126 protein-coding genes, 1 tRNA gene, 1 other RNA gene and 5 pseudogenes (2 of these 133 running past the window's edge) are annotated in these 110,985 nt (G+C 40.1%); 93 read left to right on the plus strand and 40 right to left on the minus strand.

The window, feature by feature from the left end; translation table 11 throughout:
* Window positions 1-18: pseudogene (locus tag ACZ8ZH_RS06565) on the minus strand (MFS transporter); it reaches 1,303 nt to the left of the window's first position.
* 176 nt (window positions 19-194) lie between these two features.
* Here ACZ8ZH_RS06565 and ACZ8ZH_RS06570 point away from each other — a divergent pair.
* The 3 genes from ACZ8ZH_RS06570 (at window position 195) to ACZ8ZH_RS06580 (ending at window position 8,845) form a co-directional block, all read left to right on the plus strand.
* On the plus strand, window positions 195-2,948 hold the full coding sequence (locus ACZ8ZH_RS06570) for an autotransporter assembly complex protein TamA (RefSeq protein WP_119062891.1): 2,754 nt from the start codon (window positions 195-197) through the stop codon (window positions 2,946-2,948).
* A 24-nt stretch (window positions 2,949-2,972) separates the two neighbouring features.
* A complete protein-coding gene (locus ACZ8ZH_RS06575) occupies window positions 2,973-7,487 on the plus strand; it encodes a translocation/assembly module TamB domain-containing protein (RefSeq protein ID WP_119062890.1) in 4,515 nt (1,504 codons plus the stop codon).
* 152 nt (window positions 7,488-7,639) lie between these two features.
* On the plus strand, window positions 7,640-8,845 hold the full coding sequence (locus ACZ8ZH_RS06580; protein WP_119062889.1) for a tyrosine-type recombinase/integrase: 1,206 nt from the start codon (window positions 7,640-7,642) through the stop codon (window positions 8,843-8,845).
* Here the strand turns inward: ACZ8ZH_RS06580 and ACZ8ZH_RS06585 are convergent.
* The 10 genes from ACZ8ZH_RS06585 to ACZ8ZH_RS06630 all read right to left on the minus strand — a co-directional run bounded on the left by ACZ8ZH_RS06585 (window position 8,842) and on the right by ACZ8ZH_RS06630 (window position 13,189).
* The gene (locus tag ACZ8ZH_RS06585) at window positions 8,842-9,108 is read right to left on the minus strand and encodes a helix-turn-helix domain-containing protein (protein ID WP_119062888.1); all 267 of its coding nucleotides are present in this window, start codon (window positions 9,106-9,108) and stop codon (window positions 8,842-8,844) included. The two genes, ACZ8ZH_RS06580 and ACZ8ZH_RS06585, sit on opposite strands and share 4 nt — an antisense overlap.
* Entirely contained in the window at window positions 9,105-9,275 is a 171-nt protein-coding gene (locus ACZ8ZH_RS06590) for a hypothetical protein (protein ID WP_162900235.1), read from the minus strand. Before ACZ8ZH_RS06590 ends, ACZ8ZH_RS06585 begins: the two co-directional genes overlap by 4 nt.
* Window positions 9,268-9,813, minus strand: a complete 546-nt coding sequence (locus ACZ8ZH_RS06595) for a hypothetical protein (protein ID WP_213069980.1) — start codon at window positions 9,811-9,813, stop codon at window positions 9,268-9,270. The genes ACZ8ZH_RS06590 and ACZ8ZH_RS06595 overlap by 8 nt, the downstream gene beginning before the upstream one ends.
* Window positions 9,813-10,412 carry an HNH endonuclease signature motif containing protein gene (locus tag ACZ8ZH_RS06600; protein WP_119062887.1) on the minus strand — a complete coding sequence of 200 codons (600 nt, stop codon included), beginning with the start codon at window positions 10,410-10,412 and terminating at the stop codon, window positions 9,813-9,815. Before ACZ8ZH_RS06600 ends, ACZ8ZH_RS06595 begins: the two co-directional genes overlap by 1 nt.
* 3 nt (window positions 10,413-10,415) lie before the next feature.
* On the minus strand, window positions 10,416-10,658 hold the full coding sequence (locus ACZ8ZH_RS06605) for a hypothetical protein (protein WP_119062886.1): 243 nt from the start codon (window positions 10,656-10,658) through the stop codon (window positions 10,416-10,418).
* On the minus strand, window positions 10,655-10,897 hold the full coding sequence (locus tag ACZ8ZH_RS06610; protein ID WP_119062885.1) for a hypothetical protein: 243 nt from the start codon (window positions 10,895-10,897) through the stop codon (window positions 10,655-10,657). Before ACZ8ZH_RS06610 ends, ACZ8ZH_RS06605 begins: the two co-directional genes overlap by 4 nt.
* Before the next feature lie 130 nt (window positions 10,898-11,027).
* Entirely contained in the window at window positions 11,028-12,161 is a 1,134-nt protein-coding gene (locus ACZ8ZH_RS06615; RefSeq protein ID WP_119062884.1) for an ATP-binding protein, read from the minus strand.
* Window positions 12,162-12,171: 10 nt separating this feature from the next.
* Entirely contained in the window at window positions 12,172-12,480 is a 309-nt protein-coding gene (locus tag ACZ8ZH_RS06620; RefSeq protein ID WP_119062883.1) for a hypothetical protein, read from the minus strand.
* Complete coding sequence (locus ACZ8ZH_RS06625; protein WP_470247882.1) at window positions 12,477-12,761, minus strand: hypothetical protein; 285 nt, start codon at window positions 12,759-12,761, stop codon at window positions 12,477-12,479. The genes ACZ8ZH_RS06620 and ACZ8ZH_RS06625 overlap by 4 nt, the downstream gene beginning before the upstream one ends.
* Complete coding sequence (locus ACZ8ZH_RS06630; RefSeq protein ID WP_119062881.1) at window positions 12,761-13,189, minus strand: hypothetical protein; 429 nt, start codon at window positions 13,187-13,189, stop codon at window positions 12,761-12,763. Before ACZ8ZH_RS06630 ends, ACZ8ZH_RS06625 begins: the two co-directional genes overlap by 1 nt.
* Window positions 13,190-13,397: 208 nt before the next feature.
* Here ACZ8ZH_RS06630 and ACZ8ZH_RS06635 point away from each other — a divergent pair, with 208 nt between their 5' ends.
* On the plus strand, window positions 13,398-13,577 hold the full coding sequence (locus ACZ8ZH_RS06635; protein WP_119062880.1) for a hypothetical protein: 180 nt from the start codon (window positions 13,398-13,400) through the stop codon (window positions 13,575-13,577).
* Here the strand turns inward: ACZ8ZH_RS06635 and ACZ8ZH_RS06640 are convergent.
* From ACZ8ZH_RS06640 to ACZ8ZH_RS06655, 4 genes are all read right to left on the minus strand, one after another.
* A complete protein-coding gene (locus ACZ8ZH_RS06640; RefSeq protein ID WP_162900234.1) occupies window positions 13,574-13,744 on the minus strand; it encodes a hypothetical protein in 171 nt (56 codons plus the stop codon). The two genes, ACZ8ZH_RS06635 and ACZ8ZH_RS06640, sit on opposite strands and share 4 nt — an antisense overlap.
* A 92-nt stretch (window positions 13,745-13,836) precedes the next feature.
* Window positions 13,837-14,226 carry a hypothetical protein gene (locus ACZ8ZH_RS06645; protein WP_119062879.1) on the minus strand — a complete coding sequence of 130 codons (390 nt, stop codon included), beginning with the start codon at window positions 14,224-14,226 and terminating at the stop codon, window positions 13,837-13,839.
* Between the two features lie 129 nt (window positions 14,227-14,355).
* Window positions 14,356-14,664 carry a hypothetical protein gene (locus ACZ8ZH_RS06650; protein WP_119062878.1) on the minus strand — a complete coding sequence of 103 codons (309 nt, stop codon included), beginning with the start codon at window positions 14,662-14,664 and terminating at the stop codon, window positions 14,356-14,358.
* Window positions 14,665-14,718: 54 nt separating this feature from the next.
* Window positions 14,719-15,447, minus strand: coding sequence for an XRE family transcriptional regulator (locus ACZ8ZH_RS06655; protein WP_119062877.1), 729 nt, complete (start codon window positions 15,445-15,447; stop codon window positions 14,719-14,721).
* Window positions 15,448-15,546: 99 nt separating this feature from the next.
* Here ACZ8ZH_RS06655 and ACZ8ZH_RS06660 point away from each other — a divergent pair, with 99 nt between their 5' ends.
* The 34 genes and pseudogenes from ACZ8ZH_RS06660 to ACZ8ZH_RS06825 all read left to right on the plus strand — a co-directional run bounded on the left by ACZ8ZH_RS06660 (window position 15,547) and on the right by ACZ8ZH_RS06825 (window position 35,436).
* Complete coding sequence (locus tag ACZ8ZH_RS06660; RefSeq protein ID WP_119062876.1) at window positions 15,547-15,726, plus strand: Cro/CI family transcriptional regulator; 180 nt, start codon at window positions 15,547-15,549, stop codon at window positions 15,724-15,726.
* 58 nt (window positions 15,727-15,784) lie between these two features.
* On the plus strand, window positions 15,785-16,270 hold the full coding sequence (locus ACZ8ZH_RS06665) for a phage regulatory CII family protein (RefSeq protein ID WP_470247883.1): 486 nt from the start codon (window positions 15,785-15,787) through the stop codon (window positions 16,268-16,270).
* 46 nt (window positions 16,271-16,316) lie between these two features.
* Window positions 16,317-17,407 (plus strand): IS4-like element ISAba1 family transposase gene (locus tag ACZ8ZH_RS06670; RefSeq protein WP_470247662.1). Its coding sequence is split into 2 segments (ribosomal slippage): window positions 16,317-16,857 and window positions 16,857-17,407, totalling 1,092 coding nucleotides; the frame shifts between segments, so codons are not numbered across the junction.
* A 473-nt stretch (window positions 17,408-17,880) separates the two neighbouring features.
* The gene (locus ACZ8ZH_RS06675; RefSeq protein ID WP_228199366.1) at window positions 17,881-18,198 is read left to right on the plus strand and encodes a hypothetical protein; all 318 of its coding nucleotides are present in this window, start codon (window positions 17,881-17,883) and stop codon (window positions 18,196-18,198) included.
* The gene (locus ACZ8ZH_RS06680; RefSeq protein WP_119062874.1) at window positions 18,195-18,503 is read left to right on the plus strand and encodes a hypothetical protein; all 309 of its coding nucleotides are present in this window, start codon (window positions 18,195-18,197) and stop codon (window positions 18,501-18,503) included. The genes ACZ8ZH_RS06675 and ACZ8ZH_RS06680 overlap by 4 nt, the downstream gene beginning before the upstream one ends.
* On the plus strand, window positions 18,500-18,856 hold the full coding sequence (locus ACZ8ZH_RS06685) for a hypothetical protein (protein WP_470247884.1): 357 nt from the start codon (window positions 18,500-18,502) through the stop codon (window positions 18,854-18,856). Before ACZ8ZH_RS06680 ends, ACZ8ZH_RS06685 begins: the two co-directional genes overlap by 4 nt.
* Complete coding sequence (locus tag ACZ8ZH_RS06690) at window positions 18,853-19,776, plus strand: hypothetical protein (RefSeq protein ID WP_119062872.1); 924 nt, start codon at window positions 18,853-18,855, stop codon at window positions 19,774-19,776. The genes ACZ8ZH_RS06685 and ACZ8ZH_RS06690 overlap by 4 nt, the downstream gene beginning before the upstream one ends.
* Window positions 19,773-20,519 carry an ATP-binding protein gene (locus ACZ8ZH_RS06695; protein ID WP_119062871.1) on the plus strand — a complete coding sequence of 249 codons (747 nt, stop codon included), beginning with the start codon at window positions 19,773-19,775 and terminating at the stop codon, window positions 20,517-20,519. The genes ACZ8ZH_RS06690 and ACZ8ZH_RS06695 overlap by 4 nt, the downstream gene beginning before the upstream one ends.
* A complete protein-coding gene (locus ACZ8ZH_RS06700) occupies window positions 20,516-20,878 on the plus strand; it encodes a DUF7694 domain-containing protein (protein WP_119062870.1) in 363 nt (120 codons plus the stop codon). Before ACZ8ZH_RS06695 ends, ACZ8ZH_RS06700 begins: the two co-directional genes overlap by 4 nt.
* Window positions 20,875-21,087, plus strand: a complete 213-nt coding sequence (locus ACZ8ZH_RS06705; RefSeq protein ID WP_470247885.1) for a winged helix-turn-helix domain-containing protein — start codon at window positions 20,875-20,877, stop codon at window positions 21,085-21,087. Before ACZ8ZH_RS06700 ends, ACZ8ZH_RS06705 begins: the two co-directional genes overlap by 4 nt.
* 87 nt (window positions 21,088-21,174) lie before the next feature.
* Window positions 21,175-21,552: a DUF559 domain-containing protein gene (locus ACZ8ZH_RS06710; RefSeq protein ID WP_119063198.1), complete on the plus strand. Its 378-nt coding sequence runs from the start codon at window positions 21,175-21,177 to the stop codon at window positions 21,550-21,552.
* Entirely contained in the window at window positions 21,549-22,037 is a 489-nt protein-coding gene (locus ACZ8ZH_RS06715) for a hypothetical protein (RefSeq protein WP_119062868.1), read from the plus strand. The genes ACZ8ZH_RS06710 and ACZ8ZH_RS06715 overlap by 4 nt, the downstream gene beginning before the upstream one ends.
* Window positions 22,038-22,179: 142 nt before the next feature.
* A complete protein-coding gene (locus tag ACZ8ZH_RS06720) occupies window positions 22,180-22,419 on the plus strand; it encodes a hypothetical protein (protein WP_119062867.1) in 240 nt (79 codons plus the stop codon).
* A gap of 86 nt (window positions 22,420-22,505) precedes the next feature.
* Window positions 22,506-22,775 carry a hypothetical protein gene (locus tag ACZ8ZH_RS06725; protein ID WP_119062866.1) on the plus strand — a complete coding sequence of 90 codons (270 nt, stop codon included), beginning with the start codon at window positions 22,506-22,508 and terminating at the stop codon, window positions 22,773-22,775.
* 101 nt (window positions 22,776-22,876) lie between these two features.
* Entirely contained in the window at window positions 22,877-23,002 is a 126-nt protein-coding gene (locus ACZ8ZH_RS06730) for a hypothetical protein (RefSeq protein ID WP_228199364.1), read from the plus strand.
* Between the two features lie 599 nt (window positions 23,003-23,601).
* A tRNA-Ile gene (locus tag ACZ8ZH_RS06735) sits at window positions 23,602-23,678 on the plus strand.
* 82 nt (window positions 23,679-23,760) lie between these two features.
* Window positions 23,761-24,027: a hypothetical protein gene (locus ACZ8ZH_RS06740; protein WP_119062865.1), complete on the plus strand. Its 267-nt coding sequence runs from the start codon at window positions 23,761-23,763 to the stop codon at window positions 24,025-24,027.
* Entirely contained in the window at window positions 24,020-24,664 is a 645-nt protein-coding gene (locus ACZ8ZH_RS06745) for a putative metallopeptidase (RefSeq protein WP_119062864.1), read from the plus strand. The genes ACZ8ZH_RS06740 and ACZ8ZH_RS06745 overlap by 8 nt, the downstream gene beginning before the upstream one ends.
* Window positions 24,665-24,712: 48 nt before the next feature.
* Window positions 24,713-25,168 carry a DUF2280 domain-containing protein gene (locus ACZ8ZH_RS06750; RefSeq protein ID WP_119063197.1) on the plus strand — a complete coding sequence of 152 codons (456 nt, stop codon included), beginning with the start codon at window positions 24,713-24,715 and terminating at the stop codon, window positions 25,166-25,168.
* On the plus strand, window positions 25,131-26,492 hold the full coding sequence (locus tag ACZ8ZH_RS06755; RefSeq protein ID WP_470247886.1) for a PBSX family phage terminase large subunit: 1,362 nt from the start codon (window positions 25,131-25,133) through the stop codon (window positions 26,490-26,492). Before ACZ8ZH_RS06750 ends, ACZ8ZH_RS06755 begins: the two co-directional genes overlap by 38 nt.
* Window positions 26,493-26,502: 10 nt before the next feature.
* Entirely contained in the window at window positions 26,503-27,777 is a 1,275-nt protein-coding gene (locus tag ACZ8ZH_RS06760; protein WP_119062862.1) for a DUF1073 domain-containing protein, read from the plus strand.
* Window positions 27,758-28,642, plus strand: coding sequence for a phage minor head protein (locus tag ACZ8ZH_RS06765; protein ID WP_119062861.1), 885 nt, complete (start codon window positions 27,758-27,760; stop codon window positions 28,640-28,642). The genes ACZ8ZH_RS06760 and ACZ8ZH_RS06765 overlap by 20 nt, the downstream gene beginning before the upstream one ends.
* Before the next feature lie 2 nt (window positions 28,643-28,644).
* Window positions 28,645-29,824, plus strand: a pseudogene (locus ACZ8ZH_RS06770) (DUF2213 domain-containing protein).
* 15 nt (window positions 29,825-29,839) lie between these two features.
* Window positions 29,840-30,312, plus strand: a pseudogene (locus ACZ8ZH_RS06775) (structural cement protein Gp24).
* A gap of 6 nt (window positions 30,313-30,318) precedes the next feature.
* Window positions 30,319-31,275 (plus strand): DUF2184 domain-containing protein, encoded by a 957-nt coding sequence (locus ACZ8ZH_RS06780; protein ID WP_119062858.1) that lies wholly within the window; start codon window positions 30,319-30,321, stop codon window positions 31,273-31,275.
* Between the two features lie 12 nt (window positions 31,276-31,287).
* Window positions 31,288-31,656 (plus strand): hypothetical protein, encoded by a 369-nt coding sequence (locus tag ACZ8ZH_RS06785; RefSeq protein WP_213069979.1) that lies wholly within the window; start codon window positions 31,288-31,290, stop codon window positions 31,654-31,656.
* A 15-nt stretch (window positions 31,657-31,671) separates the two neighbouring features.
* Window positions 31,672-32,151, plus strand: a complete 480-nt coding sequence (locus tag ACZ8ZH_RS06790; protein WP_119062857.1) for a hypothetical protein — start codon at window positions 31,672-31,674, stop codon at window positions 32,149-32,151.
* Window positions 32,152-32,153: 2 nt separating this feature from the next.
* Window positions 32,154-32,552 (plus strand): DUF1320 domain-containing protein, encoded by a 399-nt coding sequence (locus ACZ8ZH_RS06795; protein WP_162900233.1) that lies wholly within the window; start codon window positions 32,154-32,156, stop codon window positions 32,550-32,552.
* A gap of 2 nt (window positions 32,553-32,554) precedes the next feature.
* The gene (locus ACZ8ZH_RS06800) at window positions 32,555-32,995 is read left to right on the plus strand and encodes a phage tail terminator protein (RefSeq protein ID WP_119062855.1); all 441 of its coding nucleotides are present in this window, start codon (window positions 32,555-32,557) and stop codon (window positions 32,993-32,995) included.
* 7 nt (window positions 32,996-33,002) lie between these two features.
* Window positions 33,003-33,182, plus strand: a complete 180-nt coding sequence (locus ACZ8ZH_RS06805; protein WP_119062854.1) for a hypothetical protein — start codon at window positions 33,003-33,005, stop codon at window positions 33,180-33,182.
* Window positions 33,175-33,918 (plus strand): phage tail tube protein, encoded by a 744-nt coding sequence (locus ACZ8ZH_RS06810; protein ID WP_119062853.1) that lies wholly within the window; start codon window positions 33,175-33,177, stop codon window positions 33,916-33,918. Before ACZ8ZH_RS06805 ends, ACZ8ZH_RS06810 begins: the two co-directional genes overlap by 8 nt.
* Window positions 33,919-33,989: 71 nt before the next feature.
* Window positions 33,990-34,556 carry a hypothetical protein gene (locus ACZ8ZH_RS06815; RefSeq protein ID WP_119062852.1) on the plus strand — a complete coding sequence of 189 codons (567 nt, stop codon included), beginning with the start codon at window positions 33,990-33,992 and terminating at the stop codon, window positions 34,554-34,556.
* 70 nt (window positions 34,557-34,626) lie between these two features.
* Window positions 34,627-34,905 (plus strand): DUF2845 domain-containing protein, encoded by a 279-nt coding sequence (locus ACZ8ZH_RS06820; protein WP_119062851.1) that lies wholly within the window; start codon window positions 34,627-34,629, stop codon window positions 34,903-34,905.
* A gap of 9 nt (window positions 34,906-34,914) precedes the next feature.
* Window positions 34,915-35,436, plus strand: coding sequence for a hypothetical protein (locus tag ACZ8ZH_RS06825; RefSeq protein WP_119062850.1), 522 nt, complete (start codon window positions 34,915-34,917; stop codon window positions 35,434-35,436).
* Window positions 35,437-35,451: 15 nt separating this feature from the next.
* Here ACZ8ZH_RS06825 and ACZ8ZH_RS06830 read toward each other — a convergent pair whose 3' ends face one another.
* Window positions 35,452-35,775: an Arc family DNA-binding protein gene (locus tag ACZ8ZH_RS06830; RefSeq protein WP_119062849.1), complete on the minus strand. Its 324-nt coding sequence runs from the start codon at window positions 35,773-35,775 to the stop codon at window positions 35,452-35,454.
* A gap of 123 nt (window positions 35,776-35,898) precedes the next feature.
* Here ACZ8ZH_RS06830 and ACZ8ZH_RS06835 point away from each other — a divergent pair, with 123 nt between their 5' ends.
* From ACZ8ZH_RS06835 to ACZ8ZH_RS06920, 18 genes and pseudogenes are all read left to right on the plus strand, one after another.
* Window positions 35,899-36,060, plus strand: coding sequence for a ribbon-helix-helix domain-containing protein (locus ACZ8ZH_RS06835; RefSeq protein WP_162900232.1), 162 nt, complete (start codon window positions 35,899-35,901; stop codon window positions 36,058-36,060).
* A 78-nt stretch (window positions 36,061-36,138) separates the two neighbouring features.
* Entirely contained in the window at window positions 36,139-36,480 is a 342-nt protein-coding gene (locus ACZ8ZH_RS06840) for a KilA-N domain-containing protein (RefSeq protein ID WP_470247887.1), read from the plus strand.
* A gap of 29 nt (window positions 36,481-36,509) precedes the next feature.
* A complete protein-coding gene (locus tag ACZ8ZH_RS06845; protein ID WP_470247888.1) occupies window positions 36,510-37,022 on the plus strand; it encodes a hypothetical protein in 513 nt (170 codons plus the stop codon).
* 286 nt (window positions 37,023-37,308) lie between these two features.
* A complete protein-coding gene (locus ACZ8ZH_RS06850) occupies window positions 37,309-37,485 on the plus strand; it encodes a hypothetical protein (RefSeq protein WP_162900231.1) in 177 nt (58 codons plus the stop codon).
* Window positions 37,482-37,718 carry a hypothetical protein gene (locus tag ACZ8ZH_RS06855; protein WP_119062848.1) on the plus strand — a complete coding sequence of 79 codons (237 nt, stop codon included), beginning with the start codon at window positions 37,482-37,484 and terminating at the stop codon, window positions 37,716-37,718. The genes ACZ8ZH_RS06850 and ACZ8ZH_RS06855 overlap by 4 nt, the downstream gene beginning before the upstream one ends.
* Window positions 37,719-37,767: 49 nt before the next feature.
* Complete coding sequence (locus ACZ8ZH_RS06860) at window positions 37,768-41,031, plus strand: tape measure protein (protein WP_470247889.1); 3,264 nt, start codon at window positions 37,768-37,770, stop codon at window positions 41,029-41,031.
* Window positions 41,031-41,443, plus strand: a pseudogene (locus ACZ8ZH_RS06865) (hypothetical protein). The gene ACZ8ZH_RS06860 and the pseudogene ACZ8ZH_RS06865 overlap by 1 nt, the downstream one beginning before the upstream one ends.
* On the plus strand, window positions 41,433-45,044 hold the full coding sequence (locus ACZ8ZH_RS06870) for a hypothetical protein (protein ID WP_470247890.1): 3,612 nt from the start codon (window positions 41,433-41,435) through the stop codon (window positions 45,042-45,044). The pseudogene ACZ8ZH_RS06865 and the gene ACZ8ZH_RS06870 overlap by 11 nt, the downstream one beginning before the upstream one ends.
* A gap of 51 nt (window positions 45,045-45,095) precedes the next feature.
* The gene (locus ACZ8ZH_RS06875) at window positions 45,096-46,388 is read left to right on the plus strand and encodes a hypothetical protein (protein ID WP_119062844.1); all 1,293 of its coding nucleotides are present in this window, start codon (window positions 45,096-45,098) and stop codon (window positions 46,386-46,388) included.
* Entirely contained in the window at window positions 46,385-46,681 is a 297-nt protein-coding gene (locus ACZ8ZH_RS06880) for a carboxypeptidase regulatory-like domain-containing protein (RefSeq protein ID WP_228199363.1), read from the plus strand. The genes ACZ8ZH_RS06875 and ACZ8ZH_RS06880 overlap by 4 nt, the downstream gene beginning before the upstream one ends.
* A complete protein-coding gene (locus ACZ8ZH_RS06885; protein ID WP_119062843.1) occupies window positions 46,678-47,070 on the plus strand; it encodes a hypothetical protein in 393 nt (130 codons plus the stop codon). Before ACZ8ZH_RS06880 ends, ACZ8ZH_RS06885 begins: the two co-directional genes overlap by 4 nt.
* Window positions 47,071-47,083: 13 nt before the next feature.
* Window positions 47,084-49,093, plus strand: a complete 2,010-nt coding sequence (locus ACZ8ZH_RS06890) for a hypothetical protein (RefSeq protein WP_119062842.1) — start codon at window positions 47,084-47,086, stop codon at window positions 49,091-49,093.
* Window positions 49,086-49,316 (plus strand): hypothetical protein, encoded by a 231-nt coding sequence (locus tag ACZ8ZH_RS06895; RefSeq protein ID WP_058869408.1) that lies wholly within the window; start codon window positions 49,086-49,088, stop codon window positions 49,314-49,316. Before ACZ8ZH_RS06890 ends, ACZ8ZH_RS06895 begins: the two co-directional genes overlap by 8 nt.
* Window positions 49,317-49,380: 64 nt before the next feature.
* A complete protein-coding gene (locus tag ACZ8ZH_RS06900; RefSeq protein WP_119062841.1) occupies window positions 49,381-49,767 on the plus strand; it encodes a hypothetical protein in 387 nt (128 codons plus the stop codon).
* 55 nt (window positions 49,768-49,822) lie between these two features.
* A complete protein-coding gene (locus ACZ8ZH_RS06905; protein ID WP_228199362.1) occupies window positions 49,823-50,617 on the plus strand; it encodes a glycoside hydrolase family 108 protein in 795 nt (264 codons plus the stop codon).
* Window positions 50,618-51,272: 655 nt separating this feature from the next.
* On the plus strand, window positions 51,273-51,488 hold the full coding sequence (locus ACZ8ZH_RS06910) for a cold-shock protein (RefSeq protein WP_004693381.1): 216 nt from the start codon (window positions 51,273-51,275) through the stop codon (window positions 51,486-51,488).
* Between the two features lie 106 nt (window positions 51,489-51,594).
* Entirely contained in the window at window positions 51,595-51,822 is a 228-nt protein-coding gene (locus tag ACZ8ZH_RS06915) for a hypothetical protein (RefSeq protein ID WP_004693379.1), read from the plus strand.
* 44 nt (window positions 51,823-51,866) lie between these two features.
* Window positions 51,867-52,064, plus strand: coding sequence for a hypothetical protein (locus tag ACZ8ZH_RS06920; protein ID WP_119062840.1), 198 nt, complete (start codon window positions 51,867-51,869; stop codon window positions 52,062-52,064).
* A gap of 690 nt (window positions 52,065-52,754) precedes the next feature.
* On the opposite strand, the gene ACZ8ZH_RS06925 is transcribed toward ACZ8ZH_RS06920, so the two are convergent.
* A complete protein-coding gene (locus ACZ8ZH_RS06925) occupies window positions 52,755-53,024 on the minus strand; it encodes a phage protein NinX family protein (RefSeq protein WP_119062838.1) in 270 nt (89 codons plus the stop codon).
* A gap of 431 nt (window positions 53,025-53,455) precedes the next feature.
* On the opposite strand from ACZ8ZH_RS06925, the gene ACZ8ZH_RS06930 reads away from it, so the two are divergent.
* The 7 genes from ACZ8ZH_RS06930 (at window position 53,456) to ACZ8ZH_RS06960 (ending at window position 59,178) form a co-directional block, all read left to right on the plus strand.
* On the plus strand, window positions 53,456-53,659 hold the full coding sequence (locus ACZ8ZH_RS06930) for a hypothetical protein (protein WP_086207640.1): 204 nt from the start codon (window positions 53,456-53,458) through the stop codon (window positions 53,657-53,659).
* A 144-nt stretch (window positions 53,660-53,803) separates the two neighbouring features.
* Window positions 53,804-54,238 carry an I78 family peptidase inhibitor gene (locus tag ACZ8ZH_RS06935; protein ID WP_086207639.1) on the plus strand — a complete coding sequence of 145 codons (435 nt, stop codon included), beginning with the start codon at window positions 53,804-53,806 and terminating at the stop codon, window positions 54,236-54,238.
* Window positions 54,239-54,345: 107 nt separating this feature from the next.
* On the plus strand, window positions 54,346-54,705 hold the full coding sequence (locus tag ACZ8ZH_RS06940) for a hypothetical protein (protein WP_086207638.1): 360 nt from the start codon (window positions 54,346-54,348) through the stop codon (window positions 54,703-54,705).
* 118 nt (window positions 54,706-54,823) lie between these two features.
* Window positions 54,824-55,093 carry a hypothetical protein gene (locus tag ACZ8ZH_RS06945; protein WP_470247891.1) on the plus strand — a complete coding sequence of 90 codons (270 nt, stop codon included), beginning with the start codon at window positions 54,824-54,826 and terminating at the stop codon, window positions 55,091-55,093.
* 293 nt (window positions 55,094-55,386) lie between these two features.
* A complete protein-coding gene (locus tag ACZ8ZH_RS06950; RefSeq protein ID WP_110974152.1) occupies window positions 55,387-58,026 on the plus strand; it encodes a bifunctional aconitate hydratase 2/2-methylisocitrate dehydratase in 2,640 nt (879 codons plus the stop codon).
* Window positions 58,027-58,123: 97 nt separating this feature from the next.
* Window positions 58,124-58,831, plus strand: a complete 708-nt coding sequence (locus ACZ8ZH_RS06955; protein WP_119062837.1) for a hypothetical protein — start codon at window positions 58,124-58,126, stop codon at window positions 58,829-58,831.
* Window positions 58,832-58,956: 125 nt separating this feature from the next.
* A complete protein-coding gene (locus ACZ8ZH_RS06960; protein WP_119062836.1) occupies window positions 58,957-59,178 on the plus strand; it encodes a hypothetical protein in 222 nt (73 codons plus the stop codon).
* Window positions 59,179-59,353: 175 nt separating this feature from the next.
* Here the strand turns inward: ACZ8ZH_RS06960 and ACZ8ZH_RS06965 are convergent, their stop codons facing one another.
* The 3 genes from ACZ8ZH_RS06965 to ACZ8ZH_RS06975 all read right to left on the minus strand — a co-directional run bounded on the left by ACZ8ZH_RS06965 (window position 59,354) and on the right by ACZ8ZH_RS06975 (window position 62,497).
* Complete coding sequence (locus ACZ8ZH_RS06965; protein ID WP_119062835.1) at window positions 59,354-59,839, minus strand: Lrp/AsnC family transcriptional regulator; 486 nt, start codon at window positions 59,837-59,839, stop codon at window positions 59,354-59,356.
* 216 nt (window positions 59,840-60,055) lie between these two features.
* Window positions 60,056-61,420, minus strand: coding sequence for an amino acid permease (locus tag ACZ8ZH_RS06970; RefSeq protein ID WP_119062834.1), 1,365 nt, complete (start codon window positions 61,418-61,420; stop codon window positions 60,056-60,058).
* 219 nt (window positions 61,421-61,639) lie between these two features.
* The gene (locus ACZ8ZH_RS06975) at window positions 61,640-62,497 is read right to left on the minus strand and encodes an alpha/beta hydrolase family protein (RefSeq protein ID WP_086207632.1); all 858 of its coding nucleotides are present in this window, start codon (window positions 62,495-62,497) and stop codon (window positions 61,640-61,642) included.
* A 123-nt stretch (window positions 62,498-62,620) separates the two neighbouring features.
* On the opposite strand from ACZ8ZH_RS06975, the gene ACZ8ZH_RS06980 reads away from it, so the two are divergent.
* Complete coding sequence (locus tag ACZ8ZH_RS06980) at window positions 62,621-63,079, plus strand: hypothetical protein (RefSeq protein ID WP_086207631.1); 459 nt, start codon at window positions 62,621-62,623, stop codon at window positions 63,077-63,079.
* 63 nt (window positions 63,080-63,142) lie between these two features.
* Here ACZ8ZH_RS06980 and ACZ8ZH_RS06985 read toward each other — a convergent pair whose 3' ends face one another.
* Window positions 63,143-63,379: a hypothetical protein gene (locus ACZ8ZH_RS06985; protein WP_086207630.1), complete on the minus strand. Its 237-nt coding sequence runs from the start codon at window positions 63,377-63,379 to the stop codon at window positions 63,143-63,145.
* 493 nt (window positions 63,380-63,872) lie between these two features.
* The gene (gene brnQ, locus ACZ8ZH_RS06990) at window positions 63,873-65,159 is read right to left on the minus strand and encodes a branched-chain amino acid transport system II carrier protein (RefSeq protein WP_110974147.1); all 1,287 of its coding nucleotides are present in this window, start codon (window positions 65,157-65,159) and stop codon (window positions 63,873-63,875) included.
* Window positions 65,160-65,509: 350 nt separating this feature from the next.
* On the opposite strand from brnQ, the gene map reads away from it, so the two are divergent.
* Entirely contained in the window at window positions 65,510-66,304 is a 795-nt protein-coding gene (gene map / locus ACZ8ZH_RS06995; RefSeq protein ID WP_119062833.1) for a type I methionyl aminopeptidase, read from the plus strand.
* 306 nt (window positions 66,305-66,610) lie between these two features.
* Here map and ACZ8ZH_RS07000 read toward each other — a convergent pair whose 3' ends face one another.
* Together ACZ8ZH_RS07000 and ACZ8ZH_RS07005 are read right to left on the minus strand one after the other, a co-directional pair.
* Window positions 66,611-67,519: a LysR substrate-binding domain-containing protein gene (locus ACZ8ZH_RS07000; RefSeq protein WP_119062832.1), complete on the minus strand. Its 909-nt coding sequence runs from the start codon at window positions 67,517-67,519 to the stop codon at window positions 66,611-66,613.
* A 110-nt stretch (window positions 67,520-67,629) separates the two neighbouring features.
* A complete protein-coding gene (locus ACZ8ZH_RS07005) occupies window positions 67,630-68,064 on the minus strand; it encodes a phosphohydrolase (protein ID WP_119062831.1) in 435 nt (144 codons plus the stop codon).
* 62 nt (window positions 68,065-68,126) lie between these two features.
* Here ACZ8ZH_RS07005 and ACZ8ZH_RS07010 point away from each other — a divergent pair, with 62 nt between their 5' ends.
* Window positions 68,127-68,453, plus strand: a complete 327-nt coding sequence (locus ACZ8ZH_RS07010) for a hypothetical protein (protein WP_086207625.1) — start codon at window positions 68,127-68,129, stop codon at window positions 68,451-68,453.
* A 54-nt stretch (window positions 68,454-68,507) separates the two neighbouring features.
* Here the strand turns inward: ACZ8ZH_RS07010 and glnG are convergent, their stop codons facing one another.
* Together glnG and glnL are read right to left on the minus strand one after the other, a co-directional pair.
* Window positions 68,508-69,989 (minus strand): nitrogen regulation protein NR(I), encoded by a 1,482-nt coding sequence (gene glnG / locus ACZ8ZH_RS07015; RefSeq protein WP_086207624.1) that lies wholly within the window; start codon window positions 69,987-69,989, stop codon window positions 68,508-68,510.
* Entirely contained in the window at window positions 69,976-71,085 is a 1,110-nt protein-coding gene (gene glnL, locus ACZ8ZH_RS07020; RefSeq protein WP_004696555.1) for a nitrogen regulation protein NR(II), read from the minus strand. The genes glnG and glnL overlap by 14 nt, the downstream gene beginning before the upstream one ends.
* 351 nt (window positions 71,086-71,436) lie before the next feature.
* On the opposite strand from glnL, the gene rimO reads away from it, so the two are divergent.
* The 12 genes and pseudogenes from rimO (at window position 71,437) to lpxA (ending at window position 83,732) form a co-directional block, all read left to right on the plus strand.
* The gene (gene rimO, locus ACZ8ZH_RS07025; RefSeq protein ID WP_119062830.1) at window positions 71,437-72,780 is read left to right on the plus strand and encodes a 30S ribosomal protein S12 methylthiotransferase RimO; all 1,344 of its coding nucleotides are present in this window, start codon (window positions 71,437-71,439) and stop codon (window positions 72,778-72,780) included.
* Between the two features lie 43 nt (window positions 72,781-72,823).
* Window positions 72,824-73,552: a UMP kinase gene (pyrH, locus tag ACZ8ZH_RS07030; protein ID WP_086207622.1), complete on the plus strand. Its 729-nt coding sequence runs from the start codon at window positions 72,824-72,826 to the stop codon at window positions 73,550-73,552.
* Window positions 73,553-73,631: 79 nt separating this feature from the next.
* Window positions 73,632-74,186 (plus strand): ribosome recycling factor, encoded by a 555-nt coding sequence (gene frr, locus ACZ8ZH_RS07035; protein WP_086207621.1) that lies wholly within the window; start codon window positions 73,632-73,634, stop codon window positions 74,184-74,186.
* Between the two features lie 8 nt (window positions 74,187-74,194).
* A complete protein-coding gene (gene uppS / locus ACZ8ZH_RS07040) occupies window positions 74,195-74,950 on the plus strand; it encodes a polyprenyl diphosphate synthase (protein WP_086207620.1) in 756 nt (251 codons plus the stop codon).
* Entirely contained in the window at window positions 74,951-75,775 is an 825-nt protein-coding gene (locus ACZ8ZH_RS07045) for a phosphatidate cytidylyltransferase (RefSeq protein ID WP_086207619.1), read from the plus strand.
* Window positions 75,776-76,972 carry a 1-deoxy-D-xylulose-5-phosphate reductoisomerase gene (gene ispC, locus ACZ8ZH_RS07050; protein WP_119062829.1) on the plus strand — a complete coding sequence of 399 codons (1,197 nt, stop codon included), beginning with the start codon at window positions 75,776-75,778 and terminating at the stop codon, window positions 76,970-76,972. It begins immediately after the preceding gene.
* 2 nt (window positions 76,973-76,974) lie between these two features.
* A complete protein-coding gene (gene rseP / locus ACZ8ZH_RS07055; protein ID WP_086207617.1) occupies window positions 76,975-78,330 on the plus strand; it encodes an RIP metalloprotease RseP in 1,356 nt (451 codons plus the stop codon).
* Window positions 78,331-78,375: 45 nt separating this feature from the next.
* Window positions 78,376-80,850, plus strand: a complete 2,475-nt coding sequence (bamA, locus tag ACZ8ZH_RS07060) for an outer membrane protein assembly factor BamA (protein WP_086207616.1) — start codon at window positions 78,376-78,378, stop codon at window positions 80,848-80,850.
* A 36-nt stretch (window positions 80,851-80,886) separates the two neighbouring features.
* On the plus strand, window positions 80,887-81,381 hold the full coding sequence (locus ACZ8ZH_RS07065) for an OmpH/Skp family outer membrane protein (protein ID WP_119062828.1): 495 nt from the start codon (window positions 80,887-80,889) through the stop codon (window positions 81,379-81,381).
* Window positions 81,382-81,385: 4 nt separating this feature from the next.
* A pseudogene (gene lpxD, locus ACZ8ZH_RS07070) lies at window positions 81,386-82,454 on the plus strand (UDP-3-O-(3-hydroxymyristoyl)glucosamine N-acyltransferase).
* 7 nt (window positions 82,455-82,461) lie between these two features.
* A complete protein-coding gene (gene fabZ, locus ACZ8ZH_RS07075; RefSeq protein ID WP_162900230.1) occupies window positions 82,462-82,947 on the plus strand; it encodes a 3-hydroxyacyl-ACP dehydratase FabZ in 486 nt (161 codons plus the stop codon).
* Window positions 82,944-83,732: an acyl-ACP--UDP-N-acetylglucosamine O-acyltransferase gene (gene lpxA, locus ACZ8ZH_RS07080; protein ID WP_086207612.1), complete on the plus strand. Its 789-nt coding sequence runs from the start codon at window positions 82,944-82,946 to the stop codon at window positions 83,730-83,732. The genes fabZ and lpxA overlap by 4 nt, the downstream gene beginning before the upstream one ends.
* Before the next feature lie 59 nt (window positions 83,733-83,791).
* Here lpxA and ACZ8ZH_RS07085 read toward each other — a convergent pair whose 3' ends face one another.
* On the minus strand, window positions 83,792-84,646 hold the full coding sequence (locus tag ACZ8ZH_RS07085) for a tetratricopeptide repeat protein (protein ID WP_086207611.1): 855 nt from the start codon (window positions 84,644-84,646) through the stop codon (window positions 83,792-83,794).
* 274 nt (window positions 84,647-84,920) lie between these two features.
* Here ACZ8ZH_RS07085 and ffs point away from each other — a divergent pair.
* Window positions 84,921-85,017, plus strand: an RNA gene (gene ffs, locus ACZ8ZH_RS07090) — signal recognition particle sRNA small type.
* 501 nt (window positions 85,018-85,518) lie between these two features.
* On the opposite strand, the gene ACZ8ZH_RS07095 is transcribed toward ffs, so the two are convergent.
* The 5 genes from ACZ8ZH_RS07095 to ACZ8ZH_RS07115 form a co-directional block, all read right to left on the minus strand.
* On the minus strand, window positions 85,519-86,124 hold the full coding sequence (locus ACZ8ZH_RS07095; RefSeq protein WP_119062827.1) for a regulatory protein RecX: 606 nt from the start codon (window positions 86,122-86,124) through the stop codon (window positions 85,519-85,521).
* 108 nt (window positions 86,125-86,232) lie between these two features.
* Window positions 86,233-87,276, minus strand: coding sequence for a recombinase RecA (gene recA, locus ACZ8ZH_RS07100; protein WP_086207609.1), 1,044 nt, complete (start codon window positions 87,274-87,276; stop codon window positions 86,233-86,235).
* A 114-nt stretch (window positions 87,277-87,390) separates the two neighbouring features.
* Window positions 87,391-87,834 carry an RNA-binding S4 domain-containing protein gene (locus ACZ8ZH_RS07105; RefSeq protein ID WP_110974138.1) on the minus strand — a complete coding sequence of 148 codons (444 nt, stop codon included), beginning with the start codon at window positions 87,832-87,834 and terminating at the stop codon, window positions 87,391-87,393.
* Window positions 87,827-88,501 (minus strand): HAD-IA family hydrolase, encoded by a 675-nt coding sequence (locus tag ACZ8ZH_RS07110; RefSeq protein WP_086207607.1) that lies wholly within the window; start codon window positions 88,499-88,501, stop codon window positions 87,827-87,829. The genes ACZ8ZH_RS07105 and ACZ8ZH_RS07110 overlap by 8 nt, the downstream gene beginning before the upstream one ends.
* A gap of 463 nt (window positions 88,502-88,964) precedes the next feature.
* A complete protein-coding gene (locus tag ACZ8ZH_RS07115; RefSeq protein ID WP_119062826.1) occupies window positions 88,965-90,044 on the minus strand; it encodes an SDR family oxidoreductase in 1,080 nt (359 codons plus the stop codon).
* Window positions 90,045-90,139: 95 nt separating this feature from the next.
* On the opposite strand from ACZ8ZH_RS07115, the gene ACZ8ZH_RS07120 reads away from it, so the two are divergent.
* Window positions 90,140-90,517: a MerR family transcriptional regulator gene (locus ACZ8ZH_RS07120; protein WP_086207605.1), complete on the plus strand. Its 378-nt coding sequence runs from the start codon at window positions 90,140-90,142 to the stop codon at window positions 90,515-90,517.
* A gap of 204 nt (window positions 90,518-90,721) precedes the next feature.
* On the opposite strand, the gene ACZ8ZH_RS07125 is transcribed toward ACZ8ZH_RS07120, so the two are convergent.
* Window positions 90,722-91,384, minus strand: a complete 663-nt coding sequence (locus ACZ8ZH_RS07125; RefSeq protein ID WP_162900229.1) for a GNAT family N-acetyltransferase — start codon at window positions 91,382-91,384, stop codon at window positions 90,722-90,724.
* Window positions 91,385-91,435: 51 nt separating this feature from the next.
* Window positions 91,436-91,963 (minus strand): GNAT family N-acetyltransferase, encoded by a 528-nt coding sequence (locus ACZ8ZH_RS07130; RefSeq protein ID WP_119062824.1) that lies wholly within the window; start codon window positions 91,961-91,963, stop codon window positions 91,436-91,438.
* A 1,147-nt stretch (window positions 91,964-93,110) separates the two neighbouring features.
* On the opposite strand from ACZ8ZH_RS07130, the gene ACZ8ZH_RS07135 reads away from it, so the two are divergent.
* The 5 genes from ACZ8ZH_RS07135 to ACZ8ZH_RS07155 all read left to right on the plus strand — a co-directional run bounded on the left by ACZ8ZH_RS07135 (window position 93,111) and on the right by ACZ8ZH_RS07155 (window position 96,773).
* Window positions 93,111-93,704, plus strand: a complete 594-nt coding sequence (locus ACZ8ZH_RS07135; RefSeq protein WP_086207602.1) for a LysE family translocator — start codon at window positions 93,111-93,113, stop codon at window positions 93,702-93,704.
* A 225-nt stretch (window positions 93,705-93,929) separates the two neighbouring features.
* Window positions 93,930-94,175, plus strand: a complete 246-nt coding sequence (locus tag ACZ8ZH_RS07140; RefSeq protein ID WP_086207601.1) for a hypothetical protein — start codon at window positions 93,930-93,932, stop codon at window positions 94,173-94,175.
* Between the two features lie 310 nt (window positions 94,176-94,485).
* The gene (locus tag ACZ8ZH_RS07145; RefSeq protein WP_086207600.1) at window positions 94,486-94,722 is read left to right on the plus strand and encodes a hypothetical protein; all 237 of its coding nucleotides are present in this window, start codon (window positions 94,486-94,488) and stop codon (window positions 94,720-94,722) included.
* Between the two features lie 410 nt (window positions 94,723-95,132).
* Entirely contained in the window at window positions 95,133-95,987 is an 855-nt protein-coding gene (locus tag ACZ8ZH_RS07150) for a 3'(2'),5'-bisphosphate nucleotidase CysQ family protein (RefSeq protein ID WP_119062823.1), read from the plus strand.
* A gap of 54 nt (window positions 95,988-96,041) precedes the next feature.
* Entirely contained in the window at window positions 96,042-96,773 is a 732-nt protein-coding gene (locus tag ACZ8ZH_RS07155; protein WP_086207598.1) for a histidine phosphatase family protein, read from the plus strand.
* Window positions 96,774-96,913: 140 nt separating this feature from the next.
* Here ACZ8ZH_RS07155 and ACZ8ZH_RS07160 read toward each other — a convergent pair whose 3' ends face one another.
* A complete protein-coding gene (locus tag ACZ8ZH_RS07160; protein WP_086208226.1) occupies window positions 96,914-97,354 on the minus strand; it encodes a hypothetical protein in 441 nt (146 codons plus the stop codon).
* A 389-nt stretch (window positions 97,355-97,743) separates the two neighbouring features.
* On the opposite strand from ACZ8ZH_RS07160, the gene ACZ8ZH_RS07165 reads away from it, so the two are divergent.
* The gene (locus ACZ8ZH_RS07165) at window positions 97,744-100,455 is read left to right on the plus strand and encodes a M66 family metalloprotease (protein WP_162900239.1); all 2,712 of its coding nucleotides are present in this window, start codon (window positions 97,744-97,746) and stop codon (window positions 100,453-100,455) included.
* Between the two features lie 236 nt (window positions 100,456-100,691).
* On the opposite strand, the gene rpsT is transcribed toward ACZ8ZH_RS07165, so the two are convergent.
* A complete protein-coding gene (gene rpsT / locus ACZ8ZH_RS07170; protein ID WP_086207597.1) occupies window positions 100,692-100,958 on the minus strand; it encodes a 30S ribosomal protein S20 in 267 nt (88 codons plus the stop codon).
* A gap of 213 nt (window positions 100,959-101,171) precedes the next feature.
* On the opposite strand from rpsT, the gene ACZ8ZH_RS07175 reads away from it, so the two are divergent.
* Genes ACZ8ZH_RS07175 through ACZ8ZH_RS07185 form a run of 3 tightly spaced genes read left to right on the plus strand, consistent with a single transcriptional unit; the run spans window position 101,172 to window position 103,182 of the window.
* Window positions 101,172-101,837 carry a Rossmann-fold NAD(P)-binding domain-containing protein gene (locus tag ACZ8ZH_RS07175; RefSeq protein ID WP_110974130.1) on the plus strand — a complete coding sequence of 222 codons (666 nt, stop codon included), beginning with the start codon at window positions 101,172-101,174 and terminating at the stop codon, window positions 101,835-101,837.
* 8 nt (window positions 101,838-101,845) lie between these two features.
* The gene (rraA, locus tag ACZ8ZH_RS07180) at window positions 101,846-102,358 is read left to right on the plus strand and encodes a ribonuclease E activity regulator RraA (protein WP_086207595.1); all 513 of its coding nucleotides are present in this window, start codon (window positions 101,846-101,848) and stop codon (window positions 102,356-102,358) included.
* A 44-nt stretch (window positions 102,359-102,402) separates the two neighbouring features.
* A complete protein-coding gene (locus ACZ8ZH_RS07185) occupies window positions 102,403-103,182 on the plus strand; it encodes a glutathione S-transferase N-terminal domain-containing protein (RefSeq protein WP_086207594.1) in 780 nt (259 codons plus the stop codon).
* A 157-nt stretch (window positions 103,183-103,339) separates the two neighbouring features.
* Here ACZ8ZH_RS07185 and ACZ8ZH_RS07190 read toward each other — a convergent pair whose 3' ends face one another.
* Together ACZ8ZH_RS07190 and ACZ8ZH_RS07195 are read right to left on the minus strand one after the other, a co-directional pair.
* Window positions 103,340-104,251 carry an alpha/beta fold hydrolase gene (locus ACZ8ZH_RS07190; RefSeq protein ID WP_119062822.1) on the minus strand — a complete coding sequence of 304 codons (912 nt, stop codon included), beginning with the start codon at window positions 104,249-104,251 and terminating at the stop codon, window positions 103,340-103,342.
* Between the two features lie 21 nt (window positions 104,252-104,272).
* Window positions 104,273-104,812: a PadR family transcriptional regulator gene (locus ACZ8ZH_RS07195; RefSeq protein WP_086208224.1), complete on the minus strand. Its 540-nt coding sequence runs from the start codon at window positions 104,810-104,812 to the stop codon at window positions 104,273-104,275.
* A gap of 169 nt (window positions 104,813-104,981) precedes the next feature.
* On the opposite strand from ACZ8ZH_RS07195, the gene ACZ8ZH_RS07200 reads away from it, so the two are divergent.
* The 3 genes from ACZ8ZH_RS07200 to ACZ8ZH_RS07210 all read left to right on the plus strand — a co-directional run bounded on the left by ACZ8ZH_RS07200 (window position 104,982) and on the right by ACZ8ZH_RS07210 (window position 108,774).
* Window positions 104,982-107,006 (plus strand): NADPH-dependent 2,4-dienoyl-CoA reductase, encoded by a 2,025-nt coding sequence (locus ACZ8ZH_RS07200; protein ID WP_119062821.1) that lies wholly within the window; start codon window positions 104,982-104,984, stop codon window positions 107,004-107,006.
* A 177-nt stretch (window positions 107,007-107,183) separates the two neighbouring features.
* A complete protein-coding gene (locus tag ACZ8ZH_RS07205; protein WP_119062820.1) occupies window positions 107,184-107,597 on the plus strand; it encodes a nuclear transport factor 2 family protein in 414 nt (137 codons plus the stop codon).
* Between the two features lie 79 nt (window positions 107,598-107,676).
* Entirely contained in the window at window positions 107,677-108,774 is a 1,098-nt protein-coding gene (locus ACZ8ZH_RS07210; protein WP_119062819.1) for a YheT family hydrolase, read from the plus strand.
* Window positions 108,775-108,831: 57 nt separating this feature from the next.
* On the opposite strand, the gene ACZ8ZH_RS07215 is transcribed toward ACZ8ZH_RS07210, so the two are convergent.
* On the minus strand, window positions 108,832-110,001 hold the full coding sequence (locus tag ACZ8ZH_RS07215) for an MFS transporter (protein WP_119062818.1): 1,170 nt from the start codon (window positions 109,999-110,001) through the stop codon (window positions 108,832-108,834).
* Window positions 110,002-110,009: 8 nt separating this feature from the next.
* A complete protein-coding gene (gene dkgB, locus ACZ8ZH_RS07220) occupies window positions 110,010-110,816 on the minus strand; it encodes a 2,5-didehydrogluconate reductase DkgB (protein ID WP_119062817.1) in 807 nt (268 codons plus the stop codon).
* Window positions 110,817-110,926: 110 nt separating this feature from the next.
* On the opposite strand from dkgB, the gene ACZ8ZH_RS07225 reads away from it, so the two are divergent.
* Window positions 110,927-110,985, plus strand: the start of a protein-coding gene (locus ACZ8ZH_RS07225; protein ID WP_010326969.1) for a LysR family transcriptional regulator. Its footprint extends 832 nt past the window's final position; 59 of the gene's 891 nt are visible here — the first part of the coding sequence; its start codon is at window positions 110,927-110,929; its stop codon lies off the right edge, out of view.

Raw genomic sequence — 110,985 nt, forward strand, 5'->3', positions numbered from 1 at the left:
ATGTTCATTGTTTTTCATGCTTTTTGCACTGCATTAAGTTTTATTAAGAAATGTGACTAATTGCTCAATCGTTCAATAAAATCATGTAAGATATTTAAAACCTGAAATTGGGTAAAATAATCAATAGATTTCAGTTCTTTTGGGTCATTTCATTAGAGCAAATCCATAAAGATTAAATAAATTTAGAGTTTTCTATGCTTGCCAAAACAAATTTTAAAAAGTCGACTCTTTCATTGAGTATGAATTCTTTCATACCGTGGCATCATAACAATAAATATTTATGCCTGAGTATCTTTTTAACGCTTTTGTCACAAGCAAGTTTTGCAGAAACGCCCGTTGCCATTGAGCCAAGCAGTGTGCAAGTGGATACGCAAACGAATGCGCAAATCACTGAGGAAATTAAAAAAGAAGCGATTCTTCAGGGTATGAGCAGTACTGAGGAATTACAGAAAGTTAAAAATATGGCGGTTGAACCTCCTGTTCCAGACAGTATGCAAATGTTGCAACAGCAACAAACCTCTTTAAAAAACTTAGCTGAATTTGCACCGATTCAATTTGAAGACCTTGAGGATTTGCCTGATGTTCAAGTCGATCAGAATATGGCAAATGATATTTATCAGGTAGCAGAGCAAGCCAAAGCAGAAGCACAGGCCTACCGCAGTGGTCAAAAGAAAGAGCTTGTCGTGGCAGATGCGACACAGCAGGAAATGGCTGAGATTAATCAAGCACCTGTTAATGTCGACGATTTGATGCGGAATATTCAAGCCGATAGTCAAATTTCGGTAGAGGCAAATACAGCGGGAAATACCTTAGATTTTGACATGAGCACCGAAGAGAAAATCGCCAAAGAACCGAATTTCTTTAAACGCATGCTCTATAAGATTCGACCACCAAAAGAAATGGATAGCGCCAAAGTTCCACGGATCAGTGCTGATGTTGAAATTATCAATGCAAAATATGAGGGCGAGATATCGAATAAAGCTTATCAGGCAGCATTGGTTAATTTAAAAGACAATATTAAGGGTAAGCTCTCGAGTTTTACCCAAGAATCTTTTGATGATTTTCCATCGGCACTACCGCAACTCCGTACACTGTCCAACCAAGCGGCGCAAGCGGTTGGTTTTTATAATGCTGAGTTTAAGTTTGAAAAAACCAGTAGTAGTCGTGTCCGTGTTCAAGTCACACCGAATACACCCGTTCGTATCGAAGAGCAAAACATTGAATTTAGTGGTGCAGGTGCAAATTTACCGCAGTTCCAAGTGATACGGGTTTTGCCTGAACAAGATGTAGGCGATGTATTAAATCATGGCTTATATGAGTCAACTAAAGGACGAGTCAATGAGGCTGCAAGTAATAACGGTTTCTTTGATAGTTATTGGCGCTTACACGATGTGAAAGTGGAACAGCCACAAAATACAGCAGATATTAACCTGCGTTTTGAGACAGGTAGTCGTTATAAGCTGGGTGACGTAGAGTTTGTAATGAGTGATCCGGATAAGCCGCTACCAATTGATCTAGATGTTTTACAAAGTCTAGTGACATGGGAGCCTGGAGCGGATTATACCTTTTGGCGTGTAAATGGTTTGGCTAATAATTTGACCAACTCACGCTACTTTAACTATAGTTTGGTAGATGCTGTTCGACCAGATCCAGTTGAAATACCAAGCGAATTACCTCCTGATTTGCAGAAATTGGTCGATGAACAGCAACTTTCACGTCAAGATGTTTTGGCTCAGGAAAAACAACAGATTGTGTCAAACCGTGAAGTGACCCAGTCTGTCGTAAGCGAAACTCAGTTTGCAGGTGTGAATGATGTAGAACAAAATCAAGCACAAGCGACACTAAAAACTGCACAAGAATTAAAACAAAGCGAAGAAGAACGCCTAAAACTTGAAGCGCGAGAAACAAAGGTCATCCCCGTTAAAGTCACATTAAATGCCGATCAATTGAATAGCGCTGAATTAGGTGCTGGTTATGGTAGTGATACAGGTGTTCGTTTACGTGCGCAATATCGTCGTGCCATTGTTAACAATCGTGGCCATTCTTTTGATGCGAACTTAGAACTTTCACAAATCCGTCAGTCTATTGATGGTCGATATAACATCCCCTACAAGCATCCATTGAATGACTATGTGAGCCTTGTGGGAGGGTATGAGCGTGAAGAACAAGATGATGTTGGACAGGGCGTAAGTTTACAAACTGAATCAGCAGTTATTGGTGCAGACCGTGTTATTAAAAATCCGATGGGAAATTGGCAACATACCTATGGTGTGCGTTATCGTTTAGATCGTTTAACCCAAAAAGGGGTTGCAGATGAAGACGATATTCCAGATGCCTTTATTGCAAATGACGACCCTGAGCAAGAGTCACTGCTATTTGGTTATGAAATTTCCAGAATTGATAGCGATAAACGTGTCAATCCAAGTAAGGGCATTAAACAAACTTATAAGCTTGAACTAGGCAGTGAAAGCCTACTCTCAGATGCAGACATGGCAATTGCGAATGCAGGATGGCGTTTTATTTATTCATTGGGTGAAAATGATAATCACCAATTTGTAGGACGTGGAGATCTCGGTTATATCTTTACTCAAGACTTTAGTAAAGTACCATATAACTTACGTTACTTTACGGGCGGCGACCAAGGTATTCGTGGTTTTGATTATAAGAGTTTATCTCCAACTGTGGACGGATTTAAAGTAGGTGGTCAAGCCTTAGCTGTGGGCTCAATGGAATACAACTATCAATTTAAGGAAGGCTGGCGTGCAGCTATTTTTAGTGACTTTGGTAATGCGTATGATAAAGATTTTAGCAATGACACCGAGTACAGTGTTGGTTTAGGCATTCGTTGGGCATCACCGATTGGTCCAATTCGTATTGATGTAGCATCAGGGATTTCAGATGACAGTCATCCTATCCGTCTACATTTCTTTATCGGTTCATTATTATAAAATTTAGCATTTTTTGGGAAGATTATGGCTGAAGTAGAGCAGCAGCAAGAACCAACACCTACGCCGTTAAAACAACAGCGGCGCATTTTTAGAAGTGTCATTTTGACGCTGATGTTGACACTCATCTTGTTGGTGATATCACTTGCAGTTATGTTTTCTACAGATAGAGGCAGTAAGTTTTTACTCGACCAAGTATTAGAACGCCAAAAGATTATTAACTATGAATATGAAAGCGGTAATCTATGGAAAGGTATTATTCTTAAAAATGTAGTAGTCACATTAAAGCCTGTTGATGTCAAAATTGATCGTGCCGATGTCAGTTTAGGGTGGCGTGCTATATTAGATAAAGAAATTCATTTACGCAAAGCTGATGTTCGTAACCTTAGAATTATAACCAAAGGTGAGCCAAGCGATGAACCATTTAAGTTTAATGAAATTAAACTTCCTTTTGTACTGCGCTTAGATACAGCTGATGTTGATCATTTAAATATTAAAACTGCGACAGGTGCGCACGTTGATTTTTATGATGTACATTTAAATGATGCCTTATGGTCGGGTACAGAGCTTGAGTTTGAAAAGTCAAGTATGAATATGGGTTATTTGGCTGTACGTAATGCAACTGGAAAAATGAAATTTTCAGGAAAATATCCGCTTGAAGCGACAGCAATTGCAAACATCCCTTCCTTAAATAACAGTTTAAACGTACATGATATTGCCGTTCATGCCAAAGGTAGCTTAGATACCATTCAAGCGGGTGTTGCGACCCGAACGCCTGACTTACTAACAGGTTGGGCGATTATACATCCCGTACGTAAACATGTGCCGATGCAAGGACAGCTCAAATTTAATCATTACCATGTGCCACTGCTCAGCGATTACAAATTGTATGCTGAAAAAGGTGTTGCTAAATTTGCAGGTGATATTCAGCGGTTGGATATCGACTTAAACACAGATTTGAGTGGTAAAGACATTCCTAAAGGCCAATACACTGCTTTGATGCATACCGATTTGGTTCATCAACTTGACATTGATAACCTAAATGCGCAGTTGATGAAAGGTTCTGTTAATGTCGGTGGTGTGGTGAGCTGGAAAGACCATGTTACTTGGAATTTACAAGGTCGTTTGGATAAACTAAATCCTAAAGATGATGTATTGCCTCAAGTTATTTCTGATTTTTTACCGCCCAGCTTAGATGCCAAAATTGCCTCGAAGGGGACACTTGAAAAAGGCCTGCATTTAACTGCAAATCTTGACTTTGATCGTTATGAATCATGGCATCTTGCGCTAGACCAAAATCCAGAGAAAAATAATAAAGTCCAGCCAATGTTGATGGATGTCTCTTGGAAAAATATTGATCGCGCCGTACCTTATGTTGGCTGGTTAAGTAGTGCTTCAGGTGATGTAAAACTGGCTTTAGTTGAAGGTCAGCAAGATATTCATGTTGCGACTGTTGTGAGTAAACATGAAAAAGCGACCTTACCTGCGGGTCATTACCTTGCACAGTTAAATCTTAAAAATAATAACTTAAATGTTCCAAGTTTTAGCTATGTTGCAGGCCAAGGAAGTTTAACGGGTAATGCATTTGTTGAGCTTCCAAGTGATAAACGTCAATTAAAATGGAAAGCCGTTTTAAACGCAAAAGACTTTAATCCGCAAACTGTTACAGAAGCAGCACCGATTAATCTATTGAATGGCAAACTTCAGGCTAGTGGGTATGCCAAACCAAATCAACAGATTATTCAATTACAAGGTATTGATCTGACTGGAAAAATGGTTAGCAACAATGAAACGGTTCACTTAACTGGTCAGTCAACCGCCGCATTATTATTTAATGATGAAAAAGCAGGTGGTGGCTTTAAAGGTTATGCTGTGAACTATGACGGGGCTTTAAAAGCCAGTCAACTTGAGGCCAGTCAAGGTACATTAAACCTAAGATTATCAGGAACACCTGAGTTTATTAAAATAACTGAACTGAAGCATAACGGAGTTGCAGGTCAAATTAATGCCAGTGGTTTGGTGCACTTTATTCACGGCATTACTTGGGATGTAAATGCAGCATTCATTCGTTTCAAACCACAGTATTTTGCATCGAGTGTCCAAGGCGAATTGTCAGGTGTCGTGAAGACGAAAGGCACATGGTCAGATGCTTTAAAACGAATTAACATCGAAAGTTTAAATCTAGCGGGTATGCTGAATAACAAACCTGTACGTGGTACAGGTAACTTGGCTTTGGTATTAAACTCTAATCAAAAAGGTTTTTTACCTCAGCAGTTTGAAGCGAATAACTTGCTGTTGGCTTATGCTAAAAACCAAATTCAAGCGACTGGTAATGCGCAAAATTTAAGACTGAATATTAATGCACCTGCGCTGTATGAAATTTATGCAGGCTTGCGTGGTCGCGCATACGGATATTTAAATGTTCAGTCCCAACCCCGATTAAGAGCAACAGCAAACTTAGCGGTGGATAATTTTGGCTTTAAAGATCTAATTGATATGCGTAAATTGCGTATTATTGGACAGTTGCCGACATCAGAAACGACACCGTCACTTATGACGGCAAAAATGGAAAGTTTGCGTAGTGGTAATCGTGAAATTCAACAAGGTGAAATTTCACTTGCAGGAACACGTAAAGCACATTTATTAAAAGTTACTGCGAAAAATGAAAAGTCTAAATTTTATGTGCAACTTGCTGGTGGCTTTAATAGTCAAAATGATTGGTTAGGGCAAATTCAAAAGGGTGATTTTGACTCTGTGCGCGCGCGTTTGGTTCAGCGTCAAAATGCCTCAGTCGTTTATAGTCGCTCTAATACAGATTTGCTGATCGGTGCGCATTGTTGGATGAGTCAGCAAAGCCAACTTTGTTTTGATCAGCCAATTCGAGTGAGCAAAACGCGTGGTAATGTTTCATTTTTAACACAAAATTTAGACTTAAATGATTTTGCTGCATTTATGCCTGAAGGTCTAGCGATTACAGGTAAGTTAAATGGGCATGCAAAAGCGGTTTGGGCACAAGGAGCTAAACCGAAAATTGATGCTCGTTTAGTCACTCGTGATGGGGTGATTGGCTTAGCTGCAGATGATCCACAAGACTTAGGTTCAACGCTAAAATATGAACAAGTGGCTTTGGTTGCAAAAAGTGTGGCAGAAGGTCTACAAATCCGATTGGATGTCAAAACACCTGAAATTGGCGTGGGATATGCCAATGTGGTTATTGATCCATACCGTGACAACATGCCTATGCGTGGTGAAATCGCATTTGATCAAGTACAGCTCAAAGTTTTTAAGCCATTCATAGCCGATGTGCGTTCTATGGGGGGGACACTTTCTTATGCAGGTAAAATCAATGGTACGTTGAAAGCTCCATTACTGACGGGGGATGTCCGTTTAAAAGATGGGTCAATTAGCATGATTTCACTACCAGTGAACTTGACCAATATCCAGCTTTATTCAGCAATTCGTCAAGACCAAGCAACAATCAACGGTGCGTTTAATAGTGGGCGTGGGGTTGGCAAATTAACAGGAACTGTGGACTGGAAGAATGATCCGCGTATTCAGTTACAGCTGAATGGTGAGAATTTACTTATTCGTCAAGCGCCTTTAATTACGGCATTGGTAACACCTAAAATTACACTTGATGTTTTACCATTAAGTAAGAAACTCACTTTAAATGGTGAAATTCAAGTTCCCCGCGCTTTAATTTCAATGCCAGAGGCATCTGTACCTGTGGTGAATGTATCTTCTGATGTTCGTATAGTTAAAGAGGGGCAAAATCAGTTAGCAATCTTAAACAGCTCGAAGCCTTGGGACATCCGTGCTGATGTCATGGTTGGCTTAGGTAATCAGGTCATTTTCCAAGGCTTTAACAGTCGCATTCCATTATTAGGACGTTTGTATTTGTCACAGCGTGGTGCAGAAACTGCTATGCGTGCCAATGGCGCAATTGGGGTTAGTCAACGGGTTAAAATTGAAGCCTATGGTCAAAGTTTAGATTTAAACCGTGCAATTGCGCGTTTCAATGGCGCTCTAAGTAACCCAACTTTAGATATTGATGCAAACAAAGCCGTACAGGGCAGTACGGTTGGAGTGCGCGTAACAGGTACGGCAACTTCCCCGAATATTCAAGTGTATAATGATGCTGGTTTGTCTGAGCAAGAAGCTTTAAATGCATTACTTACTGGACGAATTAATGAAGGTTCTAGTAGCTTAAGCCAAACTGAAGGCTTCAAATCGGATGTTAATAATACTATTGCTGCAGCAGGAATTAGTTTAGGTTTGGGAGGAACACGCGCATTTACCAATCAGCTTGGGCGTACTTTTGGATTAAGTGGTTTGGCTTTAGATGCGCAAGGGACTGGCGATGATACTCAAGTGAGTCTGACGGGTTATATCACTCCTGATTTGTATATTCGTTATGGTGTGGGGGTGTTTACTCCTGTGAATAAATTGACTTTACGCTATCAAATGAATAAGCGAATGTACTTAGAGGCGAGTCAATCAGTAGAGCGTGCAATAGACTTGTTCTATAACTGGAAGTTTTAATAATTGAAATCTTTATATTTGTGTAAGGTGTTGTTTGTTATTGCTTTATTTTGACTTTAATCTGCACTTCTATATCTTGTGTAGATTATATGTAGACTGTTGAGTGATTTCAGACTTAAAATGCAAGTGTCGAATTTGTATTTAAGTCTGAAATGAAACTCAACAAATCTAATGTTGATGCTATTGCATTGACTGAAAAAGGGCAAGCCATCTATCGGGACTCTGACCTGATTGGTTTTGCTGTTCGGGCAACAGTCAAGAGTAAGTCTTATATTGTCGAACGTCGTCATGAGGGAAAACTATTCCGCGTGACTATTGGTAAAACAAATGAAATTACACCTGTAGAAGCTAGAAAAAAAGCTCAAAGTATTTTGGCTGATATTTCCAATGGTGTTTTTGAAAAAAAGAAAGATGCACTTACAGGTGAGATGACGGTAGAGCAAGCTTTCAACTTATATTTAAAGCAAAGAAAATTAAAACAGCTATCCATCAATACATATAACCATTGCCTAGATACTTTCTTATCAGATTGGAAGCTCAAACCAATATTTGAAATCACCAAAAAGGAAGTGTTTGATCGGTTTATCAAACTTACTGAATATAGTCCAACGCAAGCCAACCTTACACTAAAGATGTTTGGTTCAATTTGGCGCTTTGCTCAAGTTCATTGTTCGAGTGATGAGAATCCGATTCTTAAACATAATCCAGTAGATGTAATCCCTGCTAAGCGAGGATGGAATAAGGCTAAGGTTAGAACTCGACATTTAGACGAGAGCAATATTCACACTTACTACAATGCCGTTCTTAACTATTTCACAGAACGTTCTTTATATGATGATGCCTCAAAGAATGCAGTACGCGACCTTGTGCTATTTATTATGTATACCGGTTGTCGACGGAATGAAGCTCAAACATTGAAATGGGAAAATGTGGACATGGAGAAAGGCTTATTTGTGTTTAAAGATCCAAAAAATGGAGATGATCACTTGCTGCCGATGGGGGATCATTTGTTTGAGATCATTAAACAGCGTTATGAATTAAAGTGTAATGAGTATGTCTTTCCCGGTTCCAAGATGACATCTGGCGCAAAACACATATCGGGCGCGCAAGGTATGTTAAGGACAATAGGTGATCAGACTGGAATTGAAATTTCACTGCATGATCTAAGACGAACATTTGCAACTATTTGCAATAACTTGGATTATGGGCCCTATACAATCAAGAGACTTCTCAATCATAGATCAGGGGCAAGGAATGATGTAACAGGGGGTTATGTTCAGGTTTCTATAAAAAAATTACGGCTTGCAATGAATGATATTGAAGCCGTCTATCAAGGGAAGCTCAACTGCTTCGATTAGGAGGCGAGTTGAGCCGTATTCATAATGGTCTGATTTTCCTGATACTTCAAAACATCTGACTTCTTATAAACCACGCTTCGACCAATTTTGCTATATGGTATACCTCCACCAGTACAGCGTAAACGCTGAAGTGTGTGTGTAGAGCATGTTAGATAGATTGCAATATCCTCCTGAGGAAAGAGCTGCTGTTCACTTGCAGATAGAAAGCGCTGTAAACGGTCGTCTTTATCTTTTTGAGTCATTTGATCAAGTTTAATTTTCATAACGCCTCCTGGTTAGGTTCCTCATCGGGATACCCGTAATTAACTAAAATTTTGTACAGGGCAGAGGCTTGCTCCGCCGTGAATGTTTTTGTTGTACCAGACTGTCCAATAACGAATGGCGCAAATTCTTCAGCAAGATCCTGGGCGATGTGTTGGAGGTTAGTCATGACTTTGCCCCTGTGCTTCGCTTAGGTACAAATATAGGATCTCAGTTCCAACTTCATAAGAGTATTCGCCTTTATCAATATCATCCTGAGTAACTACATGATCAATTGAGTATTCAGCACTTCCAATAACTAGACCGTAGCTAAGCTCATTAAACTCGCCCATATCATTTACATGTCTGCCATTTGCTACCTGATCACGATACCAATCAAGGCTTGCCTCGGCTTCTTTTTTAGCTTCGTCCAATGTGTCGTGGTACTTAAACCCATCACCATTGAAATCATGGCTAAAGTATTGAGCTTCCGTTTTCGGAACTAAAATAAACCCTTCAGGAACTGCATTTCCTTCTTCGATTTCAACCAGCCCATCAATAGCTAAGCTAACCAACTTTTCTAGTTCAAATTTAGGGCTTTCATATCCATTGCCGTCTGAACCAACTTTGAATCTCACAGATGAAATATCAACATTCTCATTTTCAAGAAGTGCCAAAAGAGAATGAATAACCATTTTTGCTGTAATAGCTGAGTTTTTAATATCCATCAAGACACCTCCTTGAGAAGCTGATGCTTCATATTTTTGACTTTGGCCATTAACAAACAAGATTCGTTATTTTCAGGATTAGCTAATTTTTGATAACTCTGGTTGTATCGAGCCATTTCGGTTCTACTCATTAGAATTAAGTTCTCTAACCGGCAATCAGTTTTATCCTGATTCTTAAATGCTAATACCTGGTCTTTGGGGATTGGTCCATTTACTTTTTCCCAGATTACCCGGTGTTTCAAGTCAAAGACATTTGGCTCTGCGGTTTTGATAAGAACATACCCATCTTTAGAACAAATACGCTCGTAACCAACGGGTTTCTTATTCCAAGATATTTGACCCTTTTTAAAGTTTCCCGAGTTTGGTTTACAAATACCTTTAGTGCCTGTATTCCAAGGTTTTGAACCTTTTTCAAAACAACCCGTTCTTCCAGATTTCCATTTTTTCCTGGTGCACAGGGATTTAATCTGATCAACAGAAAACTCACTCCCAAATACATCATTTACTTTTTCGGTGAGATCCTTGCGGCTTAATGTGCAGTTGGTTTTAATAATGTCCAGTTGCGCTTGGCTGTAATGAATAGCACTACCTTTAGCCATAGATCACCCAATTAAGTTTTGTGGAATTTCTACTGAATCGGCATTTTTAAGCCCACGATATTCAGCAACCAATTTTGCGGCGTTTAAACGCATATTATTGTTCTTGATGACCTGCTCACTGATTTTCTCAATGGCTTCTGCCTTTTGAATTTCAGCCTCAAGCTCCCCACCTTTTAGATGTGGATTACTTAGGCGATCGAGCTGAGCAAATAGAACAGCATTAAGATCCATTGGTGTATTGTTCATCCCGCCACCTTCATTTCGATATAATTAGACTCTTGGTAATTCACGTATTCTTCATACAGTGACTGACATGCTGCATTACCTGTTAAATCATTCTTTACAAACACATAGCTCAACGATTTCTTTGTACCTTTGCCTGAGAATGTGAAACTGCCATCAGCCAGTTGTTTCTTTACATAGCCCAATAATTCAAGCCAAATCATGAAGGCAATGGCATGCTTGTTTTTAATTCTGAAGATCATCTATACCCCCACGTATTCACAAAGTTTTGAATACAGTCCTCAATCCCAAAGAGGTTTATGTTCGTATAAGTTTTCACCCGACCATTGTGCTGAACTATCAGCACACGGGTAATGGAAGAGTAGGTGTAGCTCATGCAATCGCTCTCCCTTTTCCTTGGGGGGTATTGATGATGTGGGCTTTTACATTGTCAAAATGCTGAGCTTCAATGGCTAATAGACTGTCGATCCCTTGGTCTTCGCAGAAAGCCATCACATCGAGTCCTGCTTGCGCAAGAAGATCTTGCAATTCATCACGTTGAGATTCTGATATCCCATTAAATTCAGGTGGCTCCATCCATGTTTCTCGCGGTATATCAAATGTGCAGCCGAGTACCTTCGCTCGAGCAAGCATGGCTTGACGCATGTTTTGATAATAAGTGTGTTCTTTGTCTTGCTTTAGGGTTTCGGTCAGGTGATTTAAGTCGCTTGCATAAACAGCTTCTTCGCAAGTTTGTTTCCAGTTATCCAAATCCTGAAGTGCTTTATTTGATGCGATTTGAGCAGGTGTAAGCGTGTTGATATGGGCTTTCGCCTCTGCAATTAAGCCTGCAAGAAAAGTAGGGTGTGATTTAAGATCAGGTACCCAAACCTCACCAGTCTCACCACCTAAAGCGCCTGAATTTTTCGCATGATGTGTTGGAGATGGCTTAAAGTTAATAACTCTCGCATTTTTACCTTCACCAGTAGTAACAGTGGTCAAATAACCCATGATGTCTGCAATACGGTAAAGTTCATTTCGGTTCTTACCACCAAGCTCAGGACGGTAGATGATCTGATCACCACTTTGGTCTTCTGAGGCATGGGCAATAAAAACAACATCCTTACCAAAGCTTAAAAGTGTATTGATGTATTGCTTAAACTTCATGTTTGCTAAGCCTTGGGCTTTTAACTTGAGTGCACCATCTTGCTGGCGGTTATTTGCTGTTTTAAGTAAATGTGTCTTGATGGATTCAAGCATTGCGCCAACGGTATCAATAACAACAGTATTGAACGGTGCTAGATCTTGTTCAGTAATGTTTTCAATATCTGACCACTGCTGAACTGGAACAACAGCTCCGCGACGAAGTTCACCAGTACGGTGTGCGCCACGGTCAAAGTCAAACGAAATTGCTTTATCTGCTGTAAAGCCTAGAGACGTTTTACCAAGCCCTGGATCTGCATAGATGTAAGTAATAATCGCGCTTACGTTTAATGCTTGGTCCGCTGGAATAATAGGTATAGCCATGTTCTTCTCCTTATCTCGCACCAACCCAGCCCATACGACGCTTAAAAGCTCTGCGTTCGCTGAGTGGAATGTGTGTACGTTGTAGGGCGATTGCTAAGTTCTTCTTACGTTGAAATGCACGTTCACGTTCAAAGTTTTCACGGATCCAAGGTTTTGCTGTATGAACCTCAAGCGTGATTAACTGTTCGATACCATCCTTATTGACCACATAGATATGGCGACCTTTTTCAAAGTAGGTTGAGTGGCCGAGACGCATACGGATATTGCCATCATCATCTTGGCTGATGAACTCTGAAAACGTGTTAGTAGAAGTAGTCATGCCGCTTCTCCTTGCTCTTCTTTGTAACGAACACCACAAAAAGGACAGAAAGTAAAAAGAACACTGGTCTTTTCCTTCTTTACACGATCAAGACCTGTCTTTTTATTTTTCAAAGTGTGTTTGATTTCCACTGGCATATATCCACGCAATTCCATACGGTTGCCATCAAGGACAAACGAATAAGCCGTCATTTCAAGACTGTGGTTAGTTGATTCAGGGATGTCCGCCTTAACTTTCTCAAGGAACTTTTCTGAAATTTCAGTTTTGCAGTTACAAGTCATTAGCCCGCCTCCACTAAACGATGTTTTTCGATGTAACCTTTGATGAGGGCATTGAAGTTCTGATGGTCGATGTGGTCTGTGAAGTCGTTGTATGGATTGCCTAGGGCATCAGAAACAGTCACTTCATCAAGGCTGGTTACATCAACTGCGGTGAATTCACTACCTGGTACACCGTAGCTGTCAGGGTATGCTTCAACTTCAAAACGTGCAGTCACTCGGAAACCATCTAAACGAATAATCGCTTCACCTTGCTTCTCACTTGTCATGCGTAATGCTAAGAGTTGGTATTCAGAAGGAGCTACATTAGCAACTACAGGTTGCGCTGCTTGCGGTGCGGTTTTAAACCCACAGCTAAGCACGCCAATTGTTACAGTAGCTACAACAAGAGATATCTTGATGGTATTGAAAGGGGTTAAGGTTTTGTTCATAATTGATCTCGCAAGTTTGCAAAGCCCTGATCCCGTCGAAAGTGTCAGGGCTTTTTATTGTTTGTGAGATAAAAGGTAAGCTAACTTACTTTTAATGTCAATATAAAAGTAATTTAGATTACCATTTTTTATTTTAAAACTTACTTTTTATGTTTTAATAGACAAAAGAAAACCCACCGCTGGGGTGGGTTGGATGGAGTTTTTTAAAATGACTAATGAAGAATTTAGAGCAGACCTATACAAAGCTTATATTGCATCAGGAATGCGTGATCCTGTTCTAATACAAGAATATATAGAAATTGCTGAATCCTTTGTTTTTCACCAAAAAAAACTTACAAAAGAAGCCTATGAAGATTTGGTTGAAAAACTATCCAAAATTAGTGATTAACTGTCAGTGGAAATTATTTTCAAGCACTCAACATAAACCTCTTTCCAATACTCAATTTCACCAGAACGAGAGTTATTCCTTATATTATTTGTAGAATGGGAAAGTCGTGTTTGTATAATTTTATCAGCCATTTCTATAGCTAAGCGCTTTTCTTCGATTGTAGCCATATTTCTCTCCACCCGATCTGTTCTTAAGGACTGCGTCGGGTTCGCAGTAAAGGTATTTTATGAATAGAAACGAATCATTAATCGTTAAGCGTCTACTTTGGGCTTCTATTTTTTTCAATAGCGTAACTTTGATCTGTATGTTTATTATTATTTTCTGCCTTATAAAATACTGAAAAATATATAGTAACTAGGATTGAAATAGCAGCTAGTAGTGATGCGATACACCCAACAATAAACGTTGGTGTTACTGTCCAGTGGGGCCTGCTTGCTTCCATAACCTGTCTGGAGGTTAGCTCATGACTAATTACCTGCATTAGAGCAGGGTGAATCATGCCCTCATAAGACTCACCAGTTAAGAGTTTAAGAAGATCGTCGTCACTAAGTTCTCGTATCTCAGCTAGTGTTAAATCCAATTCATCTAACTCAGGAAGTTCAAAGTAGACATCAGGCGGCTCGAGGTTAAAATTTTTATCAAAAACCATCTTCTTAACTTCCTCTTGGTGTGTCGGGTTCGCGGTTTAAAAAATCATAGAAGCCCAGCAAAGGGTCACCACAACAAAGAGTAACCCTAGTTTCATGTAATCAAATTTATTCATCTTATTAATTTCAAGTCATGCTTGGGGTTTAGAATATTTTCCTAAAAAGTCATCCACCCAACCTTGTGCAGCCTCGAGGTTGGTTATATCAGCTAGTTTTAGATTTGTGCTTTCTGCTTCGTTAAAACCCTCAATAATCGCTTCAAATATATTTACTTCACCTATAACCTCACTTGCTATTTCGGCAGGGTCGTAGCTTTGTTTGGCTTTTTTGAACGAGGCTATTTGTTTGTCAATTCCTGCACCAATTTTTTCTAACGCCAGTTTAAATTCTTGACGATTAATGGTTAGCGCAGTTTTAGATTTATTGAGTGTTGCGATCATTGTGGTTTCCTTTTTTAGAATTATCGTTACCATGGAAAGCGGTCTTACGCTAGCCTAGCGTCGAACTCGCTTTACAACCTGTTTCCACCAATACTGCCCTAATATAGTTATACCTTCAGATTCTATTTTGCTAGGGGAGTAGTACTCGTCAGGAAATTGATTTTTATCAGGGTTTGCTGAAACAGCCTTGAAGCCACCCTTACCTTCATCACTCCAATTAAACAAGTATTTAATTTTTGTATCATCCCCAACCTGAAAAGCATAAATTTCTCCGTCGTAAATGGTTCTAGCGGACATATCAATTGATATGGCTTGCCCATCTTTTAATTTAGGAAACATGCTTTCCCCGCGAACGTGAATCACTTTGGTTGCAGATGGTTGAACATTGCACTCTTTAATTAAATCAACAGGGAAAAGCATCTTATTGTTGCTTGGCTTTTCTAAATTTAAGTACCCATTTCCCGCACTAACAAACACATCATCATAATAATCAATAGCCACATACCCATCAGGAACGGGATCACCAGCTTGATAAATACCAACTTCCATCTTGGCTATATCAGCATTGCTCTTTTCTGGAACTCCCACTCCACTCAAAAGCCATTCAGTTGTTGTGCCTAGGGTTCTGGCTAATGCAATTAAGCTTTCGTGTTTGGGTACATTTTCATCTTTTTCCCAATAGATCACAGAGGTTTTAGAGACACCAAGCGCATCAGCAATTTTCTGTTGAGTAAGATTTCTTTGTCTTCTTAATGCTTTAAGGCGGCTACCAAGAGTTTCCATATCAATACAACCAAATATTTGTAAGTTATCTTACCAATTGACGAGGTAAGTTTTATGTAGTTTAATTAGGTAAGTTAAATTACTTACAGGGTAACCTAAATGACTAAGTCAGATGCTTTGCAATTGCTTAATTGCTCAGTTACTCAATTGGCTGAAAAGCTTGGCATTTCACACAACGCCGTCAGTCAATGGCCTGCTGAGAAGATCCCATTAGCTCGTGAATACCAAATTCGAGACTTAGCAAAGGGAAAGAAACCTCTTAATCGAAATGTTGCTTAATAAATTATCCCTCAATAGCTCAACCAAACAAACGTGAAACAAATCAAGGATTTCACAAATGCAAGAAATAACACTAAGCCGTGAAGCACAAACAGCAATTTTTAAAATGATTAACCAGACGCAGGGGATTTCACCAAAGGAAATTGCTCAGGTCACTGGTGATTCACATAACACGATTTGCAACTACGGCAACGTAGGAATGCCAAACCACTTACCGAGCTTAAAAAAGCTTGAAACCATCATGATGTACACGCAGAACCCTGAAATTTTAAAGGTGTGGGCGCATCAGATGGGTTATGCACTTGTGCCAGTGGATTGCGACTCAAGCAAACATCATGAGCTATCAATCTTTGAAGCAATGATGCAGCACAACATTAAAAGCGGGAAAGCAAACCGAGTTGTGTATGAGGCTTATGAAGATGGGGTAATTACACCTGCGGAATATGAAGAGATCCACCAAATTACCCAAGGCTTGATCGAATTGAGTACCGCCGTGGATCAGGCAGCACTTAAGCAAATCTCTGTACACGACAAAAATAGATAACTCATTGAAATAATGTCACAATAATTGTTTTCTAACGACGAATACTATGACACATCTCAATGAGTTATATCTTATCTTAAACAAATATCTAAAATGGAACAAGTCACATTTAAAGTGCTTTGCGCTCATCATGCTTGTGATTATTTTAAAGCAAACATGTAATCTTTCTTCTGCATCTAAAGCCTTGCCCATCAAGTGCTTACCACAATCATTTTATCGACGTATGCAGCGCTTCTTTGCAGGTCAGTATTTCGATTATCGTCAAATTTCTCGGTTGATTTTCAATATATTTTCATTCGACAAAGTGCAACTGACTTTAGATAGAACCAATTGGAAATGGGGAAAACGAAATATTAATATCCTGATGCTCGCGATCGTTTATCGTGGAATAGCGATACCTATCCTTTGGACATTGCTTAATAAACGTGGAAATTCAGATACGAAAGAGCGCATTGCTTTGATTCAACGCTTTATCTCCATTTTTGGTAAAGACCGTATTGTGAATGTGTTCGCAGACAGAGAGTTTATCGGTGAGCAGTGGTTTACATGGTTAATTGAACAAGACATCAACTTCTGCATTCGTGTTAAAAAAACTTCATTGTCACCAATCATTTAGGAAAGAATCATAAAATTAGTGATTTATTTCGCCATCTTAAAGTTGGTCAAATTGAATGTCGTAAACGACGGATTTTGGTTGGTCGGGTGAAACTATATATAAGTGCACTACAGTTAGAAAATGGAGAGCTTTTACTCGTCGTTTCTCCTCAGTTTAATGCCAATGCTATTCAGGATTATGCATTACGCTGGGAAATTGAAACCTTATTCAGTTGTCTCAAAGGACGCGGGTTTAATCTTGAAAATACGCGCTTGACAGACCCTAGACGAGTGAAAAAATTGATTGCGGTGTTAGCTATAAGCTTCTGTTGGTGTTACTTAACGGGTGAATGGCAACATGATCAAAAAAAAGCGATAAAAATAAAGAAGCATGGACGACTCTCAATGAGTTTATTTCGCTATGGTTTAGACTATGTTCAAATGGCGATTCAGCGTTTAATTGGTTTTGGGAAAAAAGAAGAGTTTAAGGAAATTTTGGCAATTTTAAGAAGGCAGAAGCCTGATAGGATAAGGGTTCTGTGAAATTTGTCGTGTACAGAGTAAGCAAATGCAGAAGTACACAGCAAATGCACAAAAAGAAAAAGCCTGACTCAGGGGAATCAGACTTTTAGTTCAAAAACATTCTAGTGGAATTGAACATGTTTTCGAATGTAACACAGGCAGTAGTCAAAAAAAAAGCCTGAGTTTTACGTCAGGCTTTTAAAGATATCCAACCATGCGGAGTCGGATATGTATTTGAATCTAGCACATAAATTAGGCAAAAAAAAGCCCAGGTTTTAACGCCCAGACTTTTATTTGTTCACTGATGGAGAATCGAATTGAACATGCGAATTCTATCACAGCAAACAAGCATTAAAAAAGCCCAACGTGTGCGTATTGGGCTTTCGTGTCCACCAACTTTTCTAGGGAAACTAATGAACAACTTAAATTTATCACAACACCCATGCGCTAACAAGTGCAGCAATTTTAAGGAAGATCGGTGCAATCCCTGTTTAGTGGCTCAAGTAGAAAAACGAGAGTTTGAGTTAGGGGTGGCTCCTGATGATGCGTATGTGAAAACCATGCCACTCGAAAGTAGTTCTGATTTTCTTGCAGGCGACACGGTTGTAATCATAGATCACAACGCTACTAATTTTATATTTACCGTAACCAATGTTAATGGTGATTTCTTGGGTGACTGGGTGGATATGGTCGATGACCAGAATATGAAATGGACTAGTGGAACAAAATTTATTCGCCCAGCTTCGGTAGCTGAACTGCAAGCCAAACGCCGTTTAACAAAAGCTGAACAAGCCTTAGCGGAGGTTCCATGATTACCAACAAGGCTATTCAAAAGAAACCTGAGCATAAGCAGGTTCAATGGACACAATCATGGTACGAGCCAGCATTGCGCACGTTGGATCGACTGCTAGATGAGCGTAAAGGAAACCTACGCAAGATCAAAGGTGATGAAAAGAATGCTGCAGTGCTGAGAAATGAGCTCATCGAAACCCTGGTGAATGAACACCGAATTTCTGTGTATCAAGCTGGTGAAATTGTCGCGAGCTTGCGCAGAGCCAATAAGATTTTAATGCATGGCAGTTTTATTTATGAAATGCCAGAGGGGGATGCTCAATGAGATATTCAGCTAAACGTGGGCAGAAAGATGTTCAAGCTCCAGCACCTATCGAGGTGATTATCCCTTTACTAGACCCAGTGAAGATCTACACACCCAAAGAGCTTGCCGCTATGCCTTTGTCAGTCATGAACAAAGCTATTGAGGCTCAGGAAGCATATTTCATTCTTGAGCACACAACTCAAATGGGGGGGCAAGCCATAGCGATACGTCGCCAAATGCAGGAAGGCACCCAACTTGTTCAGGTGAAGGAAAAGTCACGTGCGCGATACAAGATCAACAACGAATTTGTCGAACCTCGAATTATTCGTCAGTTGGAAAAGCGCGGCTTAGTCAAATTGGAGTGTGCTAAATGAGTTTATTCAGCACTGGCCATGAGGTTGTAGATCAGGTTGGTAGTGTTCATCTTGAAGGCAATATCTTGCCGACCAGTTGGTTTAGTACATTCGTTTTGGAGAGCGGAAAACCCGATTTAAACGCGATCGTTGTGCTTTCAGAAATCGTTTATTGGCATCGTCCAACAGTGGTGCGTGATGAATATTCTGGTCAAGTTGTGCGCGTAAAAAAGAAGTTTAAATCTGATCTTTTGCAACGTTCTTACCAAAGTTTTGCTGATCAATATGGCTTCTCAAAACAGCAAGTCAAAGAGGCTTTTGATCGTCTTGAGAGGTATGGAGTGCTAAAACGTCATTTTCGCACAATCGAAGCTAACAATCAGAAATACAACAATGTTTTGTTTATTGAGCTCATTACCCCTGTGCTTTTTGAAATGACCACCCTCCCACTTTCAAAAGGGGGAGGCTCCCCATTTGAAAAGGTAGACCCTCCCCATTTCAAAAAGGGGACAAATACAGAGACTACTACAGAGACTACTACAGATATAAACACACAACAGGAATCGCCTGAAAATTCAACTCAGGATGATTCATGGAAACCTGATCAAAATTTCCTAAGCACAATTTTACTTCAAACAAAATTCAGTCATCGCGTAAACGAAATTTTAACCATGCCTGATTTCCAATTTCACTTGGGTAGTTTCAATGCGCACTGGGAAAACAAAATCTATCTTACTGAAAACCAAAAAACCAGAAAGTTCGCTGCTTGGTTGGTGCAGGAATTTGAGAAACATCTGACCAAAGCTGAACGCGAAGCAAAAAAACCGACACGTAAACAATCTTCTGAAAAACCAAACAACCGAAACGTGAATGATCCTTGGGGTGAAGTTCAGGACTATGAACCAGCAACAGGTGACGTGGATACAAGGGGGCTCCTATGAACGCAATCGCACCGCTTAGTTTTGATATTCAGCAATCAACAGAGTTCTGCCATCTGCACCAGGCACAAATGGTTTCTTTCCGAGGTAAATCGTTCTGCAAGCAATGCTCAACAGAAGCACTTAACAAAGCTCAAGCAGAACATCACAACGCCGTGAATGCCATGGTTCGTGAAAAACACTTCCAAGGTGCAAAACTTCCAAGCCGTCATGCGAACAGTGGGTTCAAAGAATACTTGGTTGCGAATAGTGGTCAGCAAAATGCAAAAACTCAATGCGTCGCAATTGTGAAAGATTTCACGAAGGGGATTAAACGCAATTTGATCATGATTGGTCGCACCGGAACTGGGAAAACGCACTTAGCTTGCGCCGTGGCTCGAAACATTCTTGAAACCCAAAAGTATGCCCGCTATGTGACTTCTGAAGACATGGCCAATGAAATTGCGAATGCATGGACCAAAGCTGATGACAGTGAGGTAAACGCTGTTTATCGCTTCACTGAATACGATCTATTGATCCTTGATGAATATGGATTGCATGACCGTCATGAAAACCGTCTCCAGCTGGTGCACAAAGTTCTTTATTCACGTTATGACGCTGGCAAACCAACCATGTTGATTTCAAACATGACAGCACAGGAGTTAGAACAAGACCTAGGTGATCGCCTTTGGTCTCGTTTTCAGCATGATGGATTGGATGTGGTTGAGTGTAATTGGGCAGATGAACGTGTTGGAGGTGGAGTGTGAGTCTTCAAGTTCCAGAAAAATTCAGAATAACTGCTGGTCTACTGGGTAGTAATGAGAGCTTTGGCAATAATGGTGCATTTTGGGTGAAGACCAAAAAATGTGTTTTCACTGTCATTGCAAGTGATCAGATGGGTTGGGAGCATGTCAGTGTTTCACTTCCAACACGTTGCCCAACTTGGGAAGAGATGTGTTTCATCAAGTCCTTATTTTGGAGTGAAGATGACTGCGTAATTCAGTATCACCCACCTAAAAGCGACTATGTGAACAATCACCAGTATTGCTTACACATGTGGAGACCAACAGAACAATCGTTACCGACGCCACCAAGTTTTATGGTTGGTAAGGCAGGTGCGGCATGAAGCAATTAAGCACTCCAGTGAATCAGGTTGCAATATTTGAACGTGTGATCCATGCACTCAAGGCAATTGAAACAACGCCTATAGCGACGGTATCTGAGCTTCGCAAAACAGTATTAAGCGACCTAAGTTTAAGAACAGCACAGCGATACCTGAAGGGTTTGGAGCAAGCAGGGTATATCAAACGGAAAGATGCAGGTTTTGCAGAATGAATCACGATTCTTTTTAACGGAAAAAGCTAAACAGTTGTTTGAGGTGAAGGGGTGACTAGCAGCTACTCCATTGCTGAATACAAAAAGATGATCGGTGCGAATAAATCCAAAAGAGGATCTAAGCGCCCAAAGGTTAAAGGAGAAAAGGTACAGAGTGAGGGTGAGGTGATATTGGCCACTGCACTGAGAGCTTTAAAGATTGATTTTGAGCAGGAGTTTAAATTTCACCCTACACGAAAGTGGAGAGCTGATTTTCATTTAATGGGCAAAAAGATATTAGTCGAAGTGGAAGGTGGGATCTGGACCAATGGTAGGCATACAAGGGGAAAAGGCTACATAGCAGACTTAGAGAAATACAACGCAGCAACAATGATGGGTTATCAGGTAATACGGTTTAGCACCGAGCAAGTGAAAAGCGGCAAAGCGATTGAGCAAATAGAGAAGATGGTAGGGGATTTGGGATGACGGCAGCACTGACAATTATGCAAATAACAGATTGGTCGAAATATAGTTTTGAAGAATGGTGTCGTCAGCTTGGAGCTTGGATAAATGGCGACAATGAGACCATGGTGATGGTTGTTAAAACCATGCCAACAAAAAGAATAACGCAGCAACAACGTGAACGTCTGCTTGCAATGTATATGTCAGACGAGTCTCTTAGAGATCGCCTGTGCGTGCGCCGTAAAGGAACATGCTGTCAATTAGATTGTAATGAAGCACGTGCAATTCAAAGACTCTTTCTTGATATTCAACTTCTAGAAGATGTAATTCTTCAGGAGTGGATCTCATCAATTTGGTCTCATCATGTGTTGGGTAATTCATTGCGTGATATTGCTACGAGTAACGACACATCCGTAAACCAAATTCGCCAAGATTTAAAATGTGGTCTCGCTTATATCAAAAGCAGACACTCACATTTTGTATTTGAAACTTTTGAAAAAACCACTTGAGTGTGCGCACGGGGTATGGCATATTTCAGGTATAGTGGACGCACATATAGAAATTCACTTTTACAGTAAAAGCTCATCAAATTAGATGGGCTTTTTTTGCTTGTGGTATAGTTAAACTGTCGCTTTGCGCAGGTAGCACAAAATGAATATCTGTATTGGTGGTGATTTAGATGGAAAGGTCGTAGTGCTTGATAAAGCACGCTTTAATGCAAAAGAATTTAACAAGAAAAAATCAACAAATTATATTAAACAGATTTATATCATAAATGGTCAAGTTTTCCATTTTTGGCGTGATACGGAACTTAAGTTGTGGGAAGTTACGCGTCGAGTAGAAATCATATTTGCTAAACGCAAACGAAAATCTAGTTCTGGCTATCCTTGATACGGTTGTAAAAATTATCTTTATCAAAAAAATAAATTAAGCTAAATTATACCGAATATTAAAATAAATATGAGAATAGGAATACAATGAACAAGAAATTTGATTTACATGTGCTTAGCCAAATTTACGACTTTTTACTAGAAAGAGAGGGATTTACAGCCCTGAATCTCCATTTCAAGGTTACAGAGTTCTTTAGGGAGTTACATATAGGGGATAGGGTTGAATTTGTAATTTTGGCACCAAACAAAATATCAGGAAATTTTGGTGAAGTTTCATTTATTAATTTATTGAATGTCCCGAATTTTCATGAAAAGGATAAATTCATAAATTGGGCACATAAAATATTAAATAGATAAACATTCATACAAAATTTTGCGAAAGCCATTGTTTCACAATTTAAACATTCAAATCAGTAGACTTTGATAAGTTATATTTTTAACTAAAGCTAGGCAAAATTATGAAAATTATTGCAGTAGTGAGTTTGGTTCTAATGCTAGCGTTAAGCGCGTGCCAAAAAAGAGATACTGATACTAGTGAGCAGGATAAAACCACAACGCCGCACTCTATGGATAAAGATCAATAAAAAACTCAGTCTTAATGGTACTCATTCATATATGCAGCTAGTTCAAGTCACTGAGTTTTTTCTTGACTAAACTGAAAGTATTGAGCATGTTTTAACCGTGAGTAGGAAAGAGAAGGCTTATTCACATACATTATGTAGACTCATAATGTTGTTTGTTAGTTGACGATTCGGAAAGACGAGTATCTAAGCCTAATCATTTGATTGGCTTTTTTAATGCCTTGAGAAATGTTCTGTGAAAGCAATATCAAGGCACCCAATGGCGGCTTAACTTTATTCGTAGTGGTTTAAATTTTAATGCCGCCACCCAGATTTACATACATCAAAGCTCGGTCAAATGATCGGGCTTTTTTGTTGCCTGAAATATGGCAATCATATCCTGTGAGTGTGCCAGCTTGCAGAACATGCCTTGAGTAAACGCCTAGATGTTTTAGGCAATTCCAGCTAGGGCTTGGCAACCCGACCTTAAAGAGAACGAAAGCAAGTGAAGTTGACCGTGCATGTAAGGTTGATGTGATTGTGAGTAGCGGTAGATCAGTTGCCGAGCTGATTAATATCGAACTATAGGCAAGGATGTGGCAGATCACCACATCCTATTTAATGGGCCTTAAGCTTAAGTGGTACAAGCGTCCCGCTCATAACGGGGAGACAATCAGTTCGAATCTGATCAGGCCCACCAAAATTCAGAAGCTCAAAATGCTTCGATTGTTGATGTGTATTTTTAGGCTTTATAGCACAACCTCAATTTGAGGGCGTGCTATATGGCTAGTAAATTCGCCGAACGGATTACGGCACATGAAACCCCGCTCAATATAAGTTATTGGCTGGGTTTTCTTTTCTTATTTGGTTGTGTTATGACAGATAAAGTACAAGCGAAAAAAGACTTAGAGTTCTGTAGTGCTGAGCTGTCTAAGTACCAGAACTTAAGCCGTTCAGGTTTGACTCGTAATGAGTTGCTGGCGATTGATGGCATCATGATTAAGCTCAAAAAGCGAATAAGTAATTTGCGTGGGGCGCTACATGAGTGAAGTTGGCTTTATTATTAAGCAACGCCCATATCCACCTGAGTGGATATTTGCATTAGACACTCCGAACTTTGCTCCATCTCCAGAACTATGGCGGTGGATAAAATCAATATTTCTAAATCCTGAACATAAATTATTTAACCCTGATCATGCACATCTTGGTGCGTATCGCTATCCACAAATAGCGGTAATGTGGGCTAGGGATGGTTTTAGGAAACAGGGTCGTATTGTGGTTGGTCAGGCTGAAAAAATCATGATAAATGCGGGTGGCTGGAAGAAAGAGCGACAAGAAGAGCAATTTTATCAATGGTTCAATGATATGCCTGATTATTTAATAACAATTGATGCAACCTATGCACAACAGGCTAACGATATTGATTTTTGTGCCTTGATTGAGCATGAGCTTTATCACATTGCACATAAGAAAGATCAGTGGGGAACACCATCTTATAACCGAGAAACAGGAAAGCCTAATTTAGAAATTAAAGGGCATGATGTTGAAGAGTTTACTGGTGTTGTTCGTCGCTATGGTGCAGGCAAAGATGTTCAAGAGATGGTTGATGCGGCAAACCAAAGACCTACGGTTGCTAAAGCGGATGTGCATCATGCGTGTGGAACCTGTTATTTGAGAGTGGTTTAGATATTTTTTTACCATTCTTCTTGGATGTACTTGGATGGAATGGTGGAAATGGCACGTATTACCAAGAAGGTGAAGTTATTCATCGTTAGGATGCTTGCCGAATTCGAATCACCAACGCGGGCATCTAAAACAGTAAAAGAGATATTTAATCTAGATGTTACCCCTCAGCAGTGTGAGGCGTATGACCCGACAAAAAGAACTGGACAGGATCTAAGCCAAGAGCTAAGAGATAAATTCTTTGAATATCGCCGTAAAGCTAATGAAGAGCTTGAGGCCATCCCGATTGCCAATAAGCGTTATCGACTGCAATTACTACAAGGGTTGGTAGATAATTTTCCCAATAACCCTGTATTTATTCCAAAGTGGACTGAACAAGCAGCTAAGGAGATGGGGAATCAGTACACCAATAAAACTGAAAGCTCAGTTAAAAATGAGGTTTCATATCCATCAGGTTTAGGTCATTTCTATGGGCGAAAAACAAGCAACCCTGAATCCAGTACTTGAAGACTTTTGGATGGAGCCAGCGCGTAACAAGGTATTATATGGCGGGCGATTCAGCTCAAAGTCTTGGGATGCTGCAGGCTTCTCAATTTTCCTTTCAGATAACTACAAGCTACGCATCCTGTGTGCACGTCAGTTTCAAAATAAGATTGAAGAGTCTGTGTATTCGTTGCTTAAGGTGCAGATTGAGCGTTTCGGCCTGAAGGATAGATTCAGGGTGTTAAACAATAAGATTGAAAATATTCACACGGGCTCAGAATTTTTATTTTATGGCTTGTGGCGAAATATTGACGAGATTAAATCCCTTGAGGGGGTTGATATTTGCTGGCTTGAAGAAGCACACAACGTCACCAAGGAGCAGTGGGAGGTATTGGAGCCAACGATCCGAAAGGAGCATTCTCAGTTTTGGATTATCTTTAACCCAAAATTAACCACTGACTTTGTTTATCGTCGTTTTGTGACTAATCCACCACCAAATACCGTAGTGCGAAAAATCAATTATCCAGATAATCCATTTTTATCCAATACAGCTCTTGGTGTGGCGGCTGCGGCAAAAGCTGAAGATGAGGAAAATTACAACCACATCTACTTAGGGCAACCACGTGAAGATGATGATGACGTTATTATTAAGCGATCATGGGTCATGGCATCCATTGATGCACACAAACAATTAGGTTTTGAGCCACAAGGCACAAGAAAGCTTGGTTTTGACGTTGCGGATAGTGGTGATGATAAATGTGCCAATGTAGAGGCTTATGGTTCAGTGATTTTGTATGCGGAAGAATGGAAAGCTGGTGAGGATGAAATTCTATTAAGTTGCACTAAAACTTATGATAAAGCCATGGAAAATCAATCTCATATTATTTATGACTGTATTGGCGTTGGAGCCACTGCAGGTGCGAAGTTTGGCGAATTAAATGATAGTCGCAGGCTTCACCTTAAATATTCCAAGTTCAATGCATCCAGCGCCGTGTGGCAACCTGAAGCGATGTACAACCGCACACAAGTAAGCAATCGAGATATGTTTTCCAATTTAAAAGCGCAAAGTTGGTGGCTTTTGGCGGATCGCTTTAGGAACACCTATAACGCAATAAAACGCGGTCAGAAATTCAGTCCAGATGAGTTGATTAGTATTTCTGCTGATTGCCCTCACTTGGAGAAAATTATTGATGAGCTTGTGGCACCCAAACAGCAACGAACAGCGGACGGTAAATTTAAAGTCGAAAGTAAAGACGATATGAAAAAACGAGGCATTCCAAGTCCAAACTTGGCAGATGCGTTAGTCATGAGTCAAGCACCGTCGGCTGACTACTCGCTTTTAGATTAGGAGATTCAAATTGACAGAGCAAACAACTCAAGTTGATGTGAACGATGGCGCTTATGTCAATTTTGTATCTAACTTAAATACAGGTCGAGACAAAGCAAGCCACGGCACATTTCAGAGAATTAGTGTACCTGATGACCAGATTGAAGCGGTTTATCAAGATTGGTTGGCTAAGAAGATTATCAACCGCCCCGTGCAAGATATGCTTCGAGCAGGATGGTATTTCACTGGTATTGATGAAAATCAAAGCCTTGCTTTACAGGCTGAAATGGCACGGGTCAAATTGATTGATCGTCTATACAAAGCGCTCATTTGGATGCGTAAGTATGGAAAAGCATATTTATTGCTTGGCATGGCGGATGGTAAGTCTTTAGACCAACCTTTAGATTTAAGCCTCTTGAGTCGCGGTCAATTGCAGTTCATCACTGTACTGAAGCATAGCGAGGTAAGTGCACTGACCTATGAATACTTGCCACTTGAATTAACTGCAGGTGAGCCATTCCAGCCGAAATATTATGAGTATAAGCAACGGAACAATAGCAAGATCAAAGTGCATTCTTCACGCTTAATAAAATTAGCCAACGGTGAGGAAGAGGAATCTGCACTACTGCCGATTTACTACACACTAAGAAACTTTGCTTCAACGAATGCTGGTGCAGCAAGTTTGGTGCACGAAGCTAAAATTGATGTGATTAAGTTCCCTGGTCTGATGGATGCCATAAAAAACCGAGCCAAGGACGTTATGGAGCGTTTCGGCGCTGCTGCATTAATGAAAAGTTTAAACGGCATGCTGGTGATTGATGCAAACGAACAGTATGAATCCAAGTCTTACACTTTTGGTGGGTTGCCCGACCTTATGCGTGAATTCTCACAGCAGACCGCAGGCGCAGCTGACATGCCATATACGATTCTATTTGGGCAAACTACGTCAGGTCTAAACAATTCAGGTGAGTTTGATTTACGCAGTTATTATGACCGCGTAAATACCGAACAGAACTGGATGTTAAAGCCTTTACTGGATCTGTTAATGCCGGTGCTTTATCGAAATATTTATGGCCAAGCACCATCAGGTATGAAGACTCTATTTAACGCACTTTGGCAATTGGATGCTAAAACTCGATCTGAGATCGAGAAGAATAATAAGGAGCGTGATGAGGCTTATTTAGAGCGTGGAATTATCACAGATGCACAGGTTGCTAAGCAGCTTCGCGAGGATAAGGTGTATGACTTCCTGACGGATGAGCATATCAAAGCTTTGGAGCTAACGAATGAAGATCCAACTGATTAGTCCATTGCTCACGCAAGCAGCTCAAAAGAAAAAGGGATGTAAGGCTAAAGCAAAACCAATCATTCGATCCAAGAAGATTGAAATTGAATATTTAAGCCAGTTGTTAGGAATCACTAACCAATGCCATAAAAGCATTAACGATTCAATTGTCCCAATACTGAGGCAACAAAGAATTAGTGATAGCCAAAATATCCAAGTGTCGGACGGCATCTTGGATATTTTTTTAAGTGCTATGGCTGCGCTACGCTCAAAAATGAATGGTGTAGTCGATACTGTTGCATTGGACATTGCTAGGCGTGTCGTGGAGCAGAATAAGGCCAGTACAGACAAGCAATTGGCTTTGATAATCTATAATTCAACAGGTATTGATCTTTCAAGCCTGATGAATAGTGAGGATTTAGCTGAAGCAGTTGCAGAAGCTATTGCTGCCAATGTCGCTTTGATTAAATCACTACCATCCGAGCAATTAGATCAAGTTGAAAAGATAGTCTTAAATGGCCTGCAATCAGGTCAACGTGCTGAAAGCATGGTTGAGGCTATCAAGGCACTCGGAACCAAGAGTGAACGCCGTGCTGCGCTGATTGCACGTGATCAGGTGGGTAAAATCACCAGTCGTTTAACGCAGATCCGACAGCAGAAGATGGGGATTACACATTATTACTGGTCATGTAGTCGAGATGAGCGTGTGCGTCCGTTGCATTACGCGCGGCATAATAATTTATTTGCTTGGAATAATGCACCTGATGATGGTCATCCTGGTATTCCTATCAATTGTCGATGTGTAGCGATTCCATATATTGCACATCTGTTTAATCCAAACGCACCAACACCAGAAGAGATTATGGAATTACAAATGGCAGCTTAATTATGAAAAAACTATTTCATTTAAAAATTGGAGACTTTGCTCCATCGCAATCATCACGAACCCTCTCTCAAGAGGGTTTTTTATTGTGTGTTGGAGCGAAATTAGCCAAGGCACCACAGGTTCGCAATTACTACCCTGAAGAATTTGGCGGTATCGAAGGCTTCAAGGAGGGTTTTGCTTTTGGGGTATATACCTCAGCAGAAGAGCTCTTTAGTAAAGCCACTATTGCCAGTGCTGAAGGCAAGGATGCAACTAACTCACATCCACCTGGTAATCAAGTCAATGCTGCAACTTGGCAAGGATACAGCATTGGGGGTCTAACCAATGTTCGTGAGGAAGATGGTTATTTGGTAGGTGATTTACTTATCAAAGATAAGAATGCCATCGAGCAGATTCAGACCAACGAAAAGATTGAACTATCGCTTGGATATGCAGCAGATCTGATTATTGAAACAGGTATGGCGCCTGATGGAACGCCGTATCACGCCGTATTTAAAAACATACAAGTCAACCATGTTGCGCTTGTTCACTATGGTCGATGCGGTGGTGATTGCCGTGTTGGCGATCACAATCCAAACCCGGAGAAAACAATGAAAATCATCGTTGATGGTATTCCATTTGATGTTGCAGACAATGAAGCATTAGCGGCAGCGCTCAAGAAAGAGCAGGATCAATTGGCAAATCTAAAAGCAGCCAAATTAAAAATTGGTGATCAGGAATTTTCAATTGCGACTGAGTTAGATGCAGTGCAGGCGGTTGCAGATCAAATGGTCACATCCAACAAACAGATGGCTGAAAAAATTCCAGAGCTCGAAGCCAATCAGGCAACACCTGAAAAATTGGAAGCAATGGCAGCTGATCGCGCAGTAGTGATTCAGGATGCTAAAAAGTTAGATCCAAATATCAAAACAGAATGGTTGCACGTGTGAGCAGATCAAGCGCGAAGTGATTAAAGCGAAAGCGGGCGATGCGCTTGTGACCGCAGTGCTTGGTGGTGTTGCTGTAGGAGATGCAGCAGTTGATCGCATTGATACTGCTTTTCGCGCACTAGCAGCAACTACTGGCACGATGAATCCCGCGAATCAATTGTTCCAGCCAACATCCACGCCAACACACGTTGGTGATGAAAACAAAAACACACAGCCAAAATTGGAAAAATGGCAACAACCACTTTCACCTTAAAACAGGGAGCCTGATATGGTTCAAAAAATTACCTCACGCCCAGGTCAAGAGGCGTACTTAACAGGGCCAAATGAAACCCTCTCAATTCCAATGATTGGTGCAGGTGTTATCTCTGATGGTGATGTGGTTGTTCGTACCACTGATGGTAAATCAGTTGCATTAGTTACAGGTGCAACTCCTACACGTTTCGGAGTGGTCATGCGAAAATGGTGTGGGTAAATCTGGAAAAGATGCTGCTGGCAATGAAGCCTATCAATTAGGTGACATTTTACCTATTAAAACCATTGGAACGATTTGGGTTAAGCCTAACGCTCCTGTAACAGACATTACTGCGAAGGTATATGTCAAAACAGCAAACGGTACCACTGGTTCACCTTTAGGTTCGCTTTCAAGCACAGCGACAGAATGGTACCGAATTTCCTAATGCATCATGGGAAACCGTGACCAATGCTGAAGGTTTAGCAATTCTTCGTCTTCGCGGGGCATAAGACAATATGAAAAATTTACAAGCACGTTTATCGCCAGTTGCTGGTGTAATTCAAGCCTTTGTTGGCGATGCATTTAATATGCAAAATTTGGTCAACTTATTTACTCAGGTTGAAACTATTAATGAAACGGATGCTCAGCTTGCTGAAGCTTCGGAATATGAAAAATTCATCCCGACCAAGCCAACTAATAATGTTGTGGGTGGTGGGGAGGTCCTAAAGCGCCAGCGTGGTATCGGTAAAGGTAAACGACACGCTGGTACAGGTACTGATATTCCTTTGGCAGAGGTTGAATATGACAAGGTATCGCTTGAGGTTATTGGCGGTACGATTGGTTACCAGTATTCAATCTTTGAAATTGAAACCGCGCTTAAAGCAGGCATTCCACTAGATTCAGATAAAGCGCAAGCCGCTCAACTCGCATCTAAAAAGCACTTAAGCGATGTTGCTTGGGAGGGCGAAGGTCAAGCGAAAGGGTTTTACAACCAAAGCGGTGTAACAGTGATTGCAGCTCAGCACGATTGGGCAACAGCCACAATTGATGAAGTGCTTGAAGATGTGAACGCTGTGCTTACACCAGCGCTTACTGCTTCACAGTTTGATGATCCAGCAACACCAGACACATTCTTGTTGCCAGCTGCTCAATTCCTCATTCTTGCAGGGCGTTTCCGCTCAGCAACTTCTGATAAAACCTTCCTTGAGGTTGTAAAGGAAAAGAATGTTTTTGCGATTGCAGGTAAAAAGCTCGAATGGGGCTCAACAGATCGACTTGACGGTAAAGGCTTAGCTGGTGCTGACCGTGCGATTATTTATCGCCGTGATCCATCATGCATTCGCTTCCTTGCAGATGATGTGCAGTTCTTGGCAGCACAACCTGTGGGTGTCGATATCAAGATCCCTGGTCATTATAAATATCAAGGCGTTTGGTTAAAGCGTATTGATTCAATGAAATATTTGGACATTTAAGGAATTAATCACATGCCAAAATATACATACAGCAATACGTTAAAAACCTCCGATCCAGCTGCACTGGTACTACCAACTAAGCCACGCATTGTTTTAGATAAAGGCGTAGAAACCGAAGTTTCACAGGAAGATCATGACAAGCTTGTGAAGCATAAAATCATTGGTGCGCTGATTTCATTGGGTGAAATTAAAGTGGAAGGCGCGAAAGCGCCAAAACCTGAAAAAACAGCAGAAGAAATCACCGCTGAAGCGGCCGCAAAAGAGTTGGCCAAACAGTTAAAGGCAGTACGTACTGCCTTGACGAAAAAAGGCGTTGAGTTTTCTGAAGATGAAACATTGGAGCAGCTTGAAGCCAAACTTGCTCAGGCAGATATTGCTTAATAACAGGTGGTTCACATGGTCACTATAAAGACAAGCATTGAGGTAAGTGACGATGGTTCTTTAGATCGTTTTATTAAAAATGCTGAAAAGATTGGTGGCCATGTTGAGGTTGGTTGGCTGGGTAATAAAAACCACATCAGCAAAGGTGGTGGAAAGCGAACCATCACCATGGCAGATTTGGCTGCCATACATATCTACGGCACTGATCATATTCCAGCACGTGATCCACTTACACCCGCTATTGAGCAAAACCAAGATAAGTACCGCAACATGATTGAACGTAGCGTGGTACCAATTCTGGAAGGCGTGATGGATATCAGTAGTCTATGGCAGTTCATAGGTATGGAAGCACAATCGGATATTCAGCAGTACATGGTCAACGGTAAGTTTGCACCGCTGAGTCCAAAGACTATTAAACGCAAAGGTAGTAGCAAGCCGCTCATTGATTCAGGTCAATGGCGTCAGGGTACAACCTACATTGTATCGAAGGATTAATCATGACCTACGTTGATCGAACGGATCTAGTAAATGCTTTTGGCGAGGTGGAGATCTCACGTTTGGAGTTCAACATCACCAAGAGCAATGAACAGGTTGAGCAGGTAAAAGCTTCTACAGCAGCAATTATTTCAGCCTCTAATGAGGCTGATAGCTACTTGTCAGTTAGCTACGATCTACCCTTACCCAGTATTCCAGATTCACTTAAAACTAAAGTGTGCGATGTGGCTCGTTATTTGATGTACAAAGATAAGCCCACTGAAGAAGTTGAAGCCCGGTACAACAAGGCAATTTCTTACTTTAAGGACTTGTCTGCAGGTCGAGCTAAACTTGTATTCCCAACTCCACCTGCAGGTGATCAAGGTAAGCCTTCGTATACCTCAGGCATTTTTGTGGTGTAGCTATGAGTGAAAATTACTTTGCACTTGAACCAGCAATTGTGAAAGCGCTTCAGGATAACATCCCTGAAATCAAAACAATCCACACGCCATTCAATATTGAAGAAATGCTTGGAATGACCAACGAAGAGGTTGCTCTGAGTGTTATTTATTTTGATGACCGGGTTGCTGGGAATGCAGGTCAAGGGAAAGCAAATACGATTTATCAGCAATGGTTGGTTGTATTAAGTGTTCGAGAAGCCTCATCACAATTGCAGCAAACCAATGCAATTCGTGAATTAGCAGCTCCGCATATCCAAAAAGTTTTAAAGACCATGAGTGGCTTTGATCCTGAAATTGCAGGATTTGACGTCTTTAAGCGTACTAACAGTCCTGTGCGTAGCGGTGGGCAAACTGGTCACTTTTATTTCCCTATGATGTTTGAATGCTTAATGTTTAACAATTAGGAATCTTATGAAAACGCAATACAAAGCCCTAAAGCCGATTGGCCCGTGGGTGAAAGATCAAATTGTGGGTGATCTACCACAAGAAAAAATTAAACAGCTTTTAGAAGACGGAGTGATTGAAGCAATCAAGCCTGAGGTAAAAGCAGAAGCTAAACCAAAAACAAAAGAGGTGCCTGCGAATGGCTAAGAAATACATTTCATTACGCGGTAAATTCTCTCTTGCCCCAATAGTTGAAGGTGTTGTGGGGGCAATGCGAGAGCTGGGCAACATTCCTGACTTTACGCTGGAAATCACTGCTGACAAGATTGAGCATACCGAGTCAATGTCTGGTGATGATACGACCGATTTAGTGTTATACAACACCACGGCAGTTTCATTTAGCGGCACAATCGAACAGGTTGATGCTGATAACCTGGCATATATCCTGTCAGGTAAAAATGTCGCAGTGGCAACGAAAACCGTAGCTGACCACGATTTAGGTGCAGTAACCAAAGGACAGAAGATTAAGCTTGATGGTTTTAATTTGACTGTACCAACAGTGACTGATGGAGCATCAACACCAGTACCTATTGAATCAACGAAATATAAGCTAGATGCGGTTTATGGCACTATCGAGTTTCTTGATGATTTGCCGAAAGTTGTTATTGGGTACACGACTGGCGCCGTGACACATACTACGATCGCATCTGATTTCGGTGCTGAATATGCATTGTTCTTTGAGGGCATTGATAAGATCAGCAAAGACAAAGTGTTCTTAGCTCTGCATCGAACAGTGAAGACGCCTGATGCAAGCTTTGGCCTGATTCATGAAGAATTTGGCTCATACGAAATCAGCGGTGATGCCTTGGGTGATCTGACCAAAGATAAAGATGGTGCACTTGGCTTATACGGCTATTACACCCAAATTCCAAAAGCAACATAAGCTCACTACAGGCACTTAAATAGGATGCAATAGGCATCTTTTTTTGTGCCTGTACTTTTTGAGATTTCATCATGCATGATTTTTTTACGGCCTCAAATCGACCTGTCAAAGCAGGTGAGTTATCGGTGCACCAATTACAGATGCACAACTTTGATGAGTGGTCAGGCGCAGCACAGGTCATTAAAGAATTTTTGAATAATCATCCAGATGGAACCACACAAAAGATCTTTGATGCTCATCCATTTGAATCGACGCAATTGATAGCCCATTGCTTGAAATACAGCACTGAACAAGTCATTGATCTATTCAAGAAAGATGGTGCGCTCAATATCTTGTTATTGGATGCTGTGATCAAAGTGAATGACGCATTCTTTACCGAACCAAAACCAAAACACCGGGACGACGTGGATCCGCGTAAAAAGAGCAGTTGGTTTGATGTATTTCAGCTTCTTGCATCGAATGGCCATACACATGAAAGCATCATGCAAATGAGCTACGGTTCATTCCGTCACTATCTCAAAGCAGCTCAAAAAGCCGAGCGTATAAAGATGCGTAACTTAGCGATCGCTAGCCGGGCACAGAATGCTATCAATAAGAAGTTCAGTGAATTCATTAAGAGTCTTGAGAAAGAACAGTAATTTTCACATTGTGATGTGAATTTGAGCACGTTATGATTTAGCTGTTAAATATAAATAACTGGGTAAATTCATGAAAAAATTATTAATTACAGCTGCTTTGATGTCTGTTTTTACATTAGCAAATGCAAATTTGGCTGGGGCAAGCATTAACGGTAAGCAAGTTCGCAAAGGTCAGAGCTATGGCGAAGTTGTTGCAGCTGCAGGTCAACCAACTTCGCATTATGACTACATTAAAAACGTAGGTGGTAAAGACGTTTCGGTCCGTGAACTAAGCTATGTCGATGGCAGCAAAACTTTCACTGTTGTGATTGAAGATGGCAAAGTTACTACGATTCGTAGTGGGCGTTGAGGGTAAGAAATGAAGTACGGATTAATTGCAGTCATCATAGTTGCTGTAGCGCTTTTTTATTTTATGTCTCAAAGCAATAAGGCTGATGCCGAGCGTTTAAAGCAGGCTGAGATTGCTCATCAACAGAAGTTGGAGCAAGATAAAGTCAATGAGGCCAGCCTTGAACAAGCGTCTTTGACTCGACAAGCTGAGGCCGAGAAAGCGAAAATATTGAAAGCTGACGCAGAGCGCTTAAAGAGCGAATCTGATGCAAAGAAAATGGAGCAAGCCAAGCAAGATAAGATCAAAAAAGATATTAAGTTTATTGAGGATAAGGCAAAAGTTGGGTTGTTTGATCCTGAAGCTGCAAAATTCAGAAACATTAAAGGAAATTGTGGTGAAATAAATGCAAAAAATAAGGTTGGTGGTTATACAGGTTATCGACGATTTATTTACGATGCGGAATTTGACAATGTTTCAATAGAAGATGAAAAGGATGGCCTTTACAACCCTGAAATGATGAATATCTTATGGGAGAAGAAATGTCCATAAGATTAAAAAAGCACCTTAGGGTGCTTTTTTATTGACGCTCAGCATGTTTTGCAAAGTGCTTTCATCAATCATTATGGCTTTAATTATTCGATCAATTGCTTCCTCAAATGAAGGTTTTTCTCTATCAGCTTGTTCAGCCAAAATACCTGCAATGACAGCTAAAAGCATTCTCTTATATGGGTCAGATGCAACTAATCCAGATGTAAAACTTTCCTCTAGGCGAGCAACAATATCCGCATTCATTGAGCGATTATGTTGTTTGGCTGATTGGGAGATTTTTTCTCGCAATTCTTCAGACCAACGCAACTTATATTGCGGATCTCTTTGATTTTCACTCATGGGATAAAAGACCTTTCAGTAACTAATTCGAGTTTAATGTACCCAAGAGGTGTTGACAATGCACTCCAAGAGGTTCATTATTTAAGTGAACCCAAGAGGTTCTTTATTGTGTATGAGGTGGTTATGGAAAAGCAAAGAGGTCAGCAATTAAAAATTCGTTTTTTTGATGATGCTGATCATGAGAAATTGAAAGAGATTGCTGAAATGGAAGATCGCTCACTAACTTATTTGGTGAATCAAGCGATAAAACAATTTTTAAAAAACCAAGAGAGTGCGAAAGCATGAAATCAATAGACAACAAAAAAGCCCATGATCTTGGCGGACAGGGCTTGATTGATGTCAACAACTTACAGGAAAGTCAACATGACTATCATACAACAAAATCTTTTAAACCCAAACAGCCAACCTTTAGTTATTGGTGAATTTTCAATTCGTCAAGATGATGAAGGGCGTTATTGCATTAATGACTTGCATAAAGCTGGTGGTGGATTAGAGAAACACAAACCTTCTAATTTTTTACGAAACGAACAGACCAAAGATTTAATTCAGGAAATTGAGCAAAATATTATGATGCTCAAATCTGAGAATCATAATTCTGGTGCAATTAATGTAATTCGTGGGAGGGGGAAAGACCAAGGTACATATGTGGTAGAGGATTTAGTCTATTCATGCACGCAATGTGGATTTCTGCTAAGTTTCATCTAATGGTAATTCGTGCTTATAGATCACAAGTAATGGAATGGATGATTGGCGGTAAGCAAACCATCTCGCCTGAACAGGCAGGTATTCTTTACAACATTGTCCATACACGTGCAGGTGACAATAAAAACACGATCGTTCAAATGTGGAGTCGTTTAAAGAACCACTTTAAATATTCTGCGAGTTACCGTGAGCTGCGAGCCATTCATTTTGAAGATGCTAAGCACTATTTGGAAGTGATGGATTTAAAGGTTAAGACCGAGAAGAATGAACCGAAGCCTGAAGCATTTAACTTGAATGAACATAATATTCAAGGCTTGGCTATTCATATGATATGGGTTTACAAATGGTGGAAGGAGTTTGGCCCAGCTATCAGAGCTCTTAGCCCAAGAATGGCAGGGGACATCAATGATAACTTTATTGATGGACATAGCTTTGCAACTTACTTCATTGATAAACCAACCAGACTGGCAATTGATGAAAAAACAAAAGACTATCAGTGGCATGCAAGTTTTAAAGAAAAAATGGGATTAGATTTCAGCAAATAAATACAAACCTCCTTCGGGAGGTTTTTTTATTTAGAGTTACGCTTATAAGAGAGAACCAAATAACCATTCTTCGGAGTGGTTTTTTATTGCCTAACACATTCATAGACACGTGAAAATGATTATTCCTAGATTCTTTGCTAGGAATAATCATTTTTGCCCATTTTTATAAATTTCAAAATTGGTCTTGCGAAGGCGAGACTTTAAACCCGAAAAAGCAAAAAGCCCGTGACTCGCAATCATGGGCTTTTTTGTTTCCCACAAATTGAACAGGAATAAGTGAGAACCTATGAACAAGTTTACCAAAGGTAAATTTAAAATTCACCCGAAAGAGGGCATGGAAATGGAAGGTTATTTATCTGGCTGGTTGCGATTTTGTATTGGAGTGGCAATTCTACTGATTGCAGCAAGTCCATTTATCTACTCATTGTCTTATTTTTTTAATGTGACAGGTGTTGGGCGATGATTAATATCTTTAAAGAAAGATGGCAAGTTATTGCCGATATAGCTTTAAACCATCCAATTATATTTTTACTGTCCATTGTTAGTATTTTTGCTTGTGTTGCTCTTGTCGCCCTAACATTTTATATGGCTGGAAAGTATGAAATCCTGAAATACCCGTTCTTCATCCTTGTAGCCATTTTGCTACTCAACTTTTATGTCGATGTGGCGATCTGGACCATCAACTTATTCAAATAAACCGACCCAATACGAGGTCGGTTTTTAATGCCCTGAATTTGAGGTCTTTATGTCAAAAAATCTAACTTTTAAACTCATCATGGATGGTGAAAGCAAAGGTCTTGTGGCTGCTGCAAAGCAATCCGAAGATGTTAGTAAAAAGCTATTTGAAACCATTGAAAGTGAAGCTGAACGATTAAAGCAAACAAGCGCTGAAACCGCAAAAGAGATTGGTAAAATCATACCAACAGACCTTCCAAAAAAAGCGGAACAAGTAAAAGGTGAGTTGAGCGAACTTGGTAGTGAACTACAGGATGTAGCCAATAACGCTAACAAACTTTCTGCCAGTGCCAAAAAAGCAGGTGGTGATATTTATGCAGCACTTGGGATTAAGCCGCCAACTGTTATTAATGATGCAATCTCAGATTTATCAAAAAAACTTGAGAATTTTAAGAAAAACAGCAAGCTACCTGCGGAAGAAATAACGCGTGTTACGAAGATCACTGAGCAGGAAATTGCTCGCCTAAAGTCAGAGTTAAGTGGTGTTGATACCTCTGCCAATACTGCAAACACAGGTGTTGATAGATTATCAAAGGGCATGGGTGTAGCAAAATATGCCGCAACAGCTCTTGCTGGTGCTATGGCTACACTGGGCGTTGGGCTCGGTATTCGTGAATTAGCCCAAACAGCTGACACCTACACCAACCTATCCGCACGCATCAATATTGCGACCAAGGAGGGTGGTGATTTTACGTCGGCAATGGCTGGTGTACACCAAGTTGCGTTGATGACGAACTCCAGTCTTGATGCTACAGGCAGTTTGTTTACTCGTTTAAATGCTGTCGGTAAAGACATGGGGATGACCCAGCAACAAGCATTAGATTTAACCAAGACTGTTACTCAGGCCATTCAGATTGGTGGTGGATCAGCCCAAGCAAGTGAGGCCGCGGTACAGCAATTCATTCAAGCAATGCAGGGCGGTGTTCTTCGTGGTGAGGAATTCAACTCCATTATGGAGAATGGATTTGGTGTTGCGGAGGCTTTAGCGAGAGGCTTGGGTGTTACTACTGGCGAACTCCGTAAGATGGCTGAAAATGGAGAGCTTTCAGCTGAGCGAGTAGTAAAAGCTTTGCAAGGCCAAGCTAGTGAGGTTCAAAAGACTTACGATCAATTTCCAACAACTATCACCAATGCCCTTCAGAAGATTGCAACGTCTTGGCAGATCTTAATTGGTGAAATGGATCAATCTAACGGTGCATCGGCAACAGTAGCTAAGTGGTTATCAACTCTTGCCGACAATATGTATCTACTGAAGCCGATTATTGAGGATATTGGTAGTGGGTTTACGCGTTTTGGAGAATACTACAGCAACATATATGACCAAGGCACGATTGATTCATTAAAAGCCACTCTTCTCAGTGTATATGAAACCATCAAGACTCTTTTTAATACAGTTTTAGAGGTTGGTGAAGCATTTCATGATGTCTTTAGTGATGCCTTATCAACCGTTCTTGGGTTTACAAATGGTTTATATCCTGCTGGTGAGCAAGTTAGTGGATTCCAAAAGTTCATTGATCTTCTAAATATAGCATTAGGCTTTTTAAATGATGGATTCAAAACCATCGGGATTGGAGTGAATCTCTTTACTGGTACTCTTTATGGTTTGGCTTCGGCTTGGTATGAACTTAAGTCAATTTTGTCATGGGGTGAGGTGAAGGAAAAAGCCATTGCTGATATGGAAGCAATGAGAGCCAAGTCTGACGAATACTTTACCAAAGGATTTGATGGTGCCAAGAATTTCGAATCTAAAACAATTGAAACAATTCAGAATATTGGTAAAACAGACAAGGAGAAAAATCAGGAGCGTATAGCTGATAACCAACAAACGCTTGAGCAGTTAAAAGCCCAAGAGGAAAAACACAAAACCAATTATAAATCCATAAGTGATGAGCGCATTCAAGCTGAGCAACAGCTTTTTGAAGCGCGTAAATCTGGCAATCAAAGTGCTATTGATTTAGCTGTAAAGGGTCTTGCTGCCTTAGATGCCAAGGAAAAGGCCTATCAAGCGGAAAGTCAAAAAATTACCGAAGCTAAAATTCAAGCCGCACAAAATTGGGTGGATGCTCAGCTAATGGCGGCTGATGGTACTCAAAAAGCCGTAGATTTAGCCACACAAAAAACTTTACAGACTACTCTTGCCGCCCAAGGATTAAAGGCTGAATTCAGCACTACTGGTGGCGTAATTGTCACAGCCATGGATCAAGCAGCAGTTGGGGTAACTAATTTAGATAATAAATTAGTTATGGGTCGCAAAGGTGCTGAAGCATTAGGATTGGATTTAGATGTCGCTCTCAATCGTGTATCAGAAGCATTTGGCAGTAAGAAGAAAAGCCTTGATGATTTCGTTAACGGTCTTGAGCTTATGGGGGTTAGGGGTAAACAAGCTGGCGAAGTCACCTATCAAGCATGGCTAAAGTGGCTTGAAACCGCCAAAAGCCAAGCTGAAATTGATGAAGCAAAAGCCAAATTAAAAGAATTTGGCACATCTGGCCAACTTAGCACCCAGCAAGTTGAGATGGGAATGCAGGCTGTGAAACGCGCCGTGCAAGAAATTCCCGATAGCTTATCACCAGTCGAAGCCGCAATGGAGCGACTTGGAATTAAATCCAAAGAGCAACTTAAATTAGCTGCGGAAAATGCCTTAACTGACCTCGATACCGTCATGAAAAGCGGTGAAGCAACTCAAGAGGGTTTGCAAAAAGCTTATGAAGAAACTGTGCGATTAGCTCAAGCATCTGGTAATGCTCAAGTCATGGCAGCTGCTAATGCTAAGGCGGCTTATTTAGGGCTTGAGGTCCAACTCGATGCCACAGGTAAAGCCACAGTCACTAAACTTGGCGAGATCCAGCAAGCAGCAATCGAGACTCAGCGTACTGTGAGCCAAGTCAGCCAATCTACTACACAAGAGCAGCCTGAGATCAGTGCTGAGCAACAAGCCACCAATGACTATTGGGATGACTTCAAGGCCAAGATGAAAGCGCGTACTGATGAGCTGAATGCCAAATCACAAGCACGAGGTACGGGTGGTGGTAATGCTTCATTGCTGTCGAATGGTAGGGATTCAACTCAGCAAATTTCCGCCGTGCCAGATGCTCCACTTATCGCGACTAGTCTTGATATTCAACCGATTGAAGGTATGGAAACTAAACAAAGTGTGGAAATCAAAATTGATATGGGAACAGGACAGACATCGACAGTATCAGCAGCACCCGATCAAGCTACGGCTCTTGAAGAAATGATGCGAGAACTTGAAGCAATTAAAGGAAGATCGTAATGCAATTAATGCGAAAGTCGACCAGTGAAACCATCCAACTTGAGGATGGTTTTTTTGGTCTGATGAAAACTGGTCTGCAATTGAACAGAACCAAGAATATGCCATCAGTGGTGCCTTGATTATCCAAGAGGGGCGCAAGCAAGCAGGTCGACCAATTACATTACAGCCTGCCAATAAAACTAAAGGTTGGATCAAACTGCGCGATCTGAACACGCTTCGTTTATGGCAGAACCTGCAGGAGCAATTCACGCTTCAGTATGAATGGCCACACGACCAACGCGAGTTCAATGTGATTTGGAATCATAAAGACGGTGCGCTGGAAAGCTCTACAGTTAAAGGCACCCCAGCAACATCACTTGATACTTATTTTAACGTCACCATGCGATTCATTGAGGTAAGCGATGACAATTGAAACCAATAATTTAAAGCTCCTTGAGTCAGAGCGTATCCGTACAGATGCTGAGGATGGTGGGGGTAAATACTCAGGCCGTGAAATTGTCGACGGTGAAAGTAATAACCTGTTCAATGATATTTCCGAGATGGACCGCACCACTGGCCGTACTTCTATCCAAAAGATTTATGCTGCAGTCGATACAGCGGATACCGATGCATTGATGGGTGCGACGGTATTCATCTCGCAGAATGCGCAAGATCCCAATGTGTCCGCCGTGTTATTCAGTACAGACAGCTGGACGGATGAACGCTCGAGCGCTCAAAACCGAATTGAAAACTATTTGGCTAAAGGTGCACAAGTTGCGGGTACACCCTTGGACACACATTGGCAGGGGATGAAACTCCTGCAAGTCGCTTTAGCTACGCAAGAAACCGAGTTGTCGATTGGAAAGTCGATTGTATTGATCTCCAATGAGGGTAAAACCTTAGAAATTGAACAATACCTACGAATTACCGAGGTAACGACACGAACAGCTTATGTGATGATTGACGGCAAACAGGTGGAATATAAAATTGCTACCTATGGCCTCAGTGATGCATTGAAAGCTGATTTTGTAGGGTTATCAGTGAAGCAATGGTTTAGCGGTGAAAAGAGCACCACGATTATCCGTGACACCATTGTGGCAGATACAGGTAAGTACTACTCCAGTGCGAATTTAAAAGAAGCTGCACAAGTCGGTGATTATTCTGTGGTTGCTGAAGATGTCTACACGCAGTTGGTTCCATCAGCCCAGACAGAAACCGCAATGGTGAATATCAATGCAGCAGGTGATTCAGTTGCGCTAGTGAAAGCTACAGATGGAGTGCTGAGCAAGACTTTTAGCAATGTTGTTATTAACACTGTATCAAGTCTATATATCGGCTCATCTATCATGCCGAAATCGGTTGAGTTTACTTTGTTTGGTTCTACTATTAACGATGTAGGCGGGGAGCTTAAAAATACAGCTGGTACATCCATTGGTACAATCAACTATCAAAACGGTTCTATTGTATGGAATGCCAATGCTGGAACCGGTACAACCAACCTCACGATTAACTTTCTGCCAGCGGCTGCGGTGACAGCTCCCGTTGAATCTGAACTGATCTATGTAAATCAGGAGAATATTGGTTTTACTTGGTTGCGAAACTTGGTCCCATTGCCATCACCTGGTAGCCTGCAAGTGTCTTACTTGGTGCAGAACCAAGTCTATACGCTTCGAGACAATGGTGCAGGGCAGTTAAAAGGCTCTGATTCATCATTTGGTTCAGGAAGTATTGATTATGATACTGGGACCATGGCACTCACCACAGGTGAACTTGCCGATGTCGGTAGTGCCATTCTGATGACGTGGAGCAACATGATCACGGCTCAAGAGCGTTCAGGATTAACCATCAATAAAGCCTATGTCGAGATTCCTGTAAATGATTCGATTGTGGCTGGTACCTTAATAGTTAACTGGTTATTAAACGGTGTTGCCAAGTCTGCAACCGATAACGGCCAAGGGCAATTCACAGGGGATGCAACTGGCACGATTGACTATGCTGACGGTGTAGCCAAGCTAATGCCGACACTGTTGCCCAATGGTGGTACCACATTTAATGTATCAGGCCAGAAAGGCACCAAGTCCGCTGTTAGTCTCACAGCAATACCATCAGGTGGATCAATTACAGTTGAACTGGATAATGGCTCAGCAGCTCTTATCCCTAAATCTGTGAAAGTGCGAGTTCCTGTGAAGTGCATGAGCTACACAGGGGAGGTTGAGCTGCATGATATGCCAGTTGATGCTAATACTGGACGCCTATTTAATGGTGAAGGTCAGCAACAAGGCACCATTAACTATGCATCACATGCGATGAATATTACCCCCAGCACTACACTTGAAACGATCGAGCGTGAGAAGATCGTGCAGGCTTATTATGGTCAGTACAACACCAGTGCAGAGGCGATTGCAGCCGGCATGCTTGGAGCAACAATCAAGTATAAAAATACAACGGAGAGCTACACCCTGAGTCTGAATGAAGTTGCGACTGCGGTGACGGTGAGTGTGTCTTATCGTGATAATTCAGCCGCAGCTTCTTGGTCGGATACAGTAATCGGCACTATATTAAAAACGGATTTAACTGAAGGCTTTGCTGAGCAGATTCTTGCCAGCTCGGTTCGCTTTACATTAGCCAGCTCAACTTATGTCGATAAACTTGGATCGCTTTACCGTAATCCATCAGTGACTACGGGTGCAGGTACAGTTGCTGGTCAGATCCACTATGGAAATGGAGCCGTAGAGCTATCTGCATGGGATGTAGGTGGGGCGAACAATCCGACCTTAGAGACTTTGGTGACTCAACTGGAGAATGTTCAAACTAACCAAGTGTCATACCGTGCACCGATGATTCCTATTCGGGCGCAGTCCTTAACTTTGTCCGCCACCAAGGTAGAAGGTGGAGTGTTGAATATCACCCCTGATGGCTCGGGTACCATTGATACAGCGGACTGTGATGGATTCTTTAACTTTGAGCAAGGCTATGGCCAGTTTGTATTCCGTGAAAAAGTAGTAATTACATCTGCTAATCGCGCTGAAATTATGGCGCAGGATTGGTATGTAGCTGAACTTGAGTATGCAAAAGACGGCAAGCAGTGGATTCATAAGCCCATTATGGTCCTGCCTGAAACCATCAAATACAGCGCAGTCGGTTATAGCTATATCCCGATTGATGCTGAGTTATTGGGTTTATCCGCTGTGCGTTTGCCGATTGATGGTCGAGTTCCGATTTTCCGATCGGGTGAGATTGGGATAGTGAGTGCAAGCAAGTCGCAGGAACTACCTGATTATATTGCAGGTCAAACCTACCCATTGAATGATGCACGGATCTCATGGTGTGAACTTGAAGATGCTGACGGCATTAAGATATCGTTTGATCTATACACAGTAGATTATGACTACGGCAAAGTGACTTTAAATGGTGATTTTGCTTTGGGTAATTTGACTGGACCAGTGACAGCCAAGTATCGCTATCAAGACATGGGTTTAGTGCGTGATGTCAAAATTAATGGACAAGTGACTTTCACCAAGCCTCTGACGCACAATTATGATCCAAGCAATACGATTGTTGGTTCCGCACTGGTGATTGGTGATATGCAAGCGCGTTACACCCGAAAGTTTGTGCAGTCGACGTGGGACAATTTGTGGAATGATGAGGCTACTGGTGCGGCCATCTCAGCCAACTATAACGATACGCTATATCCAATTGAAGTCACCAACAAAGGCAATATTCAGGAGCGTTGGGCGATTGTTTTTACAAGTACCACAGCGTTTCGGATCATTGGTGAATATTCTGGCCAGATTGATACGGGTGTTATTACAACAGATTGCACCCCTATGAATCCAGTGACTAATGCGCCGTACTTCACGATCAAAAAGGAGGGTTGGGGCAATGGTTGGGCAAGTGGCAATGTGCTGCGCTTCAACACGATTGCAGCCAATCATCCGATTTGGGTAATACGTACAGTGAAGCAATCAGCGCCAACAGTGCTGTCAGATTCATTTCAAATCATGCTACGCGGTGACATTGACCGGGTGGCTTAATCTTTAATTCAAATATGACCGCTTCGGCGGTCTTTTTTATGGGTAATGAAAATGGTTGCAAGCACAGATATAAAGTTCTACGTACATAGCAATAACAATGCACCACAGCTTCAAAATGCCTATGGTTCGATGATTGGTGTTTTGGATGCATGCTTAGTCAATGGGATCAGTCTTGGGATCGTATCAACACTGACAGCAGTTGGCACCACGGTGACAGCTGTATTTAGTACTGCTCACAACCTCATGCAATACCAGGTAATCAAAATCGTTGGTGCGAATCAGGCTGAATATAACGGTGAGCATCGTATCTTGACGGTACCAAATGCAACGAGTGTGACTTTTCAACTGGTAAGTGCACCAAGTGTAACAACAGCTACAGGTTCAATCACTGCATCATTGCCATCATTGGGGTGGGAAAAGCCTTTCTCTAGCACAAATGAGGCTGGAGGCGGGAAAGCCGCCTATCGCTCCAAAAATACATTATTACCAAGCCGACCGTTTTTACGTGTGGTTGATGAGCTTGACCCAGCTTATACAGCAACATATGCCAAATTTGCTAAGGTGGGCATGGTTGAGGATATGACTGATATCAATACAATGCTTGGGGTGCAAGCGCCATACGATTCAGCAAGCGTTGATAAAAATTGGGTTGGAACAGGAACGGGTACAGCAGTCATTAATGGGTGGGCGAAGTGGTATTACGCACGCAACACAGCAGCCACTGGTACAGGTCCCGACACAAGCGTTCCAGCAAATGGTATTAGAAAATGGCTACTTATAGGAGACGATGATCACTTCTATTTAATACCTGCTCATACCGTGAGCAATGATTTTGGTCCCGTGTATGGCTTTGGGAAATTTAATAGCAATATATCAAGTGATTCAGCAAATACTTATCTATCAGCAACGATAAATAATGCAGTAGCAAGTAGTAGTTTTTATGCTGCAGGCAACACAGGAATTGGCTCTAATTTAAATAGAAATGCCTGCATCATAATCCAGCGAAAATATGATCAAAGTGCTGTTTTTGCTACTGCTTCAAATGGCATCATGTCAATATCTACATCCAACACATCAACAACGGGGTCGAGTGATGTTATCTCAAGCCTTGCTACCCTTGGATTTTCTCAAAGCTGTGATGTGCATTTAACAGAAAATACAACTAATTTCTCAAGTTTAGTAAGTTTAATTCGTGGGAAATTCGCAGGATTGCAATGGTTGTTTCAAAGCAAACCCTTTGCAGAACTTCAGCTTGAGGTTTTGGCGGGGGAGATTTGGCTTGCTAAAAATGTCGCAACAAGCACAGCTGAAGGACAGATGTTATTTAAAGTGGGGGACTTATGACAACAATAAGTATTAGCAACACTAATATCAAGACAGCCTGGTCTAAACAGTACAAATCCACGCAAAATGGTGAATACACAATCAAGGGCGTGGTTCAAAAGAAAGGAATCAATATCCCTTGCCGAGTAAGACTCTATGAGAAATCAACAGGCAATAAGCTACATGAGGTTGCGACAGATGCTAATGGCAATTATGAGTTTAAATACATTGCACAGGTAAAGTGTTTTGTTATTGCTCATGATCCGCAAAATCAATATAACGCAGTCATTCAAGATAACGTGGTGCCGAAATGATTCAACCCTCACTCAAAGCCAGTCTTGTGCAACTCCAAGCACTAGCCACATATCTCGATCAAGGAAGCTCAAATGCTTCCTTTGTTTTTTATGATGATGCCAAACCCGCATCTGTAGCAGTGGCTGCTAATAATACAGCTAAGTTAGTTATTCTCACTTTGCCAAAACCCTGTTTTAAAACCCTACACGCAGACAGTATTGAACTCAATCAAACTGATGCAGCAACAGTAACGAAAGCAGGTGTTGCGACATGGGCACGCTTGCTGAATGGCGCTGGTGAAGCCGTTGCTGATTTCACAGTGGGTACGGATATAGAGTTGGCCAACCCCGAATTGGTCTTAGGTAGCACACTGATGATGAACTCATTGATCCTCAAACCATCCACATAAAAGAGGTGGACATGTGGCGAACTATATTCCACCTGATGCACATTATGTAAATCTTGATTTTAAAGACCTTGCGACAGGATCTACCGATCTTAACTTTGGTGCAGATGAACAAAATCTCGCATCACTTGAAGCCACCATTGATACTTCATTTTTAGCTTTATTTCAGGCACAAAGTTTCGACTTCAATGCGCTTGAGGCTGAGTTCAATGTTTCATTCAGCGCAGAGTTAAAAGCGGTATCGGGGCAAACTGCACAGCTTGATGCAGTGATCAATACGAGTTTTATCCCAGCGCTTCATGTAGTGAGGATTAATGCATATTGCTCCCTCGATGCAGTGATCAGCACATCATTCAATCCTGCCTTTGATGCCTTGTTTGATATTAATCATCAACTAGGTGTTGAGCTGAAGTTCAGTGCAGTATTTGAACGAGCAATCACCCAGCTTGGTTCAACGGAAATACCGTGGGCGAAACCAGTCTTAAGGGTGTCAAATGATACCTTTTTTTACGATCGCGGATTGGTGTTGAACCATGGTAGTGACATTGGCTTTCAGCGTGGACGGACGTTATCTGAATCCATCCATGCGGTATTTGATCAGGGTGTGAAGCTTAGCCGAAATTTATGTGTGCGCTGGCAAGAAAATCTGAAGATTCGTATTGCGCGTGATTTGTATTTTGATGAGTCGATCAAACTTCGATTGAACCGTGAATTGTCGCATCAAGAGATGATCCGAAAGCGGCGTAACATCTCGTTTTCACATCAAGTCGCACATGTCTTTGAAAAGCGCTTTAGCTTTGATTGGGATAAAGGACTGGAGTTGGTCACACAAGATGAGATCCCTTGGGATAAATCCAAATCTATCCACTATCGCAAGCATCCGATTGAACCATGGCCAGAGCCTGAAATTCCTGAATATCAGGGTACAGGTGATCTTAATTTCGTATGCCTATGTCATGAAGTGGATTCGCATGATGTTGTTCTCAACTTCGGTGCAGACGATTGCATACCTGGCATACCGAATCGTAATTGGTGGTACATATTGAATCGTTTATCTGTGACGCGCCTAGACAATGGTGTAGAGATTGAAGTCTATGACGGGAATTACAGTACCGATCGCAGTTGTTGGTGTTGGTCCTATAGTTTGACCGTACCTGCATCCGAGATTGGTAAACTGGAGCCCATCAATGGCCAACCTGTGATTTTAAAAATTATGGTGAATGGTACCGAGCATCAAATGTTGCTTGAGAACCGCCGACGTTCTCGTAAGTTTGCTCAAGACACCTACACTTTGATTGGTCGCAGTCAAACCGCACTGCTTGCGGCACCGACTGCGCCTTTACGCTCATTCTTACAAGAGAATGATCGAACCTCCGTTCAATTGTGTCAGGCAGAGCTGGATCGTGTATTTAGCGATACGGTACTGAATTGGCAGTTGATTGATGCGTTGGGCTGGATCGTTGAGCGTGAATGCTTAAATTATTCCAACTTAGCACCAATCGACGCCATCAAGATGGTGGTTGAAAGCGGTGGCGGGTTTATCTATAGCGAAAATGGTAGTAATACCCTAACCATTAAACCGCTGTATAAAAAGACCTTTTGGGATGTATTGTCGATTGCTGAGTATGATCGCTTGTTGCCTGAGTCTGCAGTGGTGAGTCAGTCGACTGATTACCAGATCTATCCAGATTACAACGGCATCACGCTGACCAATGATCGTAAAGCTTTGGTCTCTCAAGTAAAGCGTACTGGTACCAGTGCCGATACCTTACTTCAGCCTGAAAATAACCCATTATTTAACCATGTCAGCATGGGCGCTTATGGAAAGGCCAAACTTGCAAAAGCCGGGATGGTTGAGACGCATACCTACAGCATGCCGATTTCGCCTGAAGTGGGTGAATGTGTGCCAGGAGAAGTGCTTGCTTTTAATACAGAGTGGTGGGGCATTGTAGATAGTGTCAGCGTCTCGTTCAGTCATGCAGTGGTCAATCAAACCGTGAAAGTGGAGCGCGTCAATCGTGAGTAATGCATTACAGCGTTTAATTGATTTACTGCCTACAGCTGCAGAATTTGTAGGAACCATTACCAGCGTGGACCATCCTAACTACAAAGTGTTGGTGGTGGGAGGATCAGGCTTAAACCTGGTCACCAGTTCAACCCGCTATAACTTAGGAGCATCTGTATTTGTATCTGATGGTGAGATCAAGCGACTCGCACCATTGGGTGAAGTGATTCAAATCGAAGTTTAAGTTTAGAAAAGTATATGGCACCCAAGAGGGTGCTTTTTTATTGCCAATAATTAGGGGGAAATAAATGGAACCAGTGTCCACAAGTGGTTTTGCTGCGTTTTTAAAGTTCTACGGTGCAGCAATTATGGTTACTTTAGCAATAGCACTTGTTGCAACGGTTGTCATCATGATGCGTTTGCCTCGCTCGCCACAAGAGTGGGCAGTGGGTTTGATTTGTACGGTTGTATCTAGTCTGACTGGAGGCGCTTTTATTATCGTGAAATGGGGGCTGCATGAGTGGGTAACAGATATTTGGGGAATGATTGCTTTGGGTGGTTTCTTCTTTGTATGTGGTTTGCCGGGTTGGGCTGTGGTTCGGTGGACTTTTAACTTCATCAATAAACAAGAGGGGAAGACCATTATTGAGGTGGTTAAGGAGCTTAAGGAAGCCAGAGAAGATTTGAATAAATAACGTACCAACTATATGCCGCCTTAGGGCGGTTTTTTAATACCTGAAGGAAATTGAAATGAAACTTATTGAAAATTGGCAACAGGCTTGGAAACTCAAGTCAGTACAAGTGGGCGCAGCAAGTGCCTTTTTTTATGCCTTGATTTTATTATTAGAGCAGTTTTTAGGTGTGTGGAATGTAATCCCACAAGAGCTGAAAAATAAGATCCCAGAAAACATTGCTGAGTGGGTGGGGATGTTTGTTGGTGTGGCCATGGTACTTGCACGTTTGAAGAAACAGCCTGAAATTCATCCTGTACCAAAACTATTAGGCTTTGCCACGTTACCCACAAATTCCATTACATTTGATCAGGCCTTTCAGCGGTTGATTGGTCATGAAGGTGGTTACAGTGATGACAGACGTGATCCAGGTAACTGGACTGGTGGGAAAGTTGGTGTAGGTACGTTAAAAGGTACAAAGTATGGCTTAGCTGCTAACACCTATCCAAACCTTGATATTAAAAATCTCACATTAGCCCAAGCCAAAGAAATTTATAAAAAGGACTGGTGGGATAAGCTCGGTGCCAATGGACTACATTCGGCAATTGTTTTTCAGCTTTGGGATTTTGCAATTAATGCTGGGAAAAAACGAGCAATCATTGAGCTACAGCAAGTTGCTGGGGTGACTGCCGATGGGGTTATTGGTCCTAAAACTATTGCGGCTGTGAATGCGCTTGATCTGAATGATGTATTACTTAGTTTAACCGCTGAGCGATTGAAGTTTTATACATCACTTTCAACATGGCTAACATACGGAAAAGGTTGGACGAATCGTGTAGCAGATAACTTGAAATATGCTGCTCAGGATAATTAATCTTCTCTTGCTGTGCATCCTGCTTTCAGGCTGCATAGCGCATTCGATTTCGACAAAGGTACATGTCACTGTATGTGTACAGTGTGTGAATTGAGAAAGCTCTCAGGTGAGGGCTTTCTTATTAGCTTATCGTGAGAGAAATAAGAGTTCTATATTAATTTATTTATATGACTAATGTTTTTCAATTAAACATATGATTAATATTGAATTTAATTATTTTTCAATAGATGCAGTAATAAAGTTTGCAGGGTGGTAGGAGCTTTGTATATGGGAAAAAATCATCATTCCCGAAACTAAAAAAACTAGAATTGTTATTACAGCGTTATAAAATGGCATTCATTACTTATCAATATTACTGGGCTTCAGAGTAACAACATCTCACTGTATTTACAATAAAGGTTTAATTTTATTGTAAAAATTAAAAATTTATAAAATAAATAAATATATATATAAGAAAACTTGATTAAATTAATTTTTAGTGTATAGTTAACTTAACTAGAAAAAAGTCTTGTTTCGGTAAATCTTCTTTAAGTATCGCAGTTTTAGTCATAATCCTTCGTTTTTTCAGATTTTAAGTCTCAAAATTTATTATTTTCAAAGTTATAAACAGTCAATCAAATGACTCACAATTATTAAAAAATCAGTAGGATTTATTATGTCAAACTCGAATGTTGTTAAAGGTACTGTAAAATGGTTCAACGAAACTAAAGGTTTCGGTTTTATCCAGCAAGAATCAGGTCCAGATGTTTTTGCCCATTTTAGCGAAATTGCTAATTCAGGTTTCAAAACACTGTTTGAAGGCCAAATGGTTGAGTTTAGTGTAGCTCAAGGTCAAAAAGGACCAAATGCTGTAAATATTGTTGCTATCTAAGCAATAATTGACAGTAATAAAAAGCACTAAACAGTGCTTTTTATAAATTGAAAGTTAGTTTTAAAGTTTTTTCAAATCGAGAAAACCTCCAGAAATAGGATACAAATTGTTAAAAATAAACGATTTAATTGCAAAATCAAAAAATGGTACAGAAATTATAGTGTCGCTCATCCCTTTAAATAAAATACAAAATACTCGTAATGGGTTAAAAACTATAGAAGTGGGTAAGCGAATACTTCTTCAATCAGGTAAAGAAGTTGATTTGAACCTAGATGGAAGAACTTTTTATACGTCTTTAAATCAGATGTTTAAGTTAAATTATAAAGTAATTTAATCAAGTTATATAATTTCTAAATAATTTAAATTAAGGATCCATCTATGTTAAAAAAAGAAGTCACCGTAAAAGATCAATTTGGTACTGAATATAATATTCAAGCAACAGTTGATAAGTCTATTGTAGACCTACAAGATCACTCAAATTTAAAATATATTACTTTTGAAGGTGAGGATATTCGCCCTAGTTTTGAAATGTTTTTTCAGAGCCTTGAAAGTAGTAAGATTTTTAAGTTAATTTAATGGTTATGAACAAAGAAAATTTGAATTTTTTATTTGATTTGAAATATATGAAAGCTGTTTTTTACATTTTAAAATCATATATTTGGTTTTTTGTTTTATGTGTATCTATTATTTTAACTAGTATCATACACAATGATGTTGTTGATACTATTTTGACTATTTTAAACTTTTTTATTGTTTTTAGAATTATTTTTGTGCTGCATGTAAAAATTATAAAGTCCATCTTCGAAATTTGTAGCCCTTAAAAAGCTCTTATTTTCAAGCATCAATAGAATAATGAAACCATGACATATCACTCCCTCTGTCATGGTTTTTTGTTGCCTCTTCATAACTCATATACATGTTTGTTATTATATTTCACTTCCCAATTTTTAGAAGTTTGCACACATAGACTTATCCTTTCTAATTTTTATAACTAATGCTTAAATAGATCATGAACTTTTCTGGGGAAGAGTGGAACAAGCGTTTACAAGTAGTTAATACACAAAAAGAAATGAATAAAAAATACAATTTGGAGATTTCCTATAAGCACGAGGTTCTTTATCAACGCTACCTGACAGGTCAGATAGACCATGAAGAGTTCAAAGAAGAAGTAATGTCGTTAAATAAGTAAATAGATTTTAATAAAAGTGTTATTACATGAGCTATCTAGCCATTACTTCTTAATGGCTTTTTCAAATGATCAAAATGTCATTTGAAATCAGCTCCCAATTTCTTCTCGATGTAGCACTTCACCACAGCTTCAATTGCAGTATTACCAACTTGTTCAGCTTCTCGACTATCAGCACGAGGACCAACATAAAAAGCAGTCCATCTTGAATATGATCGCACTAAGCTAATTTTTTCTTTTTCGATTAGCTTTCCACAGAACTCCCAGTCGATCACTGACACTGACTTTACTTTCATTGCTTTAGAGAGAGCATAAGGAAGTTGGTTGGGTGTTAGATCTGATACTTTCATATTTAATAAGTTCCATCTATCAACCACAAAAATTACGATGACTATATATAGGTATAATCAAAACGAAAAAATGTAGACTGATATGTAGACTGTTGAGTTATAGATGTAGACTACTATATATAGTCATTGCAAAGTATAAGCTAAGTTCAATATCACTGTTTACAACTACTTATAGTTATTGATTGCCAAATACATTAAATGCCAAACAATAGTCACAGAACTGGAAGTTCTAACGCATCTATTTCCAGATAAGCCTACATTGATGTGGGCTTATCTTCGGTCAAATGGCGCATTATTTTTCAGAATAAATAGTCTTTGTGTAGATGAATAAAATCTATAAATAACAGACAGAAGATACTTAAAATCAATTAAGCCATATTAAAAGTAGGTGTATAGTAAATGGACTAGCTAAATTAAGAGTGAAGATCATAATGCCAATCAAATTTGTAATGCGTTTTGCTGCAATTCTATTTTCCGTTTTAATTTTGGTGGCACTTGCTATTCAATTTTTCTTTGATCCTCACTATACCGTGATTTTTTGGATTTTTTCCGTACCATTCATTTTAGGTACGCCAATTTTGGCTTCGGTCGTTTTAGCGAAAAATGAAGAGCTGGATATCCATTCAGTTAACTAAAACAGGCTTAACAAGGCAAGTTTTAAGTATAAGAAGTCCATCTTTTGATGGGCTTTTCTTTTTTGTTCAATATTTTGCAAAACTCGCACAGTTTCATTCGTGCTTATTTGCTATGTTGATCTTTTATTTAAAGAAATCCCCTTTATGAAAAAAACTGTAATGCTCGGATTGATTGTGGCAGCTTTGTCTGGTTGTAGTACTGCACAAAAGAATGAAGCAGAAAAGCCCAATATTGGTATGGCAAATCCTGCCAGTACTTTTTGTATTGAACAGGGTGGCAAATTAGAGACTCGAAAAGAAGCGAATGGTGAAGTGGGATATTGTCATTTGCCCAATGGTCAAGTTATTGAAGAGTGGGCACTGTTCCGTGCTAGCCAGAGCAAATGTGTCGCAGAGCAAGCGACAGCCTTGATTGGTCAGTCGAATTTAACGGAAGCGCAGATTAAGCAAAAAACCAGTGCGAAGATAGTGCGTTTAGTCCAACCTGGGCAGCCAGTCACGATGGATTATCGTGAAGACCGAGTGACAGTAACGGTTGATCCAAAGACCAATAAAGTAGTTCAAGCGAACTGCGGTTAATTTGCTCAGTCAAAAAGCCCAAATCTGGGCTTTTTCACATTTAAAGCAGGGGAATGGTTCTTCATTTTTAAAAGTTTGATTATGATAGGGCACATAGGAGAGTTGTAATGAAAAAGTTATTTGTTTTGGCTGCTGCCATTGCTTTGGTGGGTTGTGCAGAAAAAAAACCGTTAACGCCAGAAGAACAATGGCATGGCTATTGTAAAAGTGTAGGAAATGCAGCACGTTCGATTATGCTAGATCGTCAAAATGCAATTGAAAAAGACAAAGCAATTGAACATGCCAATAAGGTAGAAGATGCGACGACCAAAGCATTTATCTTAGATATTATTGAGCATGTATATGCTTTGCCTGAAGCGGACATTAAGAGCGATATTGAAGGGGCACGAGAAAAAGTTCGTGCAGCATACACTGAAAAATGTATAGCGACCCCTCATAAAGACATGCCAGATTACAAACCGTTCTAATGAACGGTTTTTTATTTTAAGTTGGTATTTTTTGTGACAAAACACTAAATCATATATATAGAAAAGCATATAAAAATAAAGAATAATGAAAAGAGAACAAAAACGAGAGGAGCAGAAAATGAAAGTTGTCGGCTATTTAAATCAAGCAGATTTACTCTTGGAAGATGAAAATGGCGTGGCCGTGATTGGTGGAGGGCACTATGTCCTTAGCTTGGGTGATCAGGTTTACTTTAAACAAGCCCTTGAACATGAACCTACACGGTTTTTGGTTCAAATTTCATTTGCCGGTTCGGCGCACCAAAACTTACATGACGACGAAATTCAGATGAAATTTGAAGGATGTCGGGAAAGTTTTAAGCAATATATTCAAGCCACAACAGTACACTAAGGTTGAATACTTATATTTGGAAAAAAAAGGCAACATGAGTTGCCTTTTTGTTTTTAAATACCAGTCCAAAGTTAATGTGTTAAAGACTGAGCAAATAGCAGTAAATGTGGTATTCATTGTGCAATCGGTATGAACATCATTTAGTTAGAAAATAATGGGCATCACGAAGAAACACGCTGCTTGCATTAACTTTTAACTGGAATTTTAGTAAAATTTAGCAGTCCATATTATTTATGTAGCTTTAATTAAAGCAGGAATACGTAAATAATTTTTTAAAAAAGAGGAATAACACCGTGCTAGAAGCTTACCGCCAACACGTTGCAGAACGTGCCGCACTCGGAGTCCCACCGAAGCCACTTGACGATGCTCAAACAGCTGCATTAGTTGAATTATTAAAAAACCCACCAGCTGGCGAAGAAGCATTTTTAGTTGATTTACTAGAAAACCGTGTTCCAGCGGGTGTTGACCAAGCTGCATACGTTAAAGCTGCATTCTTAGCTGCTTTGGCTAAAGGCGAAGCGACTTCACCATTAGTTTCTAAAGAACGTGCGGTTTACTTACTAGGCACTATGCTTGGTGGTTATAACGTTGCTCCTTTAGTTGCACTTCTTGATGATGCTGAACTTGCTGAATTAGCAGCTGAAGCACTCAAGAAAACGCTTCTTGTATTTGATGCGTTCCATGACGTTGCAGATAAAGCAAAAGCGGGTAACGCGAATGCGCAAGCGGTTATGCAATCTTGGGCTGATGCCGAATGGTTCACGACTCGTAAAGACGTTCCGACTGAAATCAAACTTACAGTTTTCAAAGTAACTGGCGAAACCAACACTGATGACTTGTCACCTGCACAAGACGCTTGGAGCCGTCCAGACATTCCATTGCACGCAAATGCAATGTTGAAAAACGTACGTGACGGTATTAACCCAGAAGTTCCTGGTGAAGTTGGTCCATTAAACCAAATCAAAGACTTGATCGCAAAAGGCAACCAAGTTGCATACGTTGGTGACGTTGTTGGTACAGGTTCATCTCGTAAATCTGCAACGAACTCTGTACTTTGGTTCTTCGGTGACGAAATTGCTCACATCCCGAACAAAAAAGACGGTGGTTACTGCTTAGGTTCTAAAATCGCTCCGATTTTCTTTAACACAATGGAAGATGCTGGCGCGTTGCCAATCGAAATTGATGTTGCAAACATGAACATGGGCGATGAAATCGTTCTTAACATTGATCATGCTGCTGCAAAAGTAACTGCAACTAAAGATGGTGCAGTCATTGCTGATGCTGAACTTAAAACTCCAGTACTTCTAGACGAAGTACGTGCAGGTGGTCGTATCAACCTAATCGTTGGTCGTGGCTTAACTGCTAAAGCACGTGAAGCTTTAGGCCTTGCTCCATCTACGTTATTCCGTACTCCAGTTCAACCTGCTGCTACTGGCAAAGGTTTCACTCAAGCACAGAAAATGGTTGGTCGCGCATGTGGTCTTCCTGAAGGTCAAGGCGTACTTCCAGGTACTTACTGTGAACCTAAGATGACAACTGTTGGTTCGCAAGATACCACTGGTCCAATGACTCGTGACGAATTGAAAGACTTAGCTTGCCTAGGCTTCTCTGCTGACCTCGTTATGCAATCTTTCTGTCACACAGCTGCATATCCAAAGCCAGTTGACGTTCAAATGCAACACTCGCTTCCTGATTTCATCATGAACCGTGGCGGTGTATCTCTACGTCCAGGTGACGGTATTATCCACTCTTGGTTAAACCGTATGCTTCTTCCAGATACCGTTGGTACTGGTGGTGACTCACATACACGTTTCCCAATTGGTATTTCATTCCCAGCGGGTTCTGGTCTTGTAGCATTCGCTGCTGCGACTGGTGTTATGCCACTAGATATGCCTGAATCTGTACTTGTTAAGTTCAAAGGTAAAATGCAACCTGGTATCACACTACGTGACCTTGTACATGCAATTCCTTACGTTGCGATTCAGCAAGGTGACTTAACTGTAGAGAAGAAAGGTAAGAAAAACATCTTCTCTGGCCGTATCCTTGAGATCGACTTAACAGAAATGGAAACTGACCTCACTGTTGAACAAGCATTCGAACTTTCTGATGCGTCTGCTGAACGTTCTGCTGCGGGTTGTTCTATTACACTTTCTGAAGAGAAAGTTGCTGAATACCTGAAATCAAACATCACAATGTTGAAGTGGATGATTTCTGAAGGTTATGGCGATGCGCGTACTATGGCTCGTCGTGTAGAGAACATGGAAAAATGGTTAGCGAACCCATCACTTCTTAAAGCTGATGCTGACGCTGAATACACGAAAGTGTATGAAATTGACCTTGCGACAATTACTGAACCAGTTCTTTGCTGCCCGAATGACCCAGATGATGCGAAATTGCTTTCTGACGTTCAAGGCGTGAAAATTGACGAAGTATTCGTTGGTTCATGTATGACTAACATCGGTCACTTCCGTGCAACTGGTAAGTTGTTGGAGAAAGTTCCTGGTGGCGTACTTTCAACTCGTTTGTGGATTGCTCCGCCTACGCGTATGGATGAGCGTCAATTGATGGAAGAAGGTTTCTACAATACTTATGGTAAAGCTGGCGCGCGTACTGAAATGCCAGGTTGTTCATTATGTATGGGTAACCAAGCGCGTGTAGCGCCGAACACAACTTGTGTATCGACTTCTACACGTAACTTCCCGAACCGTTTAGGTCAAGGTGCAAACGTTTACTTAGCGTCTGCTGAACTTGCATCTGTTGCTGCTGTACTTGGTAAATTACCAACTCCAGAAGAATACCAACAGTATGCAGCTCAGATTGATAGCATGTCTGCTGACATCTACCAATACTTAAGCTTCGACAAGATGACAGACTATACTAAACCTGCATCTGAGATTGATACGAAGAAAATTGCTGCTGCTCAGTTGACTTAATTCTTTGTTAATTAAGCAATAAGCGGTATAAGATAAGGGCTGAGTAATCAGCCCTTATTTTTATGACAATAATCTAAATTATAATAGAAAGGTATAAATGGAAAAATATATAGACCCTGTTTATCTAAATGCAAATCAAGGTGTATTGGCTTTACTTATATTTTTATTTGGATTGATAATTGCCTTTTTTAGTTGGATTTTAAAATATTTAAATAATAAACCTAAATTTTTAATTGATACGATTGAAGGGCCTACATTTGCTTGTACTTTTAAGACTGGTCGGATTTTTCATGGATATGAAGCTCATATTACAGCTGTAGTTCTTTATCTAAATCTTAAAAATGTTGGTAACTTGCCATCTAGTATTGAAAAAATACATATTGCGTATAAATGGAATATTATTCCATTTAGCTTTAATTGGGTTAAGTATCGCTTGGGATGGTTTTGGATAAATAATCAAACGATTGCTTTGGATGATTTTCAATGTGAAATTGGTGATAGAGTAAAAGTTTATCCATTTTTAACTCAACTAAATAATCTTGCTCCTAATAAAGTAGAAAAGTTTATAGAAGTAGGTAAGGGTACAAATGGAATTGTATATTTTGAACAGGCTGAGAGTTGGGGTGCAATGTCGCCTGTAGTAAAGAATCACAAAACTAAAATAAAGATTTGTATAGTAGATTCTTTCGGAAAAAAACATAGAAAGGTTGTGAATATTCCTATGTTGGAGTTAGATGAAGCACGCAAATATAATCCTTCATTTGGGATGACATATCAGACTTTAAGTAATGAAAAGCTTGGTTAGAATTATTTCTAAAGCATTAGTATCCAGAAATTTGAGTTTATGGAATCTATTAACTTTAGCTTTACAGATCAATCAATGCATCGTTTAATCCTTACATGTAAGTGCTTTAAAAAGTTGATGTATTAATGGCAAAGCAATCTCGATTCCTCTGTATTGGTGGTTTCCTCAATGGAACTCAAGTCAAAGACCAAGGCGGTAGTTTCGTCTGTGTCGAAAACGCTAAAAACGTGACTTATCGAAAAATGGAAATTTTCCATCAAGACGCATGGGACCATGACTACTATGTGTGTGAAACGACAACAGAGCAACAAGCTAGGAATTGGGTTTATGACATTGAGCCCAATTAATTTCGATTCATTTGGAAAAATCCAAAAAATAGAATACGACACACGGATGTTGTTAAATAATAGACATTAAAAAGCCCCATTTTTCAGGGGCTAGTCGTATAGCTCGCGCCATACTCATATAAGGCTCATCTCATACTAAGTATATTAAAGCATATTCCTTAAATATTTTCAGCTCTTATTCAATGAGGGTTAAATCTGCTTTGTTTTCAAGTTTTAATGGACGTAAGGCAAAAATAGACCGCGTATGACGCACACCTTTCATGGAGTATAAGTTCTTACGTAAAAAGCGTTCATAGTGTTCTGCATTTTTTACGGCGACTTTGAGTAAGTAGTCATAATCACCTGTGACTAAGTGTGCCTCAACGACTTCGGGCATATAGGCCAGTGCTTCACTAAATTGCTCCAAAATTTCATCATCATGGCGCTCAAGTGTAATTTCAATAAAAAACAATTCATTAATCCCAATCGCTTTGGGATTGATATTGGCAGTATAGCCTTCAATAATCTTTGCATTTTCAAGACGTTTAAGCCGTGTCCAACAAGGGGAGGAGGAAAGACCAACTTTTTCAGCTAACTGAGTCACAGTCAAACGCCCATCTTGACGAAGTTCTGACAAAATACGGCGGTCAATTTTATCTAAAACATGGTGATTGTCATTCATGTGCAATTCCTGCTAATAATTTTCTTTATAAATGGTTTTATGTGAAAATATTTCTCAAAAATACTTTGAAACAAGCAAATAATAGAGAAACTATTGAAGCGTCTTCTGATTACAATAAGCTTATTCAATCAAAGTCATTTGGGAGATTGGCTTTGATTTGTAAATAACACCATTTAAGGGAAGGGTGCCTTTACATGGTGTTATTTACGCACTTATTTACAGTATCTTCTGCTTCATTCGCTTTTGCTTAAACCAATAGGTAAGCGTTAAACATCCAATCCAGAGTGGGATCAATGCCACCGCAATACGCATATCAGGTGTCAGCCACATCACTACTAAAATCCCTAGCATAAATATAATGCAAATGTAATTACTTAACGGATACATCAGCACAGGGAATAAAGTCGGCTTTTTCAAAGCCAGCATGTGTTGCTTGAACTTTAAATGAGTCAGTGCCAACATCATCCAGTTAATTACAATCGCTGAAACCACAAGACTCATCAGCAACTTAAAGGCTTTTTCTGGAAAAATATAATTCAGTACCACACAGATCAATGTCACCAGTGCAGAGCATAAAATAGCAGCATAAGGGATGCCTCGCTGGTTAATCTTCTTTAAGAACTGTGGTGCATTGCCTTGCTCAGCAAGTCCCAAGAGCATGCGACTGGTGCCATAGCTGGTGCCGTTATATACCGAGATGGCTGCAGTTAAAACTACAAAGTTCAGTACAGTTGCAACGCCTTGACTGCCCAATGAGTCAAAGATCAAAACAAAAGGACTACCACCTTCTGCAATTTGATTCCATGGAAATAAGGAAAGCAGAACAATAATGGTTAGTACATAAAACAATAAAACACGATAGACAATTTGGTTTACGGCTTTAGGAATAGTTGTCGTTGGATTTTTGGTTTCTGCCGCAGCAATACCGACCAATTCAATTCCACCAAAAGAAAACATAATGATGGCCATTGCCATGATTAAGCCTGAAAGACCATTAGGAAAGAAACCGCCTAGAGCCCATAGGTTGGAAATGGAAGCAGTTTCGCCACCTTGCCCACTGGTAAGCAACCAAGCCCCATATCCAATCATGCCAATGATCGCGAGAATTTTAATCATGGAGAATAAAAATTCAGTTTCGCCAAAGACTTTGACATGCAGCAGGTTGATGGCATTGATCAGTACAAAGAAACCAAGTGCTGAAATCCACGTTGGAATTTCAGGCCACCAATATTGGACATAGAGGCCGATGGCACTTAGCTCTGCCATGCAGACTAAGACATTGAGCACCCAATAGTTCCAGCCCGACATAAAGCCTGCAAAAGGGCTCCAAAATTTATAGGCGAAATAGCTAAAAGAGCCACTCACTGGTTCCTCAACCACCATTTCACCTAATTGGCGCATCATAAAAAAGGCAATTAAACCTGCAAGTGCATAACCTAAAATGACAGAGGGACCCGCCAGTTTAATGGTTTGAGAAATGCCTAAAAATAGACCCGTACCGATAGAGCCACCTAAAGCAATCAACTGAATATGGCGGTTGCTCAGCCCATGATTAAGCTGACGTTGCTGTTGTGCAGACATGATTCATCCATCTCTAGAACATGCGATAGACATCACATGAACTATGACTTAATAAAAATTTGTGATGGAAATATAATATTTATTTATCAATTAATAAAACTAAATTTATCAATGCTTGTGGTTTTTAGTTAAATATAGCGCTTGCTGGTTAGAATTACACCAGTTCAGACATTGAGTGCTTGAACTGGTGTAATACGTGAGGTCGTGATTTATATGAGGTTAAGCCTGCAGTTGTGCTGCAATTTTGGGCCATAAGTTTTGGTGGGAACGTTTAAACATGGCCATGTGACCAATGCTTTTGTGCCCATAAGCCTGTGGTTTTAATTCAATATGTTCTGTTTGTGCATTGGGATAGAGGTTAAGCAGTCCTTTGACATTGGCCTGAGTGGCAATTTCATCATCCGATGCCCAAATTGAGGTAATGGCGCAACGAATTTGATGGTGGAAGTCCTCTTGGACTGTATTTCCTATGGCATTCATGACATAACCAGGTTTGCTACAAAACTGTGCCCATTCACGTGCCACATCTTTAGGCAAGTTTTCACCCATCCCGATGGCTTGAGTTGGGCCGTAGCCCAATGTATATCGAGCAATTGGGAAGATTAGCTTAAACATGACTGGAGCGAGTAGTTTGGTGCGGCCCTTTAAGTCTTTAACGTGTCCAGTAGAACCAGCAATAGCTACGACCTTTGCCACTTTTTTAAAGTTGGGATTAATACCTAAAAGTTGCCCACCTGCACTATGCCCGAGCAAGATCACTTGAGTTGCTTGGGTTTTATCTAATAGAGCATCTACTGCAGCAGGAATATCCAATTGTCCCCACTGTACAATACTCGCTTTTGACTGTTTAAGTGGTTCGTGCAGAGATTTCCCAATTCCACGGAAGTCAAAAACCAAAACAGCATAACCTTGTTCAGCAAGCCACGATGCAAAATGGTGGTAAAACTGTTGGGTAATGCCAGTTGCAGGGCAGATTAAAATAGGAAAGGTTTGCTGCGTAGCTTGGGCAGTATAAAAGCGTCCACTGAGTGAATAATGGTCGGAACAGGTGATGTTGAGCGTTTCGTAATTCTGCATGGTTGGCGTATAGATTTAAGTTGTTCATACTTTACTTGAGTTCCAAAAAGAAACTTGTCAAATCTATGACTTTAAAGTCAAGCGGATTTGTATAAAATGGATCGAAAATAAAAAGGAAAACACATGCAGTTTGTTGAATTAGAGATGTCAGTTAAATTCGCACTTTTATTCAGTGCAATTTTTCTATTTGTAGGCATGCTAACTGGGGTGTGGAAATATGCTCAAATTCGCCATTCGCCACAATTTCGCGCACATTATTATGTCGATATCGCACATCGTAGTAGTTTGCTATATGCACCTGCTAGCTTAATCATTGCCGTCATGGCGGTCATTTCAGTGTGGTCAGAGCCTGTAAATATGTTGTTTGTGGCAATTAATCTATTCTTTTTTAGCTTTTCGATACTGAGCTATATTGTGCATGGTGTATTACAAGATACCAATAACCAGTTTCGTAGTCCGCACATTTTAGGCAAATGGATTTTACCCAAATCCGTCATGGTGATGGCAATGATGGCTTTGGTTGTAGGGGAAATTGTGGCAACTTTTGGATTATTATGGGGTATGTTTTTAGGTTTATTTTAAGTTGTTATGATTTTTAGTCTTGGTACTTTTACAAAGGTGGATGACTGATCATCCACCTGTTTGCTAGTCAATTGACTGTGTGGCCTTTCGGAATTTTTGGTCGACAACTGCCCATAAGTAAAAGGCCAGTGAAACGACAATAGCATAAATAAAATATTCAGCTTTAAGGTTACCTTGAATTAAGCCATGCATGATCATAATAACCATCAGGGCAATGGTGGTACTTAAATACGTCACCATATTCTTGTTTGCCTTCAGAGCGCTAATGAAGACTTGCTTGTTGAAATGTAATGATAACATCTCCATCCCTCCTTGAGTTTTTGACTAAAAACCAATGTATTTAGTCGGGTTAGTTCATACTGTTGTACTGCTAAAATTTGAGTTGATCAAGAGCAAAACAAACTATTTTTCAGAAAAATTATGTTATACCAATCAAAATATAAGTATGTAGCATTTTTTTAGCGAATAAATAGTATTTCCGTACGGTATAAGATAGCAAATAAATGTTCTGCCTAAGCTTATATGCCCATTGTATAAAGCAATATTGATGCCATGAATGGCATGATAGGATGGGCTTTAACGGGTTTTTTGTTTTCTAATTCTAAATTTATAAGAGATATGAAGGGCTTGGTATACGACTTTAGCGGTGTATGGTTTATGTATAGAAATGTACAAAAACTGATGTGAGCTAAAATGAAACAATATATGTCCATTTGGATAAAATGTGACAAATATTGATCATAATTAAAATCAGGTTTGGGTAAAACAAGATTTTAATGACATCAGTTTGTGTTTACTTTTTCACTTTGTCGATCACAACTGCAATGATAAATACAATGAGTGATGGAATTAGCCATGCAAGATTTTGTTCCGCAAGTGGCAGGTGAGTGAGGGCATAAGGAAGTTCAAAGTTGGCCACTTTTAAACCATCAAGAATACCAAAGACTAATGAAATAGCTGTAACTGGTGCAATTACACGTCTAGGATGGTTAAAGTATTTCCAGCCAAAGCTCAGCATAATCACCACAATCGCTGGTGGATAGATTGCACTTAAAACAGGCACAGAAAAGGCAATCAGTTTGGTTAAACCTAAATTGGAAATAACAAAAGAGAAGCCAATCAGGATGAAGACCCAAGTTTTGTACCCAATTTTAGAAATTGAGCTGAAATATTCGGCACATGCGCAGGTTAGACCAATCGCAGTAACCATACACGCAATGAAAATCATACCTGACAGGAAAAATGAACCTAAGTCACCAAATGCATGTTGAACATATGCATGCAGGATCACTGCACCATTGCTCGCATTTGCTGCGACTTCGTGACTTCCGAGGCCAAGTTTGAATAAGCTTAGATAAACTAAAGTTAAGCCAATACCAGAGATAATACTTGCAATCACTGCATAACGTGTAATTAGCTTAGGGTTGCTGACCCCACGTGAACGAATGGCTTGAATAATTACAATACCAAAAACCAGTGCACCTAAAGTATCCATGGTCAGGTAACCATTGACAAAACCTTCAGAAACAGGGCTATCAATATAGTTGTTAATGGCTGGTGGAACAAAACCTGTTGGAATCACCATTGCGGCGATACCTAAGGTGGCTAAAGATAAGATCTTTAACGGAGAAAGTACATAACCAACCGTATCTAAAATCTTGTTTGGATACAGTGCAATGAGAGTGACGACACTAAAGTAAATTGCACTATAGATCAGCAAGCTGCTACTTGATGTTCCAAGATAAGATGAAAAACCTATTTCATAGGAAACGGTTGCTGTGCGTGGTGTTGCAAACAGTGGTCCGACAGTTAAGTAACATGTAATGGTTAAAATGAGACTGGCTATTTTACCCAATGGCGAACTTAAAATCTGAATCGAACCCTCGACACGAGATAGCGCAATAATAGTGATGACAGGTAAGCCTACAGCGGTGATTAGAAAACCAAACGCTGCTAGCCAAACATGTTCACCCGCTTGTTGAGCCACAATCGGTGGAAAGATAATGTTGCCCGCACCAATGAAGAGTGCGAAAGTCATAAAACCCAAAGCAACAATATCCCGAGTACGGAGACTTGTCATAAAAGGGAGATCGAGTTGAACAAAGGGGACGATTTTAGTGCATAAGTGTATTTTTGGCTAATTTATTTCATGGGTAGTATTAAATTTTTTTATAAGATGAAAAGTGAATATATCAACACGTAAAAAATGGGTTGATATATGTGTTTGATTATCCATTTTAAAATAGAAAAATTATAAATATTAAAAGCTTGGGTTTTAATATTTTGATCATCCAATATTGTAGTTTGAGTGGCTTAAAACTATACAAATTATTTTCAATATGAGGCTTTACTATCGTAAGACGATTTAAGTTTGAACAAAAACAATGTGAAAAGGACTATACTTGCGACTTCATAATTGAGGGTATTTCAATGCGTGGCTTAAATGTGAGCATAAAAACTGAACAAGATGTAGAAAAACTGCGTATATCTGGTCGTTTGGCTGCCGAAGTTTTAGCGATGATTGGTGAGCATGTGAAGCCAGGCGTTACGACGGAATATCTAGATGATATTTGTCATGACTTCATTGTAAATACTCTAAAAGTAACGCCTGCCAATATTGGTTATCACGGTTATACCAAGACTACCTGTATTTCACCAAATGAAGTGGTCTGTCACGGCATCCCATCGCCGAATGTTGTATTGAAAGATGGCGATATTATTAATATTGATGTGGCGATTATTAAAGATGGCTACTTTGGTGACACTAGTCGTATGTATTACGTAGGTACAGTAAAGCCAGCAGCTAAAAAGCTAGTCGATACGACTTATGAGGCGATGGTTGCAGGTATTCATGCTGTGAAGCAAGGTGCCACTTTGGGTGATATTGGTTATGCCATCCAGACAGTTGCGCACCGTGGAGGCTATAGTGTGGTACGTGAATATTGTGGTCATGGTATCGGTAAGGTGTATCACGAACAGCCAAGCGTATTGCACTATGGTCAACCGGGTAAAGGAATGCAACTTAAAGCGGGCATGGTGTTTACCATTGAACCGATGATTAATATGGGTAAAGCACATGTCAAAGAACTTAAGGATGGTTGGACCGTTGTTACAGCAGATCACTCTTTGACTGCGCAGTGGGAGCATATGGTACTCGTGACTGAAACAGGTTTTGAGTTGCTGTCTCCTTGGCCTGAAGGCACGGGCAGTTATCCAGAAATTTAACTTGATGTTTTGTGTGCGGTTAAATTTTAGACTTTGGTCTAGCTTTGTGGTCTAAAAGCTAAATTAAGTCTTAAAAGCAATAACTGATATTTCTAAGCCCCTTTATTTGTCGTATCTTTGATGCTTTTTGATTAAAACTTATACATGTAAGCTATTGGTCTGGGCTTTATGTTTTCACTAAAATAGTTTCCAAGATACTCGCTGTAGTTTCTTATTTTTGAAAGTTTATGAGCTTATCCACCTCGGTTAAGCTCTTTTTTTCCAAAAATATTTATTTTTTAGGCATTGAGTCTATATTGGCTTGGTTTAAAGGGACTTATTTGAACTCAATTGATCAATTAAATAATCAATAAACACACGTACAGCAGGCAGTAAACCACGACGTGAAGGATATACTGCATGAAAAATACCATGCGGTGCTTTCCAGTCGGGCAGGACACGAACCAGCTCACCACTTTTTACCATATCTTGTACGATGCTGTCTGGAAGTAAGGCAATACCGCAGTTTTTACGGACCAGTTGCGCCAACATGCTCAAATCAGAGCCCATCACTACAGGGTTTACACGTATTTTCTTTTGTTGCTGTGCATCATTATGTACGATGATGTGTTGATCTAAATGCTCATCGACCATACTCAAAATATGATGCTGGCTTAAATCTTCGGGTTGTTTCAGTTCGCCAAATTCATTCAAATACGCTTGGCTGGCAAATAAATGCTGTTCGATGTTCTCAAATTTGCGAATCACTAAACTTGGATCATCATCTAAGTTAGAGCGGACACGAAGGGCAATATCAAAACCTTCATTGATAATGTCAACTCGGCGATTGGTCACCATCATTTGTACTTTGATTTCAGGGTAGGCTTTTAAGAATCCTGGAAGAATGCGTGCAATTTCATTTTGTGCAATTGAGACAGGTAGGCTGAGTTTGATCACACCACGGGGTTGTAAGCTGAGATGATCGACCAAGTCGTGTGCGGCTTGTGCAGCATTCATCATCACTTGTGCATGACGGTAAATGTTCATCCCGATATCGGTCACTGCGAAATGTCGAGAACTGCGTTGAATGAGACGGACCCCTAAGCACTCTTCAAGATTATACACGCGTCGACTGAGCTTGGATTTGGGAATGTCTGTTGCGCGTTCTGCTGCACTAAACCCGCCATGTTCAACCACTTGAGCAAAACAATAAAAATCATCTAAATCGCTTAACATTCACCATGTCCATTTGTGCAACGATGTGCTTAATTAAAAAGTGATCGTTGCGATTTGTCAATTTTGAAATTGTAGAGATTCAATTAAAAAGACTTAATTATTCAAGATGTTTAACTGTGTTTTTTTGCTTGTTCGAGTATCTCAAGTACCATTTTATATTCCTCAAAACGTGCAAAGTCGCGAGATGTTGGATTGTTTATGCGCGCAAGGTTCATATTGTCTAGCACATCAACATATTTGACTTGGGTTGCAAGAGGGTTTAATACAGTGCGTTTGGCTGCTTCCAAACGGGATTCGCCTGTTTGTTTGGTGAGGGCTTGTATGGCTTGAATAATTTCGGTACTGAAGCCAAGCTCTTTTAAGTCTTCAGCAGTCGTTGCGGTATCTTCCAAAATGTCATGCAACACAGCAATGATTTGTAGGGTGGGATTGGAAAATTGCAACATGAGGCGTAGTGGATGCAGGATGTAAGGTTGTCCAGCCTTATCGAGCTGTCCTGCATGTTGAGTTGTAGCCAATACAATGGCATTTTCCAAAGTCGACATGATTGTTCTAGGCACTTTATCCTATGCTAAACTTCGCAGCATCTTTGTTTAAAAACTAAATTATGACTTACCAATTGATCTCATTAGACTGTGAAGCGACAGATCCTGTAGCGTGTCCACACTGCCAACAACAGGTGATTGATTGGTCACAAGAACAGTATGTTCAGCCCTGTGAACATACCTTATTTATTGCAATGGATATTGGCTTTGAATATATCACAGATGAGTTTGAAGTGACTATGCAGCGCAGTGTTGATGATCTCCATGCACATGATGATCAAGTCATTATGTTTGAAGAGTTAACGCAAGCCAGTTACCCGAAATTTATTATATTAAAAGCACCACTTGGTGTCGAAGGTTATTCACGCTATTTAGGCTTCACGGCTTAAACAATAAAAGCGCCATTGTGGCGCTTTTATTTTGAGTCAGTTATGAAGCTGCTTTTAGTTTTCTAAAGCTTCTTCTTCACTTTCATCATCTGCGGTATCCATACCGAGTTCTTTGAGTTTGCGGGTGAGAGTGTTACGCCCCCAACCGAGTAACTCAGCCGCATGCCGTTTACGGCCACGGGTTTGTTGTAGCGCAGCAATGATTAAAGTGCGTTCGAACATCGGGGTGGCGATATCGAGAATTTTCATCTCGCCATTTTTTAGCTTCTGTACAGCCCATTGACCCAATAACTCATCCCAATGATGCACTGCAATACGGTCTAGATTATGTGCGGACTGCGCATCTTCACCTGAGCGTGTAATTGGAATTTGCTTCAGTTCTGATGGTAGATCTTCAGGATAGACTTCACGTCCTGTAATCATGACTGTTAGCCAGCGACAGGTGTTCTCGAGTTGACGTACGTTGCCTTGCCAAGGTAACTGTTGCATATATTCTTGCGTTTCTGGGCGAAGGATTTTAGGGCTTACACCTAATTCTTTGCCCGCACGTGCCAAGAAGTGCTGTGCCAACATAGGGATGTCTTCGCTACGATGTGCCAGTTTTGGAATGTGAATACGAATCACGTTCAGACGATGATATAAGTCTTCACGGAAGCGGCCATCATGTACCAGTTTTTCTAAGTCTTGGTGTGTTGCTGCGACAATACGGACATCTACTTTTACTGGAATATGACCACCGACACGGTAAAACTCGCCATCAGCCAGTACCCGCAGTAAACGCGTTTGCGTTTCAAAAGGCATATCGCCAATTTCATCTAAAAACAGCGTTCCGCCATTGGCTTGTTCAAAGCGACCTTGTCGTTGTGTATTTGCTCCTGTAAATGCACCTTTTTCATGACCAAAAAGTTCTGTTTCAATCAGGTCTTTTGGAATCGCGGCCATGTTGAGCGCAATGAAAGGTTTGCTGCTACGTGGTGAGTGACGGTGTAAAGCATGCGCAACCAACTCTTTACCTGTACCAGATTCACCATTAATCAGCACGGTAATGTGTGACTGAGACAAACGACCAATCGCACGGAAAACTTCCTGCATGGCAGGAGACTCGCCAATGATCTCGGTCGATTGAATCGGTTGTACCGTTTTTGCTGATTCTTGCTGCTGCATTTTAGTGATGTGCAAAATCGCACGATTCACTAAAGCCAAGGCTTCATCAATATCAAAAGGCTTAGGTAAATATTCAAATGCGCCTGTTTGATAACTTGAAACAGCAGACTCTAGGTCGGAGTGAGCCGTCATAATAATGACAGGTAGGTCAGGATAGTTAGCTTTAACTTTCGCTAAAAAAGTTAAGCCATCAATGCCGGGCATACGAATATCAGTCAAAATCACATCGGGTGCATCTAAACTGAGTTGGTCTAAAGCGGATTGAGCTTCTTCAAAGCTTGTGACGTCAAAACCTTCTTCTTTGAACGTTTTTTCCAGCACCCAGCGCATGGCGCGATCGTCATCAATTACCCATATTTTATTTCGCGACATGGTTTAACTCCCAAGGTATATATAAGCTAAAAGTTGTTTTTCCGGGAACAGATTGGCATTCAATCATTCCGTTATGTTGATGCATAATATTTTGCGCAATACTTAAACCCAGTCCTGTGCCTTTAGCACGACCCGTGACCAGTGGGTAAAACACGGATTCTAAAATTTCTTCTGGAACGCCTGGACCATTGTCTTCGATATCAATCCGTACCACGGAGCGTTGCAGTACACCATTGATGGTCACTAAACGTTGAATACGGGTGCGTAACATGAGTTCAGGTTGGTGGTCGACAAAGAACTCTTTATTTTCAGTCATGGCTTGCACTGCATTGACGCTAATGTTCAACATGACTTGGATTAGTTGATCACGATCGGCCATCACTTCAGGTAATGACAAATCATAATCACGGGTGATCTTAATTTTCTTTTTGGTTTGGTTGGTAATGAGTGAACGAACACGCTCTAAGGGTTCATGTACATTCACCAACTCATAACTTGGGAGCTGACGAGAACCAAGCATGGTGTCTGCTAAATTACGTAAGCGATCGACTTCACTAATAATAATATCAGTGAACTCGCTGTATTGCGGATCATTGAGACTACGTGCTAACAGTTGTGTAGCACCACGAATCCCGCCCAGAGGGTTTTTAATTTCATGTGCAACACCGCGAATGAGTTGGCGTGCGACTTGATGTTGTTGTAGGAAATTTTCTTCCTTGGAAATTTTGAGCATCCGATCAATCGGATTGATCTCAATTAAAAGTAAAGGGTGATAGGGTTTATTTGAATTCAGCTGTGACACTGTATAGTCAACATGAATATCTTTAAAGTTAACCTTTATAATGGCTTCACGACGGGTGTAGTGTTGTCCCGAGTTTAAAGTATTGAGAAGTGCTTCTTCTGTATTGAACTCATCATTGGGCGCATGGAGTAAATTAAGCGCAGGTTGGCCAGAGGCACGTAAAAGACTGATATCAAATAATGCTTCGCAAGAGGAATTTAAGTAAAAAATATTTAATTTACTGTCGACCAATAAAATCGCAGTGGTCAAATTGTCCACTAAAAGTCGGTAGTCGATAGAAATAGGGTGATCCATTAGCGAATGTATCCTGTATTAAAATAGCGCAATGGCATCTTGATAAAGCATTAAGCGTTCCAAATAGCGGACTGAATTGATGCAAATTAAGCAAAATGCACGCCAACTTTGATTTTGTATAGTGGAATGAGCACACTTTTTTTGCGGAATGCGCTGTAAATGAACGATTGGCTTAAGATATAGCGGATTCTAAAAATCAAGTAAACCGAAAGTGGTTTAAAATGGTGCGTTATTTAAATTTTACTACACTATTGGCTTTATTTTAGTGCATTGCACAAAGAGTATGGAATCGACCTATTTTTATAAACAGAAAAGACATACAATACGCGCATTCTAGTGGAGCGCAGATTCATGAAATCCCCCAAAGTCGGTTTTGTTTCTTTAGGTTGTCCTAAGGCATTGGTTGATTCCGAACGAATTTTAACTCAGTTGAAGACTGAAGGCTATGATGTGGCATCAGATTATGATGGTGCGGATTTAGTCGTTGTAAATACCTGTGGTTTTATTGAATCTGCAGTGCAAGAGTCTTTAGATGCCATTGGCGAAGCCATGAGTGCGAACGGTCGTGTAATCGTTACGGGCTGCCTAGGCAAAGACGAAGACAAAATTCGCCAAATGCACCCAAATGTCTTAAAAGTGACAGGGGCAGCAGCATATCAAGAAGTGATGGAAGCTGTGCACCAATACGTGCCTGAGCCACCAAAACACAACCCATTTATTGACCTTGTTCCAGAACAAGGGATTCGTTTAACCCCAAAGCATTATGCGTACTTAAAAATCTCAGAAGGGTGTAACCATCGTTGTACCTTCTGCATTATTCCAAGCATGCGTGGTGACTTAGTGTCTCGCCCAGTCGGTTCTGTTTTAGAGGAAGCGGCTGCGCTGAAACGTGCGGGTGTTAGAGAAGTACTCGTTATCTCCCAAGATACTTCTGCTTACGGCCTCGATACCAAATACAAATTAGACTTCTGGAATGGTCAACCTGTTAAGACAAAGTTCTATGACATGTGTGAGGCCTTAGGTCAACTGGGTATTTGGGTACGTTTACACTATGTCTATCCATATCCACATGTGGATGCAGTGATTGACTTGATGGCACAAGGCAAAATTTTGCCTTATTTGGATATTCCATTCCAACATGCAAGTCCAAAAGTTTTAAAACTAATGAAACGACCTGCACATAGTGAAAATACCCTTGAGCGTTTAAAGTTATGGCGTGAAAAATGTCCTGACTTGGTGATTCGTTCAACCTTTGTTGTGGGTTTCCCAGGCGAAACTGAAGAAGATTTTGAAATCTTACTTGAGTGGTTAAAAGAAGCACAACTGGATCGCGTAGGCTGCTTTACCTATTCACCTGTTGAAGGTGCAACAGCAAACGACTTGCCAGATCATGTGCCTGAAGAAATTAAGCAACAGCGTTATGAACGCTTTATGGAAGTGCAACAGGCGATTTCTGCTGCAAAACTTCAAAAGCGTGTTGGTCAGAAAATGACAGTGCTGGTCGATGAACTGGACGAAGAGTTCCCAGTTGCAATTGCACGCTCATACGCAGATGCTCCTGAAATTGATGGCAATGTATTTGTGGAAGACATTGATAAAAGCCAGATTAAATCAGGTGATTTGTTAGAAGTCGAAATTACCGATGCAGATGAATATGATCTGTATGCACAATTGATTTCGATTAAATTGAATTAAGACACAAATAAAATTTTAAAATTTAGATATTGGAGTTATTGCGATGTTGGATTCTAAAAAACCACGTTTTGAGCGCATCTTGCTGAAACTTTCTGGTGAAGCATTGGCTGGAAATAAAGATATGGGGATCGACGCACAAGTGCTTGATCAGATGTCTTTGTCGATTGCTCACTTAGTTGGTTTGGGTGTGCAGGTCGGAATCGTTGTGGGTGGTGGTAACCTGTATCGTGGTAGTCAATTACAGAAAGATGGTTTGGTTGGTCGTGTAACGGGTGACCAAATGGGTATGCTTGCAACCGTGATGAATGGTTTGGCTCTACGCGATGCTTTGGTACGTCGTAACATCAAAACCCGTTTAATGTCAGCACTTCCAATTGGTGCAGTGGTTGAATCATATTCAAGCCGTGATGCAATTCGCCACCTGACCCAAGGTGAAGTATGTGTGTTTGTAGCAGGTACAGGTAATCCATTCTTTACTACAGATACAGCAGCATGTTTACGTGGTATTGAGATCGAAGCAGACCTTATCTTGAAAGCAACGAAAGTTGACGGTGTCTACAACAAAGACCCAAGTAAATACGATGATGCAGTGAAATATGACAGTCTGACATTTGATCAAGTGCTAGATGAAAAATTGGGTGTGATGGATTTAACAGCGATTTGCTTATGCCGTGACCACAATGTACCGCTTCAAGTCTTTGATATGAATAAAGCAGGTTCACTGCTTTCAGTGGTTATGGGTGAAAAAGAGGGTACTCACGTAACGAACTAATGTACGTGACCTTGAAAGCTCTCTATACTACACACTATTTTAGAATTTATATCTTTTCGAATTAAGTAAGGAAGATCACATGATTAACGATCTTAAAAAAGACGCAGAAGACCGTATGAACAAGTCACTTGACTCGTTAGAGCATGGTTTTGCTAAGGTTCGTACAGGCCGTGCGCATCCATCTATCTTAAACGGTGTAATGGTTCCTTACTATGGCTCTGACGTGCCATTAAACCAAGTGGCAAACGTGGGTGTTGAAGACTCACGTACACTGTTGGTTCAGCCATTTGAACGCACAATGGTTGCAGCAATTGATAAAGCGATTCGTGAATCAGACTTGGGTTTAAACCCAATTACAGCTGATGCGATTCGTGTTCCTATGGCGGCGTTGACTGAAGAAACGCGTCGTGACATGCAGAAAGTTGCACGTAACGAAGCAGAAAATGCAAAAGTTGCAATTCGTAATATTCGCCGTGATGTACTGGGTGATATCAAAGCATTATTGAAAGAAAAAGAAATTTCTGAAGATGATGAGCGCCGTGCATCTGATGATATTCAAAAAATCACAGATAAGTTTGTTGCAGAAGTGGACAAACGTCTTGCGACTAAAGAAGCTGAGTTGTTGAAGGTCTAAACTTTATAATGACCGATTCAGAAGACAACCTTTCTCTTCCAAAACATGTTGCCATCATTATGGATGGCAACAATCGTTTTGCCAAAAAAAATGCTTTACAAAAGGGGGATGGTCATCGTGAAGGTAAGAATGTCCTAGATCCGATTGTTGAGCATTGTCGAACAAAAAATATAGAAGCATTAACCGTTTTTGCTTTCTCGAGTGAGAATTGGAAGCGCCCCCAAGCTGAAGTCGATTTGCTCATGAAGTTGTTGGAAGATACTATTCATGAACAACTGCCTCGTATGCATAGATATCAAATGTCTTTGCGTTTTATTGGTGACCGAGCAAAATTATCCCCGCAATTGCGTGACTTGATGTTGCATGCTGAACAAGAGACTGCTAATTTCAAGGGCATGACTTTAACCATTGCTATCAGTTATGGTGGGATGTGGGATATGGCACATGCTGCCAAGCAAATTGCACTTGCTGTTCAATCTCAAGCGTTAGATCCTGAGCAAGTTGATGAACAATTGTTTGGAAAATATGTCAGTTTGAGTGACTTACCCGCTGTGGATCTATTGATTCGAACAGGTGGGGATTTTCGCTTATCGAACTTTATGTTGTGGCAAGCATCTTATGCAGAGCTTTACTTTACTCCAACGCTTTGGCCGGAGTTTAGTGTGGAAGAGTTTGATGACGCCTTGGCTGTATTTGGTGGTCGTGAACGTCGTTTTGGAAAAACGACTGAACAAATTCTACAAGATAAAATTGAGAAAAAATAAATGTTAGAGCGGATTATAACCGCATTGGTTTTGGTGGCCGTTGTATTGAGTTGTATGTTTGCAACCCAGTCACACTATCCAATGTTTGTGCTGATGATTATTGCGGCAGGGGTTGCAGGCTATGAGTGGTTTAAACTCATGCCCCGCACAACAAAAAATGTAAATAAGCCTCTTGCATGGGGTTTTGGTCTGTTAACCGCAGGCTTAGCAACCTTGGCTTTATATTTTAATGATATCGCACTGTTGCTCTGGGCGGCGTCTATTCTCTGTTGGCTACTAAGTCTTTATTGGGTGAAAACTTATCCGCAATACGATGCTTGGTATAACTCAACACTAAATGTTATTGGGATCGTACTTGTTTCTTCTGCAGTGACCGCTATTTTTGCATTATGGAAAATGTCGCCTTGGTGGCTCATGTATCTGTTTTTGTTGGTGTGGGGTGCTGATAGTGGAGCATATTTTGTTGGGCGAAAACTGGGCAAGCGTAAGCTTGCACCTGAAGTCAGCCCAAATAAATCATTAGAAGGTCTTTATGGTGGTGTGATTACTGCCATGATCATTGTGGTTGCAGTTGAAATCCTCTATTTAAACTTAACTTATGCACAGCATTTATTGTTTCTTATTTTATCTGTAGTGACAGTATTTAGTTCAGTGTTGGGTGATTTGTTTGAGTCCATGATCAAGCGTCGTGCTGGAATTAAAGATTCAGGCCGTATCTTGCCAGGGCATGGCGGTGTGCTCGATCGTATTGATTCCCTACTCGCTGCTGCACCAATCTTTGCAGCAGGTGTATATGTGTTAAAACTCATTGGCGTAGATTTGTAAATGTCACAATCAGTTTGTATTTTGGGTGCTACTGGGTCAATTGGACAGAGCACCTTAAAAATATTGCAGCAACATGCTCAACGCTATTCAGTATTTGCGGTTACGGCTCACAGTCGACTTGGTGAGCTTGTTGAAATATGCCAACAGTTTCATCCTAAAATTGTGGTGGTTCCCCAAACTAAAGTTGATGAGTTGCGTCAGCTTTTAGTTGCAGTCAATTTACCGGATATTGAAATTCTAGCTGATGAAGCGGGATTGATTGCAGTTGCTGAGCATCCCGCAGTTGATATTGTGATGGCTGCTATAGTTGGAGCAGCAGGCTTAATGCCGACGTTGGCAGCGGTTAAAGCAGGCAAGCGGGTACTGCTTGCAAATAAAGAAGCTTTGGTAATGTCTGGTGACATCATGATGCAGGCTGCTCATGATCATCAGGCATTATTGCTTCCTGTTGATTCTGAACATAATGCAATTTTCCAGTGTCTTCCACACAGTTATTTAGATACTGAGCGTTCAGGACAACCCAAACTTGGCGTTTCGGGGATTTTGCTTACAGCATCAGGAGGCCCTTTTTTAAAGCATAGTTTAGATGAGATTCGAAAGGTAACTCCTGCGCAGGCGTGTAAGCATCCGAACTGGTCGATGGGGCAAAAAATTTCAGTAGATTCAGCGACGCTGATGAATAAAGGTTTGGAATTGATTGAAGCGTGTCATCTTTTTTCAATTGAAGAACATTTTGTTACAGTAGTCGTGCACCCACAGAGTATCATTCATTCCATGGTGCAGTATGTGGATGGATCAACGTTGGCACAAATGGGTAACCCAGATATGTGTACGCCGATTGCGCATGCTTTAGCATGGCCTGAGCGTATTGAAACACATGTACCTGCTTTGGATTTATTTAAAAATCATCAGTTAGATTTTCAGGAACCAGACACTATACGCTTTCCATCATTGGGTTTAGCGCGTCAAGCGATGAAAACAGGTGGTACGGCTCCAGCAATTTTAAATGCTGCTAATGAGGTAGCCGTTGCTGCATTTTTGAATCAACGGCTTGGTTTTATGGATATTCCTGCTATTGTTGAACACACTTTAAATACTATCCAATATCAAGCTGCAACAGAACTTGATGTTATTTTAGAAGCAGATCGAAACGCACGTCATGTTGCTCAGCAATATGTGGTGAATATAGGAATTTAAGCATGAGCGCCTTGTTTATTATTGTTGCGGCAATTTTGCTTTTAGGCCCACTTATTGCAATACATGAGTTTGGGCACTATTTTGTTGCGCGTAAATTGGGTGTAAAGGTTTTAGTTTATTCTATTGGATTTGGTCCAACGCTTTTAAAGTGGACTTCTAAAAAATCGGGCATTCAGTATCAACTGTCAGCACTGCCATTGGGTGGTTATGTCAAAATGCTTGATGAGCGTGAAGGTGATGTATCTGAAGAAGACTTGCCTAAAGCATTCAATCGTCAGCATCCGTGGAAGCGTATTGCGATTGTTGCAGCTGGCCCGTTGATTAATTTAGCATTAGCAATAGTTTTGTTCTGGATACTCTTTTTACCTGCACAAGAGCAATTGAATACGCGTGTGGGTAAAGTGTTACCGAATACCCCCGCGGCGCAAGTTCAAATGCAAGTCGGCGATAAAATTACCGCAGTTGATGGTTTAACAACACCGACTTGGGAAAAGTTGAATTTTGCTTTGGTTGATCGTGTGGGTGAAACAGGTTCAATTCAGATTCAGGCCGAACGGAATGGTCAGATCAAGACTTTTAATCTGCCTATACAGCATTTTCTGAAAGATCAAACACAGTCTCCACTTGATGTGCTTGGTTTTATGCCATACAGGCCTAAAATTCCAGCAGTTGTTACAAAGCTAAGTGAAGATGGCGCAGCTATTCGTCAAGGCATGCAACAAGGCGATAAAATTGTTGCAATTGATGGCGTCAAAATGAAAGACTGGTTTGATGTGGTGCAGGTCGTTCAAGCATCGCCTGAAAAGTTGTTAAAAATTGAGGTGCTTCGCAATAATCAGTTGGTACAGCTTGAAGTGATGCCACAAGGTAAACGCGACAATATGGGTAAGGTTTCTGGTGTCTTGGGTGTACAAAGTGACTCAGGAAAGATCAGTATTCCTACAGAATATAAACAAACGATACAATATAATCCTGCCGAAGCCTTCATGATGGCGGTGGACAAAACTGGTCAATTGTCGAGTATGATTTTAAACTCGATTGTGAAAATGGTACGCGGTTTGATTGGTTTAGATAACCTATCTGGGCCGATTACCATTGCCAAAGTTGCGGGACAAAGTGCAGAAATGGGGTGGCAGACTTTCATCTCATTTATGGCGCTGATGAGCGTTAGTTTAGGTATATTAAATTTATTACCTATTCCTATGCTTGATGGTGGACATTTGGTCTATTATTTTATAGAACTGATACGTGGTAAACCTGTTTCTGAACAAATACAATTGGTTGGTTTGAAAATTGGTATGGTATTGCTCGGAAGTATGATGCTTCTGGCACTATTCAATGATTTTATGCGTTTGTAAGAAAGCGTAGATACGGAATTAAATTTTACATCGGAAAAGACTGGCATGCAGCACACACATTTATTTATGCCTCTGGCGCTCGTTAGTGCTATGGCAACAGTACAACAAGTATATGCAGCAGAAGATTATATAGTACGTGATATTAAGGTTGATGGACTTGTTCGTTTAACGCCAGCAAATGTTTATGGAATGATTCCGTTGAACAGTGGAGATCGTGTGAGCGATGCTGCGCTTGCCAATGCCATTCGTAGTTTGTATGCAACAGGTTTATTTGATGACATTAAAACTGAAAAGCAGGGCGATACGCTGGTTTTCAAGGTTGTCGAACGTCCTCTTATTTCTAAAGTTGAATTTAAAGGAAATAAGCTTATCCCTAAAGAGGCCTTAGAAGAAGGTCTCAAAAAAATGGGTATTACAGAAGGTGAAGTGCTGAAAAAATCAGCCTTACAAACTGTTGAGTCTGAACTTGAACAACAGTACATGCAGCAAGGTCGTTATGATGCTGATGTAAAAGTTGTCAGTACACCAAAGCCGAACAATCGTGTAGATTTGACGATTGAGTTTGTAGAAGGTAAAGCTGCAAAAGTTGTAGATATCAATATTATTGGTAATACCGTTTTTAAAGAAAGCGAAATTGAACAAGCGTTTGCAGTAAAAGAGAGTGGTTGGACCTCTATTATTTCGCGTAATGATCGTTATGCACGTGAAAAGATGGCCGCAAGCTTAGAGTCGTTACGTGCACTTTATTTAAACAAAGGCTATATCAACTTTAATATTAATCACTCAAGCTTAAACTTAAGTGAAGACAAGAAGAATATTTTTGTTGAAGTTTCTGTTGATGAAGGTGAGCAATTCAAATTTGGCGAAACCAAATTCTTAGGTGATGCTTTATATACACCTTCAGAACTAAAAGCATTACAAATTTATAAAGATGGCGATATTTACTCGCAAGAAAAAGTAAATGCAGTTAAACAATTGCTTCTACGTAAATACGGCAATGCTGGTTATTACTATGCCGAAGTTAATGTAGTGCCTCAGATTGATAAAGAAACCCACTTGGTTGGCTTAAATTATTATATTAATCCGGGTCAACAAGTGACAGTTCGTCGTATTAACTTTGCAGGAAATACCAAGACTGCGGATGAGGTTTTACGTCGTGAAATGCGTCAGATGGAAGGTGCATTAGCGAGCAATGAAAAGATTGATTTATCTAAAGTGCGTTTAGAGCGTACAGGTTTCTTTAAAACTGTTGATATTAAACCAGCACGTGTACCGAATACTGCAGACCAAGTCGACCTTAATGTAAATGTTGAAGAACAACATTCTGGTACAACAACATTAGCTGTTGGTTTCTCGCAAAGTGGTGGTGTCACGTTCCAAGCAGGCTTAAGTCAAACGAATTTCTTGGGCACGGGTAATTCGGTTGCTATTGATTTAACACGCTCAGAGACGCAAGACTATTATAATTTAAGTGTAACTGACCCGTATTTCACCATTGATGGTGTAAAACGTGGTTATAACATGTATTACCGTAAAACCAAGCTTGATGATGACTATAACGTCAACAACTATGTTACAGACAGCTTAGGTGGTGGTCTGACTTTTGGTTATCCAATTGATGAAAACCAAAATATTAGTGCAGGCTTAACGATTGATAAAACTAAAGTAACCACTGGTCCATACGTATCTACCTATGTGCGTGATTATTTGTTAGCACATGGCGGTAAGAAAACTGGCACAGGCACATATTGTTCTGGTTCTTGGAGCGATGGTGTATGTGTTGATGATGATGGTAATGAAATTTCAACCCAAGAATATAGTTCAGAGTATCAAGGCGATTTCTTTACTTATAATATTAACCTTGGTTGGTCTTATAATACATTAAACCGTCCAGTATTCCCAACATCAGGTATGTCGCATCGTGTGAATGGTGAAATTGCATTACCTGGTAGTGATGTTGAATATCAAAAAATTACCTATGATGCACAAGGGTATCTTCCATTAGGTAAGGACTTCGTACTTCGTGGTTATGGTAAGTTGGGTTATGGTAATGACCTTCCATTCTACAAAAACTTCTATGCTGGAGGTTTTGGTTCGGTTCGTGGTTATGACACAAGTACATTGGGTCCTAAATACGATGGTGTTTATTATACTGAAACAGGTCAAAATGATCCTTCTCCTGAAGAAGTGGGTGGTAACGCACTTGTACAATTTGGTACGGAATTGGCATTACCTTTACCATTTAAAGGCGATTGGACGCGTCAAGTTCGCCCAGTGATTTTTGCTGAAGGTGGTCAGGTTTTCGATACGCAATGTGATGTATTTTCTACAGAAACTGAGCGAAAAACTTGTAAAGATGAATATGGTTTTGACCTAAGTAATTTGCGCTATAGTGTTGGTGTTGGCTTTACGTGGATTACAATGATTGGCCCATTATCGTTAAGCTATGCGTTCCCACTGAATGATAAAGACGGTGATGAGACGAAGAGCATTCAATTTGAAATTGGTCGTACCTTCTAAGGTCGACCTTTCTTTATTTATATGACAGATTAAATCATGAAAAAAATTTTTACAGCATTGGTTTTAACGGCTTTAACTTCAACAGTAGTCAATGCGGCAGGTTATGGTGTCGTGGATCTTGAGCGTGTAGTTGAAAATAGCACATATTTAAAACAACAAAACTCAAGCTTCCAACAAAAAATACAGCCACAAAGCACTAAGCTTGATCAACTAGGTAAAGAGCTTCAGGACTTGCAACAGCGTTTGCAGACTGGCGATAAATTAAGCGATGCAGAAAAGCAAAAATTAGTGGCTCAATACCAAACGAAGCTGAAAGAGTTCAATACTTTACAGCAAACAATGCAAAGTAGTGTACAAAGTTCTATTCAACAAGTTCGTTCAGTTTTTGATACGCGAGTGAAGCAAGTTGCTGAACAATTGCGTAAAGAAAATCAATTAGATGTTGTTTTGAATAAAAACTCGGCACTTGCCTATGACGCTAAGTATGATTTAACTGATAAAATGATTCAAAAGGTTAACGCAATTAAGTAATCCAATGAATCCTCAACAATATCGCTTAGAAGATCTTGCTCGTTTAGTTCAAGGTGAGTGCGTAGGTCAAGCAGACTTGATCTTCAAAGGATTGGCTAGTCTAGACTCTGCTGAGTCTAGACATGTTGCTTTTGTGAATAGTGAAAAATACTTAGATCAAGCACGACAGTCTAAAGCTGGAGCCTTCATTGTTACAGCAGCCCTGAAAGATCACTTGGTTGAACATCAAAACTTTATTATTGTTGCTAATCCTTATTTAGCATTTGCAATTTTAACGCATGCTTTTGAGGCTAAGCATACTGAGCAGGGTATCGAAAGTACTGCACAGATTCATTCCTCAGCAATTATTTCGGATAGTGCTTATATTGGTCATTATGTTGTGATTGGCGAAAATTGTGTGATTGGTAATCATACAATTATCCAGTCGCATGTCACCATTCATGATGGTGTTGAAATTGGACGTAATGGTCTGATTGAATCGCATGTAAATTTAATGTCATGTAAAATTGGCGATCGTGTACGTATCCATGCCAATACTGCAATAGGTGGAGAAGGTTTTGGTTTCGCTCCATACCAAGGTAAATGGCATCGCATTGCACAATTGGGTTCTGTCATTATTGGAAATGATGTGCGAATTGGGTCGAATTGTAGTGTCGATCGAGGTGCTTTGGATGACACGATTTTGGAAGATGGTGTCATTATTGATAACCTTGTGCAAATTGCACATAACGTTAAAATCGGTGCAAATTCTGCATTTGCTGCAAAGACCGCTGTAGCAGGTAGCACGACCATTGGCAAAAATTGTATTGTTGGTGGTGGTTCTGCAATTGCTGGACACTTAAATATTGCTGATAATGTGACGTTAACAGGAATGTCAATGGTCACAAATAATATTTCTGTGGCTGGAACTTATTCTTCAGGCATAGGGCTTTTTGAAAATCAAAAGTGGAAACATACGGTTGTGCGTTTAAGACAATTAGCAGATGTGCCATTGACCCAACTGGTCAAAAAAAATTGATCATATGCAGACTCAAATAGAGTCCCTTGAATCAACAATTAAATTGCGTAAATAGAAATATGATGACTGAGTCGAATTCTACTAGTTTCACGAAACCTGAATTGCCAATGACAATTCAAACGATCCGTGAATACTTGCCACACCGCTATCCTTTTTTATTGGTCGATCGTGTTGTTGATGTGACTGAAAATGGTATTGTGGCTTATAAAAATGTGTCTATTAATGAAGAATTTTTTCAAGGACACTTCCCTAATTATCCAATTATGCCAGGTGTTTTGATTGTCGAAGCATTAGCACAAGTATCAGGCATTCTTGGTTTTATCATGAACGATGAAAAACCGAGTGAAGGCTCTTTGTTCTTGTTTGCAGGTGCAGAGAAAGTTCGCTTTAAAAAGCAAGTCGTTGCAGGTGACCAATTGGTGTTAAAATCAGAATTGGTTATGCAGAAACGTGGTATTTACAAATATAATTGTATTGCCACCGTTGACGGTGTAGTAGCAGCATCTGCGGAAATTATGGTTTCGCATCAGAAAATAGAGCAATCATGAGCAATAACGAATTTATTCACCCTACAGCAATTATCGATGCATCTGCCGTGATTGCAGCAGATGTAAAGATTGGACCGTATTGTGTTATTGGTCCAAATGTCACCATTGGTGCAGGTACACAGTTACACTCACATGTGGTGGTCGGTGGTTATACGCGTATTGGCGAGCAGAATGAAATTTTCCAATTCGCAAGCGTGGGTGAGGTATGTCAGGATCTAAAATATGCAGGTGAAGAAACCTGGTTAGAAATTGGCGACCATAATAAAATTCGTGAACATTGTAGTTTACACCGTGGTACGGTTCAGGATCACGGTCTTACTAAGATTGGTAGCCATAATCTATTGATGGTTAATACACATATCGCACATGACTGTGTGGTAGGTAATCATAATATTTTTGCAAACAATGTTGGTGTGGCTGGTCATGTTCATGTAGGAGACTATGTGATTGTCGGCGGTAACTCAGGGATACACCAGTTCTGTAAGATTGATTCTTACAGTATGATTGGTGGTGCATCCTTGATCGTGAAAGATGTACCTGCTTATGTAATGGTTTCTGGTAATCCTGCACATGCTTTTGCGATGAATGTTGAAGGCATGCGTCGTAAAGGTTGGTCTAAAAATGTGATTCAAGGTTTACGCACAGCATTTAAATTGATCTATAAAGAAGGTCTAACGACAGAGCAGGCTTTAGAACGTATCCGTGTAGAAATTTTGCCTGAAGTTGCTGAGGTACAATTGCTCATCGACTCATTAGAACAGTCAGAACGAGGCATTGTGCGTTAAGCTCATTCTAGATATAAAAAAAGACACTTCGCGTGTCTTTTTTTATATCTATAGGAAAATCATTTTTTAAAGAAAGAAGCCTCTTCAGACTTAGGATATTGTTTAAGTAGCTTGGCTTTATATTGATTGGCTTGAGTCGTGTTTTTATCTACTTCTTTGGCAATATTATAGAGCTGATAAACAGCGCGTGGTGCACGCGAGGAGTTTGGGTATTTGTTCGCCACAATACCATAGTTTTTCTTTGCTTCTGCATAGTTGGTGGGTTCAACGGCTAAGTTGAATTCTGCTAACCAAAAATAGGCATTGCTAATATAAACACTATTGGGATTGTTCTTAATAAAATTTTGCATAGGTGCAATGGCTTTCTTTGCACCACCTTGCTTATACGCATCTAGAGCTACGGTATAGGCTGCTTTTTCTAGTTCCGATGGTTCAGACGTATTCTGTGTGTTGACAACCACAGGTGGCTTATTTGCTGGGTTTACTGGGGGGGCTGTGTTGTTCCCGGAGCTTGTGTTGGTTGTGTTGGTGCTGGGAGTAATATCCTGTTGATTATCCTCCGCTGTATTACTTGCTTCAGGGTCTAGTTTTTGTTGAAGTAATTCTAAACGCTGATCTAGGTCAGCGTAGCGGTTTTCTAATTCATGTTTAAGCTGAGCAATTTCATTATCTTGTTCTTCCATCTTGCCACGCAAGATACGCAAATCATTTTCTAGTTGCTGGTTTTTTTGCATGATTTGCCAATTGATATTGGTTGCAGTGGCTCCTGCACCCGTATCTACAGCTAAGCTAGTTGAGCTGACACTGTTATTGCTGGCTTGACTTAAGCCTAGTGATTCAATTGGAACGTTGGCGAAAACAGACGTTGTGCAAAGTAGGGTGAGGGCACATAGGCTATGCTTCTTTAGCATCATGAAATATCCGTGTTGTCATGCTTTTGATGTAGACACATCAAACAAAATTTATTTACCCCATTAAAAACGGCAATGTTCTGAAATGCAATAAGCTTTTACATTGTTGTCGTGTATTTAGGTAAAGGATTGTAGTACCGATGTTGTTCAAAATAGAATGTCTTTTTCTCAGTTTGTTTTATAAATAATCAATTGAATGAAATGCTTACTTAAAAAGCATTTATAGGCTTGCAACTTGGGAGAAAATCTCTATACTCTGTTCTTGCAATGGTAGCCCTGCCGGTTACTTCGCAATTGTACTCTACGAACCCCGCCAGGACCGGAAGGTAGCAACGGTAGTAGAAATATGATGTGCCGAAGGCTTGCTGGTAGGGTTGCCACCAGTTTTATAAATATAAAAGAATAAAAATGAAAGATTATTACGGCATTGATGCTGGTTTAGTTCTTACTATTGAATCCTCTAAAAAATTAAAAGTGTCTTACTTTTTATTTTCTTTTTTGTAATTACCATTATTTTTATCTATTTCTCGATTTTATATTTTATTTCAAATGGCTTTTTAAATTATATCTCCATAGGTATGGTTATATTTTATCTATGTGTATTATTTCGCATTATTATTTAGATGTGCGTATGCCTAATGGCGAGATCCAGAGGATCGAGGCTAGATCGGGGGACTACTATAATACAAGCATTGATGGTGCTTATAAGATGACACTACATAAAAGTAATTTAGGCATTACTGGGTCTAGTTATGAATTGCAGTAAGTTGAGGGTTTTATCTGTACTTAAAGTCTCAAAGACTTCTTCGTATGCTCAAGTTTTAGTGATGTATCTCAGCCTTAAATTCCTTATGATATGAGTGTTAAATGACGATTCAATCTTCCATTTTTCTCGAAATGGCTTTCATAATCGCATCCATTTCAAAGCCACGATACATTAAAAAACGGATTTGTTTGGCTTTGAGTTTTGGATCTGTTGCGACCTCAGTTCCATACTTTTTAATTTTGAGTTGATAGGCTTGTTCGACCCAATCGGTTTCTCTCAGTTCTTCTAAAATTAGGCCAGTGTCAATCTTTTTAGTTTTTAGCGCCATTTTGATACGGTTAGGGCCTTTGCCCTTACGTTTTTGGCTCGATAGCATAATTTCGGCCACGCGTTGATCACTTTGGTAGTTTTGTGCGGAAAGCTCTTCAACCAGTGTAATCACTTCTTCGCGGTACATTGCCCATGTGGTTAATTTTTCAATCAATTCTGCTTTTGAATATTCTTTACGTGTCAGTACCGCAAATGCATAAGAACGTAGACGAGAACCTGTTAAACCTGTGGGTTTGGGCTGATTCTCTTCATCAAAATCTAAGGCATCAACCGTTTCTTGTGTTGCCTGCGTGTGGCTGTATTGAGTAGCAGGGGATTCTTCCTCACCAAATTGTTGTTTGAGAGCATCATAGTCAAGAAGTTTGGGGAATTTTGAATTAGGCATAATCGGCTATGAAATAGATCTGAATAAACAAAACGCCCCGTAGGGCGTTTCTTAGTGTAAGCCTAAATGTTGTGTAATCACATTTATTCTTTAGAAAGATACTTTAAATTAAGCATCTAAAAAGTCTGGCTCTTCTTCATTCTCTTCTACGGGTGCAGCATTTGAAGTGGTAAGCAGTTGATCACGGATGATTTTCTCAATGGTTTCAGCCAACTGAGGATTTTCTTCAAGGTGACGAATCACGTTGTTTTTACCTTGACCGATTTTGTCGCCTTGGTATGAATACCAAGCGCCGGCTTTTTGTACGATTTCTTGCTGAACAGCCAAGTCTACAAGCTCACCTAAGTGGTTCACACCTTTACCATAGAGGATTTGGAAGAGTGCTTCGCGGAATGGCGGTGCCATTTTGTTTTTAACAACTTTGACTTTGGTCTCAGAACCAACAATTTCATCGCCTTCTTTGACCTGACCTACACGGCGGATGTCTAAACGAACAGAAGCATAGAACTTCAGTGCATTACCACCAGTTGTGGTTTCAGGGCTACCAAACATCACACCAATTTTCATACGAATTTGGTTAATGAAGATCACCATACAGTTTGAACGTTTTGCATTACCTGTAATTTTACGTAATGCTTGGCTCATCAAACGTGCTTGTAGGCCCATGTGAGAGTCGCCCATTTCACCTTCAATTTCTGCACGTGGTGTTAATGCAGCTACTGAGTCGACAACGATCAGGTCAATCGCTCCAGAGCGAACTAACATATCTGCAATTTCAAGAGCTTGTTCACCATTATCTGGTTGTGAAACCAGTAGGTTATCAATGTCTACACCTAGTTTGCGTGCATATTGAGGATCTAAAGCGTGTTCGGCGTCAATAAATGCACAAGTGCCGCCTGCTTTTTGACATTCTGCAATCGCTTGCAAAGTCATCGTTGTTTTACCTGAAGATTCAGGACCATAAATTTCAACGATACGACCTTTAGGTAAACCACCAATACCAAGCGCAATATCAAGTGTTAAAGAACCCGTCGATACCGCTTCAACAGCTTGTACGGTGTTATCGCCAAGGCGCATTACTGTGTTTTTGCCAAACTGTTTTTCAATTTGACTTAGCGCAGCATTAAGCGCCTTGCTTTTATTATCATCCATCTTACAACCTCAAAACGATGTCACGGATAGTTACTGAATATGATCACTATAGTGACAGATTTAGTCCGTATCTTCTATAAAAGTCATATCGTGTACGACACAATATGACGCATGTCATTCATCATCATTATAAGACCAGTATTGGTCAAATTGTTGATCATTTTCTTGTCTAAACTTGCTGATATCTCGTCGATCTTTTTTACTCGGGCGATGATCAGGTCGAGCTAGATTATGCAACTTTCTTTGGGTTGCAATCAATTCCCGTCGTGTAATACTGACTTCGGTTTCTTCATAAAGCTTTTGTGCGACTGGTGCAGGACCGCGAACATCAGAGAGCTCTTTGATTACCACGGTTTTCTTATCAATACCTTGTTGAATCGTGAGTTCCATACCAATACGGACTTCACGTGATACTTTGACACGTTCGCCATTGTGGTGGACTTTACCCCCCTCGATGGCATTTTTGGCAATCGAGCGCGTTTTAAAAAAACGTGCTGCCCATAACCATTTATCAATACGCATGCCTACAGCATCTTCAGCTAAAGCGGATTTACGCATATTTTGTAGTGACCTCAGCTTGCTCTAAATAATGAATTAAATCGGTGAGTTGATTTAATATGGGATAAGAGCTCGATACTTTAGATTGTCCCAGTGATGAGGGCTGAGCAATGGTAAATAAGTTTTGAATTCCAAAACTTTCAGCACCTTTAAGCACTTTCTCTGTGTCGTCGATAAAATAGCAATGTGATGGGTTAAAAGGATGGTGCTTATGAAGATGTTGCCAAAACTCGGTAAATTCTTTGGCATGACCAAGTGTTTCACTGCTGATGATGACATCAAAATATGAGGCCAGTTCAGTGTGTTCAAGCTTAAATTTTAAGCCTTCGCAATCCGCATTGGTTGCAAGCCAACAAGGATAACCATTGGTTTTCAAGTAGTCGAGAAGTTGAATACAACCTTCGCGGAGGCTGACTTTATGCTTAAACTCGTGCTGTAAAGCCAGCGTATCTACACCAACTTTTGCTGTCCAAAAGCGGGTTGAATACCAATTTAAAGTGTGATTATGGGTTTGATAGAACTGAAACAAAGCCTGCCGACTTTGCTCTAAAGAACATTGGTGCTGTTCCGCATAACGAATTGGAAGTTGATGATTCCAAATAAAATCATCGTAAGCAAGATCCAGTAATGTACCGTCCATATCAAAAATAATAAGCGGTTTTTCCATTTAAAAATCTCCAATGTTTTTTCAAGTTCAACAAAGTTTATAGAAAAACCTTTCAAGAAAAATGATGTACATATCTGTGTACATATTTTCTATCTGTACATAGCAACATTAGAGTATAAAACAACTAGCTTGAAAAAAACGAATGGCATTAAGTGATAGTTGGCTTAAATCTAACAACAGAAAACTTTGAGATAAGAAGTTGATGGCTACGGATCGGAAGGTTTTTTTATTAGGGTTTTACCTAAGGGTAAGATTATTTTCCAATTTTGTATTCTTTTACTCCCAATAACTCAATAGATGGATTTATGCACTTACCCATTACTTGGATTAACAACAGATGCTTGTTCACAAGTATGCAAATATAAATCAGAACTGAATAAGTGAATAAATCCATGACTGCTAAAACTTAGAGAGGAGAGTCTCCATCTTGAGTCACTCAATATTGCTCATACTTAGCATTGTTTTATTTTGATTGCTTAATCACCCATCCTGCAGTCCTTTCTATGGTTTCTAGTAGTACGGTCGGTGGGATTTCCCACTTTTGATTGAGTTGGTTGAATAAGCTCAGGTCAATCTGTTCAGTTCTAATGAAATTTAGCATTTCTCCAGACATATCTAATTTTTTTGCCAACCAATGCCATTTTAAAATCCATTTTAAAAAGTAGAGTGATACAAAATGATGTGGAGCTTTGACCTGTATAGCATTAGCAATAATGCTGACCAAAGTCTGTAAGGATAATTGTTCAGGGTTGGCTACTAAAATTTCTTGTTTTAGAGTTTGGGTATCTTTGCCTGCATGGAAAATAGCATTCACAAGCATTGTTACGGATACTAGAGGCAGTGAATGCTGAGGTGTCCCGGGCAGTGCCTTCATTTTTCTTTGTTTGAGCTGTTGAATTAGGGTGGCAATCGGCTGGTTTGCAGGAATTTCTCCACTCATTTCATCACCTATTACTGTGGCCGGGTGAATGACTGTCCATGGGATATTGAGAGTGTCAGCCTGCTTGATCCAGTTAAAATGCCCTTGGATCTTTGAGGCTTCATAAGCACCCAATTTGTCATAAATTTTGGGCCAATCCGTTTTTTCAATATTCTTTCTATAGATGCCTGCTGCCTGTAAATGCTTGTCTAGAGTTAGCATATAGCCAGACAAGTGTATTGCACGTTCTAAATGACAATGCTTGCATACACTATGTAACAGGTTGGTCAGCCCATCAACATTTACTGCTTTAGCTTGCTCCATGGAGAGATTCCATTTAAACAATGCACTCGTATTGTAGAGATAGTTAACTTCTTTTAATGTTTCCCAATCCTGAGGTGATAGACCTAAATGGGGAAGGGTAACATCACCTTGAATGAAACTAAGTTGGCGATAGTCAATTCCCTGTTGTGTTAGCCAAGATCTTAGTTGATGCGGTTGCTCATTTATATTACGGCAGAGAGCAAAGACCCGTGCATTATCACGGAGCAGACGAGCGACAAGGAATTTACCAATAAATCCAGTTGAGCCGACTATTAAGGCGGTTTGGGGTGATGTAAACATAGAACTAACTCCTATTCATTAGTCATTGCTTACGCTAAAGCATGGAGTATACTCCATGGTCAAGAGGGTTTTAAAAATATGCATGGAAATGAGATATGTTGATCGGTGAACTATCACAACAGATGAATTTGAGTCGAGATACCATCCGTTTTTATGAAAAAATGGAGTTAATTCAACCTTTAGTCCGTAATAATGGTTATAAGGATTATCCTGAACAGACGCTACAACAATTGAAACTCATCCAGACGGCTAAAAATCTAGGTTTTACACTGGCTGAGATAAGGCAAATCACTCAACTAATCAATGAGAATGAAATTCCGGCTACACAATTTCGTTCGATTTTGTCGGAAAAACTAGGGGTGATACAGGAGAAAATATTTCAATTGCTACAGATGCAGAGCATGCTTGAAAACTTATTGGATGGTGAGCCTTGCCCTTTAAGGAGTGGGTGTGAAATAGGGGATATTGGGTAATCAATCCTCCCAACTAAATTAAAAATTTCACGTTGCTTTAAACGGTCTGTGTGAAATTGTTATTTGTAACCTAGAATCGCTTTCCAGAAACGCTCATATCACTGTCTGTCTTAAGAGTGTGAATTGAAAATCCTCTGGGAAGATGCAATTTTTTTTAATTGGTTTGCAGACGAAAATTTAAACTGGAACTTTATTTGGTTAATATTAGGTGTCATTAATATAACTGGTCAAAATATGATCTCTCCATACACCATTGAGTAAAAGATACTTTCTGGCATAGCCTTCTCGCTCAAATCCTAACTGACGGAGTAGTTTTCCACTACGAAGGTTTTCAGGAACGTAATTAGCCATTACACGATTTAGGTTGAGGTCTTTAATTATATAGCTTAAACAAAACTGTAAAGCTTTAGTCATTATGCCTTTTCCTTGATAATCTTGGTCTAACAAGTATCCAAGATAACAAGAACGAAAGGCACCATAGCAAATTTGATCAAATGTAATGGTTCCAATCACCTGCTCATGTTTGAGTAAAACAAATTTAATCGCACACTTTTCTTTAAATAATTGAGCATAATCAGCAATCTGCTCGTCCCAGTAGTGAGACTGATAAAAAGATTCATCTCTAAGGGGCATTGCATCGGCTAAATGAGTTTTATTTTTTATATAAAAATGAACTAAATTTTCCGACTTGCAATGTTGTAAACCTACAATCTGTATATCATCAATTTGAGACTCAGGGTGGTTCATTAACTTACTCTCTATACGCCTAATTTTATTTAGTAAAATAATACATTTCTCAAGTATTTGAAAAATCATATTCACTTTTTTGACTTTGTATAAGTCAGTCATTTTTGATGTTTTAAACATATAGACTTGTACGGGAGTGCCCTGATATACCATTGAACCTACAAGTAAGCTTTATGCAAATTTGGGTATCACTCTGTCTAATTCGACACATTCCATTTTTTGATTTCTTGGGCGAGCATTTATAGATGAGTTTTCCCAGTCGGCTATACATGAAAAACCGTGCCTAGAGTAAAGATTTATTGCCCGAATATTATCTTGAGAAACACTCAGAGCTATTCTAAAATGCCCTTTAGAAATTGCTAATTTCTTTATAGCATTGATCAGCATATCTGCTATACCATTACCGCGAAACTCTGGATTGACCCACATGGCGATCAAGCCAAACTCTAGTTCAGTACTTTGCTTTCCACCAATTATACCAATAGCGCGTTGTCCATTTAGAGCTAAGATATAGTGATATTGAGTTTTATGTGCTGCACGATCACGCCATTGCAATTCACTATACAGCTCAGTGGTAGAGTATGTTGCAGAGAATGCATTAGGACTCTCTAAGAGAGATTCTAAGCGCACAGTTTTTAATATTTCCCAATCTTCTTCGGTGGTCGAACGAATACTTAACTTATCAATATGTATTCTCACTTTAAAGACACCTTATGATTTTGATAAAATTTGCATAATACATAAACTAATATAAGCCTTCATCAAGCTCTTTCAATCAGCAATAGTTATCGGTGTGATTACTATGGTTGAACTTTTTTCTCAATCATTAATGTCAGCCAATCAAGAAACGGGTTGCTATTCAAACTAACTCATATAAAACAAAATTGTAGAGCTGATGAGTAGAGCCAGAGCAATAATTGCGAGGATGCTTGCTTGTTTATTTAATTTGTCGTCGTCTATTTCACTACTGAAAAATTTTGAGAGAGGACGATTCTTAACTTGTAATTGACTCCATGGATATCAAAAGCATAGAAAACCTAAAGTTCTCAGGATGCTTTGTAAACTCACAGATTCAAATAACGCTATTATGCTCATTACAACGCAGAACAATCCTAAAAGAAATCCAAACCACGATTTGATGGGGCGGTTATCGTTAAAATTTGTTGATGAATCATGCATATTATATTTTATAAAGTGTAATCAATAATCATTATTAATCATACCAGATCTGCATTGAAAATTAATGATGATGTAAAAGGTATGCGATGTATCAAGCTCTCAGCGCACATGCGCTTGCTACCATTTTGTGCGACTGTCTCTGCGTCCTGTATGAATTGGGAGTGTTATTTGAGATAGTGCGTATGTTGCTGTTTAGTGAAGATTGGTGAGTAGGAAAAAACCATTTTTATCTTTAGCTACTGGTGAATATTGAAAGCAAACAGGTTGTTGCGGTTTTAGCAGCGTGAGTCTCGGTAAGTGTTTGATGACCTGTTTACGGCCGCTAAAGCTAAACAGATCGCCATGTGTATTCTTGAAAGTATATTGGTTCAATACTATCTGACCGACCAAGAAAAGGAGTCGGCTTTAGACGTCTGAGTCAAGTATGATTTTTAAGAGTATGGCGCTGCACTTCAAATGTTAATTTAAATTATAGAAACTTTGGTGAACAAAAAAGGTCATTTTGAGTCAGTCAAGGGATATGCTGAAAGCAAGATGAATTGAATATTAAGTAATTACTTTTTTTAGTATTTATTTTTGTATTAAATTTTTTCTTACATTTAAAATGTCGACAAATAAAACGAAATATTGAAAGATTTGGCCAAATTTACAAGGAAAAGGATAGTGAATGTTTTCATGGCTTTTTATAAGTTTGGTCATTACCATCCTCTTAACACCTGGACCAACGAATACACTTTTAGCGTCTTCAGGTATTGAAACTGGTGTCAAAAAATCCCTTAAATTGATTCCTGCTGAAGTGATAGGCTACTTTATTGCAATCACCGTATGGGGCGTTTTAATTGACTCAATTGCTGAATCTCTCCCCATTTTACCGCCAGTACTGAAACTTTGCAGTGCAGCTTATATTATTTATTTAGCCTTTAAATTATGGAAAACTTCTACAGTTGATGCAGATTTAAACCAACCCTCAATTACAGCCAAGTCACTTTTCTGCGCGACAATGCTCAATCCAAAAGCTCTGTTGTTTGCTTCAGCCGTTTTTCCAATTGCTGCATGGTCAAGTCTTCAATCATATACGGTGCACATGGGGTTATTTTTATGTCTAATTACTCCAATTGCGTTATTTTGGATATTTATTGGTTCTGTATTGGTTGCTAATAGAATTTCATGGCTAAATCAAAAAAACTTGCAGCGTACAGCTTCTTTAGTTTTGGTTAGTTTTTCAATTCCACTGAGTTATTCTGCAGTTATGTCTATGTAATGTGATTTTCATCAGATTTTCATTTTGCATTGTTAAAATCAAAACCACCTTAAAGGTGGCTTTTGTATATGTGTAGCAAAAGTAGATAAAAATTGGCTGACTTATGCTAAGAAAATGATGTTGGTGATTGATCAGAATGATTAATAAATAAAGATGTTGCACTGGTTATTTAACTTAGAATCAGGTAAAACATGGATCGAATGACAATAAAATAGAGATGAATAAATGAGTGAACTCAGTTTAGATTTTTTAGATGAAACCCTAGATAAATATGAGGCAAAAGGAAAGAAAAAAGCAATTAAGAAGATTCGTATCGGTTATATGTTATATGCAAAATTTATGTCGAATCCGAAATTTGCAGATAACGTCATCAATTCTTCGCTAGACCCGAAAAAGCGGACCTATCGGAATACTAAGATTAAAATTACCCATGATGAATACGAGCTCACATTTTTAAGAAATGACGATTGAGTCGGCGTGGTTTTATAAAAGCAATTCAGCTTCATCAATTTGAAATATTTAAGCTGTAGTATCTGTGTCATAAATATAAATGCTAAATGATTAAATGCGGTGTGTGTAGTTTAAGCCTGTTTATTTGGAGAGAGATAAACAGGCTTTTTTGTTAAATAAAATAATTTTATGGTCTGATTTTTAGACAAAAGCCCTATCTATTTTTGTGGTGATCGGGCTTTATTTTTAATTTATATTTTTCAAAATATTGTTTTGACATCATTTCATCATATTGTTCATAGATACTCTTTTTTATTTTGAGTTGATTTATATGCCAATTGTTACTGCAAATGAACTAGACGACATTCTGAACGCATTAATTTCCAAAAATAAAAAACCCGAAAAAATTTTGATTGGATATAAAGCTTATAGTGAACTAATGAATGATCGGAAGTTCTTATCTGAAGTCGCGGGTTCTGCGATGGATCCGAATAAAAGAAAATATCAAAAAATTAAAATTAAAGTGACACAGGATGAGTATCAGCTTGAAGTAAAGTGCGCAGATTAATAGTAAATAACAGCGGTCTGTACAAAATGCATAAAAATGTGTCGGATTTTGCATTTTTAATTGATGTATTCAAAATATAGGTTTATACTGTGTCACGAAATTAAAGTGCTGTAGCTTTTCTCGTTTTATATCCCACGCTTCCATGCGTGGGATTTTTTTTGCTCAAAATTTTTGTCATCAGTGATCATGTAAACATTTGCCCATGAGATGTGCTTGATGAAATGATCATGTAGTGGCCCCAAGTAGAGATTGGTTTAGGCTGCACAATCGTTTTACATTTTTCTAGTATCATCAGCGTATAATGTTTTTTGAAAAGATACTTTAAGATCTAGAGGTCTTTATGGGTATGTATCGGCATTTAAGTGTTGAAAATTTTTTGAGTTGCTTGATTCAATAAAAAAGGGTATCGCATGTTCAGAACAATCATTGCACCGCAAGATGCTTTAATTCAGCAACTTGTACCTATTGTGACTCAGGCATGTGAAATTTTGCGTGCAGAATACCAAGCGTATGTTGCAGGCGATGATTTTAGCATTGAAAAAAAGACAGATGATTCGCCTGTGACGCAAGCGGACTATCGTGTTAATCAATACATTACAGAGGCTTTAGAAAAAATATTCCCTCAAATGCCTATTTTGTCTGAAGAAGGGAAGCATACACATAGACAGCACTGGACGTCTTTTTGGATGCTTGATCCTTTAGATGGTACTAAAGAGTTCTTACATCAGCGTCCCGAATTTACTATCAATTTGAGTTTGATTGATGGAGCACACACAAGTTTTGCCGTGCTTGCAATTCCATGTGAGCAACAAATTTACTTCTGCCCAAAGCAAGGTCAGCCTTTAAAATACGCTATTGAAAAAGATGTATGGTCTGAATATTATTTATCGGAACAGCAACACACCGTACAAGTCGGTTTAAGCCAAAGTAGCCAGAGCAAGCCTCAATATCAACTTTATTTAGATCAATTAGAAAAGCTGACTGAAATTACAGAATACCGTGCAGGAAGCGCTTACAAGTTTTGTATGATGCTTGAAGATCGTGTAGACATTTATCCACGGTTCCACCCAACGTCTGAATGGGATACCAGTGCAGGTCAATGCTTCTTGGAGCGCATCGGTGGTGGCTTGATTGATTTTCAGGGACGGCCATTCGTATATAACCAAAGAGCGAGTTTATTAAATGGCGGTTTTATTGCTTATCGAAATAACGATATGAAAAAACTCGCATTACAAGCACTTGAACTAATGCCTTCATTGGCTTGAGCTAAAAATTAAGCGTGCTATAGTGTTTTTTGAATTATTGAGTTGTTGTTGATTATGGCCTTAGACTTGCTCCCGCCTAGTATGCTGAAAGCCATCGACTTATTGCCCGATGCAAAAACGCCAGTGACGTTATTTACACGTCATTCTATTCGCGAAGTTGTCACTGGTCAGGGTCTTGCAGGCTATGATTTACAATTGACCCATCAAGGGCGTGATTTGGCTGAAGCTTGGGGCTCATATTTAATTGATAATACTGACCGAGTTATTCAACACTGTATTTCTAGCCCAATTCAGCGTTGTATTGATACTGCTGCGTTAATGATTCAGGGGGCAGATGCGCAAACGCTTGAACCGAATACTCACCGCATAGAAATTATTGAGCAGGGTTTATTGGTTGAACCCGGAAGTTTTGTGTTAGACATTAAACAAGCAGGTCCTTATTTTCAGCGGCAAGGCGCATTGGGTTTTATTAATAGTTTTGTTAATAATGCCTTGCCAGGTATGAAGCATCCGATTCATGGTGTGGTTGATGTCTTGGAACTCATATATAACACTCATCCGAGCAACCCTTATGGTTTGAGCCTTGCTGTTAGCCACGATACGATCTTAGCTGCAATTTTGGCAGTGATTTCGGGGCGTACTATAGTAACCAAAGAAGATTGGCCAAAAATGATGGAAGGTCTATTTGTCTGGTTTGAGGGCGATGTGTTTTTGGAATCTAAATTAAAATGGATTTGGCGCGGTGAAATTCATGAGCTGAATATTCAAGAGTTTCAGCAGCTTTAAGTTTGGGGTTTAAAAACATAGATATTTTTGTTGCTTCTTTGTGGCATCTCATTGATTTTATTAAATTTAATATTGAAAATAATCAACGAGATGGCAAGCTATTATCATGCTAATCAAAGCATGTACTGTCGTGTAAAAAACTAAATTTTTGCTTTCAGTCGGTTAGGGAAGTCATGTAAGTCGATACTTAGTCCTTCATCATTCAACGGCCATAAAGAAGTATTAACTGCCACAGTTTGCTGATGCATTCGACTGTATTTATCTGCGGCAATGAGTGTTGCAATTTCATGATTGGCAAGCGTGTATGCATTCACAACATCGACAGGGTATTGTGTACGCGCATAAAATTCAGCTTCAGTCTCGCCTTGGTGCAAAGCAAAAATACGTTCAATGGCTGGTAAATACACACCATAACCTAGCCATGCATCGACCCCTTGTGAGGCTTGAATTTCAGCAGTACCACGCATATTTGAAATTACTTTGGCGAGAACATCTTTTTCACCTTTGGTATTAAAATAGTCAATATATTGTTGTTCTGTAGGTTGAAACTTTTCGAGTGTTGGTAGAAATTTGCTGATCATTTTATTCCCCCAGGTGCAGGTTTTATCTGGTTTCATTGTAGGAAAACAGAATACCATATTATTTTTATGGAATTATGTTTTTAATCGCTACGAATCTGAAAATGAGAGCGACAAGTCAGGCTGCTAAAAAAAGATTCAAATTTTTAAAATTGATTGATAAAAACTTTCTACTAAATTGCTGAGAATCTAGCTGTAACGTTCAGCATTCTTTTTTATAAATTTAAGCTGTATCACATAATTTATATTTTTCGGACTTGCATTTTCCAGAGTCGAAAATATTCGTCACTATGTAACAGATGATGTGAATTGAATATAAACGCCAAATCGGGTTTAATAATTAAGTTTTTGATTTATATGTTTAAATTTAAAAAATTAAAGTTTTTTTTGTGATGATTTTGGGGAAAGTTGTGAAAAGTGCGAATGGGTTTATATATTGTAAGTTAAGCCTCTGTGTTGTGATGCTGATGCTCGTAGCATGTGGTGGTGGCGGTGGTCATGATGATGGGGATAAAGGAGTTGAAGATTCCACAGCACCTGTCGTAACACCTTATGCTGAGCCTACACATGATGTTTCAGACTCAAATACCTTGGGTTATTTTGATTACGATGCAAACGCGAATACACGCGTAATACGTAACGATTTAACTGGTAGTTTTGAGGCCATGTTGCAATTCGGTCAGAGTCATGTGGTTGATCCAAATGGCAATGAAAGTAAAAAAATGCCACGTCTAACGATGGAAAAAGAAGCGTTGTTGTTAGTTACGCCAAATGATGCTATGGGGAAAATTGAGAGTCTGAGAGCAGATATTTATATGAATAACCAATGGTTAAGAACCATTGAGCTGGATGACCCAACACAGATTCCTGCATCGGATCAGACCAATACTGATGATCGGGCTCGAGTGCAATATAGTCAGCGTGCATGGAGTGCGCGACTCAATTGGGATGAAATTCGTCCAGGGTTGAGTATTCAGCTGAAAGACTCTACTGGCCGTCAAGGACAAATTACGCAAGATAAAATTGATTTTGCCTCTCCAGGAGAGTTGGTCTTAAACAATATTCGTATCGGGATGCTAACTGCACCGCCTGTCGCTACAGGGCACTATATGTTGAATGATCCAGTACGTGCAGGTTCGGATTACTTCCAAACAATCCCTGCTGCTGAAATGACTATTGCAAAATATGATGATATTCAGCTTGATCGGGTCATGATTGCAGATGGAACTATTTACGATACAGCAAGTGCGGATCAAGGTGGTGTGTATGAAGGTGACATGCGTGAAAATGTTGGTAAATCGACTTTTAGTGTAGGAATAAATTTGGCGAATTGGGGTGTCACCAGTGCCTCAATGGCTAGCCAAAGTCAGCCTCAGTTAACTCAAACGGTGGTTGCACATCATAGTCGTGGTAAATATGCCAATGGTGAAAGTACTCATGGTTTAAGTGGGGGGAATGGCATGCTGACCTTATATGATTCGGTTGGCAACGAATTTAGCCATGAAATTGGGCATCATTATGGACTTGGACATTATCCAGGGCAGGAAGGTGAGAATCAGTTTTGGACTTCTCATCATGCTGACAGTGGCTGGGGCTATATTCCGTATCGGAATATGATGCGGGGTAATTTGATTTGGAATAGCAAGGACTTATGGGCGGCTTCCACAGGAATTGCGAACTTCTTGGCTTTATATCCACATAGCCGAGATGCCATGTCTGGTGGTTATGCATCAAGCTCAGTTTCACGCTATACCCACTATACGGGTTATAGTACCTACTTGAAAATTCAACCACACTTTAACCGTTATGTTTGGGATAAGAGCTCGCCTACAGGTTATAAAAAGTGGAATGAAGTCACACGTCAGATGGATGTGGCACAGCCAATCATGCCAGATTCTACGGCCCCTGTTTGGTATCAGCCAAAGCAAAACTATCTACGTCCACGAATCTTTGGCGAACCTGTATTGACCATTTTAGGTGGTTACGATCCGGTAGCTCAAGTTGGATTATTATATCCAGCAGCACGCTCAAACTGGGGTAATGTTTATGATTTACCTGTAGCCAACACGGCGTTGGGTCAGGCTGCATGTTGGTTAAATGTACAGTATCCAAAGACAGTGACCAATATCGCTCTAGCCCCGACACGTTTAGGCAGTAATGCCAATAAATTGCATGTCAACTTAGCGCTTGCGGAGCAGCCACAAAAAGTTGATTTATACTGTAAGCAAGCCAATGCGGAGGCAAAATTATTATCAACCATTGTGATTCCACAATATGCTACGGCGATTACGCCTGCGGTAAAAATTGGAAAGGCTCAAGGCTATAAAGCCTTACGTGATTTGGAGTTGCCACTACTTGAACAAGAGCTACTTAACCAAGCGACAAACAATATGATTGTTTTATCTCCAAATGGTTTAATGCTTTATCAAGCTTATAAGTCTTATAAGAATGAAATGAGCGTAGCTGCTCAACAGCAATTGGTGCGTTATGAAGAGCAAGAAAACAAGTTGATGCGTTTAAACCGTTGGATAAATGTCTACTATGACGATTTAGCCAAAGAGGTATCTGCAGCTGTTGATGCAATGAATGCTTTTGTTGTGAAATTAGGCTTGGAACAAGATAACCCGCTTGAGCAAAGTGCATTATTGAAAAACAATAAAAACTGCTTAAAAACCGAGCTGACATCTGGCCAGAATATAGATGTTTATATTAGTGGGCCATCGGGCTGTGTGGGTGATGATACGGAACAATGGGTTTATGATGGCTTAGGTCGTATTCATAATAAGGCTGCAATCGGGCAGTGTTTAACAGGCAATGGAGGGAGTGCAAAAGTAACTCTCACGGAGTGTGTGAAGAATAACTCAGCACAAGTGTGGTCAATGGATGTATCGACTTCTGCCATTAAGCAAGCTGGACAATGCCTAGATTTGAATACTGGTAATTTGGTGAGTAATCGTCAAATTGCAATTCGATACAGTTGCTCTGGTAATAATAATCAAAGGTGGACGATGCTGAACCAAAATACAAGTTTGATTTTGGCTGGAGCAAGCTCAAAAAACATTGGTATTTTAGTGAAACACTTAAAAACTGGATCTGTGAATTAAGTACGTTGTTAAGTGAGTAATGTATTTTAAAGTGAAATTAAAAGAGAGCTCTCGGCAGGGGGCTTTTTTTTTAAGTTAATATTTGGATGGGTTTGAATGACTGTGATGTTCTATTTCTATATAACAAATAGACAGGTTTATGTATCAGATACATGCATCAAAAGTGATATGAGCGGCCGTAGGAAAAATTAGATACAAAAAAAGCCCTTTAAAAAGGGCTTTTTTTAATGCATAAATTAGTTAGCTAAAGCTTTAACTTGTGCATTTAAACGGCTCTTATGACGAGCAGCTTTGTTCTTATGGATGATACCTTTATCAGCCATACGATCAATTACTGGTACAGCAGTTTTGTATGCTTCAGAAGCAACTGCATGATCACCAGCAGCGATAGCAGCTACTGTACGTTTGATGTATGTACGAACCATAGAACGTAAGCTAGCGTTGTGTTTGCGTGCTTTAACGTTTTGACGAGCACGTTTTTTAGCTTGAGCAGAGTTTGCCACTCGTGCACTCCTTGAATTAAATTGGTCTGGGCGGGCTGAAATTCAAACTGAAAACCACATCAGAAGAACAATCACCAGCCCGTAAACAAGTGCCATATTTTGATTAATATACGCCATGAAGTCAAGTCTTGACATGCCTTGACCATATTTAAGATACATAAAAATTTTAAAGAAACGTTAAGATTAGCCATCTACATGGGAGTTTGTATAAAAATGACACAAAATATAGAACAAGCGATTGTGATTGGAGCAACAGGTTTAGTGGGTTTAAACCTGATTCAACAATTACAGCAACTCGAAGATTGTAGCAAAATTTTAGCGGTAGTTAGAAGACATAATGTTGAGCTCGATCGGTACGATAAAGTACAGCAACTTGAGCTGGATGACTTTCTCTTGCTAAACCATGAGGATGTACAAGGCTTTAGTCATGCTTTTAGTTGTTTGGGCACAACACTGAAAAAAGCAGGCTCTAAAGAAAATTTCTATGCCATAGATTATGTAGTGAATGCACATTTTGCTGAATTATTTGTTTTAACCAAAACGCATTATTTGTTGATCAGTGCTTTAGGTGCACAAGCAAATTCAAAACTGTTCTATAACCGAGTCAAAGGCGAGCTTGAAGATACGATTCGGGGGCTTGGGCTAGATAAAGTAAGTATATTACAACCGTCTTTATTGATTGGCCAACGTAGTGAAAATCGTTTACTTGAAGATATTTTCCAAAAAGGCTATTTGAAACTTTCGCACTTTATACCGAATCATTTTAAATATAAGCCAGTGACAGCAGAGCAAGTGGCTCATACTATGGTGGAGGCTGCTCAAACGCAGACCAATAAATTTGAAATCTATGATAATTTACGCATACAAAAGACAAAATGAGGGGAAGTGTGGTGACGACAGCATTTGTGACATGTGATTTATTGGATGATCATCCTGAGCTTGATTTACAAGTGGTAACGCCATCCATGGATGGTAAGTTCTTTCAAAGTTATGGCGCACGCAAAACCTTTGCGGGTCAGGTCGTGACAGTGAAATGCTTTGAAGATAACTCTCGTGTGAAAGAGCTTCTCGCAACTGAAGGGGCAGGTAAGGTGTTGGTTGTTGATGGTGGAGCTTCGATGCGCTGCGCATTGATGGGGGACTTGATTGCTGAATCGGCTGTGAAAAATCATTGGAATGGTGTGGTGATTTATGGTTGTGTGCGTGATGTTGACGCCATTGCTGAATTAGACTTGGGTGTACATGCCTTAGCAGCTATCCCGCAAAAAAGTCAGCGTAAAGGTGTAGGTGAGGTAGATATTGACTTGCATTTTGGTGGAGTCAGCATTCAATCGGGTGACTATATCTATGCAGATAATAACGGTATTGTGATTTCAAAAGAAAAATTAGTAGAAGTATAAAAACTTTTTCATGGTGACCTGAATACAACATAGGGACGTACATTATGGTGAAGCATCAAATTAAAGTGATTCAAGCTCTTTTTTCGGGACTGACTCAAGGTGGGCGTGGTGTAACGGGAACGCCGTATCCTAACCAACCAGAGCAAGCTTTAAAGCTCTATGAATTTGAAGGTTCGCCATACTGTCGCCGTGTGCGTGAAGTGTTGACTTTGCTCAATTTGGATTATGAAGTCTATCCATGTCCTAAGGGTGGTACTAAATATCGTCCCCTAGTGAAACAGTTAGGTGGTAAGACTCAGTTTCCATTCTTGGTGGATGAAAATACAGATACCAAGTTGTACGAGTCAGAAGACATCATTCACTATTTATTTGCACAGTATGGTCGAAGTGGTAACACGCCGAAAAAGTATGCACATTATCCTAAAACACCTTATGTCGCTTATGTGGGCACGTTGGTAAATGGCGCGCGTGGTGTTTGGTTGAATAAAAAAATTAAAAATCGTGCCGCACCTGAACAATTGCTTCAACTGTGGGGATTTGAAGCCAGTCCATATACACGTGTTGTGCGGGGGTTGCTGACTGAACTGGAGTTAGCATTTAAATTTAATAATGTGCCGAAAGAACGTTGGCAAGATCAAGGTCCTGCCGTACTACGCTTAAAGCCAGGCAAATATGTCCCACTTGCAGGTGGAAAGCGTGAGCAAGTTGTGCAAGTGATGGGGCGTGATATTCAAGTGCCTTATCTCGTCGATCCGAATACAGGCACGGCATTGTTTGAGTCAGCGGATATTGTTGCTTATCTCAAGCAGACCTATGCAGCATAAAAAGAGGCATCTCAAAGAGATGCCTCTTTTGATTTCTAAGCATTGATGTTTTATCAGGTTGATCTGATTTTTTTGTCATTACAATGGAATGATTAATTGTATTTATCTTCAGATGTTATAAAAATATTCATCATTTGGCTGATAATACGATATACATTTAAACATCCGCAGCTTTGAGGAAACTTATAATTTCTTTGGAAAATTTGAGCGGTTCGCTTAACAGCGGTGTGTGCCCTGACTTTTTGAAGATCACTGTTTTGGCATAAGGTACGCTTGATGCAATCAGTTTTTGTCCTTGCGAAGGATAGAGCTTAGACATCTCACCTATAAAGAATGTGGTGGGACGGTCAATCTGACTCAGCGCGAGACGATAATCTTCTTGATGGTAAAGATAATTATGGATGTACCAAGTCATATAGTCTAAACGCTGAATAGGAAGCATAAACTTCTGTAAGCGTGGCTGTTGAAAAGCTTTTTGAAATAAAACTGTGCTTCGAGATGGCTTGGCTTGCAGTTGCATAAACGCGAACCAGTAGTCGACCAGTTGTGTGCGAGTCGTTGGCTTTAGTTCAGACACCAAATTGTACTGAGTATTTTGTGCCAAAAGTTCCGCAATGTTTTGTAAGATAGTTTTAAAATCTTTATGTTTTTCTGCAAATAGACCATGTGACCATTCTGCATCTACGCAAATTTTAGGGGTTTGGTCAATGTGCAGATAACTATGTACATGTTTTTGAAAGTGACCGTATTGCAGGCCATGCATAGCTGTGGTGGCCCCCATAGAATAGGCAATAACACGAAATTGATGATGTGTTTGTTGTTCTAAAAAACAATTTAAATCTTGCCAATGGCTAGAGATAGCGTCTAGTTTTGGAATTCGACACTGTGCTGAACCACCAAAGCCACGCCAATCGGGAATATAAAAACGATATTTTTTCCGATGTTGAAATAAAAAAGGGAGCCATTGCCAGCTTTGCATGCCTAAACCAGAAAGTACGAGTACAGGCTCGCCTTGTCCAAATTCGCGAACATAGAGTTTTTCACCATCGGGCATCGTATAGTGTGGCATGGTCAATCCTTTGTATGATTTTTATTTTTCAAATGTTTTAAGCGTGGGAATAATGGTTTCTAACCATTCAATCCAGCCGACCTCTAAATTGATCCCAAGTTGTAAGATCATTTTATGAATATACAAGGTTCGATCATGAGGATCTGCCTGCCCAAAATCTTTAGCAAAAATCGTTTGGTAAATCTGTAATTTTTCTTTATGTAGGGCTAAATGGCGTTCCAGCTCAGGTAAGACAGCGTTACCACCTAACTGAGCTTCAACACGAAGTCTCACCATGACTTCTTCTCTTAGTTGAGCAGGTGGACTTTGTTTTACCAACCAATCTGCCAATTCTGTGCGTCCAAGTTGTTCAACTTGATAGGTTTTTTTTCTAGACGTTGCACCATCTTCTTCTATGGTTGAGATCCAGCCTTTGCTCTGCATAGCGCTGAGTTCTCTATAAATTTGTTGATGTGTTGCATTCCAAAAGAAGCCCATTGAACGGTCAAAGCGACGTGCTAACTCAATGCCTGTACTTGGTTTTTCAATCAAACTGGTCAATAAAACATGAGCTAATGACATTTTGGTAATATTTCGCAAATAAAATGGACGTAGAGTCATTATGCAACATGTTGCATAAAAAACAAATCTCGATTATAAAGATAAAAAGTATGCAACTTGTTGCATTAAATAGTTTGATTTAACCTTGTATTTAAAATACCAGCCAGCGAAAGCACGCCAAGGAGTATATATGTCTAATTATCCGCATTTACTTGCGCCTTTAGATTTAGGCTTTACCACATTAAAAAACCGTGTACTCATGGGATCTATGCATATTGGATTAGAGGAAGCACCAAACGGTTATAATCGTATGGCCGCATTCTATGCAGAGCGTGCAGCAGGTGGTGTAGGACTGATCGTAACAGGTGGTATTTCACCGAATGATGCAGGTTTAACTTTTGCAGGTGGTGCAAAGTTAGATAGCCGTGAAGAAGCTGAAAAACATAAAGTGATTACGGAAGCTGTGCATGCGGCTGGTGGTAAAATTGCAATGCAAATTTTACATACAGGCCGCTATTCTTATCAGCCTGAGTTGGTTGCACCTTCTGCAATTCAAGCACCTATTAATCCTACTAAGCCACATGCTTTAACGTCTGCTGAGGTGAATCAGACCATTGCAGATTTTGCTCATTGTGCAAAGTTGGCACAGTATGCAGGCTATGATGGCGTTGAAATCATGGGTTCAGAAGGATACTTAATTAATGAATTCATTGCAGCACGTACCAATCATCGTGATGATGAATGGGGTGGAAGTTATGAAAACCGTATTCGTTTCCCAATAGAAATTGTCAAACGTACACGTGAAGAGGTGGGTGAAAACTTCATTATTATCTATCGTTTATCCATGTTGGATTTGGTCGAAGGTGGTTCAAGCTTAGAAGAAGTAATTCAGCTTGCTAAAGAAATCGAAAAAGCGGGCGCAACAATTATTAATACAGGGATTGGTTGGCATGAAGCACGTATTCCGACCATTGCAACCAAAGTCCCACGTGCTGCATTTACATGGGTAACTGAAAAATTAAAAGGCATTGTCAAAGTGCCATTGATTACGTCAAACCGTATCAATACTCCTGAAATGGCTGAGCATGTATTGGCGTTAGGTCACGCAGACATGATCTCTATGGCACGACCAATGCTAGCTGATTCAGAGTTTGTCCTTAAGGCAGAGCAGGGTCGTAGTGATGAAATCAATACCTGTATCGGCTGTAACCAAGCGTGTTTAGATCATATTTTCTCGATGAAAATTGCGACATGTTTGGTCAACCCGCGTGCATGCTATGAAACTGAACTGATTTTTAAAGAAAGTGCAGAAAAGAAAAATATCGCAGTGATTGGTGCTGGCCCTGCAGGTTTAAGCTTTGCTACTTATGCTGCTGAGCGTGGGCATCAAGTGACAGTGTTTGATGCAGCCAATCAAATTGGTGGACAGTTTAATATTGCAAAAACGGTTCCGGGCAAAGAAGAGTTCTACGAAACTATTCGTTATTTTAAACGTAAAATAGAGTTGCAACCTAATATCCGTTTGGTTCTTAATCATTTAGTAACTTATGAAGAACTACAAGATGCAGATTATGACGATATCGTTGTTGCGACAGGGGTGACGCCACGTGAATTGAACATTCCAGGTGTGGATCATCCAAAAGTGCTAACGTACATCCAAGCACTTAAAGAGCGTTTACCTGTTGGGCGCCGTGTAGCCATTATTGGTGCAGGTGGGATTGGTTTTGATACAGCAGAATATTTAAGCCATGAAGGTGAAAGCGGTAGTCTAAACCCTGAAAAATTCTATGATGAATGGGGTATTGATACCAGTTATGCACATGTCGGCGGTTTAAAACAGCCTAGCGTTGAGCAGTCTGAGCGTGAAATTTACTTATTGCAGCGTAAGTCGAATGCGGTAGGTGCAGGCTTGGGTAAAACGACAGGTTGGATTCACCGTACTGGTTTGAAGCATCGTGATGTAAAAATGATTGCAGGTGCAAGTTACGACAAGATTGATGATCAAGGACTACACATTACCGTCAATGATCAGCCAACAGTATTAGAAGTGGATAATGTCATTATTTGCGCAGGTCAAGAGTCTTACACAGCTATGTATGATCAGTTAAAAGCAGATGGTAAGAATGTGCATTTAATTGGTGGTGCAAAAGAAGCGGGTGAGTTAGATGCAAAGCGTGCAATTCGTCAAGGCGCTGAATTAGCTGCAACAATTTAAAGCATCATCATTTTTGAATCAGTTGAATAAATTGTAAACAAGTCCCTCCCCTTTAAGGAGGGGGATGAGAGGTGTTGTCAGAAATATGAGTATTTTTCCTCACCTCTACCTTTTCTAGAAGGTCAAACTGTCTTCATTTGCTTTATTAAAAGCATTCAAATTCATAGGGATAGAATAATGAGCATAGCAATAACAAAACAAGCACTGCAACGTTGGCATGAGATGATCAACAACCGTGATATGAGTACTTTAAGTGAGCTCTTGGCCGAAGACGTCGTGTTTCGCTCTCCAGTGGCTTTTAATCCTTACTCAGGGAAGCAAGTTGTTTTTTTTATTTTGAGTAATGTGATTCAGGTTTTTGAAAACTTTACTTACCACCGTGAATTTTTTACAGAAGATGGTTTAAGTGTCGTTCTTGAGTTTTCAGCCAATGTAGGCGAAAAAAAGCTCAAAGGGATTGACATGATTCGTTTTAATGAGCAAGGTCAAATTGTAGATTTTGAAGTGATGATTCGTCCTAAGTCGGGGCTAGAGGCCTTAGCTGTACAAATGGGACAGCGAATGGCAGCGTTTGCACCTCAAGCTGGATGATAAAGGTGTTACTTGATATTTATAGTTAGGCACGAAAATTGATGCATCACTAAGAAAGATAGGAAAAGAAGGTATTGATATGAATGCTGTGTTCAGTTTGCTAAATCAATTACGTCAAACGGCATTGGATCGAGTAACTGGTGCGGAACACCCGAAACTTTTTCTTAATCCGCAAGGGCAAATTCAAGAGACGATAGGTGCACTACCACAGCTTCAACAAAAGTACCGACCGACGCCGTGGTTATCCAACACGCATGCCCATCTTTTGTATTTTGATGTGATTCGCAAGCGTCGGATTCAATTAGAGTATGATCATTTTGATCAATTAGAGATGCAAGACGGTGGGGTCACAGGCATTATGTGGTTCGGTTATGACTTACCTGAAGCGACGCCAACGGTTGTGGTCATGCATACGATTACAGGTTCGCCTGAAAGTATGCGTGAGGTGGTACGTGACTTAAATCGCTATACAGGTTGGCGCATTGCACTCTGTTTACGTCGTGGTCATGCTGACCTACCTATGCCTGTACCGAAAATGAATCTTTTCGGTTCAACTGATGATTTACGTGAACAAATTGCCTTTATTCAAAGCACATTTCCAACTTCAACTCTTTTTGCCGTAGGTTCTTCTGCGGGCACGGGGCTTTTAGTGCGTTATTTGGGAGAAGAGGGTAATCAAACCCCTTTTAAAGCGGCTTTTGCCCTGTGCCCAGGCTATAATACGGAGCTAGGTTTTGTAAATGTACATCCCTTTTACAGTAAAGTCATGACCAAGAAACTGTTTAAGAAATTTATTTTTCCTTACCAGCAAACGTGGCAACAAACAGCTTCTGTATCTCAAGTCTTAATGACCAAAACCTTGGCCGAATTTGAGTCGAGTTATTATGAAATGGCGGGTTATGTAGACTATGACAGTTATAACCAAGCCACAAATCCAATCTATGTATTTGAAAATGTCGCCATTCCATTGCTGATTTTAAATGCAGAGGATGATCCTGTCTGTCACATTAAGAACTTTGAACCGTATAAAGATATGATTCAAAAAATGCCGAATATTGCTGTAGTGACGACGAAAAAGGGCAGTCATTGTGGTTTCTATGAAGGGGCGCTCAATACCGAGTCTTGGGCAACCAAGTTGATTGCGGACTTTTTGAAACTGGAACAACAAAAACACTAAATATAAAAAGACCTACAGCAGTGTAGGTCTTTTTGATTGGTTCAGCAGTGTAATGGCTTAAAGGGCTTCACAGGTTTTCTTGCTGAGACCGAACCTCATCTGTAGAAAAACCAAGATCAAGGCCATAAAGCTGAGCGCGGCACCTGTATATGAAACTGCTGCATAGCTGAGTTGCAGACTCAGTACCGTTGCACCTGCAAAGGCACCTAAGGCATTACCTAAGTTAAACGCACCAATGTTGACTGAAGAGGCGAGTCCAGGCGCATCTTCTGCGACCGACATGACGCGCATTTGCAGTGGCGGTACAACCGCAAATGCCGCCGCACCCCAAATCACCAAGCCAATCGCTGCACCAGTAGTTGTTTGCGCTAGTACAGGGAAAATAAGCATCATCAGCATTAACAGGACAAGGAAGCCTATCAGGGTTTTCTCTAAGGATAGATCGGCAAACTTTCCGCCAAAATGGTTACCAATCGAGAAACCGATCCCGATTAAAACCAACATCAATGTGATGGTTTGTGGTGATGCATGCATAAATACGTGTAGGCTCGGAGCAATGTAGGTATACAACGCAAACATGGCGCCCGCGCTCATGACCGTGGTTAGTAAGGCAAGTAGAACAGGCGCACGCGTTAAAACACGCAATTCTTTTGCCACATTCGGTTTAACCACATCGTGATCTTGTGGAAGCGCTTTCCATAGTGCCAACATGGTCATGATGCCTAAGATTGAAATTGCAGCAAAAGCCACGCGCCAACTGGTATTTTGACTGAGCCACGTTGCAAGTGGGACACCGCCAATATTGGCAATGGTGAGGCCCATAAACATCATAGCGACCGCACTGGCTTGTTTGTCTTTAGGCACTACACTTGAGGCTACGACTGAACCTAAACCGAAGAATGCGCCATGGTTTAAACTGGTCATTAAACGTGCTCCCATCAGGCTTATATAATCAGGCGCAACGGTTGCCAACACATTTCCGATCGTAAAAATTGCCATCAATAGGATTAAAGCTGTTTTCTTAGGAAAGCGTGCCAGCCATAAGGTCATGAGCGGAGCCCCAATCATGACGCCTACTGCATAAGCACTAATCAGCAGTCCAGCTTGTGGAATTGACACGGACAAATCATTGGCAATTTCAGGCAAAAAGCCCATGGGTGAAAACTCGGTGGTTCCAATGGCAAAAGCACCCACTGCAAGCGCTAAAAGTGGAAAATTAATTTTCATAGCGATGCTCAATCCCAAATGGGAGCTAATCCTTCAGGATTCACTTCACGTTGATTTCGGTCTAATTGCGTAATTGCCATCATTTCTTCAGTCGAGAGTTGAATCTCTTGTGCCTTTAAGTTGGATATCAAGTGTTCGCGTTTGGTTGAAGAGGGTATGACTGCAAAACCACGTTGTAATGCCCAAGCTAAGCTAATTTGTGCAGTGGATACCTGATGTTGCTGCGCGATCTGCATTAGAATTGGATCATGCAAAACCTTACCGTAAGCCAGTGTCATATATGAAGTGACATCAATGTTTTGGGCTTGGAGGAAATCAACCAACTTATGGTTTTGTAGATAGGGGCTGAGCTCAATTTGGTTGGTTGCGATATTTTCTAACCCAATACTCTCTATTGCCTGTTGAGTCAGCTCAATATTGAAGTTAGAAATACCAATGTGTTCGGTCAAACCTTGTTGTTTTGCTTCCAATAAATTCTGCATGAGTTCTGCAATATTTACACCTGTACTTGGGGCAGGCCAGTGGATCAAGGTTAGATTTACTGCATCGGTTTTTAATTTATTCAAACTTTCTTTTAAACTTGGAATCAATTTTTCGGCTGAATAATTTTCCGTCCAAATTTTTGTGGTGAGAAAAAGATCTTGACGATTGATACCACTCAGCTCAATAGCTTGACCAACTTCGGCTTCATTACCATAGATTTGTGCAGTATCGACTGCGCGATAACCGACTTCTAGTGCAGTTTTCACAGACTGAATGACGGTATCACCTGTTAAACGGAAAGTGCCTACGCCGAATTGAGGAACGATATTCATTTTTTACTCGATAACTTGTTTCATGGAATGAGGCTATTTTGTAGAAAAAGGTCTTGCTTAAAAACTGGGTAATTTGCAAAATATTATTGACTAATAATCAATAATTGAACATGAAATCAACCATAGAAGAATTAACGGCTTTTGTGAGCATTGTTGATAGTGGTTCTAT

Source organism: Acinetobacter sp. SW-226, assembly GCF_055632855.1.

What these genes read in the sequence shown, in the direction of transcription:
- ACZ8ZH_RS06570 (WP_119062891.1), top strand. Translation starts at nt 195, where the DNA reads ATGCTTGCCAAAACAAATTTTAAAAAGTCGACTCTTTCATTGAGTATG.
- ACZ8ZH_RS06575 (WP_119062890.1), top strand. Translation starts at nt 2,973, where the DNA reads ATGGCTGAAGTAGAGCAGCAGCAAGAACCAACACCTACGCCGTTAAAA.
- ACZ8ZH_RS06580 (WP_119062889.1), top strand. Translation starts at nt 7,640, where the DNA reads ATGAAACTCAACAAATCTAATGTTGATGCTATTGCATTGACTGAAAAA.
- ACZ8ZH_RS06585 (WP_119062888.1), bottom strand. Translation starts at nt 9,108, where the DNA reads ATGAAAATTAAACTTGATCAAATGACTCAAAAAGATAAAGACGACCGT.
- ACZ8ZH_RS06590 (WP_162900235.1), bottom strand. Translation starts at nt 9,275, where the DNA reads ATGACTAACCTCCAACACATCGCCCAGGATCTTGCTGAAGAATTTGCG.
- ACZ8ZH_RS06595 (WP_213069980.1), bottom strand. Translation starts at nt 9,813, where the DNA reads ATGGATATTAAAAACTCAGCTATTACAGCAAAAATGGTTATTCATTCT.
- ACZ8ZH_RS06600 (WP_119062887.1), bottom strand. Translation starts at nt 10,412, where the DNA reads ATGGCTAAAGGTAGTGCTATTCATTACAGCCAAGCGCAACTGGACATT.
- ACZ8ZH_RS06605 (WP_119062886.1), bottom strand. Translation starts at nt 10,658, where the DNA reads ATGAACAATACACCAATGGATCTTAATGCTGTTCTATTTGCTCAGCTC.
- ACZ8ZH_RS06610 (WP_119062885.1), bottom strand. Translation starts at nt 10,897, where the DNA reads ATGATCTTCAGAATTAAAAACAAGCATGCCATTGCCTTCATGATTTGG.
- ACZ8ZH_RS06615 (WP_119062884.1), bottom strand. Translation starts at nt 12,161, where the DNA reads ATGGCTATACCTATTATTCCAGCGGACCAAGCATTAAACGTAAGCGCG.
- ACZ8ZH_RS06620 (WP_119062883.1), bottom strand. Translation starts at nt 12,480, where the DNA reads ATGACTACTTCTACTAACACGTTTTCAGAGTTCATCAGCCAAGATGAT.
- ACZ8ZH_RS06625 (WP_470247882.1), bottom strand. Translation starts at nt 12,761, where the DNA reads ATGACTTGTAACTGCAAAACTGAAATTTCAGAAAAGTTCCTTGAGAAA.
- ACZ8ZH_RS06630 (WP_119062881.1), bottom strand. Translation starts at nt 13,189, where the DNA reads ATGAACAAAACCTTAACCCCTTTCAATACCATCAAGATATCTCTTGTT.
- ACZ8ZH_RS06635 (WP_119062880.1), top strand. Translation starts at nt 13,398, where the DNA reads ATGACTAATGAAGAATTTAGAGCAGACCTATACAAAGCTTATATTGCA.
- ACZ8ZH_RS06640 (WP_162900234.1), bottom strand. Translation starts at nt 13,744, where the DNA reads ATGGCTACAATCGAAGAAAAGCGCTTAGCTATAGAAATGGCTGATAAA.
- ACZ8ZH_RS06645 (WP_119062879.1), bottom strand. Translation starts at nt 14,226, where the DNA reads ATGGTTTTTGATAAAAATTTTAACCTCGAGCCGCCTGATGTCTACTTT.
- ACZ8ZH_RS06650 (WP_119062878.1), bottom strand. Translation starts at nt 14,664, where the DNA reads ATGATCGCAACACTCAATAAATCTAAAACTGCGCTAACCATTAATCGT.
- ACZ8ZH_RS06655 (WP_119062877.1), bottom strand. Translation starts at nt 15,447, where the DNA reads ATGGAAACTCTTGGTAGCCGCCTTAAAGCATTAAGAAGACAAAGAAAT.
- ACZ8ZH_RS06660 (WP_119062876.1), top strand. Translation starts at nt 15,547, where the DNA reads ATGACTAAGTCAGATGCTTTGCAATTGCTTAATTGCTCAGTTACTCAA.
- ACZ8ZH_RS06665 (WP_470247883.1), top strand. Translation starts at nt 15,785, where the DNA reads ATGCAAGAAATAACACTAAGCCGTGAAGCACAAACAGCAATTTTTAAA.
- ACZ8ZH_RS06680 (WP_119062874.1), top strand. Translation starts at nt 18,195, where the DNA reads ATGATTACCAACAAGGCTATTCAAAAGAAACCTGAGCATAAGCAGGTT.
- ACZ8ZH_RS06685 (WP_470247884.1), top strand. Translation starts at nt 18,500, where the DNA reads ATGAGATATTCAGCTAAACGTGGGCAGAAAGATGTTCAAGCTCCAGCA.
- ACZ8ZH_RS06690 (WP_119062872.1), top strand. Translation starts at nt 18,853, where the DNA reads ATGAGTTTATTCAGCACTGGCCATGAGGTTGTAGATCAGGTTGGTAGT.
- ACZ8ZH_RS06695 (WP_119062871.1), top strand. Translation starts at nt 19,773, where the DNA reads ATGAACGCAATCGCACCGCTTAGTTTTGATATTCAGCAATCAACAGAG.
- ACZ8ZH_RS06705 (WP_470247885.1), top strand. Translation starts at nt 20,875, where the DNA reads ATGAAGCAATTAAGCACTCCAGTGAATCAGGTTGCAATATTTGAACGT.
- ACZ8ZH_RS06710 (WP_119063198.1), top strand. Translation starts at nt 21,175, where the DNA reads ATGATCGGTGCGAATAAATCCAAAAGAGGATCTAAGCGCCCAAAGGTT.
- ACZ8ZH_RS06715 (WP_119062868.1), top strand. Translation starts at nt 21,549, where the DNA reads ATGACGGCAGCACTGACAATTATGCAAATAACAGATTGGTCGAAATAT.
- ACZ8ZH_RS06720 (WP_119062867.1), top strand. Translation starts at nt 22,180, where the DNA reads ATGAATATCTGTATTGGTGGTGATTTAGATGGAAAGGTCGTAGTGCTT.
- ACZ8ZH_RS06725 (WP_119062866.1), top strand. Translation starts at nt 22,506, where the DNA reads ATGAACAAGAAATTTGATTTACATGTGCTTAGCCAAATTTACGACTTT.
- ACZ8ZH_RS06730 (WP_228199364.1), top strand. Translation starts at nt 22,877, where the DNA reads ATGAAAATTATTGCAGTAGTGAGTTTGGTTCTAATGCTAGCGTTAAGC.
- ACZ8ZH_RS06740 (WP_119062865.1), top strand. Translation starts at nt 23,761, where the DNA reads ATGGCTAGTAAATTCGCCGAACGGATTACGGCACATGAAACCCCGCTC.
- ACZ8ZH_RS06745 (WP_119062864.1), top strand. Translation starts at nt 24,020, where the DNA reads ATGAGTGAAGTTGGCTTTATTATTAAGCAACGCCCATATCCACCTGAG.
- ACZ8ZH_RS06750 (WP_119063197.1), top strand. Translation starts at nt 24,713, where the DNA reads ATGGCACGTATTACCAAGAAGGTGAAGTTATTCATCGTTAGGATGCTT.
- ACZ8ZH_RS06755 (WP_470247886.1), top strand. Translation starts at nt 25,131, where the DNA reads ATGGGCGAAAAACAAGCAACCCTGAATCCAGTACTTGAAGACTTTTGG.
- ACZ8ZH_RS06765 (WP_119062861.1), top strand. Translation starts at nt 27,758, where the DNA reads ATGAAGATCCAACTGATTAGTCCATTGCTCACGCAAGCAGCTCAAAAG.
- ACZ8ZH_RS06780 (WP_119062858.1), top strand. Translation starts at nt 30,319, where the DNA reads ATGAAAAATTTACAAGCACGTTTATCGCCAGTTGCTGGTGTAATTCAA.
- ACZ8ZH_RS06785 (WP_213069979.1), top strand. Translation starts at nt 31,288, where the DNA reads ATGCCAAAATATACATACAGCAATACGTTAAAAACCTCCGATCCAGCT.
- ACZ8ZH_RS06790 (WP_119062857.1), top strand. Translation starts at nt 31,672, where the DNA reads ATGGTCACTATAAAGACAAGCATTGAGGTAAGTGACGATGGTTCTTTA.
- ACZ8ZH_RS06795 (WP_162900233.1), top strand. Translation starts at nt 32,154, where the DNA reads ATGACCTACGTTGATCGAACGGATCTAGTAAATGCTTTTGGCGAGGTG.
- ACZ8ZH_RS06800 (WP_119062855.1), top strand. Translation starts at nt 32,555, where the DNA reads ATGAGTGAAAATTACTTTGCACTTGAACCAGCAATTGTGAAAGCGCTT.
- ACZ8ZH_RS06805 (WP_119062854.1), top strand. Translation starts at nt 33,003, where the DNA reads ATGAAAACGCAATACAAAGCCCTAAAGCCGATTGGCCCGTGGGTGAAA.
- ACZ8ZH_RS06810 (WP_119062853.1), top strand. Translation starts at nt 33,175, where the DNA reads ATGGCTAAGAAATACATTTCATTACGCGGTAAATTCTCTCTTGCCCCA.
- ACZ8ZH_RS06815 (WP_119062852.1), top strand. Translation starts at nt 33,990, where the DNA reads ATGCATGATTTTTTTACGGCCTCAAATCGACCTGTCAAAGCAGGTGAG.
- ACZ8ZH_RS06820 (WP_119062851.1), top strand. Translation starts at nt 34,627, where the DNA reads ATGAAAAAATTATTAATTACAGCTGCTTTGATGTCTGTTTTTACATTA.
- ACZ8ZH_RS06825 (WP_119062850.1), top strand. Translation starts at nt 34,915, where the DNA reads ATGAAGTACGGATTAATTGCAGTCATCATAGTTGCTGTAGCGCTTTTT.
- ACZ8ZH_RS06830 (WP_119062849.1), bottom strand. Translation starts at nt 35,775, where the DNA reads ATGAGTGAAAATCAAAGAGATCCGCAATATAAGTTGCGTTGGTCTGAA.
- ACZ8ZH_RS06835 (WP_162900232.1), top strand. Translation starts at nt 35,899, where the DNA reads ATGGAAAAGCAAAGAGGTCAGCAATTAAAAATTCGTTTTTTTGATGAT.
- ACZ8ZH_RS06840 (WP_470247887.1), top strand. Translation starts at nt 36,139, where the DNA reads ATGACTATCATACAACAAAATCTTTTAAACCCAAACAGCCAACCTTTA.
- ACZ8ZH_RS06845 (WP_470247888.1), top strand. Translation starts at nt 36,510, where the DNA reads ATGGAATGGATGATTGGCGGTAAGCAAACCATCTCGCCTGAACAGGCA.
- ACZ8ZH_RS06850 (WP_162900231.1), top strand. Translation starts at nt 37,309, where the DNA reads ATGAACAAGTTTACCAAAGGTAAATTTAAAATTCACCCGAAAGAGGGC.
- ACZ8ZH_RS06855 (WP_119062848.1), top strand. Translation starts at nt 37,482, where the DNA reads ATGATTAATATCTTTAAAGAAAGATGGCAAGTTATTGCCGATATAGCT.
- ACZ8ZH_RS06860 (WP_470247889.1), top strand. Translation starts at nt 37,768, where the DNA reads ATGTCAAAAAATCTAACTTTTAAACTCATCATGGATGGTGAAAGCAAA.
- ACZ8ZH_RS06870 (WP_470247890.1), top strand. Translation starts at nt 41,433, where the DNA reads ATGACAATTGAAACCAATAATTTAAAGCTCCTTGAGTCAGAGCGTATC.
- ACZ8ZH_RS06875 (WP_119062844.1), top strand. Translation starts at nt 45,096, where the DNA reads ATGGTTGCAAGCACAGATATAAAGTTCTACGTACATAGCAATAACAAT.
- ACZ8ZH_RS06880 (WP_228199363.1), top strand. Translation starts at nt 46,385, where the DNA reads ATGACAACAATAAGTATTAGCAACACTAATATCAAGACAGCCTGGTCT.
- ACZ8ZH_RS06885 (WP_119062843.1), top strand. Translation starts at nt 46,678, where the DNA reads ATGATTCAACCCTCACTCAAAGCCAGTCTTGTGCAACTCCAAGCACTA.
- ACZ8ZH_RS06900 (WP_119062841.1), top strand. Translation starts at nt 49,381, where the DNA reads ATGGAACCAGTGTCCACAAGTGGTTTTGCTGCGTTTTTAAAGTTCTAC.
- ACZ8ZH_RS06905 (WP_228199362.1), top strand. Translation starts at nt 49,823, where the DNA reads ATGAAACTTATTGAAAATTGGCAACAGGCTTGGAAACTCAAGTCAGTA.
- ACZ8ZH_RS06910 (WP_004693381.1), top strand. Translation starts at nt 51,273, where the DNA reads ATGTCAAACTCGAATGTTGTTAAAGGTACTGTAAAATGGTTCAACGAA.
- ACZ8ZH_RS06920 (WP_119062840.1), top strand. Translation starts at nt 51,867, where the DNA reads ATGTTAAAAAAAGAAGTCACCGTAAAAGATCAATTTGGTACTGAATAT.
- ACZ8ZH_RS06925 (WP_119062838.1), bottom strand. Translation starts at nt 53,024, where the DNA reads ATGAAAGTATCAGATCTAACACCCAACCAACTTCCTTATGCTCTCTCT.
- ACZ8ZH_RS06930 (WP_086207640.1), top strand. Translation starts at nt 53,456, where the DNA reads ATGCCAATCAAATTTGTAATGCGTTTTGCTGCAATTCTATTTTCCGTT.
- ACZ8ZH_RS06935 (WP_086207639.1), top strand. Translation starts at nt 53,804, where the DNA reads ATGAAAAAAACTGTAATGCTCGGATTGATTGTGGCAGCTTTGTCTGGT.
- ACZ8ZH_RS06940 (WP_086207638.1), top strand. Translation starts at nt 54,346, where the DNA reads ATGAAAAAGTTATTTGTTTTGGCTGCTGCCATTGCTTTGGTGGGTTGT.
- ACZ8ZH_RS06945 (WP_470247891.1), top strand. Translation starts at nt 54,824, where the DNA reads ATGAAAGTTGTCGGCTATTTAAATCAAGCAGATTTACTCTTGGAAGAT.
- ACZ8ZH_RS06955 (WP_119062837.1), top strand. Translation starts at nt 58,124, where the DNA reads ATGGAAAAATATATAGACCCTGTTTATCTAAATGCAAATCAAGGTGTA.
- ACZ8ZH_RS06960 (WP_119062836.1), top strand. Translation starts at nt 58,957, where the DNA reads ATGGCAAAGCAATCTCGATTCCTCTGTATTGGTGGTTTCCTCAATGGA.
- ACZ8ZH_RS06965 (WP_119062835.1), bottom strand. Translation starts at nt 59,839, where the DNA reads ATGAATGACAATCACCATGTTTTAGATAAAATTGACCGCCGTATTTTG.
- ACZ8ZH_RS06970 (WP_119062834.1), bottom strand. Translation starts at nt 61,420, where the DNA reads ATGTCTGCACAACAGCAACGTCAGCTTAATCATGGGCTGAGCAACCGC.
- ACZ8ZH_RS06975 (WP_086207632.1), bottom strand. Translation starts at nt 62,497, where the DNA reads ATGCAGAATTACGAAACGCTCAACATCACCTGTTCCGACCATTATTCA.
- ACZ8ZH_RS06980 (WP_086207631.1), top strand. Translation starts at nt 62,621, where the DNA reads ATGCAGTTTGTTGAATTAGAGATGTCAGTTAAATTCGCACTTTTATTC.
- ACZ8ZH_RS06985 (WP_086207630.1), bottom strand. Translation starts at nt 63,379, where the DNA reads ATGTTATCATTACATTTCAACAAGCAAGTCTTCATTAGCGCTCTGAAG.
- brnQ (WP_110974147.1), bottom strand. Translation starts at nt 65,159, where the DNA reads ATGACAAGTCTCCGTACTCGGGATATTGTTGCTTTGGGTTTTATGACT.
- map (WP_119062833.1), top strand. Translation starts at nt 65,510, where the DNA reads ATGCGTGGCTTAAATGTGAGCATAAAAACTGAACAAGATGTAGAAAAA.
- ACZ8ZH_RS07000 (WP_119062832.1), bottom strand. Translation starts at nt 67,519, where the DNA reads ATGTTAAGCGATTTAGATGATTTTTATTGTTTTGCTCAAGTGGTTGAA.
- ACZ8ZH_RS07005 (WP_119062831.1), bottom strand. Translation starts at nt 68,064, where the DNA reads ATGTCGACTTTGGAAAATGCCATTGTATTGGCTACAACTCAACATGCA.
- ACZ8ZH_RS07010 (WP_086207625.1), top strand. Translation starts at nt 68,127, where the DNA reads ATGACTTACCAATTGATCTCATTAGACTGTGAAGCGACAGATCCTGTA.
- glnG (WP_086207624.1), bottom strand. Translation starts at nt 69,989, where the DNA reads ATGTCGCGAAATAAAATATGGGTAATTGATGACGATCGCGCCATGCGC.
- glnL (WP_004696555.1), bottom strand. Translation starts at nt 71,085, where the DNA reads ATGGATCACCCTATTTCTATCGACTACCGACTTTTAGTGGACAATTTG.
- rimO (WP_119062830.1), top strand. Translation starts at nt 71,437, where the DNA reads ATGAAATCCCCCAAAGTCGGTTTTGTTTCTTTAGGTTGTCCTAAGGCA.
- pyrH (WP_086207622.1), top strand. Translation starts at nt 72,824, where the DNA reads ATGTTGGATTCTAAAAAACCACGTTTTGAGCGCATCTTGCTGAAACTT.
- frr (WP_086207621.1), top strand. Translation starts at nt 73,632, where the DNA reads ATGATTAACGATCTTAAAAAAGACGCAGAAGACCGTATGAACAAGTCA.
- uppS (WP_086207620.1), top strand. Translation starts at nt 74,195, where the DNA reads ATGACCGATTCAGAAGACAACCTTTCTCTTCCAAAACATGTTGCCATC.
- ACZ8ZH_RS07045 (WP_086207619.1), top strand. Translation starts at nt 74,951, where the DNA reads ATGTTAGAGCGGATTATAACCGCATTGGTTTTGGTGGCCGTTGTATTG.
- ispC (WP_119062829.1), top strand. Translation starts at nt 75,776, where the DNA reads ATGTCACAATCAGTTTGTATTTTGGGTGCTACTGGGTCAATTGGACAG.
- rseP (WP_086207617.1), top strand. Translation starts at nt 76,975, where the DNA reads ATGAGCGCCTTGTTTATTATTGTTGCGGCAATTTTGCTTTTAGGCCCA.
- bamA (WP_086207616.1), top strand. Translation starts at nt 78,376, where the DNA reads ATGCAGCACACACATTTATTTATGCCTCTGGCGCTCGTTAGTGCTATG.
- ACZ8ZH_RS07065 (WP_119062828.1), top strand. Translation starts at nt 80,887, where the DNA reads ATGAAAAAAATTTTTACAGCATTGGTTTTAACGGCTTTAACTTCAACA.
- fabZ (WP_162900230.1), top strand. Translation starts at nt 82,462, where the DNA reads ATGACTGAGTCGAATTCTACTAGTTTCACGAAACCTGAATTGCCAATG.
- lpxA (WP_086207612.1), top strand. Translation starts at nt 82,944, where the DNA reads ATGAGCAATAACGAATTTATTCACCCTACAGCAATTATCGATGCATCT.
- ACZ8ZH_RS07085 (WP_086207611.1), bottom strand. Translation starts at nt 84,646, where the DNA reads ATGATGCTAAAGAAGCATAGCCTATGTGCCCTCACCCTACTTTGCACA.
- ACZ8ZH_RS07095 (WP_119062827.1), bottom strand. Translation starts at nt 86,124, where the DNA reads ATGCCTAATTCAAAATTCCCCAAACTTCTTGACTATGATGCTCTCAAA.
- recA (WP_086207609.1), bottom strand. Translation starts at nt 87,276, where the DNA reads ATGGATGATAATAAAAGCAAGGCGCTTAATGCTGCGCTAAGTCAAATT.
- ACZ8ZH_RS07105 (WP_110974138.1), bottom strand. Translation starts at nt 87,834, where the DNA reads ATGCGTAAATCCGCTTTAGCTGAAGATGCTGTAGGCATGCGTATTGAT.
- ACZ8ZH_RS07110 (WP_086207607.1), bottom strand. Translation starts at nt 88,501, where the DNA reads ATGGAAAAACCGCTTATTATTTTTGATATGGACGGTACATTACTGGAT.
- ACZ8ZH_RS07115 (WP_119062826.1), bottom strand. Translation starts at nt 90,044, where the DNA reads ATGTTTACATCACCCCAAACCGCCTTAATAGTCGGCTCAACTGGATTT.
- ACZ8ZH_RS07120 (WP_086207605.1), top strand. Translation starts at nt 90,140, where the DNA reads ATGTTGATCGGTGAACTATCACAACAGATGAATTTGAGTCGAGATACC.
- ACZ8ZH_RS07125 (WP_162900229.1), bottom strand. Translation starts at nt 91,384, where the DNA reads ATGTTTAAAACATCAAAAATGACTGACTTATACAAAGTCAAAAAAGTG.
- ACZ8ZH_RS07135 (WP_086207602.1), top strand. Translation starts at nt 93,111, where the DNA reads ATGTTTTCATGGCTTTTTATAAGTTTGGTCATTACCATCCTCTTAACA.
- ACZ8ZH_RS07140 (WP_086207601.1), top strand. Translation starts at nt 93,930, where the DNA reads ATGAGTGAACTCAGTTTAGATTTTTTAGATGAAACCCTAGATAAATAT.
- ACZ8ZH_RS07145 (WP_086207600.1), top strand. Translation starts at nt 94,486, where the DNA reads ATGCCAATTGTTACTGCAAATGAACTAGACGACATTCTGAACGCATTA.
- ACZ8ZH_RS07150 (WP_119062823.1), top strand. Translation starts at nt 95,133, where the DNA reads ATGTTCAGAACAATCATTGCACCGCAAGATGCTTTAATTCAGCAACTT.
- ACZ8ZH_RS07155 (WP_086207598.1), top strand. Translation starts at nt 96,042, where the DNA reads ATGGCCTTAGACTTGCTCCCGCCTAGTATGCTGAAAGCCATCGACTTA.
- ACZ8ZH_RS07160 (WP_086208226.1), bottom strand. Translation starts at nt 97,354, where the DNA reads ATGATCAGCAAATTTCTACCAACACTCGAAAAGTTTCAACCTACAGAA.
- ACZ8ZH_RS07165 (WP_162900239.1), top strand. Translation starts at nt 97,744, where the DNA reads ATGATTTTGGGGAAAGTTGTGAAAAGTGCGAATGGGTTTATATATTGT.
- ACZ8ZH_RS07175 (WP_110974130.1), top strand. Translation starts at nt 101,172, where the DNA reads ATGACACAAAATATAGAACAAGCGATTGTGATTGGAGCAACAGGTTTA.
- ACZ8ZH_RS07185 (WP_086207594.1), top strand. Translation starts at nt 102,403, where the DNA reads ATGGTGAAGCATCAAATTAAAGTGATTCAAGCTCTTTTTTCGGGACTG.
- ACZ8ZH_RS07190 (WP_119062822.1), bottom strand. Translation starts at nt 104,251, where the DNA reads ATGCCACACTATACGATGCCCGATGGTGAAAAACTCTATGTTCGCGAA.
- ACZ8ZH_RS07195 (WP_086208224.1), bottom strand. Translation starts at nt 104,812, where the DNA reads ATGTCATTAGCTCATGTTTTATTGACCAGTTTGATTGAAAAACCAAGT.
- ACZ8ZH_RS07200 (WP_119062821.1), top strand. Translation starts at nt 104,982, where the DNA reads ATGTCTAATTATCCGCATTTACTTGCGCCTTTAGATTTAGGCTTTACC.
- ACZ8ZH_RS07205 (WP_119062820.1), top strand. Translation starts at nt 107,184, where the DNA reads ATGAGCATAGCAATAACAAAACAAGCACTGCAACGTTGGCATGAGATG.
- ACZ8ZH_RS07210 (WP_119062819.1), top strand. Translation starts at nt 107,677, where the DNA reads ATGAATGCTGTGTTCAGTTTGCTAAATCAATTACGTCAAACGGCATTG.
- ACZ8ZH_RS07215 (WP_119062818.1), bottom strand. Translation starts at nt 110,001, where the DNA reads ATGAAAATTAATTTTCCACTTTTAGCGCTTGCAGTGGGTGCTTTTGCC.
- dkgB (WP_119062817.1), bottom strand. Translation starts at nt 110,816, where the DNA reads ATGAATATCGTTCCTCAATTCGGCGTAGGCACTTTCCGTTTAACAGGT.